General features: G+C 63.8%; 104 protein-coding genes (1 of these 104 only partly in view). 46 read left to right on the top strand and 58 right to left on the bottom strand.

The window, feature by feature from the left end:
• On the bottom strand, positions 1–177 hold the 5' portion of the coding sequence (locus BG83_RS28825) for a CHAD domain-containing protein (RefSeq protein ID WP_235193214.1). The gene continues 141 nt to the left of window position 1, outside the view; 177 of the gene's 318 nt are visible here — the first part of the coding sequence; it begins with the start codon at positions 175–177; the stop codon falls past the left edge of the window.
• Positions 178–546: 369 nt separating this feature from the next.
• Between BG83_RS28825 and BG83_RS0116175 the strand changes: the two genes are divergently transcribed.
• Positions 547–1,611, top strand: a complete 1,065-nt coding sequence (locus BG83_RS0116175) for a porin (RefSeq protein WP_024977730.1) — start codon at positions 547–549, stop codon at positions 1,609–1,611.
• 513 nt (positions 1,612–2,124) lie between these two features.
• Positions 2,125–3,378, top strand: a complete 1,254-nt coding sequence (locus BG83_RS0116170; protein WP_024977729.1) for an Hsp70 family protein — start codon at positions 2,125–2,127, stop codon at positions 3,376–3,378.
• Between the two features lie 230 nt (positions 3,379–3,608).
• On the opposite strand, the gene BG83_RS0116165 is transcribed toward BG83_RS0116170, so the two are convergent.
• Positions 3,609–4,241: a DsbA family protein gene (locus BG83_RS0116165; RefSeq protein WP_024977728.1), complete on the bottom strand. Its 633-nt coding sequence runs from the start codon at positions 4,239–4,241 to the stop codon at positions 3,609–3,611.
• Positions 4,242–4,407: 166 nt separating this feature from the next.
• Positions 4,408–5,028 carry an FMN-dependent NADH-azoreductase gene (locus tag BG83_RS0116160; RefSeq protein ID WP_024977727.1) on the bottom strand — a complete coding sequence of 207 codons (621 nt, stop codon included), beginning with the start codon at positions 5,026–5,028 and terminating at the stop codon, positions 4,408–4,410.
• A 110-nt stretch (positions 5,029–5,138) separates the two neighbouring features.
• Here BG83_RS0116160 and BG83_RS0116155 point away from each other — a divergent pair, with 110 nt between their 5' ends.
• Positions 5,139–5,570: a winged helix-turn-helix transcriptional regulator gene (locus BG83_RS0116155; RefSeq protein WP_024977726.1), complete on the top strand. Its 432-nt coding sequence runs from the start codon at positions 5,139–5,141 to the stop codon at positions 5,568–5,570.
• A gap of 57 nt (positions 5,571–5,627) precedes the next feature.
• Here the strand turns inward: BG83_RS0116155 and BG83_RS0116150 are convergent, their stop codons facing one another.
• The 5 genes from BG83_RS0116150 to BG83_RS0116130 form a co-directional block, all read right to left on the bottom strand.
• Positions 5,628–5,993 (bottom strand): hypothetical protein, encoded by a 366-nt coding sequence (locus tag BG83_RS0116150; protein ID WP_024977725.1) that lies wholly within the window; start codon positions 5,991–5,993, stop codon positions 5,628–5,630.
• Between the two features lie 170 nt (positions 5,994–6,163).
• The gene (locus tag BG83_RS27865) at positions 6,164–9,301 is read right to left on the bottom strand and encodes an efflux RND transporter permease subunit (RefSeq protein ID WP_037032001.1); all 3,138 of its coding nucleotides are present in this window, start codon (positions 9,299–9,301) and stop codon (positions 6,164–6,166) included.
• On the bottom strand, positions 9,298–10,830 hold the full coding sequence (locus tag BG83_RS0116140) for an efflux RND transporter periplasmic adaptor subunit (RefSeq protein WP_024977724.1): 1,533 nt from the start codon (positions 10,828–10,830) through the stop codon (positions 9,298–9,300). Before BG83_RS0116140 ends, BG83_RS27865 begins: the two co-directional genes overlap by 4 nt.
• On the bottom strand, positions 10,827–12,128 hold the full coding sequence (locus BG83_RS0116135; protein WP_024977723.1) for a TolC family protein: 1,302 nt from the start codon (positions 12,126–12,128) through the stop codon (positions 10,827–10,829). The genes BG83_RS0116140 and BG83_RS0116135 overlap by 4 nt, the downstream gene beginning before the upstream one ends.
• Before the next feature lie 69 nt (positions 12,129–12,197).
• Positions 12,198–12,572, bottom strand: coding sequence for a copper resistance protein (locus BG83_RS0116130; RefSeq protein ID WP_235193209.1), 375 nt, complete (start codon positions 12,570–12,572; stop codon positions 12,198–12,200).
• A gap of 84 nt (positions 12,573–12,656) precedes the next feature.
• On the opposite strand from BG83_RS0116130, the gene BG83_RS27860 reads away from it, so the two are divergent.
• Complete coding sequence (locus BG83_RS27860) at positions 12,657–13,367, top strand: hypothetical protein (protein ID WP_235193208.1); 711 nt, start codon at positions 12,657–12,659, stop codon at positions 13,365–13,367.
• Positions 13,368–13,494: 127 nt separating this feature from the next.
• Here BG83_RS27860 and BG83_RS0116115 read toward each other — a convergent pair whose 3' ends face one another.
• On the bottom strand, positions 13,495–13,749 hold the full coding sequence (locus BG83_RS0116115; protein ID WP_152543714.1) for a hypothetical protein: 255 nt from the start codon (positions 13,747–13,749) through the stop codon (positions 13,495–13,497).
• Positions 13,750–14,214: 465 nt separating this feature from the next.
• On the opposite strand from BG83_RS0116115, the gene BG83_RS0116110 reads away from it, so the two are divergent.
• From BG83_RS0116110 to BG83_RS0116095, 4 genes are all read left to right on the top strand, one after another.
• On the top strand, positions 14,215–14,547 hold the full coding sequence (locus tag BG83_RS0116110; protein ID WP_080693689.1) for a copper-binding protein: 333 nt from the start codon (positions 14,215–14,217) through the stop codon (positions 14,545–14,547).
• Positions 14,548–14,614: 67 nt separating this feature from the next.
• Positions 14,615–14,983 carry a copper homeostasis periplasmic binding protein CopC gene (copC, locus tag BG83_RS0116105; protein ID WP_024977717.1) on the top strand — a complete coding sequence of 123 codons (369 nt, stop codon included), beginning with the start codon at positions 14,615–14,617 and terminating at the stop codon, positions 14,981–14,983.
• Positions 14,983–15,927: a copper resistance D family protein gene (locus BG83_RS0116100; RefSeq protein WP_024977716.1), complete on the top strand. Its 945-nt coding sequence runs from the start codon at positions 14,983–14,985 to the stop codon at positions 15,925–15,927. Before copC ends, BG83_RS0116100 begins: the two co-directional genes overlap by 1 nt.
• Before the next feature lie 219 nt (positions 15,928–16,146).
• Positions 16,147–18,552 carry a heavy metal translocating P-type ATPase gene (locus BG83_RS0116095; RefSeq protein WP_024977715.1) on the top strand — a complete coding sequence of 802 codons (2,406 nt, stop codon included), beginning with the start codon at positions 16,147–16,149 and terminating at the stop codon, positions 18,550–18,552.
• A gap of 6 nt (positions 18,553–18,558) precedes the next feature.
• Here BG83_RS0116095 and ppk2 read toward each other — a convergent pair whose 3' ends face one another.
• From ppk2 to BG83_RS0116075, 4 genes are read right to left on the bottom strand one after another with little or no spacing between them, the layout of a single operon-like run.
• Positions 18,559–19,362: a polyphosphate kinase 2 gene (ppk2, locus tag BG83_RS0116090; RefSeq protein ID WP_024977714.1), complete on the bottom strand. Its 804-nt coding sequence runs from the start codon at positions 19,360–19,362 to the stop codon at positions 18,559–18,561.
• Positions 19,363–19,399: 37 nt separating this feature from the next.
• Positions 19,400–19,669, bottom strand: coding sequence for a DUF5676 family membrane protein (locus BG83_RS0116085; RefSeq protein ID WP_024977713.1), 270 nt, complete (start codon positions 19,667–19,669; stop codon positions 19,400–19,402).
• A 30-nt stretch (positions 19,670–19,699) separates the two neighbouring features.
• A complete protein-coding gene (locus tag BG83_RS0116080; RefSeq protein WP_024977712.1) occupies positions 19,700–20,359 on the bottom strand; it encodes a methyltransferase family protein in 660 nt (219 codons plus the stop codon).
• Entirely contained in the window at positions 20,359–20,619 is a 261-nt protein-coding gene (locus BG83_RS0116075) for a DUF2933 domain-containing protein (protein WP_024977711.1), read from the bottom strand. The genes BG83_RS0116080 and BG83_RS0116075 overlap by 1 nt, the downstream gene beginning before the upstream one ends.
• A 504-nt stretch (positions 20,620–21,123) precedes the next feature.
• On the opposite strand from BG83_RS0116075, the gene BG83_RS0116070 reads away from it, so the two are divergent.
• Complete coding sequence (locus BG83_RS0116070; RefSeq protein WP_024977710.1) at positions 21,124–21,855, top strand: helix-turn-helix domain-containing protein; 732 nt, start codon at positions 21,124–21,126, stop codon at positions 21,853–21,855.
• 355 nt (positions 21,856–22,210) lie between these two features.
• Here the strand turns inward: BG83_RS0116070 and BG83_RS0116065 are convergent, their stop codons facing one another.
• Positions 22,211–22,597 (bottom strand): hypothetical protein, encoded by a 387-nt coding sequence (locus BG83_RS0116065; protein ID WP_024977709.1) that lies wholly within the window; start codon positions 22,595–22,597, stop codon positions 22,211–22,213.
• A gap of 157 nt (positions 22,598–22,754) precedes the next feature.
• Positions 22,755–23,207 (bottom strand): hypothetical protein, encoded by a 453-nt coding sequence (locus tag BG83_RS0116060; protein WP_024977708.1) that lies wholly within the window; start codon positions 23,205–23,207, stop codon positions 22,755–22,757.
• Positions 23,208–23,901: 694 nt separating this feature from the next.
• Between BG83_RS0116060 and BG83_RS0116050 the strand changes: the two genes are divergently transcribed.
• From BG83_RS0116050 to pdeM, 4 genes are read left to right on the top strand one after another with little or no spacing between them, the layout of a single operon-like run.
• Positions 23,902–24,948, top strand: coding sequence for a ligase-associated DNA damage response exonuclease (locus BG83_RS0116050; RefSeq protein WP_024977706.1), 1,047 nt, complete (start codon positions 23,902–23,904; stop codon positions 24,946–24,948).
• Positions 24,945–26,591, top strand: coding sequence for an ATP-dependent DNA ligase (locus tag BG83_RS0116045; protein ID WP_024977705.1), 1,647 nt, complete (start codon positions 24,945–24,947; stop codon positions 26,589–26,591). Before BG83_RS0116050 ends, BG83_RS0116045 begins: the two co-directional genes overlap by 4 nt.
• The gene (locus BG83_RS0116040; protein ID WP_024977704.1) at positions 26,588–29,203 is read left to right on the top strand and encodes a ligase-associated DNA damage response DEXH box helicase; all 2,616 of its coding nucleotides are present in this window, start codon (positions 26,588–26,590) and stop codon (positions 29,201–29,203) included. The genes BG83_RS0116045 and BG83_RS0116040 overlap by 4 nt, the downstream gene beginning before the upstream one ends.
• A complete protein-coding gene (gene pdeM / locus BG83_RS0116035) occupies positions 29,200–29,859 on the top strand; it encodes a ligase-associated DNA damage response endonuclease PdeM (RefSeq protein WP_024977703.1) in 660 nt (219 codons plus the stop codon). Before BG83_RS0116040 ends, pdeM begins: the two co-directional genes overlap by 4 nt.
• A gap of 188 nt (positions 29,860–30,047) precedes the next feature.
• Here pdeM and BG83_RS0116030 read toward each other — a convergent pair whose 3' ends face one another.
• Complete coding sequence (locus tag BG83_RS0116030; RefSeq protein ID WP_024977702.1) at positions 30,048–31,250, bottom strand: DUF2252 family protein; 1,203 nt, start codon at positions 31,248–31,250, stop codon at positions 30,048–30,050.
• A 192-nt stretch (positions 31,251–31,442) separates the two neighbouring features.
• Between BG83_RS0116030 and BG83_RS0116025 the strand changes: the two genes are divergently transcribed.
• Complete coding sequence (locus BG83_RS0116025) at positions 31,443–31,868, top strand: HU family DNA-binding protein (RefSeq protein ID WP_004631552.1); 426 nt, start codon at positions 31,443–31,445, stop codon at positions 31,866–31,868.
• 126 nt (positions 31,869–31,994) lie between these two features.
• Here BG83_RS0116025 and BG83_RS0116020 read toward each other — a convergent pair whose 3' ends face one another.
• Genes BG83_RS0116020 through BG83_RS0116005 form a run of 4 tightly spaced genes read right to left on the bottom strand, consistent with a single transcriptional unit; the run spans position 31,995 to position 36,341 of the window.
• A complete protein-coding gene (locus tag BG83_RS0116020; RefSeq protein ID WP_235193207.1) occupies positions 31,995–32,612 on the bottom strand; it encodes a DUF2894 domain-containing protein in 618 nt (205 codons plus the stop codon).
• 1 nt (position 32,613) lies between these two features.
• On the bottom strand, positions 32,614–33,285 hold the full coding sequence (locus BG83_RS0116015; protein WP_024977700.1) for an OmpA family protein: 672 nt from the start codon (positions 33,283–33,285) through the stop codon (positions 32,614–32,616).
• Positions 33,282–35,588, bottom strand: a complete 2,307-nt coding sequence (locus BG83_RS0116010; protein ID WP_024977699.1) for a DUF802 domain-containing protein — start codon at positions 35,586–35,588, stop codon at positions 33,282–33,284. Before BG83_RS0116010 ends, BG83_RS0116015 begins: the two co-directional genes overlap by 4 nt.
• 18 nt (positions 35,589–35,606) lie before the next feature.
• On the bottom strand, positions 35,607–36,341 hold the full coding sequence (locus BG83_RS0116005; RefSeq protein WP_024977698.1) for a DUF3348 domain-containing protein: 735 nt from the start codon (positions 36,339–36,341) through the stop codon (positions 35,607–35,609).
• A 312-nt stretch (positions 36,342–36,653) separates the two neighbouring features.
• On the opposite strand from BG83_RS0116005, the gene BG83_RS0116000 reads away from it, so the two are divergent.
• The gene (locus tag BG83_RS0116000) at positions 36,654–37,808 is read left to right on the top strand and encodes a methyltransferase (protein WP_024977697.1); all 1,155 of its coding nucleotides are present in this window, start codon (positions 36,654–36,656) and stop codon (positions 37,806–37,808) included.
• Between the two features lie 9 nt (positions 37,809–37,817).
• On the opposite strand, the gene BG83_RS0115995 is transcribed toward BG83_RS0116000, so the two are convergent.
• Positions 37,818–39,080: a TIGR03862 family flavoprotein gene (locus tag BG83_RS0115995; RefSeq protein WP_024977696.1), complete on the bottom strand. Its 1,263-nt coding sequence runs from the start codon at positions 39,078–39,080 to the stop codon at positions 37,818–37,820.
• Positions 39,081–39,296: 216 nt separating this feature from the next.
• Between BG83_RS0115995 and BG83_RS0115990 the strand changes: the two genes are divergently transcribed.
• Complete coding sequence (locus tag BG83_RS0115990; protein WP_024977695.1) at positions 39,297–40,139, top strand: class I SAM-dependent methyltransferase; 843 nt, start codon at positions 39,297–39,299, stop codon at positions 40,137–40,139.
• Between the two features lie 97 nt (positions 40,140–40,236).
• Here the strand turns inward: BG83_RS0115990 and BG83_RS0115985 are convergent, their stop codons facing one another.
• Together BG83_RS0115985 and BG83_RS29355 are read right to left on the bottom strand one after the other, a co-directional pair.
• Positions 40,237–41,709, bottom strand: coding sequence for a sensor domain-containing diguanylate cyclase (locus BG83_RS0115985; protein ID WP_024977694.1), 1,473 nt, complete (start codon positions 41,707–41,709; stop codon positions 40,237–40,239).
• A gap of 83 nt (positions 41,710–41,792) precedes the next feature.
• Positions 41,793–41,981, bottom strand: a complete 189-nt coding sequence (locus BG83_RS29355) for a hypothetical protein (protein ID WP_152543713.1) — start codon at positions 41,979–41,981, stop codon at positions 41,793–41,795.
• 294 nt (positions 41,982–42,275) lie between these two features.
• Here BG83_RS29355 and BG83_RS0115980 point away from each other — a divergent pair, with 294 nt between their 5' ends.
• On the top strand, positions 42,276–44,516 hold the full coding sequence (locus BG83_RS0115980) for a M1 family metallopeptidase (RefSeq protein ID WP_024977693.1): 2,241 nt from the start codon (positions 42,276–42,278) through the stop codon (positions 44,514–44,516).
• A 116-nt stretch (positions 44,517–44,632) separates the two neighbouring features.
• Here BG83_RS0115980 and BG83_RS0115975 read toward each other — a convergent pair whose 3' ends face one another.
• From BG83_RS0115975 to BG83_RS0115950, 6 genes are all read right to left on the bottom strand, one after another.
• A complete protein-coding gene (locus BG83_RS0115975; protein ID WP_024977692.1) occupies positions 44,633–44,956 on the bottom strand; it encodes a P-II family nitrogen regulator in 324 nt (107 codons plus the stop codon).
• Complete coding sequence (locus BG83_RS0115970) at positions 44,953–48,102, bottom strand: efflux RND transporter permease subunit (protein ID WP_024977691.1); 3,150 nt, start codon at positions 48,100–48,102, stop codon at positions 44,953–44,955. The genes BG83_RS0115975 and BG83_RS0115970 overlap by 4 nt, the downstream gene beginning before the upstream one ends.
• Positions 48,099–49,319, bottom strand: coding sequence for an efflux RND transporter periplasmic adaptor subunit (locus BG83_RS0115965; RefSeq protein ID WP_024977690.1), 1,221 nt, complete (start codon positions 49,317–49,319; stop codon positions 48,099–48,101). The genes BG83_RS0115970 and BG83_RS0115965 overlap by 4 nt, the downstream gene beginning before the upstream one ends.
• Positions 49,316–50,662 carry a TolC family protein gene (locus BG83_RS0115960; protein WP_024977689.1) on the bottom strand — a complete coding sequence of 449 codons (1,347 nt, stop codon included), beginning with the start codon at positions 50,660–50,662 and terminating at the stop codon, positions 49,316–49,318. The genes BG83_RS0115965 and BG83_RS0115960 overlap by 4 nt, the downstream gene beginning before the upstream one ends.
• Before the next feature lie 113 nt (positions 50,663–50,775).
• Positions 50,776–51,303 carry a hypothetical protein gene (locus tag BG83_RS0115955; RefSeq protein WP_024977688.1) on the bottom strand — a complete coding sequence of 176 codons (528 nt, stop codon included), beginning with the start codon at positions 51,301–51,303 and terminating at the stop codon, positions 50,776–50,778.
• A 64-nt stretch (positions 51,304–51,367) separates the two neighbouring features.
• Positions 51,368–51,769, bottom strand: a complete 402-nt coding sequence (locus BG83_RS0115950; RefSeq protein WP_024977687.1) for a winged helix-turn-helix transcriptional regulator — start codon at positions 51,767–51,769, stop codon at positions 51,368–51,370.
• A gap of 240 nt (positions 51,770–52,009) precedes the next feature.
• On the opposite strand from BG83_RS0115950, the gene BG83_RS0115945 reads away from it, so the two are divergent.
• The 4 genes from BG83_RS0115945 (at position 52,010) to BG83_RS0115930 (ending at position 54,226) form a co-directional block, all read left to right on the top strand.
• Positions 52,010–52,339 carry a DMT family transporter gene (locus BG83_RS0115945; RefSeq protein WP_024977686.1) on the top strand — a complete coding sequence of 110 codons (330 nt, stop codon included), beginning with the start codon at positions 52,010–52,012 and terminating at the stop codon, positions 52,337–52,339.
• Between the two features lie 20 nt (positions 52,340–52,359).
• A complete protein-coding gene (locus BG83_RS0115940) occupies positions 52,360–53,004 on the top strand; it encodes an FMN-dependent NADH-azoreductase (RefSeq protein ID WP_024977685.1) in 645 nt (214 codons plus the stop codon).
• A 73-nt stretch (positions 53,005–53,077) separates the two neighbouring features.
• A complete protein-coding gene (locus tag BG83_RS0115935) occupies positions 53,078–53,515 on the top strand; it encodes an Rrf2 family transcriptional regulator (protein ID WP_024977684.1) in 438 nt (145 codons plus the stop codon).
• Between the two features lie 99 nt (positions 53,516–53,614).
• Positions 53,615–54,226: an NAD(P)-dependent oxidoreductase gene (locus BG83_RS0115930; protein ID WP_024977683.1), complete on the top strand. Its 612-nt coding sequence runs from the start codon at positions 53,615–53,617 to the stop codon at positions 54,224–54,226.
• Positions 54,227–54,263: 37 nt separating this feature from the next.
• Here the strand turns inward: BG83_RS0115930 and BG83_RS0115925 are convergent, their stop codons facing one another.
• Both BG83_RS0115925 and BG83_RS0115920 read right to left on the bottom strand, forming a co-directional pair.
• Positions 54,264–55,751, bottom strand: a complete 1,488-nt coding sequence (locus BG83_RS0115925) for an ATP-binding protein (RefSeq protein WP_024977682.1) — start codon at positions 55,749–55,751, stop codon at positions 54,264–54,266.
• Positions 55,748–56,425 (bottom strand): response regulator, encoded by a 678-nt coding sequence (locus BG83_RS0115920; RefSeq protein WP_004631528.1) that lies wholly within the window; start codon positions 56,423–56,425, stop codon positions 55,748–55,750. The genes BG83_RS0115925 and BG83_RS0115920 overlap by 4 nt, the downstream gene beginning before the upstream one ends.
• A gap of 232 nt (positions 56,426–56,657) precedes the next feature.
• Here BG83_RS0115920 and BG83_RS0115915 point away from each other — a divergent pair, with 232 nt between their 5' ends.
• The 3 genes from BG83_RS0115915 (at position 56,658) to BG83_RS0115905 (ending at position 60,408) form a co-directional block, all read left to right on the top strand.
• Positions 56,658–57,977, top strand: coding sequence for an Nramp family divalent metal transporter (locus BG83_RS0115915; protein WP_024977681.1), 1,320 nt, complete (start codon positions 56,658–56,660; stop codon positions 57,975–57,977).
• 142 nt (positions 57,978–58,119) lie between these two features.
• The gene (locus tag BG83_RS0115910; protein ID WP_024977680.1) at positions 58,120–59,220 is read left to right on the top strand and encodes a GGDEF domain-containing protein; all 1,101 of its coding nucleotides are present in this window, start codon (positions 58,120–58,122) and stop codon (positions 59,218–59,220) included.
• Between the two features lie 54 nt (positions 59,221–59,274).
• Positions 59,275–60,408, top strand: a complete 1,134-nt coding sequence (locus BG83_RS0115905; RefSeq protein WP_024977679.1) for a mechanosensitive ion channel family protein — start codon at positions 59,275–59,277, stop codon at positions 60,406–60,408.
• On the opposite strand, the gene BG83_RS0115900 is transcribed toward BG83_RS0115905, so the two are convergent.
• From BG83_RS0115900 to BG83_RS0115865, 8 genes are all read right to left on the bottom strand, one after another.
• Positions 60,398–61,285 carry a hypothetical protein gene (locus BG83_RS0115900; RefSeq protein WP_024977678.1) on the bottom strand — a complete coding sequence of 296 codons (888 nt, stop codon included), beginning with the start codon at positions 61,283–61,285 and terminating at the stop codon, positions 60,398–60,400. The two genes, BG83_RS0115905 and BG83_RS0115900, sit on opposite strands and share 11 nt — an antisense overlap.
• 2 nt (positions 61,286–61,287) lie before the next feature.
• Positions 61,288–63,000 carry a DUF2334 domain-containing protein gene (locus tag BG83_RS0115895; RefSeq protein ID WP_024977677.1) on the bottom strand — a complete coding sequence of 571 codons (1,713 nt, stop codon included), beginning with the start codon at positions 62,998–63,000 and terminating at the stop codon, positions 61,288–61,290.
• A 23-nt stretch (positions 63,001–63,023) separates the two neighbouring features.
• Complete coding sequence (locus BG83_RS0115890; protein ID WP_024977676.1) at positions 63,024–63,476, bottom strand: hypothetical protein; 453 nt, start codon at positions 63,474–63,476, stop codon at positions 63,024–63,026.
• Positions 63,477–63,485: 9 nt separating this feature from the next.
• Complete coding sequence (gene wecB / locus BG83_RS0115885; protein ID WP_024977675.1) at positions 63,486–64,745, bottom strand: non-hydrolyzing UDP-N-acetylglucosamine 2-epimerase; 1,260 nt, start codon at positions 64,743–64,745, stop codon at positions 63,486–63,488.
• A 248-nt stretch (positions 64,746–64,993) separates the two neighbouring features.
• Entirely contained in the window at positions 64,994–66,727 is a 1,734-nt protein-coding gene (locus tag BG83_RS0115880; RefSeq protein WP_024977674.1) for an NfrA family protein, read from the bottom strand.
• A complete protein-coding gene (locus tag BG83_RS0115875; protein WP_024977673.1) occupies positions 66,724–68,835 on the bottom strand; it encodes a glycosyl transferase family protein in 2,112 nt (703 codons plus the stop codon). Before BG83_RS0115875 ends, BG83_RS0115880 begins: the two co-directional genes overlap by 4 nt.
• Before the next feature lie 742 nt (positions 68,836–69,577).
• Positions 69,578–71,416, bottom strand: coding sequence for a methyl-accepting chemotaxis protein (locus tag BG83_RS0115870; RefSeq protein WP_024977672.1), 1,839 nt, complete (start codon positions 71,414–71,416; stop codon positions 69,578–69,580).
• Positions 71,417–71,504: 88 nt separating this feature from the next.
• Positions 71,505–72,218: a glycine zipper 2TM domain-containing protein gene (locus tag BG83_RS0115865; protein WP_024977671.1), complete on the bottom strand. Its 714-nt coding sequence runs from the start codon at positions 72,216–72,218 to the stop codon at positions 71,505–71,507.
• A 272-nt stretch (positions 72,219–72,490) separates the two neighbouring features.
• Between BG83_RS0115865 and BG83_RS0115860 the strand changes: the two genes are divergently transcribed.
• Positions 72,491–73,423 (top strand): 2-hydroxyacid dehydrogenase, encoded by a 933-nt coding sequence (locus BG83_RS0115860; RefSeq protein WP_024977670.1) that lies wholly within the window; start codon positions 72,491–72,493, stop codon positions 73,421–73,423.
• Between the two features lie 24 nt (positions 73,424–73,447).
• On the opposite strand, the gene BG83_RS0115855 is transcribed toward BG83_RS0115860, so the two are convergent.
• Positions 73,448–74,704 carry a branched-chain amino acid ABC transporter substrate-binding protein gene (locus tag BG83_RS0115855; protein ID WP_024977669.1) on the bottom strand — a complete coding sequence of 419 codons (1,257 nt, stop codon included), beginning with the start codon at positions 74,702–74,704 and terminating at the stop codon, positions 73,448–73,450.
• A gap of 229 nt (positions 74,705–74,933) precedes the next feature.
• Here BG83_RS0115855 and BG83_RS0115850 point away from each other — a divergent pair, with 229 nt between their 5' ends.
• The 3 genes from BG83_RS0115850 to BG83_RS0115840 all read left to right on the top strand — a co-directional run bounded on the left by BG83_RS0115850 (position 74,934) and on the right by BG83_RS0115840 (position 77,616).
• Positions 74,934–75,599, top strand: a complete 666-nt coding sequence (locus BG83_RS0115850) for a TetR/AcrR family transcriptional regulator (protein WP_024977668.1) — start codon at positions 74,934–74,936, stop codon at positions 75,597–75,599.
• A gap of 41 nt (positions 75,600–75,640) precedes the next feature.
• Positions 75,641–77,086 (top strand): MFS transporter, encoded by a 1,446-nt coding sequence (locus tag BG83_RS0115845; RefSeq protein WP_024977667.1) that lies wholly within the window; start codon positions 75,641–75,643, stop codon positions 77,084–77,086.
• Positions 77,087–77,181: 95 nt separating this feature from the next.
• Positions 77,182–77,616, top strand: coding sequence for an HIT family protein (locus BG83_RS0115840; RefSeq protein ID WP_024977666.1), 435 nt, complete (start codon positions 77,182–77,184; stop codon positions 77,614–77,616).
• Positions 77,617–77,625: 9 nt separating this feature from the next.
• Here BG83_RS0115840 and BG83_RS0115835 read toward each other — a convergent pair whose 3' ends face one another.
• The 4 genes from BG83_RS0115835 to BG83_RS0115820 are packed head-to-tail and all read right to left on the bottom strand — an operon-like array spanning position 77,626 to position 83,656.
• Positions 77,626–80,805, bottom strand: a complete 3,180-nt coding sequence (locus tag BG83_RS0115835; protein ID WP_024977665.1) for an efflux RND transporter permease subunit — start codon at positions 80,803–80,805, stop codon at positions 77,626–77,628.
• Between the two features lie 11 nt (positions 80,806–80,816).
• Positions 80,817–82,007, bottom strand: coding sequence for an efflux RND transporter periplasmic adaptor subunit (locus tag BG83_RS0115830; RefSeq protein WP_024977664.1), 1,191 nt, complete (start codon positions 82,005–82,007; stop codon positions 80,817–80,819).
• Positions 82,008–82,031: 24 nt separating this feature from the next.
• A complete protein-coding gene (locus BG83_RS0115825; protein ID WP_024977663.1) occupies positions 82,032–83,303 on the bottom strand; it encodes a TolC family protein in 1,272 nt (423 codons plus the stop codon).
• Entirely contained in the window at positions 83,303–83,656 is a 354-nt protein-coding gene (locus tag BG83_RS0115820; RefSeq protein WP_024977662.1) for a hypothetical protein, read from the bottom strand. The genes BG83_RS0115825 and BG83_RS0115820 overlap by 1 nt, the downstream gene beginning before the upstream one ends.
• Before the next feature lie 193 nt (positions 83,657–83,849).
• On the opposite strand from BG83_RS0115820, the gene BG83_RS0115815 reads away from it, so the two are divergent.
• Complete coding sequence (locus BG83_RS0115815) at positions 83,850–84,524, top strand: heavy metal response regulator transcription factor (protein WP_024977661.1); 675 nt, start codon at positions 83,850–83,852, stop codon at positions 84,522–84,524.
• Between the two features lie 8 nt (positions 84,525–84,532).
• Positions 84,533–85,954: a heavy metal sensor histidine kinase gene (locus tag BG83_RS0115810; RefSeq protein WP_024977660.1), complete on the top strand. Its 1,422-nt coding sequence runs from the start codon at positions 84,533–84,535 to the stop codon at positions 85,952–85,954.
• A gap of 8 nt (positions 85,955–85,962) precedes the next feature.
• Here BG83_RS0115810 and BG83_RS0115805 read toward each other — a convergent pair whose 3' ends face one another.
• On the bottom strand, positions 85,963–86,325 hold the full coding sequence (locus tag BG83_RS0115805; RefSeq protein ID WP_024977659.1) for a DUF2917 domain-containing protein: 363 nt from the start codon (positions 86,323–86,325) through the stop codon (positions 85,963–85,965).
• A 252-nt stretch (positions 86,326–86,577) separates the two neighbouring features.
• On the opposite strand from BG83_RS0115805, the gene BG83_RS0115800 reads away from it, so the two are divergent.
• Positions 86,578–87,534, top strand: a complete 957-nt coding sequence (locus BG83_RS0115800; RefSeq protein ID WP_024977658.1) for a TauD/TfdA dioxygenase family protein — start codon at positions 86,578–86,580, stop codon at positions 87,532–87,534.
• A gap of 2 nt (positions 87,535–87,536) precedes the next feature.
• On the opposite strand, the gene BG83_RS0115795 is transcribed toward BG83_RS0115800, so the two are convergent.
• A complete protein-coding gene (locus BG83_RS0115795; protein WP_024977657.1) occupies positions 87,537–89,051 on the bottom strand; it encodes a M20 family peptidase in 1,515 nt (504 codons plus the stop codon).
• Between the two features lie 302 nt (positions 89,052–89,353).
• Here BG83_RS0115795 and BG83_RS0115790 point away from each other — a divergent pair, with 302 nt between their 5' ends.
• Both BG83_RS0115790 and BG83_RS0115785 read left to right on the top strand, forming a co-directional pair.
• On the top strand, positions 89,354–90,772 hold the full coding sequence (locus BG83_RS0115790; RefSeq protein ID WP_024977656.1) for a PLP-dependent aminotransferase family protein: 1,419 nt from the start codon (positions 89,354–89,356) through the stop codon (positions 90,770–90,772).
• Between the two features lie 74 nt (positions 90,773–90,846).
• Positions 90,847–91,284, top strand: coding sequence for a DUF3005 domain-containing protein (locus tag BG83_RS0115785; protein ID WP_024977655.1), 438 nt, complete (start codon positions 90,847–90,849; stop codon positions 91,282–91,284).
• 44 nt (positions 91,285–91,328) lie between these two features.
• Here BG83_RS0115785 and BG83_RS0115780 read toward each other — a convergent pair whose 3' ends face one another.
• Complete coding sequence (locus tag BG83_RS0115780) at positions 91,329–92,063, bottom strand: NUDIX hydrolase (protein ID WP_024977654.1); 735 nt, start codon at positions 92,061–92,063, stop codon at positions 91,329–91,331.
• A 96-nt stretch (positions 92,064–92,159) separates the two neighbouring features.
• Here BG83_RS0115780 and BG83_RS0115775 point away from each other — a divergent pair, with 96 nt between their 5' ends.
• Complete coding sequence (locus tag BG83_RS0115775; RefSeq protein ID WP_024977653.1) at positions 92,160–93,209, top strand: SPFH domain-containing protein; 1,050 nt, start codon at positions 92,160–92,162, stop codon at positions 93,207–93,209.
• Positions 93,206–94,138, top strand: coding sequence for a sugar kinase (locus BG83_RS0115770; RefSeq protein ID WP_024977652.1), 933 nt, complete (start codon positions 93,206–93,208; stop codon positions 94,136–94,138). The genes BG83_RS0115775 and BG83_RS0115770 overlap by 4 nt, the downstream gene beginning before the upstream one ends.
• Positions 94,139–94,187: 49 nt before the next feature.
• Here the strand turns inward: BG83_RS0115770 and BG83_RS0115765 are convergent, their stop codons facing one another.
• From BG83_RS0115765 to BG83_RS0115755, 3 genes are read right to left on the bottom strand one after another with little or no spacing between them, the layout of a single operon-like run.
• A complete protein-coding gene (locus tag BG83_RS0115765) occupies positions 94,188–94,967 on the bottom strand; it encodes an enoyl-CoA hydratase (RefSeq protein WP_024977651.1) in 780 nt (259 codons plus the stop codon).
• The gene (locus BG83_RS0115760; protein WP_024977650.1) at positions 94,964–95,398 is read right to left on the bottom strand and encodes a MarR family winged helix-turn-helix transcriptional regulator; all 435 of its coding nucleotides are present in this window, start codon (positions 95,396–95,398) and stop codon (positions 94,964–94,966) included. The genes BG83_RS0115765 and BG83_RS0115760 overlap by 4 nt, the downstream gene beginning before the upstream one ends.
• On the bottom strand, positions 95,395–96,282 hold the full coding sequence (locus tag BG83_RS0115755; RefSeq protein ID WP_024977649.1) for a serine aminopeptidase domain-containing protein: 888 nt from the start codon (positions 96,280–96,282) through the stop codon (positions 95,395–95,397). Before BG83_RS0115755 ends, BG83_RS0115760 begins: the two co-directional genes overlap by 4 nt.
• 128 nt (positions 96,283–96,410) lie before the next feature.
• Here BG83_RS0115755 and BG83_RS0115750 point away from each other — a divergent pair, with 128 nt between their 5' ends.
• The gene (locus tag BG83_RS0115750; protein ID WP_024977648.1) at positions 96,411–96,767 is read left to right on the top strand and encodes an ArsR/SmtB family transcription factor; all 357 of its coding nucleotides are present in this window, start codon (positions 96,411–96,413) and stop codon (positions 96,765–96,767) included.
• Positions 96,751–97,710, top strand: coding sequence for an SRPBCC family protein (locus BG83_RS0115745; RefSeq protein WP_024977647.1), 960 nt, complete (start codon positions 96,751–96,753; stop codon positions 97,708–97,710). Before BG83_RS0115750 ends, BG83_RS0115745 begins: the two co-directional genes overlap by 17 nt.
• Before the next feature lie 111 nt (positions 97,711–97,821).
• On the opposite strand, the gene BG83_RS0115735 is transcribed toward BG83_RS0115745, so the two are convergent.
• Complete coding sequence (locus BG83_RS0115735; protein WP_024977646.1) at positions 97,822–98,205, bottom strand: tautomerase family protein; 384 nt, start codon at positions 98,203–98,205, stop codon at positions 97,822–97,824.
• A 103-nt stretch (positions 98,206–98,308) separates the two neighbouring features.
• Here BG83_RS0115735 and BG83_RS0115730 point away from each other — a divergent pair, with 103 nt between their 5' ends.
• The 3 genes from BG83_RS0115730 to BG83_RS0115720 all read left to right on the top strand — a co-directional run bounded on the left by BG83_RS0115730 (position 98,309) and on the right by BG83_RS0115720 (position 101,184).
• Complete coding sequence (locus tag BG83_RS0115730; protein WP_024977645.1) at positions 98,309–99,163, top strand: LysR family transcriptional regulator; 855 nt, start codon at positions 98,309–98,311, stop codon at positions 99,161–99,163.
• Positions 99,164–99,229: 66 nt separating this feature from the next.
• Positions 99,230–100,069, top strand: a complete 840-nt coding sequence (locus BG83_RS0115725) for an AraC family transcriptional regulator (protein ID WP_024977644.1) — start codon at positions 99,230–99,232, stop codon at positions 100,067–100,069.
• Positions 100,070–100,071: 2 nt separating this feature from the next.
• On the top strand, positions 100,072–101,184 hold the full coding sequence (locus BG83_RS0115720) for an alpha/beta hydrolase family protein (protein WP_024977643.1): 1,113 nt from the start codon (positions 100,072–100,074) through the stop codon (positions 101,182–101,184).
• 34 nt (positions 101,185–101,218) lie between these two features.
• On the opposite strand, the gene BG83_RS0115715 is transcribed toward BG83_RS0115720, so the two are convergent.
• Both BG83_RS0115715 and BG83_RS0115710 read right to left on the bottom strand, forming a co-directional pair.
• Positions 101,219–102,340 (bottom strand): beta-ketoacyl-ACP synthase III, encoded by a 1,122-nt coding sequence (locus tag BG83_RS0115715; protein ID WP_024977642.1) that lies wholly within the window; start codon positions 102,338–102,340, stop codon positions 101,219–101,221.
• A gap of 225 nt (positions 102,341–102,565) precedes the next feature.
• On the bottom strand, positions 102,566–103,789 hold the full coding sequence (locus BG83_RS0115710) for a M20/M25/M40 family metallo-hydrolase (protein WP_024977641.1): 1,224 nt from the start codon (positions 103,787–103,789) through the stop codon (positions 102,566–102,568).
• 257 nt (positions 103,790–104,046) lie between these two features.
• Here BG83_RS0115710 and BG83_RS0115705 point away from each other — a divergent pair, with 257 nt between their 5' ends.
• The 4 genes from BG83_RS0115705 to BG83_RS0115690 all read left to right on the top strand — a co-directional run bounded on the left by BG83_RS0115705 (position 104,047) and on the right by BG83_RS0115690 (position 106,851).
• The gene (locus BG83_RS0115705) at positions 104,047–104,721 is read left to right on the top strand and encodes a histidine phosphatase family protein (protein ID WP_024977640.1); all 675 of its coding nucleotides are present in this window, start codon (positions 104,047–104,049) and stop codon (positions 104,719–104,721) included.
• A gap of 47 nt (positions 104,722–104,768) precedes the next feature.
• Positions 104,769–105,533, top strand: a complete 765-nt coding sequence (locus BG83_RS0115700) for an SDR family oxidoreductase (RefSeq protein ID WP_024977639.1) — start codon at positions 104,769–104,771, stop codon at positions 105,531–105,533.
• A 29-nt stretch (positions 105,534–105,562) separates the two neighbouring features.
• Positions 105,563–106,477, top strand: coding sequence for an MBL fold metallo-hydrolase (locus BG83_RS0115695; protein ID WP_024977638.1), 915 nt, complete (start codon positions 105,563–105,565; stop codon positions 106,475–106,477).
• A gap of 101 nt (positions 106,478–106,578) precedes the next feature.
• Complete coding sequence (locus BG83_RS0115690; protein WP_024977637.1) at positions 106,579–106,851, top strand: hypothetical protein; 273 nt, start codon at positions 106,579–106,581, stop codon at positions 106,849–106,851.
• A gap of 11 nt (positions 106,852–106,862) precedes the next feature.
• On the opposite strand, the gene BG83_RS0115685 is transcribed toward BG83_RS0115690, so the two are convergent.
• The gene (locus BG83_RS0115685) at positions 106,863–107,729 is read right to left on the bottom strand and encodes a LysR family transcriptional regulator (RefSeq protein WP_024977636.1); all 867 of its coding nucleotides are present in this window, start codon (positions 107,727–107,729) and stop codon (positions 106,863–106,865) included.
• A gap of 103 nt (positions 107,730–107,832) precedes the next feature.
• On the opposite strand from BG83_RS0115685, the gene BG83_RS0115675 reads away from it, so the two are divergent.
• Complete coding sequence (locus BG83_RS0115675) at positions 107,833–108,459, top strand: LysE family translocator (RefSeq protein WP_024977635.1); 627 nt, start codon at positions 107,833–107,835, stop codon at positions 108,457–108,459.
• 183 nt (positions 108,460–108,642) lie between these two features.
• Complete coding sequence (locus BG83_RS0115670) at positions 108,643–109,698, top strand: hypothetical protein (RefSeq protein WP_024977634.1); 1,056 nt, start codon at positions 108,643–108,645, stop codon at positions 109,696–109,698.
• 74 nt (positions 109,699–109,772) lie between these two features.
• On the opposite strand, the gene BG83_RS0115665 is transcribed toward BG83_RS0115670, so the two are convergent.
• From BG83_RS0115665 to BG83_RS0115645, 4 genes are all read right to left on the bottom strand, one after another.
• Entirely contained in the window at positions 109,773–111,014 is a 1,242-nt protein-coding gene (locus tag BG83_RS0115665; RefSeq protein WP_024977633.1) for an MFS transporter, read from the bottom strand.
• A 742-nt stretch (positions 111,015–111,756) separates the two neighbouring features.
• Complete coding sequence (locus BG83_RS0115655; RefSeq protein WP_024977632.1) at positions 111,757–112,794, bottom strand: AI-2E family transporter; 1,038 nt, start codon at positions 112,792–112,794, stop codon at positions 111,757–111,759.
• Complete coding sequence (locus BG83_RS0115650; RefSeq protein WP_024977631.1) at positions 112,791–113,462, bottom strand: DUF1345 domain-containing protein; 672 nt, start codon at positions 113,460–113,462, stop codon at positions 112,791–112,793. The genes BG83_RS0115655 and BG83_RS0115650 overlap by 4 nt, the downstream gene beginning before the upstream one ends.
• An 88-nt stretch (positions 113,463–113,550) precedes the next feature.
• On the bottom strand, positions 113,551–113,853 hold the full coding sequence (locus BG83_RS0115645) for a hypothetical protein (protein WP_024977630.1): 303 nt from the start codon (positions 113,851–113,853) through the stop codon (positions 113,551–113,553).
• Positions 113,854–114,117 lie beyond the last annotated feature (264 nt).

Genomic DNA, 114,117 nt, shown 5'->3' with positions numbered 1-114,117 from the left:
TTGAAGCTGTTCAAGCCGTCGAATGCGCTTGCGGTCCTCCTTGCTTAGCACTTCCCCGAAGAACTCAAGGAGGTAACGCAAGCGTTTCATCTGGATGAGAGTCTGATGCGATTCCTGCAAGCCACCATTCGACGCGCGGCGAAGGGCCTTGGCAACCTGTCTCGATGCGCCAGCAATGCTGCGTGGGCGAGTTCTCCTAGGGGCTCACCGCTCTCTGTCTCCGCCTGAATAGCCTGCCCGATGGCCTCGTTGAAAGAAGCTATCAGCCCGTGGGGCTCAAGGCTGCCGAGAGCTATGCGGCTTGCCGTGTGCCGCGCTTGATGCTGTAGGTAGGGCCCGTCGTAGTTTGCTTTTCGAGTAGCGCAATACCGGAGCCAATTGTTTCATTACTAGAAACATTAAATCCACATCCTCGTTGATTGTTTACTTATTGCTGTCACATCACTGACGCATTCTCTCGTCTCAGCGTTAGGGGGCACGTTCAATAGCAGGTCACGACAGGCTCCAACGCAGATTCGTTTGTTCAAACAGCAACTGAGGCTAACAGTGAAAAAAACTCTCCTCGCCGTGACGATGGCAGCCAGCACCTTGCCTGCCGCCGCATTCGCGCAGTCTTCGAATGTCACGCTCTATGGCATTGTTGACGCCGGCATCAGCTATCAAAGCCACGTGAACGGCGGCGCCAACGGGAATGGCTCCGTCACGGGGCTCACCTCCGGGGGGCTGTCCGGATCGCGCTGGGGAATCCGTGGCGTTGAAGATCTGGGGAATAACCTGAAGGGTATCTTCGTATTGGAAAGCGGCTTCGACATCGACACCGGCAAATCTGCGCAGGGTGGTCGGTTGTTTGGTCGCCAGGCCTACGTCGGCTTGCAGGGCGATTTCGGTGCCGTCACGATGGGGCGTCAACAAAACGCACTTTACGACCTGTTCGCGGCTTACGACCCGATGGCCGTTGGGCCAAACTACTCGCTGAATTCGGTGGACAACCAATTCAACGGCCGAGCCGACAACGCAGTCAAATACACAGGCAAGTTCGGCGGGCTGACTGCAACGGGCTTCTATAGCTTCGGGCGTGACAGCAATTCCGGACTTGGCGGTGAAGTCCCTGGCAGGTTCAAGGTGGGCAAGAACTATGGTGCGGGCGTCGCTTACGCAAATGGGCCGCTTTCGGTGGGGGTCGCCTATGACCAGTACCAGGGCAGCACCATCGCCGCATCGGGACTCGATGCCAAACGCGCTGCCATTGGCGCTTCTTACGCGGTGGGCGATGCCAAGGTATTTGCCGGCTACCGCTGGCTGCGCGATGAAGTCACGACCGGCACGGCACGCCACGACAATCTTTACTGGCTCGGCGCGCTCTACAAATTTACCCCTGCCTTCACTCTGACGGGCGCTGCCTACTACACGAACGCACGTACCGACAGCAACAGCTCCTGGATGTTCGTGCTGAACGCGGACTACGCGCTGTCCAAGCGCACCGATGCCTACGCGCTGATTGGTTATGTGAACAACAAGGGAAATGCAACCTATGGCGTGACCGGTACGGCTAACACTATGCCGGGCCAGAACCAGACTGGCGCGATGGTCGGCGTGCGCCACCGCTTCTAGTACATCCCAATAAGGCAGGGCGACGCGTCTAGGGCGCGTCGCCGATAGATCATATCGACCTTGACTTGTCACTGGGTTCAAGGACGTTTGGCCGGCGCTTTCGCCGGCCATTTTTTTGGAACGCGGTGAGTGCCCCGCTCTTAACTAGATGAGCTGCAAGACTGCTGCTACGCACCCATCCAGGCAGGACTGCCATCGTTTCGAGCGGTTAAGAGTTGACAACAGATGTCTCGTGAATTTGCTTTCAGGCTGGGAAGAAACCTCTACCCCCAGGTAACTTTGCTTCCCGAGAGCTGCTTCTCGTGAATGTCGGTAATTGGCTGCGGATTCAACCGGCCGATGCAACGTATTGATGGAATCGTTCCGCTGACGCATGACGGCGCGTAACAGCGGGCGCTGTGAGGGGATCCGTCGCACAAAGCCATTACAATAGCGCCCCTTCGCCGGTGGCGCCCGCTCCTGATATCCCGTGCAGGCGCATGCCTCCCGCTGTACTCGAGAAGCCACAATCCTATGATGTCAAACGCTTGCGGCGTCGATTTCGGCACGTCCAACTCCACCGTCGGCTGGCTGAGATCGGACGCACCCACCCTGCTGCCGCTCGAAGACGGCAAGGTTACGCTGCCTTCCGTCATCTTCTTTCACGCCGAAGACCCGCTGGTCAGCTACGGCCGTGCCGCGCTGACCGACTATCTTGCCGGCCACGAGGGGCGCCTGATGCGCTCGCTCAAGAGCCTGCTCGGCACGTCGATGATGGACGAAAGCACCGAGGTCATGGGCCAGGCCATGCCCTTCCGCAAGCTGCTGGCGCATTTCATCGGCGAACTCAAGAGGCGCGCCGAGCGCGCCGCCGGCCATGAATTCCGCCGCGCCGTGCTGGGCCGCCCGGTGTTCTTCATCGACGAAGATCCCAAGGCCGACCAGCTCGCCGAAGACACGCTGTCGGAAATCGCGCGCGACGCCGGCTTCGACGAGATCGCCTTCCAGTACGAGCCCATCGCCGCCGCGTTCGACTACGAGGCCGGCATCAGCGGTGAAGAACTTGTGCTGGTGGCGGACATTGGCGGCGGTACGTCGGACTTCTCGCTGGTGCGCCTGTCGCCCGACCGCGCGAAACGCCCTGACCGCCGCGAGGACATCCTCGCCAACGGCGGCGTTCACATTGGTGGCACCGACTTCGACCGCGCCTTGAGCCTAGCCAACGTGATGCCGCTACTTGGCCTGAACAGCACGCTGCGCAACGGCAAGGCGATGCCGTCAGGCCAGTATTTCGACCTGGCGAGCTGGCACACCATCAACCACGTGTACACGCGCAAGGCGTGGGCGGTGGTGATGGACAATTACCGAGATGTCGCCGACACCGAAAAACTCGACCGCCTAATCCGCCTGATCCGCGAGCGCGCCGGCCACTGGCTGGCCATTCAGGTGGAAGACGCGAAGATCGCGTTGTCGGACGTCCCGGTGGCGGAGATCGACCTGCACCGCATCGCGCCCGAGTTGAAGCAGCCCGTCACGCGCGAGGACTTCGACCAGTCGATTGGGAAGCTGGTCGGCAAGACGGTCTCGACGGTGCAGGCGATGCTGAAGACGGCGGGCGTCGCAGCGGAAACGGTCGATACCATTCTCTTCGCCGGCGGCTCCAGCGGAGTGCCGTTGCTGCGAGAGCAACTGGCGCAAGTGCTGCCGTCGGCGCGGCGCGTCGAAGGCGACCTGTTCGGCGGGATCGGTTCTGGCCTGGCGCGCGATGCGGCGCGCAAGTTTAGCTGACGGGCTGAAAGGCTGAGGGGCAGCGGGACCTTTCGAGCGTATCGAACCATCCGGGCGGGGATATTGCTGTAGACGAGGACCACGCCATGCGCGGCACGGTTTCGCAAAGCTGCAATGGCAGAATTAACCGACACGGAACTCAGAGCAGCACTGTGGGTGACCGTGGCCGATTGGCGATCCTACTGGGAGCAGAAGTAGCGTCGCAAAGTCCGCATCAAGGGGAATGGGCTCTAGCCGGCGCGTAGTGCCGCTTTGATGGACGAAGCAATCTCGTCTTCGGTGCGGCCGCCATTGATTTCGGGTCCATTACCAAAAACGAAGTGAGGAACCGACCGAACGCCCGCAGCGGCGGACCTGGCTGCTTCCATCTCGACCCGCTTGTGTTGCGTCATGTCCAAGGCGATGGCGCGAGCCTCTGCGTGATCGAACCCATGGCCGATAGCGATGTCTGCAAGCACATCGACATCGGCAATGTTCTTTGCGTTGAGGAAGTAGGCCTCAGTGATCGCTACCGCGAGACGATGCTGCGTGCCGCGTTCTGCTGCGGCTTGAATGAGTGCATGAGCAGCCTGGGTCGGATAGGCGTAAAGCTGATATCTGAGGTCCAGATTCAGCCCGGAGGCCCGAGCGGCGGCTTCGGGTCTGGCGAAGGCGGCACTGGTGTCGGTGACGCCGTAGCGCGAGCGAAGCAGATCGGGAATAAACAGTCCAGAGGACGGCGCGTCCGGCAAAAGCAGCACCGGATGATGATGAATGTCCGCATTCAGCTCTGGGAAGCGTTCTGCAAGAACCTTGTCGAGCCGATGCTGGCCGACAAGGCACCAGGGGCACGTGATCTCGGTATAGAGGTCGATTTTCAGCATGGTGCCTCCGTCGTTCGTCTGCTGTTTGCGATGCCGGGAGCGGCCCGAAGGAATGTCGTGTCCGCCGCTTGGTTCGCGTTCCAATCTACGTCCACGTCGCTATCCGCTGGCCCATCCGTAAGGGTCGGAATCCTCACCAGCGCCCAATCCAGATCGGTGCGGACGATCAAGCAGGCTGGGCCAGCAAGGATTGCAGCGCTTTGCCCGCCGTAGCGATTGCCGCCTCAGCCGCTTCGGGGCCATAAGCTGTCCCTTCGATACGCAGTTGCTCGATGTCGGTCATGCCGAGGAAGCCGAGCAAGTGCTTCAGATAGCCGCTCTGGAAATCCATGGGTGCGAAGGGACCCTGGGAGAAGACGCCGCCGCTGGCCGTAACCAGATAAACCTTCTTGCCCCTCACGAGACCCTCGATGCCATCGCCGCCGTACTTGAAGGTCACGCCCGGCCAGGTCACGTAGTCGAACCATGCCTTCAACTGCGTGGGCGGGCCGAAGTTGATCATGGCCGAACCAATGACAAGGATGTCTGCGGCTGCCAGCTCCGCGATCAGTGCCTCGGCCAGCTTCACGGCTTCGATTTGCGCGGGGGTGCGCGATTCAGGCGGCGTCACGCGACCATCGACGTAGCCGTCATCAATGTGCGGAAGCGGATCGACCGACAAGTCGCGAACCGTCAGGGTGCTGTCCGGGCGCTGGTCGGCAAGTTGCCGGGCCAGGTCGGCGGCGAAGCGCGTGGACAGGCCGTCGGCACCGCGCGGGCTGGACGTGATCAACAGGATGTGACTCATACAAGCTCCTATGGGCTAAAATCAGAACTAGGTAATCCTTATGAACCTAATTACCTTTGCATAGTTAGGATCGTATGGTTCCTAACTGATCCCCACAAGAAGGCACATGTATGTCACTGAGTCACACCGATCTACCTGGCTCTCCTAAGCCGAACGAACGCGACTGCCAGGCGACGCGGAAGATCCTTGATCGCGTTGCCGATAAGTGGAGCCTGTACGTCATCACCACGCTGCAGGGGGGATCTCGGCGCTTCAATGAGCTCAAGCGAGAGATCGACGGGATCTCGCAGCGCATGCTGACGCTGACTCTACGTGGGCTGGAGCGCGACGGCTTGGTCACGCGGACGGTGTTTCCGACCATCCCCCCGCGCGTCGACTACGAACTTACGGAACTGGGTCGGACGCTCTTGGAGCCAGTGATGGCGCTGGTCGCCTGGGCGGACAAGAACACGCAAGCGATTGCAGAAGCGCAGAGGCGCTTTGACGAAGAACCCAAGCCAGAGCAGGCCACGATTCAAGGTGTCGTGTATCAGCGGCTGTGAACGGCTGCACGCAATGGCCTAACGCCATTGAAGGCGCCGCCCTGGGAGAGATTCGGATCAAAGAAAGAAAAGCGCCACACCGAACGCCACAAGCACGCACCCGCAAACAAGTTGCGCCTGGAGAATGGGCCGCCACCCGGGGTAGCCATATGGAACGGGCGCCGAAAAGCGATGCGGGACAGGCAAGCGCAGCAGCCAGATTCGCCATGCGTCGGATATCGCCATTACGCCGAAACCCTGTGCGAAAAACTGCGGCAACCGAATCGGTTGCCGCTCAATAGGCAGGCGGAAAAGTTGCATCGCAACGAAGGCAATTCCAGCCAGTATCAATAGCCCGCACAAGACCCGGTAGACCAGGGTGACGACCATCTTGAGCCACTGAGGTGCACTGCTATCGCCTTGCGGTACGGCGGTGTGATTCATGGTTAATGGCCGGCTTTATCTGGAGCGCTTGCTCCTCGGCGACCTTCAGCCCGCCTCTATACGTTCTCGGGCTTCCTGATGCAAGGTGATCACGCCTCTAACGCTGCCAAGCACCTCTCTCGGGACACGCTTTCTTATTTCCCGAAGATTGGTTGTCACGAAGGCGACGGCTATGAAGAACCACTCTTGAGTTGGCGCCTACGTAGCAACAAGTAGCCCGCCGGCACGACAAATAGCGACAGCAAGGGGGCGGTCACCATGCCACCGAGCATGGGTGCAGCAATGCGCTGCATCACCTCTGAACCCGTGCCGTGAGACCACATGATTGGAATCAGCCCGGCCAGGATGACCGCGACAGTCATCGCCTTGGGCCGCACCCGCAACGCTGCCCCCTCCTCAATCGCTTCGACAAGGGATTGCACATCCGCAGCACCATTCGCCTCACGCGCTGCCCATGCCTGTTTCAGGTAAAGAAGCATGATGACGCCAAACTCCGCCGCCACACCTGCGAGCGCAAGGAAGCCGACGATGCCGGCAACTGATAGGTTGAATCTAAGCAGGTATAGCAGCCAGAAGCCGCCAATCAGGGCCAGTGGAAGCGTGCCCATGATGAGCAGCGCCTCTTCGAAACGCTGGAAGACCAGGTAGAGCAAAACGAAGATGATGAGCAGCGTGAATGGAACCACGACGCTCAGCTTTGCGGTGGCACGCTCCAGGTATTCGAACTGTCCAGACCAGCTCACGGAGTAGCCGGGAGGCATCGGGACAGCCTTGGCCACAATGCCTTGCATCTCCTTCACGGCCGAGCGCAAGTCGCGCCCCCGGATATCGACATAGACCCAACCGGACAAGCGAGCGTTCTCGCTGCGCAGCATCGGCGGCCCCTGGACGACTCGGATATCTGCAACATCGGACAGTCGAATCTGTTGCCCGCGCTCGGTCACGATGGGTAGCGCTCGCAACTGCTCAATCGAGTCACGGTAATCACGGGGATAGCGCACGTTGATGGGGAAACGTGCCAGTCCGTCGACCACCTCACCGACGTTGTCGCCGCCGATGGCCGAAGACACGATGCTCTGCACATCCTCAATGTTCAGTCCATAGCGACCGGCCGCTGCACGATTGATATCGACGTCGATGTATCGACCACCAGACAGCCGCTCAGCAAGCGCCGAGGTAACGCCGGGAACCTGCTTCACCGCCTCTTCGATTCGGGTCGTGAGCTGGTCAATCTCCTTGAGGTCAGCGCCCGATACCTTGATGCCAACTGGGCTCTTGATGCCGGTGGCCAGCATGTCGATACGGTTGCGGATGGGCGGCACCCAGATGTTCGACAGGCCTGGAACCTTGACCGTGCGATCAAGCTCCTCCACCAACTTGTCCGGGGTCATGCCAGGCCGCCATTGGTCTCGCGGCTTGAACTGAATCGTAGTTTCGAACATCTCCATCGGTGCAGGGTCCGTCGCGGTGTCGGCGCGCCCAGCCTTGCCGAATACCGAAGCGACCTCCGGTACGGTCTTGATAAGCCGGTCGGTCTGCTGGAGCAATTGAGCGGCCTTACCGGCAGACAGACCCGGTAGTGCTGACGGCATGTACAACAAATCGCCCTCGTCCATGGGAGGCATGAACTCCGCACCAATTTTCAGTGCCGGCCACGCTGTCAGCGCCAGCAAGACACCGGCAATCACCAGCGTTGTCTTCGGAAAGGCAAGAACGCGCGCAAGGACCGGCTGATACGCGCGAATCAGCCAACGGCTGAGCGGGTTGGACTGTTCGTGCGGAATCTTTCCTCGAATAAGGTAGCCCATGAGCACCGGGACCAACGTCACTGACAGCCCTGCCGCCGCCGCCATCGAATAGGTCTTGGTAAACGCCAGCGGCGAGAACAGCCGCCCTTCCTGCGCTTCCAGGGTGAAGACCGGGACGAAGGAAAGCGTGATGATCAGCAGTGAGAAGAACAAGGCGGGCCCCACCTCGGAGGCCGATTCTCCAATCACTCTCCAGCGCTCCGCCCCGTCGAGGCCTTGATCCGGATGCTCTTCATGCCAGCGCTCCAGATGCTTGTGCGCGTTCTCAATCATGACGACGGCAGCATCCACCATGGCGCCAATCGCAATGGCAATCCCACCAAGCGACATGATGTTGGCATTGACCCCTTGGTATCGCATCACCAGGAAGGCGGACAGCACGCCAAGCGGCAACGAAACGATGGCGACGAGTGCCGAGCGCAGATGAAACAGGAATGCAAGGCAGACGACGGCAACAACGATGAATTCCTCGATGAGCTTGTGCGTCAGGTTGTCGACTGCTCGATTGATGAGCGACGACCTGTCGTAAGTCGGCACAATCTCCACGCCGGCAGGCAAGCTCTTTTGCAGGGTCGCCAACTTGGCCTTGACCGCCTCAATGGTCTCCAACGCGTTCTTGCCGGACCGCAGGACGATGACGCCACCGGCTACTTCGCCTTGTCCGTTGAGTTCGGCGATGCCCCGACGCATTTCCGGCCCCAGCTGCACCGTAGCGACGTCCCCGAGCCGCACGGGTATGCCGGCATCACTTGTCACTACGGGTATCTGGCGGAAGTCATCGAGGGTCTTCAGGTAGCCACTGGCCCGCACCATGTACTCGGCCTCACCCAGCTCCAGTACCGAACCGCCTGTTTCCTGGTTGGCACCTTTGAGAGCAGCGAGAACCTTGGCCTGCGAGAGGTTGTAGGCTCGCATCCGGTCGGGTTGCAGCACGACCTGGAACTGCTTGACCATCCCGCCAATGGAGGCGACCTCGGCCACGTTGGGCAGTGATTTCAGCTCGAAGCGCAGGAACCAATCCTGCAGCGCACGCAGCTGACTCAGGTCATGGCTGCCGGTCTTGTCGACCAACGCGTACTCGTAGACCCAGCCCACACCGGTGGCGTCCGGGCCCAATGCGGGCTTGGCCCCGGCAGGCAGGCGTGACTGCACCTGGTTGAGATACTCCAGCACGCGCGAGCGCGCCCAGTAGAGGTCGGTGCCGTCCTCGAACAAGACATAAACGAACGAATCGCCGAAGAATGAGTAGCCGCGAACGGTCTTGGCCCCCGGTACCGACAGCATCGTGGTGGTCAGGGGATACGTCACCTGATTCTCCACAATCTGCGGGGCTTGGCCAGGGAACGGCGTCCGGATGATGACCTGCACGTCCGACAAGTCTGGCAGTGCGTCAAGCGGCGTGCTACGGACCGCCCACAAGCCCCACCCAGTGAGCATCACTGTCGCCAGCAACACCAGGAATCGATTGCGAATGGACGCAAGAATGAGTCGGGCAATCACGGTTTGGACCCTCCCGGTGCGGAGGCAGGCTGAACAGAAGACAGAACTGCCATGCCGTCCTCATCCAAATGGAAGCGGAACCGGATTTGCTGCCCGGCCCTCAGGTCCTTAGGCAACCCGGTTGGCGGCGCCATGAATTCCATCGTCATCGCGCGCCAGTTCAGCGTCGGAATCGGCCCATGGGAAATCGTGATGCCGTCCGAAGACACGGCTTCAATGCGGCCAACGCCCTCGTGCTCTTGCGCGGCCACTGCAGCAGCCGGGGCGGATGCGCTTTCCATGCGCGTTGCGGTGCCTCGCAGACTTGCCTCGGAATCAAGCAGGAACTGACCCGATGCGACGACCTTTTGGCCCGCCTTCAAGCCATCGGTGACCTCTGTCTGCCCGTTTGCCTCGGCACCCGTTTTGACCTCGGCGGGACTGAAACCACCATTGCCTGAGTCGACCATGACAATCGTGCGGCTACCCGTGCGAATGAGGGACTCGGTTGGAACCAGCAGCTTGTCAGCACTGCCCTGTGAGCCAAAGCGGACATTGACGAACATCCCGGGCACCAATTTCCGGTTCTTGTTTTGCAGTTCGATTCGCACTTTTAGGGTGCGCGTGGCGGGGTTGACGTCCGGCAGGATGGCGTCGACTTTGCCTGCCAAGGCCTGACCGGGAAACGCCGAAGCCGTGGCCGTAATTGGCTGGCCTGGTTTGGCGACAGAAGCCTGACTCTCCGGGACTTCGGCCACGACCCATACCGTTGAAAGGTCCGCCACGCGGAAGAGCGTCATGCCAGGTGTGACTGTCATGCCGTCCCGGACACCGACCTCGGTAATGACACCGTCGACTGAGCTTGCGATGCTCAGCCGAGGCTGAAGCTTGCCCGTGGTTTCAGCGAGCCGAATTTGCCCTTCAGTCATGCCGACTTGCCGCATGCGGGCAAGCGCAGCGTCACGCAGGTTGCCGTGCAGCTCTGAACCCGCTCTGGCGACAGCCAAATACTCCTCCTGAGCCGCGACCCACTCTGGAGCGTAGAGGGTCACCAGGGGCTGGCCTCGCTTGACAGGGTCCAGCGTAGTCTTGGCATAAGCGTGTTCGACAAAGCCCGTCGTACGCGCTTGAATGACCTCGATTCCGCGTTCGTTGATGGCAACGTTACCGGGCGCTTCCAGCACCGAATCCAATTTACCCAACTTCACTTCGACGGTCCGGATACCCAGGTTCTGCGTGATGCGGCTGTCGACGTTGACTGCGGCCGAGCCTGCACCAGCATCCTCATAGACCGGAACCAAGGGCATATCCATGAAGGGCGACTTTCCTGGCTTGTCGAAGCGCTGTGCGGGCACCATAGGGTCGTGCCAGTACAGAATCTTCTTACCTGTCTTAGGGTCAACATCGCCAGCCTTGAGGCTCACGCTTGCACTTGCTGCGGAGGTCTGCGCGGAGTTTGTGCCGTGCTTCAGACCCACTTGGTATGCCCCGTACAGTGCGCCCCCTGCGAGCAGCACGGCTACCGCAGCGCCGATAACATGCTTTTTCATTTGAATTCCTTCGCGTCGATGCCGGACTGCGCGGTGGGTAGCGGAATGAGGTAGGCCAGTTCGGACCAGAGCTTCGCGGTCCGGGCTTCAAGCGTGAGTCGTTCCACCGACGTATCAATCACGCGGTGGTTTGCTTGAGCGACGGCAAGCAACGGCCCGCTGTTCGTTCGATAGGCCGTCAGCGCAGCGTCAACCTGGGCTTTAGCCAACGGAAGCATCTTTTCGTCGTAACGTTGCAGCCTCACGAGATTGCGCTGCAATTCAGCCAGCTTGGCCGCAATCTCGGCCCGCGTCGTGCGCGCCATCACCTCGGACTTGGCTCGCGCTTCCTCCGCGCTAGCCAGCTTTGCAGCAACTTCCCGGTCTTGGCGGTTCGCGCGGTCCCATGGCAAGGGGAAGCTGACGTTAATGGAGGCCATGTTTGCGTAAGCCGGACCGCGCTGGCTGTACATCAACTCAACGGAGACGTCCGGCTTGCGGGCTTCGGTTGCAACGCGCACATCAGCCTCAGCGAGAGCCACATCGCGTTGAGCCGCCTGCAACTCCGGCACCGCGTCCATGTCGGCCTGGCCTAGCTGTTGAATGCGAGGCGGAACAACGATGGGCGGGCGCTCTGAAAGAGGCCGATTGCCGGCTGGTCCAATCCACCGCTCGAGGTTCGCTTTGGCAGCATCAATGGCGGCCTGGTTCTCATCCCGGCGGTCTTGCAACTTTTGAATCTCCATCTCCGCCGCAAGCACATCGGCGCGTGAGCCACGCCCACTCCTGTAGGCCGCAGTCGCCGCCTGTAATTCGAGTTCAAAAGGACTGCCGTGGTGACTGAGCAGCGCGTCGGTCTGCTCGGCATACCAACGGTCAAGCCACGCAGAAGCGACGCCCCGCTGAACGCTGGCAAGACCCACAGTCCGCTGCGCCTCAGCAGAAGCCGCTTCCGCTTCAAAACGTTCGGAGCGTCTGCGGCGTTTGTCCGCCCGCGTGAACTCTTGCATCACGCTGATGGACCGCATGGTCATGAAGTCCCGACTGACGGAGTACTGGTCTGGACCGCTCAGCGGAACATTGTTGACGCCGTACTTGAGGACGGGATCTGGCAGTTGACCGGCAGCAACCGCCATTTGCGAGGCGGCTTCCACTGAGCCGCGCGAAGTTTCCGCGTTAGCGGACCGAGCGGTGGCAAGCGCAACGGCTTCTTCCAGGGAGAGTGGGAAGTTTGGCTCCGCCTGCGCGACAGCAGGCACAGCCAAACCAATGACGGGCGCAATGATTAGCACCCGCAATAGACGACGGGAAAAACACATAGGACCTCCGCGAGCAACGACGACTGTCTCGATATAAAGAGACAGACCTAAACAGCGTCGCTCAGGAGGCTACGTTCGATAACAACAGTGAAAGATGGCGTGCGGCGGTGGGGGCGCCCTCGCGACGGACCCTTCGCGTAAGGATGCTGCGAAGGCAGACGTGGAAACGGGGGTGGGTTCAATCACACCCAGCAGGACCGGCAGAAACGCTGGGCTTTGGGGGGAGAAATGGTCAGCAGACTTATCGTTGAGCTTGCAATGTTCAAGGCACAGGCCGTCGTGCTCCCCGATGTTCTTGTGCGCCTGCGCCACCATCTCCGGACAGGATTCCATCATGCCAGCCATCTCGTCCATGGCGCTGAACGAATACAGATTTCCCGCGCAGGCGTAGGCTGCCGCTGCCAGTTGGACTGTCAGGAAAGCAACTACGAGAAAGCCGGTCATCCACAGCCGGCGAAGGGGCATGCGCACGCTATCTCTGTCGATTTGGCGGGAACGTTAGCAGCGGTCGTTTTAAGTTGATACGCGATGGCTGACGTCACCGTGTCATGCGATCGCGTCGAGCAGCGACATTCTCATGATGTACTTTTCCCCAACGGGAAGGTGAAGGTCAAGGGTTCACTCTCCACGTTCGCACGGCAGTTGACGAGCATCAATTTGAAATCGGTGCGCTGGCCTACATTCGCTACAGGGCACTCGGCCTCATCCAAATTACGAAGGAGCTCGGTCATCATGAAGAAATGCAGCGTATCTCTTTTTATTGCGGCGACCGCTTTGGCTTGGGCACCGCTAGCTTTTTCCGCCACACCGGCTAAAGACCCTGCTCACAACGTCCATCACGCTCCCGAGGTTCCCGAAACACCGGCAGCAGCGCCTCAAGGCAACCCTGAGGCAGACGCCCAGATTGCCCACTTGCGCGCAATCCGCGAACGGATGTCCCGGGCAAATACCCCAGAGGAGCGCCAGGCACTTCAGGCCGAGCGCGCTCAGGTCATGCAGCAAGCCATGGCCGGGATGCAGAAGTCCATGGGAATGGCCGGAAGGATGCAACCATCAAACGGCAAAGGCAGAGGCAAAGCCGCGACTACACGGATGCAAGGGTGTCAGGGCATGATGGGCCAAAACATGGCTCTGATGCAGGAGATGATGCAGTCGATGATGGACGGCCAAGGCATGATGGGTGGCCAGGGAATGATGGGGAACGGTATGGGTATGGGCGGCGGCATGATGACGAAGTAGTCCGCTCGGGACCGGGGCGTCGCCGTCCTCCAGATGGAGGAGGCACGGGCAGCGCTTTCGGTTCTCTTGGAAGCGCGCACCGCATTCGCTAAACTGGCGTCTCCAGCTGTCCAGCTGCGGCCGCCGCTCAATGCTTCGTTTCCTTACGCGCTTCCTTCTCCTGCTCTTGATTGTGGCCGTGCCGCTGCAAGGGGCTAGTGCGGCCGCGATGATGGCAAAAGAAGTCCTTGGCGGCCATGGCCCCACTCAAGTGACGACTCAGAGTCACAATGCGAATGACGCCGTTGTAATGGCAGCTGCCGACGACGACGACCATTGCTTGGTACATTCGCATGCCGCGCCAACGGAATCCTCCGGGAAATCTGCCAAGCACGCTGGCCATGCTTGCTCTGGGTGTGCCGCGTGCGCCCTGTGCTCTGTTGTTCCTTTCTCCTTCCCTCTGTCCATTCACCTTGACGACTCGGTGGTTCGGGCCTCCTTTAGCCTGAACGTCGGCTTCTCCAGCCACGTCCCCGACGGGCTTCAGCGTCCGCCAGCCCTTCGCGTTTGACGCCCAACGTGTGCCCATTTTCTGGGCGGGTAAGTCGCTTAGCCAGAAGAATGTAGCTGGCGCCTCACTTTCACGGGCATCCACCGACGGTTTCACATGTTTCCGATGCGCTTGCTGGCCCTTGCCAGTTTGGCGGTCCTTGCCATATCGCCCCCCCAACCGATGAAAGAACAGGGCGACATGCAAGCCTCCCAAACGCACAGCGGCACGCGCGTGCGCCAGCGCCCTGCTCGGCGATTGAACTAGGCGGTGTGCAGCCCGTTCACCTCACGATCTTTAATCCGGAGTTATCTCATCATGAAAAAAGCCACCCCGATTCTTGTTGCTGCCACGCTCTTGGCCTCGACACCCGTGTTCGCCGCTGAAGCTGGCGCCACAGCCGCCACAGCGACTGCGCCAGCCAGTGAAAAGATGTCACACGGCGAAATCAAAAAGGTCGACTCCTCGGCGGGTAAGCTGACCATCAAGCACGGTCCTCTGGAGAACCTCGGTATGGATGCCATGACGATGGTTTTCCGCGTCAAGAACCCTGCCATGCTTCAGCAGGTATCCGTCGGCGATAAGATTGATTTCGTTGCCGAACAGGTCAATGGCGCGCTGACCGTCGTCAAGATGCAGAAGAGCCAGTAAGCATGACCTGTCGGCGCGGCTTGTGGCGTCGGCCCATTTCCCTTAGGCCCTCCATTACATAATCAACATGAACGCACGACTCAAACAATCGCTGTTGAGCCTGACCGCAGCCATCGCTATCGCCCCCACTATCGCCTTTGCCCATGGGAAACTCGAAAGTACGGAACCTGCTGCAGGCAGCACCGTGGCAACGCTCACCAGCCCGCTGCGCATGTCCTTTAACGAAGAACTGGAGCCGGCTTTTAGTACGGCGCACGTGACCGACGCGAAAGGAAAAACCGTCACCACCGAGAAGGCCAAGGTCGACAGCACCAATCCCCGGGTGCTGACCGTGGCCGTACCGAGGCTCGCCGCTGGAACGTATTCGGTCAATTGGGCCGTCATGACGCACGACGGGCACAAAACAAAGGGCCAATACAGCTTCACGGTGAAGTAATGAATGAAGGCGCCCTGAACATAGCGCGCTTTGGACTGACGGCACTGCAAAACCTCGGTTTTGCGGTGCTGGTTGGTACGTTGCTCAGCGATAGCTGGCTCAAGCGCAAGCCGTCAGCGTGGCAGGCCGGTGTCACAGAGATTCTGGGGAGAACATTCCGGATTGCCGCCATTGTTGTCGTGGCGGCCAGCGCTCTGTATTTCTGGATTCACTGCGCTCTGATGGCCGAAACCTCCCTGCTTGAGGCGTGGCCAGCCGTACTGTCCATGCTGCGCTCAACGGAGTTCGGGTACGCGTGGGCAGTCGCAACAGTCCTGATGCTTGTTGTGGCGGCGCTGTCGTTCGTTTCATGGGAGACGCAATCGCCCGGGCTTCGTGCTGCGTTATGGGTTGGGGTTGCTGGAACCGCGCTGGCACGCAGCCACGGCGGACACCCTGTGGATGCTGGGGCGTTCAGCTTGCCGGTTTGGGTAGATTGGATGCACCTGCTGGCAATCAGTACCTGGGTGGGCCTCGTCTATGTCGCCGCATGCGTCGCGGGGCCACAGATACTTGAGGTGCCGCCAGCAGAGCGCCCCAACGGCGCTGACTATGTTCAAACACTGTCGAACGCAGCCACCTATGCGCTTGTCGTGTTGGTGTTCACCGGTGCTTATAGCGGTTGGCGAAGCGTCGGCATGCCTGCGAATCTACTGGGCGCAATCTACGGAAAGCTGCTGCTCCTGAAGCTTGCATTCGTTCTCGTCGCAGCGGCGCTCGGTGGCCACAATCGCTTTTTCGAGATGCCGGTGCTCTTGGCATCGCTCAAACAGCCAGGCGAATTTGACGGGTTGCGGGTTGGCCGGCGATTCGTATCCGTGCTGCGCATTGAAGCCGTTGTCTTGGCGGCTGTGCTCCTTGTGGCAGCCGTTCTTGTTGCAAGTGCCTTACCTGGAACCGAGTGAGTTCTTTCGCGGGAACGAAACCCAGCGGTTTCGGCCCGCGCCCGGCGCCACAGGTTATTGACCTTCCCGCCATGGGAAGGCTCATCATGTGTTTTGGGTCAAGGAAAGAGACTGTTTGGCTGGGAGCGGCAAAGTACCACCGATACCATGCGTAAAAGGCCACATCGCGTGCGCTGAATCCACTCAGATAGGCGGCCCGAACCGAAAGGAGTACGCGCAATGGAAGAGCAGCGTCATCTTCATGGTGAAGAGCAAGGGCATGACCACATGCATCCTGATCGTCGCTTGCATGTCGTTCATGGTTCATCTGAGCACCACCACCACAATCCCCAAGCGTCCACTGCCGGACTGACCGAGAAAGACCCGGTGTGCGGGATGACTGTCAGCGCCGACTCGCGCTTTCATGCTGCGCATCAAGGCAAGACGTATCGGTTCTGCAGCGAAAAGTGCGAAAGCAAGTTCGTTGCAGACCCTCCGCGGTATGTGGCCGCGTCTGCCGACGTTGCACCTGCTCCCGCAGAGGACGGGACCATCTACACATGCCCGATGCACCCGCAAATCCGGCAGGACCGACCAGGGAACTGCCCCATCTGCGGGATGACGCTAGAGCCGGTCATCCCGGAATTGAGCGAGGAAGAGAATCCCGAACTCGTCGATTTTCAAAGACGTTTTTGGTGGACCCTGCCACTTACGGCAGTCGTTTTCATCCTGGCCATGTTCGGGCATCGGTACAGATGGATGGAGCCTTCTGTTCAAAGCTGGGTGGAACTCGCTCTGGCGACCCCGGTTGTGCTGTGGGCTGGGTATCCGTTCTTCGAGCGCTGCGCTCAGTCCTTCATCCATCGCAGCCCGAATATGTGGACGCTCATCGGTCTCGGTACTGGTGCAGCGTATGTCTATAGTGTCGTTGCCACCATTGCCCCCGGCGTATTCCCAGAAACGTTCGCCGTCCACGGCCGCGTCGGCGTGTATTTCGAAGCAGCCGCAGTCATCATTTCGCTGACTCTCGTCGGGCAGGTACTTGAATTGAGGGCACGGTCTCAAACGTCGGCGGCCATCAAATCCCTTCTCGGCTTGGCTCCGAAAACAGCACGCCGAATCAACCCGGATGGCAGCGAGGAAGACGTTCCGCTGAGCCACGTGCACGTTGGGGACCGCCTACGCGTGCGACCTGGCGAAAAGGTACCCGTCGATGGTGTCATCATTGAAGGCACCAGCTCGCTTGACGAGTCCATGATTACAGGCGAGCCCATCCCCATCACCAAACGGGTAGGCGACCGCGTCATTGGTGCGACGATGAATGCCTCTGGCAGCTTGGTCATCGAATCCGAGAAGGTTGGCTCCCAAACCGTCCTGTCCCAGATTGTCCAGATGGTCGCTCAGGCGCAGCGGTCCAAAGCGCCGATGCAGCGGATGGCCGACAAGGTAGCTGGCGTTTTCGTGGTTGCCGTGGTCGCCGTTGCTGTGCTGACGTTTTTCGCCTGGGGCCTCTTCGGGCCGCAGCCAAGCTGGGGATACGGACTCATCAACGCCGTCGCCGTGCTCATCATTGCCTGCCCTTGCGCCCTTGGTCTTGCGACACCTATGTCCATCATGGTGGCCAGCGGCAAAGGGGCGACGACCGGCGTGCTGTTCCGCGATGCGGCAGCTATCGAGAACTTGCGCAAGGTCGATACGCTCATTGTCGACAAGACCGGAACGCTTACCGAAGGCAAACCTGCTTTCGAACGAAGTGTCGGTATCAGCGGCTTTTCTGACCTGGAGGTGCTGCGGCTCGCTGCCAGCCTTGACCAAGGCAGCGAGCATCCATTGGCCGCCACGATTGTAGAAGCGGCGCGTCAGCAGAATCTGACGCTCGACAAGGCAGAGGACTTCGAGTCGAGCACAGGCATCGGAGTACGCGGCACGGTGGCCGGGAAGAAGCTTGCGCTAGGCAACACCGTGCTGATGGAAACCGAAGGCGTATCAACAACTGCCATGAGCCAAGCTGGCGATGAACTGCGCGCCCATGGCGCGAGCGTCATGTACCTGGCGGTTGACGGGGCGCTGGCGGGCCTCTTGGCGGTATCCGACCCTATCAAGGCGACCACTGCGGAGGCGCTTGAGCGCCTCAAAGAAAAAGGCATCCGTGTCGTGATGGCAACCGGGGACGGCGTGGTAACTGCCAAGGCTGTCGCGGCAAAACTCGGCATTGACGAGTTCCATGGTGAGGTCAAGCCCGCCGACAAACTCGCTCTGGTCAGCAAATTCCAAAGTGAAGGCCGTGTCGTGGCCATGGCCGGTGACGGCATCAATGACGCCCCTGCGCTAGCCAAAGCCGATGTTGGCATCGCCATGGGAACCGGAACTGACGTTGCAATGAACAGTGCTCAGGTCACGTTGGTGAAGGGCGACTTGCGGGGCATTTCCAGAGCGCGTCAGCTGTCGGAAGCGACCATCGCAAACATGAAGCAGAACCTCGGTTTTGCCTTCATCTACAACGCGTTGGGCGTGCCCCTGGCAGCAGGCGTGCTCTACAGTGCGACCGGTCTGCTTCTGTCGCCGATGATTGCCGCCCTTGCCATGAGCCTGAGTTCAGTATCCGTCGTCTCCAACGCCCTGCGCTTAAGACGCACGGAAGTCTGACCCGTGCTATTTGGCGATGGAGCCGCTCTGCAGGTGCTTCCATTCATAGGGGAAGACGATATCGGCCTGGGGCTGGACCAGGCTGTCGTCCTTGCCAGCATAGTGGAGGCGGTGCAGCATATCCTTGATAACGTTCAGGCGAGCAACGCGCTTGTCGTCAGCCCGAACGACACTCCACGGAACCACCTCGCCAGTTCGTTCGAGCATCTCGTTTCGTGCCTTGCTGTAGTCAGCCCAAAGCGAGACGGCTTGGTCATCGATTGGGCTGACCTTCCACTGCTTCAAAGGGTCCTTACGGCGAGACGCTAGTCGCCGCTTTTGTTCCGCCTTGCTGATGTCGAGGTAATACTTGATGAGCCGGATTCCCGAGCGGACTAGCATCTTCTCGAAGTCGAAGACGCACTCCATGAACTCCTCGTATTCCGCTTCCGTACAGAATCCCATCACACGCTCAACGCCCGCCCGGTTGTACCAACTGCGGTTGAACAGCGTGAACTCGCCGGCGGTTGGCAGTTGCTCCACATAACGCTGGAAGTACCAGGAACCCCGGTCGCGGTCGGACGGCTTACCCAAGGCGACAACGCGCGTTTCGCGAGGGCTCAGATGCTCGACGATACGTTTGATGGTGCCGTCTTTCCCTGCAGCATCTCTACCTTCAAAAACCACCAGTATCTTGTCGTTGCAGCAGAGGAAGTGCTTCTGAAGTTTGACCAACTCTATTTGCAGGACATGGAGCTCCCGTTCGTACTGGTCGTGGGTCAGTTCGCTGGTATCGGCGTCGTTGCCTGTCGAACGTTCTTTGGCTCGCATGATGGAGGTTCCGTGTCGCACACCGTAACCGAAGGTGTCAGGCTTCCTTTTTGGAGCCGAACGCATCGGATAGCCACGAAAAGAACATGGCTGCCAGGAACGCCCAGATACCGAGGATGACGTCGGCATAGATGGTGCCACCCAGTGTCGCTGGCTCGGCTTGGAGGCGATGGAAATCAAGGCCGTGAAACAACTGGCTCATGAATCGCATAAACGGCTCGGGGAGTACGAACCAAACGAGCGCGCACAGGGCATAGAACAGCATGACCGTCACGGCAAAGGTCACGCCTGTTTTGACTGGTTTCATCACAACCTCCCGCAGTTGATGCAGTAGCGGTTAGTGAACCTTGGCGCCCGGTGGGCTGCCAAGATGAGGAAAGAAGGCAGGTGTTCTGCTTCGGTATTCCTCGTATTCACGCCCGAACTCAGCGAGGGCTTCCTTCTCTTCTTCCTTGGCCAATCGAACGTACATCCACACCAGGATGGGGAACATCAGCACGGTAAGTATCGTCGGCCACTGGAGCAGGAAGCCAAACATAATCAACATAAACGCAACGTACTGAGGGTGTCGCATACGGGCATAGAGGCCGGACATCGCCAGACGATGGGCGCACTGCGCGGTGTAGAGAACGCGCCACGCCGACGCGAGCATGATGAAGCCGCCAAAAATCAGGACGTTGCTGACGATATGGAACACCCCGAAATGCGGGTTGGCTCGCCAGCCAAACATCATCTCAAGCAAGTGTCCCGAGTCATGCGCGAGGAAATCGACACCGGGGAACTTGGCAGTGAGCCACGGCAAGAGCAGGTAGATGGTCAACGGTACGCCGTACATCTCGGTGAACAGCGCCACGATGAACGCCGAGAAAGCACCAAACGACCGCCAGTCGCGGCTGGTCTGGGGCTTCGTAAAGCTGAAGGCAAAGATGATAAAGACCGCCGAGTTGATGAACACCAGCGACCACAGACCGTAACCGAAAGAGGCATCGTGTTGCATCACCGCTCTCCTTTGGTGTCGACTTCTTCCGGCTCTTGCTGCCTACCGTGGTGATGACCGTGTCCATGGCCACCATGCATGAACAAGTGCATGAGGGGACACGAGGCGAGCAGAAGGAACGGCAAGAACTGGATGACATGAGCCCGGTGTTCGGTCCACAGAAAGTACGCAATCACCAAGAGAAAACCAATCAACACCAGCTTGGACCGGGAAATGGTTCCATACGGCTCGCCTTGCTGCTCGTGCTCACGGTGGTCCATTTCACGCTCCAACGTTAGGAAGGCAGATTGGCTGGCATTCCGCCAGCCCATTGCAACAACCTCGCATTTTCAGTATTGGCGTTGTGAAATTCCGGAGGTTGACCCTCGTCAACCCCCCCACGGCAAATGCTTCTTAGGCCTGGATGAGTGTCAGGCTGGGGGTAGCCATGCACGTCGGTTGCCGTCGGACAGCATGCGCCTTGGCATGATTTCCTCGATCGCAGGCTTGGCTGGTATCGAGATGAGGAGCCGGTGCCGGGCGAGGGATGGCGGACAGAAAGTCGCCCGAGTACCTGCCGCATCTGCTTAAACACTAACGCGGATCAACCCTCCCCCGATATCTCGGCACACCTGTGCAACGAATTTCGGTGCTACGAATGATCGGCCACACCGAAACAGCAAATGACCATACGCGTGAGGGCATTTATCCGATATTTGACCTGGCAACATGAAGTTCTGTGAGCGACGGCCGATAACACTATTTTGTCTTCCCCCCAATGTCCCATGTCCGATAGCGCCCCCACTCAAGGCTGTACCACGTGTCGAAACGGTCACCTTTGCCTTTCCCGCGGTTTGAACGCCCGTGAGGCGGCGCTGGTAGAAGACATCGCACAGCGAAAAATCCGGGTAAAGAGAGGCGAGTCAATCTTCCGCTGTGGCGATCCCTTGGATGAAATCTACGCGGTGAAATACGGCACGTTCAAGCTAACGCTTGGTACAGCCGAAGGCCGCGAGATGATTGCCGCCTTCTACCTGAGCGGCGACATATTCGGCACGGACGGATTCGAATCGGATACCCGAACCTCAACCGCAATCGCATTGGAAGACTCGGAGGTGTGCGCCGTATCGTGGAAGCGCCTTGCCGAGCTAGCACAGCAAGAAAGTGCCATTCAAAAACTGGTTACGCAGATCTTCAGCACGCGCATCGGCCGCAAACAACGCCTGATGCTCTGCCTCGGTTCCATGCGCTCGGAGGAGCGCGTCGCCGTGTTCTTGCTCGATCTTTCGGAGCGGCTGAAAGAGCGGGGCTTTTCAGATCGGCACATTGTTCTGCGCATGAGTCGGGAAGAGATTGCCGAGCACCTAGCCATGCAGCTCGAGACCGTGAGCCGAATTTTCAGTTCGCTCGCGCGCGAGGGCATTTTGCGAGTCAATCATCGCGAAATTCAGATATTGGACGTACAGGGCTTGGCGACGGTTGCACAGGCGCGTGTTCAGAAAAATCGTGCTTTCTAAGATCGTTTGCTGGCGAGTTACGCCTACGGCGTAATACGGGTCGACGCTTTCCACGAAAAGCTTTCCACGAAAAGGGAGCGCGACGACAAATGCGCCATGCGTCGATTCCGCGCCCCCTTTTGCAAACGATGCTCCCGTTAGTGGGACCACACTTGCAAGCGACAAACCACACCACGGCACCTGCCCCCGACGCTAGCTGTTCTCAACGTCGCGAATTGCGCCGACTATGCTGCGGGTCGTGTCCGTTGAAGTGGGGCTTGTCTTGAAGCATGCAAAGTGCGCTGTGTAACGTAGTCATAAAACGCGTAGACCCTGAACACCGACGCAAAGCCGGTCTTGACTTGCGATCGAGCCGTCATGGCCGTTGTGCATCGACGGCTGGACGGAAAATGCCTCCCGGTACAAGCGCGCAGATATCGAAGCCCATCTCGTTGTCGCCAGTCTCTTCTGCGCCCTCGAGCGCCCAGTTCGCCCAATCCTTCAATCGTCGGCACGTACTTGCACGAGCGTCAACGGACTGGTGAAAGTAGACCTGCAGCATCAACTCCGTCAGGTGGAATGAAAATGAATTGACCTGCTTGTCGCCTCGCGGGCCTTCCACTATCCACCACGCGTGTGCATCTATTCCGCCTAATTCATCGCCTTCAAGCCGCAAGACGGCCCGACGAGGCAGCGTCTCTGTCAGCGCATCTTGGAGTTCCCGTAGACAAGTCCTTTCGGCTTCGTTGATCCGCTCGCGCATAAGACCTCCCGCATTTCCCCGCGCCCACATTGATGGGCCGCCATTCGAAGGTAGCTTCTGCGTAACCCCATGCATTGACGGCGCACAACGAACCGGTGTTTAGAAAGCCAGCCGGAGGAAAGGGCACAACCCAACAGCCGTTGGACAGAGCTTCCACTCACGTCAATGGCGGCACTGATGCGCCCCGATAGAGCGAAAAATCGTGTTCCCGGTCTTCCCGCCCCACGCGAATGGCGTCTCTCTCATCGAGAAAGAAGGCGTTTGGCGCGGTGAGTACCAAGTCGTAGCCCGTGTCTGCGCACTGTTCTCCACCCTGGAATTCCAACTGGACGCTCAACCATTCGCTCACCCGCCGACAAATCTCTTCCCGTCTTGGGTGATTCAATCGGCAGTACGCCTTAGCCTCGTCCAAGCTGAAATGCACCGCTACCGTGCATTCCTGCCGATTGCCACGGACTGTCGACATCGCCCACTTCGCTGCCACGTCATAGCCACCGCAAGGGGCACGAGCCGAATTGACGAGCGCTCCTCTAGGCAATGCGCGGGACACTGAGGACTCCAGTTCCCAAAGCGCGGCGGCAACCACCTCGTCTGGTTGTTGTTCATGCATGACGTTTCCCCGTTTTCAGCCTATTGAATGGCTCTTTCTGATAGCACTCCACGGTAAGCCGATGCGGGCCTTCACTGGCTGATACAGATCAACCTCTAAATCTGCCGCGCAGCATTTAGAAATGACGCTCGCGGGTTTTCCTGTGGTCCAAGCCCCTCCCCCGATCGTGCTTTTTTCCCACCATTGAAGAAATGGCCAACCGCCTCCGCTGCCTGGAAGCCAACTGCTCCGCCCCCCCCCCGGCGAGGAACCCTGGCATGCCGGCTGCTTCCGCCCACGGGAGCGCAACGGAGGCCACGCATGCATCACGCATTACGAGTGACAAAGCGAACTGCAGCAGGTTGGCTGTTCTTCCTGGCATCGACGGGCGGCAACGGACTTTCGCTTGCGCAGCCTACTGAGCCCCGCCCGGCGTCGCCAGACGTCGCTCCAGCGGCCCTACCGAAGACCGTAAAACATTCCTTGTCGCGATATCCGGACACCGTGCGGGCCTCCGCGCCTGATCCCTCCACGCCGCAGGCCGCGTCTCCTTCCCCAGGATCGGGCGGGGCTGGGGCATCACTGGGCCTTCGGGCACCAGTGCCGGCGCAGGCCCCGGCGGCCCGGCCGACATGCGTGGCGCGCCTGCGCATAAGCAGCCATTGCGTTAATGTTGTCGCCAAAACCTGATAAGGGTCTCGAATGAGAGCGAGTGATGACCAGCGCAGCGGAACTGATCGTGACAACGCCCAAAGGCCTGTACTGCCCAGTAGGCGACTTCTACATTGACCCTTGGCGGCCGGTTGACCGTGCCGTCATCACCCACGCCCACAGTGACCACGCCCGCATCGGGCACCGGCATTACCTTGCTGCCGCCCCTGGTGCGGGTGTGCTGCGTACGCGCCTGGGTGAGGACATCCCCCTCCAGACGCTGCTGTACGGCGAATCCATCGTCCATCACGGCGTCCGGTTGAGCTTTCATCCGGCGGGGCATGTACTCGGGTCCGCGCAGGTGCGGCTGGAATACGACGGCGACGTATGGGTGGTGTCTGGCGACTACAAGGTCGAGGCGGATCGCACCTGCACGCCGTTCGAGCCGGTGCGCTGCAACACATTCATCACCGAATCCACATTCGGACTGCCGATCTACCACTGGCGGCCGCAGACCGAGATTTTTGCGCAGCTCAACGCATGGTGGCGCGGCAATGCCGAAGCGGGTCGCACGAGCGTCGTGTTCTGCTATGCGTTCGGCAAGGCCCAGCGCATTCTGTCGGGGCTCGATACCGGCATCGGGCCGATTGTTTCGCACGGCGCCATGCTGCAGTTGGACGCCGCCTATCGGCACGCGGGCGTGGCGCTACCACCCACGCAACTGGCGGCAGACGTGCCTCGCGCTGAATTGCGACGCGCTCTGGTGCTGGCGCCGCCCTCCGCCCAACGCACGCCGTGGATGCGCCGTTTTGGCGACTATGCCGATGCCTTTGCCAGCGGTTGGATGCAGCTTCGCGGGGCGCGTCGGCGGCGCGGCGTCGATCGCGGCATCGTGCTGTCAGATCATGCCGACTGGCCCGGCTTGCTGCAGGCCATTGATGCCACGGGTGCCACGCGTGTCTATGTCACGCACGGGCAAGTGGCCCCGATGGTGCGCTGGCTGTGCGAGCGCGGCCTCGATGCACGCGCCTTCGCCACCGAGTACGGCGACGAGGGTGAAGAAGGCGATACGGCCAAGGCAGGCGAACCAGCAGACACGCCCGCGCCATGAAAGCCTTTGCCGATCTGTACGCGCAGCTCGACGCCACCACATCGAGCAACGGCAAGTTGGCCGCACTGGTGGCCTACCTTCGCACCGCGCCCGATGCCGACGCCGCCTGGGCGGTCTACTTCCTGGCCGGCGGCAAGCCCCGCCAGTTGGTGCCCGTGCGCGTGCTCGCCAGCTTTGCGCAGACCACGTCCGGCTTGCCGGATTGGCTGTTTGACGAGTGCTACCAAGCCGTAGGCGACTTGGCCGAGACCATCGCGCTCGTCCTGCCCGATGCCGATCATGCAGACGACGCCAGCCTGGCCGAGTGGATGGAAACGCGTTTGCTGCCATTGCGTGGTCAGCCCCCCGAGCTGGTACTGCCTCGCCTTGCGGAACTGTGCCGGGGCCTCCCGCTGCATGCGCGACTGGCGTTGATGAAGCTGATCACGGGAGCGTTTCGCGTGGGGGTGTCAAAACTGCTGGTCACGCGCGCGCTGGCCGAAGTGGGCGGCACCGACCCCAAGCACGTCGCGCAACGGCTGATGGGCTATACCGACATAGGCCAGGCGCCCACCGCCGAGCGCTATCGCGCGCTGCTGGCCGATGCCAGTGTCGATGGCCACGCACTCGATACCGGGCACCCGTATCCGTTCTTCCTCGCGCATCCGCTGCAGGCCGACGCGCAAGCCTTCGACACACTGCTGGGCCCACCCACTGAATGGCAAATCGAATGGAAATGGGATGGCATCCGCGCGCAGCTCGTACGCCGCGCCGACAGCGCATGGCTGTGGTCGCGCGGCGAGGAACTCATCACCGATCGCTTCCCTGAACTATCCGCCATGGCGGAGGTATTGCCTTCCGGCACCGTGCTTGATGGCGAGATCGTGGTGTGGCAAGACGGCCGCGTGCAGCCGTTTGCGCTGCTTCAGCAACGCATCGGCCGCAAGACGCTGAACGCGCGAGTGCTGCGGGAAGCGCCGGCCGTGCTGCTGGCGTATGACCTGCTCGAATGGCGGGGGCAGGACCTGCGCGAGCGCACGCAAAGCGAGCGGCGCGTGCAACTCGAACGTGTGATTGCCACATGCATCCATCCGGCGCTGGAGCTGTCTCCGTTGCTTCAAGGCGACGACTGGCAGCATCTTGCGCACCAGCGCGAAGCCTCGCGCGCGCTGGGCGTCGAAGGGCTGATGCTCAAGCGGCGCGATGCGCGCTACGGCGTGGGCCGCACCAAAGACGTGGGCGTGTGGTGGAAGTGGAAGATCGATCCGTTCTCGGTGGATGCCGTCCTCATCTATGCGCAGCGTGGCCACGGCCGGCGCGCGAGCCTGTATACCGACTACACCTTCGCCGTATGGGATGCACCGCCCGACGTGCCGGAGCGCAAGCTGGTGCCCTTTGCAAAGGCGTACTCCGGCCTGAGCGACGCAGAGATCCGCCAAGTCGACGCGCTCATCCGCAAGACCACGGTGGAGAGCTTCGGCCCCGTGCGCAGCGTAGCGCCCACCCTGGTGTTCGAACTCGGCTTTGAAGGCATTGCACGCAGCGCGCGCCACAAGAGCGGCATCGCGGTACGGTTTCCGCGCATGCTGCGCTGGCGCCACGACAAACCCATTGCCGAAGCCGATACGCTGCAGACGCTGGAAAGCCTGCTGCCGCCGTCATGACCGAGCCTGCCCTGCCCGATCTTGATGCCTGGTTTGCCGCGCGCGACTGGACGCCGATGCCGTTCCAGCGGGCCGTGTGGTCGGCCATGGCGCGCGGCGAATCGGGCCTGCTGCACGCCACCACGGGTGCGGGGAAAACCTATGCCGTCTGGCTCGGTGCGTTGCAACGGTTGGCGCAAGTGCGCGGGCGCGGCGGCGCGCCGCCGTTGTCGGTACTGTGGCTCACGCCCATGCGCGCGCTGGCGGCCGACACCACGCGCGCATTGACCGACGCCGCACAGGCATTGGCGCCACATTGGACGCTCGGGCTGCGCACCGGCGACACCGGCAGCGCCGAGCGTGCCGCGCAATCGCGCCGTTTGCCTACCGCCCTGGTGACAACGCCCGAGAGCCTGTCGTTGCTGCTCGCGCGCGCCGATGCGCGTGAAGCCCTCGGCTCTGTACGCGTGGTCGTCGTCGATGAATGGCACGAACTGGTGGGCAACAAACGCGGCGTGCAGGTGCAGTTGGCGCTGGCGCGGCTGCGCACGTGGTCACCGGGGCTGGTCGTGTGGGGACTTTCCGCCACGCTGGGCAACCTGGCTGAAGCGATGGATGCACTGGGCGATGCGGCGGCGCCCACCGCCGGCACGCTGGTGCAAGGCCACCTGCCCAAGCGCATGGAGATCGATACGCTGCTGCCCGATGGTGTGGGCCGATTTCCTTGGGCCGGGCACCTGGGTATGGCGATGCTGCCCCACGTGCTGGAAGAGCTGGAAAGTGCCCGCACCGCGCTGGTGTTTCTCAACACGCGCTCGCAAGCGGAGCTGTGGTACCAGGCCGTCATCACTGCGCGACCGGAATGGGCGGGGTTGATCGCGTTGCATCATGGCTCACTGGACCGCACAACGCGTGACTGGGTGGAGACCGGGCTCAAGCAAGGCATGCTCAAGGCGGTGTTCTGCACGTCAAGCCTGGATTTGGGCGTCGACTTTCTGCCAGTGGAACGCGTACTGCAGATTGGCTCGCCCAAGGGCGTGGCGCGGCTCTTGCAGCGTGCCGGGCGATCGGGCCACGCGCCGGGCCGGCCCTCTCGCGTGACGGTGGTGCCCACGCATAGCCTTGAACTCGTGGAAGGCGCAGCCGCACGCGCAGCCGCCATGTCGGGCCAGGTGGAAGCCCGCACCTCACCGCACAAGCCGCTCGATGTGCTGGTCCAGCATCTGGTGACGGTGGCGCTGGGCGGCGGCTTCGTGCCCGACGCGCTGTTGGAGGAAGTGCGCCGCGCATGGGCTTACCGAGATTTGCGCGACGACGAGTGGCAATGGGCGCTCGACTTCGTGCGGCAGGGCGGCCACTCGCTCACCGCATATCCCGACTACCACCGCGTCATGCCGGATGAACATGGCATCTGGCGCGTGCCCGATGCACGGCTCGCACGGCGGCACCGCATGAGCATCGGCACCATCGTCAGCGATGCAACGATGACGGTGCGCTGGTGGCGTGCTTCCGGCGGCGGTGCGTTGGGGTCGATCGAGGAGGGTTTCATTGCGCGGCTGCGCCCCGGCGACAACTTTCTGTTTGCGGGCCGCCTGCTGGAACTGGTGCGCGTGCAGGACATGACGGCCTATGTGCGGCGTGCCACCGGCAAACGCGCTGCCGTGCCGCGCTGGAACGGTGGTCGCATGCCGCTTTCCACCGAGCTGGCGCACGCGGTGGTCGCGCAGCTCGATGCGGCGGCACATGCGCGTTTCGACAGCCCCGAAATGGAAGCCGCACGCCCGCTGCTGGAACTGCAGGCGCGCTGGTCTGCGCTGCCCACCACGGCAACGCTGGTGGCCGAGACTCTGCACTCCCGCGAGGGCTGGCATCTCTTTCTCTACCCGTTTGCCGGGCGGCATGCGCACCTGGGGCTGGCAAGCTTGCTGGGCTGGCGCGCCGCCAATCGCACGCCAGCCACTTTCTCCCTGGCGTTCAACGACTACGGCCTCGAACTCCTGTCGGCCACGCCCATCGACTGGCCCGCGTTGCTGGCCACCGGCGAACTCTTTTCCACCCACACGCTCATGCAGGATGTGCTGGCCAGCCTCAACGCCGGAGAACTGGCGCAACGCCGTTTTCGTGAGATCGCACGCGTATCGGGGCTGGTGTTCCAGGGCTACCCTGGCGCGCACAAGAGCACGCGCCAGTTGCAGGCATCGTCCGGCCTGTTCTATGAAGTCTTCCGGCGCCACGACCCGGGCAACCTGCTGCTCTCGCAGGCGGAAACCGAAGTGCTGCGCCAGGAGCTGGACCTCGACCGCATTGAATCTGCCCTCATCCGCATGCGCGGTTTGCGGCTTGAACTGTGCGCACTGACCCGGCCTTCGCCGTTCGGCTTTCCGTTGATGGTGGAGCGTTTTCGCGAGCAGCTCTCGACCGAGAAACTGGCGGATCGGATCGCGCGCATGCTGGCCGAAGCCGAGCGTGCCGCAGGCCCCGAGCCGTCCGACCCGGATGCCGCAACACGGCCGGCGATTGACGCAGACGTACAGGCCGCGTTGCGCTTGACTGAATCGCCCGACACAGCGGGCAAATCCGGCCGCCGCACCCGCAGGCCACGCAAGACATCGAAGCCGCTCCCACTGCTATGACCGCTCCCCAAGACCTCGTCATCCAGTGCGCGGGCGAGACCGTATGGCTCCTGCCCGAGCGCGCGCTGTGGTGGCCCGCGCAACGCATGCTGATGGTGGCCGATGCGCACTTCGGCAAGGCGGCAACCTTCCGTGCGCGCGGCGTGCCCGTGCCCACCGGAGGCACCGTCCAGGCGATCGCTCGGCTGGATGCCATGCTGGCGCGATTGCCAGTCTCACATATCGCGTGGCTGGGCGATCTGCTCCACGCCCGCGAGGCGCACGCAGCAATCGACGCGCTCGTCGCCTGGCGCACACGACACGCCGACGTAGCCTGCACGCTGGTCCGCGGCAACCACGACCGCCATGCGGGCGACCCGCCTGCGGACCTGCGCTTCAACGTGGTGGAAGAACCGTGGGCAATCGGCCCCTTCGCCCTATGCCATGAGCCGCAAGTGGTGGCCAATCGCTACGTCATCGCCGGCCACGTGCACCCGGGCATTGTCATCAGCGGGCGCGGAAAGGATCGGCTCCGGCTGCCGTGCTTCCGCTTTGGGTCAACCGGCGCACTGCTACCCGCCTTCGGCGAGTTCACGGGCTTGTGGACCGCACCCGTTGCGCCGGGCGAAGCGCTCTATGGGGTGGCTGACAACCGAGTCTGGCCGCTGCCCAGCTAGACGACGCAATTTGGCTGTAGGCCCAGCGCCCAGGCTCAAAACTCAAGGCCGCTCATGCGTGAGCAGCAAGCGGGCCTGTTCCATGCCGTCGCGAATGGCCTCGCCTTCGGTATGCCAGCCGCGCCAGGTCTGGGAAGCGCCGATAGCAGCGTTTGTGCCCGCAGATGGGTGCGGCGCAGCAGATCAGATCAATTGGCCCAGGCGCGACAGTGCTCAAGATACTGGCGCTCGTGCAGCCCGAGCAAGTCGACAATCGAAGACCACAGCCAGAACGGCGCATTGATGGACCGTCCGTGACGCGCCTTCAGCTCACGGTGCCAGGCCATGGCGACATCTCGCGGCATCTGGCTGCCGTGTGCGAGGCCCACGATATTGCCCAGATAAGCAGCCAATACCGTGGCGTCCTTGTGCTCCAGCTTGTCGACAGACAGCTTCAGATCTTGCGGTTGAAGTTCGCGCATGAAAAAGCTGCTACCCAGCATGCGCCCCCATGCCATGCGATCGCCCAGGTCGGGAGAGAGACGGCGCGCACCTGTGACCACGCGCTCGCCGTTGATCCGGGGCATCTCGCCTGCTGAGGCACTGGGCGCTGCAGCCTTCCCCGCCTCCTTGATGTCGATCAGCCGATACCGCGGCCCGCGATCCTGGTCGACCGCGAGCAAGGCGGCATAACGCCGCTGCCCGAGCGAGCTGCACCCTTTGACCCAGTACGCCGCATCCACGATGCTGACCGAGGCTTCCCCGGGCATCTCGTAAAGGCGCGCCACCAAGGCAAGCACCTCGTGCTGGCTCACGAGTTGTTTCAATTCGCGCCGTTCTTCGCGAGAGAGCGGCCAAAAATGGCGCCCCAGAGGAATGGACGGAGACGTGCCATCGAGCCGCTCCTGGGCCAACTGTTTCCACGTACGCGCAGTCGCCGCCTTCATGGCGGTACGCACGGAGGCGGGGCGCGGCGGCAGGTGCAGCGCCGCATCCGGATCGATGCCGTGCAGATAGCCCGCCATCAGCGCTTCCACCATTCGTGCGGTCACGATGCCCGGGAGGTCTGACCCGCGAGCGGCCGTCGCCAGCGACACGCCAAGCCGAATCAGGTCGTGCGCGGGATTACCAAGCACCGTCTGGTCCAGATCCCGGATTTGTATGCGCGTGGCGCCGGAGGCATCGCCAATGGGGCCGAGGTTACCGACATGGCAATCGCCGCAAATCCAGATGACGGGCCCCTCCGGGAAGGTGTGCGGCTGCACCTCGCTCAGCCACTCGTAAAACTTCACGGTGCTGCCGCGAACGTACGCATGAGTCGAACGCGTCATCTTGGATTGACGCAGCCGGGCGAGTACGGGCGCGCGGTTTTTGGGGCTCACCACGCTGCGCGACGATTTTCGTTGGGGCATGTCTGTGCTGAACCTGGGACGCTTCAGTTGGTTGATGAACGACCAAACCGTATGCAATAAGCGTTCCCTGGCCCCCGAACAGCGTAGATAACGCCTCCACGGTGCCGAACCTTTGCTATGCTTGCTCGAAGCGCGCTGCACAGGCGTCGCTTCCATTGAATGGTCAACTTTACCCAACCATCTATTCTCACTATGGCCACCAAAACCAAGACCGCTGCCAAGACCGCTGCAAAGAAGGCCTCGCCGGCTAAAAAGGCCGCGCCGGCAAAGAAGCCTGCTGCAACGACGCCGACCCTCAAGCCTTTGAAGGACACGTTCACCAAGGCGAGCCTGGTGAGCCATCTGGCTGAACAAGCTGCCGTCGACGCCAAGGCGGTGAAGGCCGTGCTGCTCCATCTGGAGAACACCATCGTGGCTTCGCTGCACAAGAAGGGCGCCGGCGAATTCACGCTGCCGGGCCTGTTCAAGGTGACGTCGGTCAAGGTGCCGGCAACCAAGCGCCGCTTCGGCAAGAACCCCTTTACCGGCGTCGACCAGTGGTTCGAAGCCAAACCGGCAACCGTGCGCGTCAAGGTCCGCGCGCTGAAAAAGGTCAAGGACGCAGCGGTCAACAGCTGATAATCGCAGCAAGAAACCGCCGCAAAGAAAAAGGGAGCCTTGGCTCCCTTTTTTGCGTGCCTGCTGGTCAAAAGAACCAGCAGTGATACCTATGTCACATATACGACTGATGGACTACTGGAATTCCTAGCGCGCCTTACCCCGCGCCTTTCCGCCGCTGCGGGCACCCTCGTGGCCACCGGCGGCCCCGTCCCCGCTCATGCGTTCCAGCCAGGAAAGCGCATCGACATACGACAAAAACTGCCGCAGATAATCGGGTGCTACCTCGCGCATCAATAGCAGTGACCGATGCACAAGACTGCTCGAATTCAGCGGACCCGCATTCACCGGCACCTTCTCCAAGGCGTCGCGCAACTGTTTTTCGGCGCTGACGCGGGACCAGGTGTCCCGCACGTCTTCGAGAATCTTCAGGTCCGGCAATGTGTGCAGATGCCGCGCTGAACCGCCATTCGCAGCGTCGCCGACATCCATGCGTTCACGGCTGGCAATGTCACGCAGCAGTTCGGCCAACGCGCTGCCGGCAGGCGCATCTGAGTCGGACGAAACGGACGCCGCCTTCGCGCGATCGACATCGCCCGCATAGGCCGCGACGAGTTCGCCCAACCGCGCTTCGAGCATGCGCCGCGCCTCGCCGGTTTGACCGGACGTGCGCCGATGAAGCGCCTCGATGAAGCAAAAGCGCACGCGGTTCAGCCGGTCCGCGCCGCTTGCGCGCCAACTGTCGAGCATGGCTTGCGTGGACAAATCAGTGCGGCTCACGGCGTCCACCGTTGGAAGCGGCCTGCCTTGGAACCGGCGCGATCTCCACACGCCGGTTCTTCGCACGGCCAACGTCGTCCGCATTGGAACTCACGGGCTGCTGCGAACCAAACGCTGCCGCAAACACGCTGGAGGCGGGAATGCCTTCGTCAATCAGGGCGCGCGTCACGGTCAAGGCGCGCTTGGCGGACAGCTCCCAGTTATCTGCGAACAAGCGGTTGCCGGCACGTACCTGCTGATCGTCGGAGAACCCGCTCACCATCAGGATCTCTTCACGCGACGTGAGATACGCCGCCAACGGCCCCGCGAGGCTCTTCATCAGCGTGCGGCCCTCGGGCTGCAGCTGATCGGAGTTGATCGCGAACAGCACATTGCCATTGATGCCGATACGCCCGTTGACGAGCGTCACGCGCCCGGCCGCCAGCGGGCCAGCAAGCGCCTGCTCCAGCGTCTTGCGGCGCTGCGCCTCGGCCTCGCGCTGCTTGACCTCGCTCTCCAGCTTGGACGACAGCTCCAGCTGCACGCCGATCACGCCCACCAGAATCAGCACAAACGCGCCCAGCAACACCGACATCAGGTCACCAAACGCGGCCCAAACCGGTGCGGTGGCCTCAATGCCACCTGCGCCATCTACGCTGCCGTCAATCTCGTCACTCATGCCGCTTCGGTCCCGGCCAGCGCGCGCTGGTCACCCAGCCGTTGCAGGTCTTCCAGAATCTGCTTTTGGGACAGCATGCTCAGGTCGATCACCTCACGCGCCTGCGCCACGTAGTAGGCAAGCTGTTCGTCGCTGCGCGTGAGCGACTTGTCGAGCGCCGCTTCAATGCGCTGCAGTTGCGCCGCAAGCTTGTCGTTCGACTCACCAAACAGCTGCACGGCCACACCAAACGCCTCGCCCAGGCTGGCCACCTCGACGGCGCTGCCGGTCACCTGCGCGGCCACCGCGCCGAGCTTGCCGGTCTCGGCTTCCACCCGATCGGTGAATCGCACGCCCACGCGCTCCAGCAGATCTGCGGACGTTGCCACCAGCGCATCCACCGCTGTGCGCTGCTCGGTCGATGCATGGTTGACAGCGTCGAGCAATGTTTCCAGCGTGCCAAGCAGGCGCGCACGCTCGTCCAGCATCGCGGTATCGCGCACCATGCTGTCGGACAGCTTCTGGCGCAGCTCGGCCACCACTTCGGCCGCAGCCTTGGGCGCTTCCGATGCAGCCTGTACCAGGCGAGAAATCTCGCTGATCGTGTTGTTGGCGTGCGCCTGCGTTTGCGCAGAGATGTCGCGCGCGGTTTGCGCCAGTGCATCGCAAATCTGTTGCTGACGGCTTGCCGTATCGGCGCCTGTTTTTTCCCACACCTCGCTCAGCTTGGCGCCCATCGCGCCGAGTGCATCGGTCCAGGCCGCCAAACGTTGCGCGTCGCGCGCTTCCAGGGCGGCTTGCAGCGTGGCATGCGACTGGCGCGACGCCTCTTGCTGCAAAGCGATATCGCGCGCGGTCTGCGCCAGCGCATTGCAGATGTCCTGTTGACGATTGGCCGTATCGGCGCCCGCTTTCTCCCACGCCTGGCTCAGCTTCTCGCCCGTTGCGCTGAGCGCCTCGGTCCAGACAGCCAGACGTTGCGCGTCTCGTGCTTCCAGCGCGGCTTGCAGCGCGGCATGCGACTGGCGCGACGCATCCTGCAACGACACGGCGTGTTGCTCGAACGTGGCGGCAGCGGCCTCCAGCGCGCGCTGGTTCTGGACGGCCAGTTCGGTGTGGGCGTGTTCTTGCCGGGCAAGCGCATCACGCCAGGCAGCGGCCAAGCCGCCTGCCGTGGCGTCCAGTCGGTCGGTAACGCCATCGAGCAACCGCGCAGAGCGCTGCTCGAATGTTTCAGCAAACCGGTCGAGCGAGGTGCCGACCTGGCCAACCAGCGCTTCGCTGGAGCGTTGATGCGCCGACAAGGCGTTGTTCCAGATGCCGGAAACCGTCTCGGCCGTGGCTTCAAAGCGGGTCGACAGGCCGTCGAGCTGACGCTGCACCGCGTGCGTGACCGTCTCCTGCAGCGCGGCCGATTCACGCGCGAGGCCAGCCATCGTCGTTTCCACCACAGGCTGCAGCGCGGCGCTGGCAACGCGTGCGCTTTCGGCGGCACTGTCCTTCAGGGACTCGCCAACCGAGGAAGCAAGCTGGCTGTAGGCGGCTTCCGTCTTATCGAGAAATGCCTGCTGGGCAGCGATCTGCCGCTCGCTGCTGGCCGCGCCCTGCTGTTCCAGCGACAGCATCATCGCCTGCAGCCGGTCAACCAGCGCGGGCATCACATCGGATTGTCGCTGCAGAAGCTTGAACATCTCTTCACGCTGATGCGCGTGCGAATAGATGCGCAACGTGGTCGCGATCTTTGCGTCGAGCGCCTGGACTGCCTGCAGCCGCTCGCGCCGGCACAGCGCCGAGAGCAACCCCAGCATGGCGGACGTCGCCACACCGGCAATCGAGGTACCGAACGAGAATCCCAACCCCTTGATCGGGGCAGCAAGCGATGCGCGGATCGCCTGCAAATCCGTCGCGCTCTCCAGCGCCGCGCCCGTGCCCTTGAGCGTCACCACCATGCCAAGCAGCGTGCCCAGCATGCCGAGCAGCACCAGCAGGCCCACCAGATACGGCGTCAACGCGGGCGCAGGCAGTGCAACGCGTTCGCCTTCCACGCGCAGGCGCACGGCATTGCGCAGGCTCGGGTGCAGCTGTTCCAGCCAGGCAGACAGCTTGGGCGGTGGCTCGGACAGCCCCGCCACGGCCTGCGTGACCGTGCCCGTGGCGTGTCGATAGCGGCGCAGTTCCAGGGCGCCAGCCACGTAGGCGGCACCAATCACAAGCGTGACAGCCAGCGCCAGCAGATTTCCGCCAACGAGGTAACCGCCGGCAATCCACCCCAAGGCCGCCAGCCCGACAAAGAAAACGATGAGATTCAGGTGAAGTCTGGACATGAATGGTGTCTGTCCCGCTTAGCGGGGGCGAAGGGCTGCAAGCAACCCGTCGACCGGTTGAAAACGAACATCAAGCTCGGCCAGGAGCACGCTCTGCATATCCTTGCGGAACGCATCCAGCCAGGCGCGGGATGTGGATTGGGTGGCTTGGCCCTCTGCAGGCAACTCGGCCTGCCGCTGCTGCTCGGCCGTGCGCAAGCGCTCGAAGTACGGCCCCAGCATCGACGGAATGGTCCCCAGCAACGAACGTTCGCGGCCCGCGAGCGCCTGCTCCATGCTGGCGTCCAATACCGCGAGGCGCGCGAGGTCGGGCGTCCTGGCTGCCAGCAAGCGCCGCAGGCGGCCACGCAGGTCACTGATCTCCAGCTCCATCGTCTGCTGCATCAGCACGTAGCGCTGCCGAAAATCGGCATAGTCGACCACCAGCGGCGCCGAGGGGCTCTGGATCGGCGCGCGTGGGCCCGTCCTGGCATCGGGCGCGCAACTGGACGCGATGGACTTCGTCAGCGCTGCGCGGACACGGCTACCGATGGTCTCGGCGTCCGGGCCGACGGGCCGCGTGCTGGACGCAATGGCGGGCGGTGCCGCGCTCAGTGCCGACGAAAGCGTGATGGCATCCGTCCAACTGAGCCATTGGCTCAACCGGTCTGAGAGGGGCTGCGCGGATGCGGAAACGTCGACGTCCGTCAGGCGAGCAAGAATGCGGATCAGCGCAGGGCCGCTGAGCGCCCTGCGTTGCTGGGCGTGCGCCATGCTACGAGTGCCGAAAAAAGGCTGGAGTTTACACTGCCTGCCCCGTCGGACAGTCGTCTTTGGGTGGCAAAAGCGTCACTTCCGAAGAAGAATGAGGGCGATCAATCGGCTCGCCGGCGATATAGCGCCGCATCCTCCAGCGCAGAGCGGGGCATTGGGCCTTTAATGACATGGGGGCTTCGCCGAAACCGAGTCACTCCAGCGCTGCCGCGGAGGGCGTCCGGGTCGCCCCTCCGCATTTGTGCGATCAGGCCGACAGCGGTATTGTGTCGCCCACTACCGCACCCTCCTGGCTTTCCTGCCATTTCCCCCGTGACCGATCACCCCACCCTCACCTGGACCGACGACCGCCCTGAAGCCAGCAGCGACGCCGTCCATACTGTCCTCTGGCGCTCCGAAGCCGGCAATCCGCCGCCCAAGCGCGTGGTCGTTGCGGACGATCGCACCACCGCCGATGCGGCTTACCGCCTCGCCTGCGAAGGCACCGCACTGCTCTGGCAGGGCGATTTCCAGAACGCGCGCCAACTGCTGCAGGCCATGTCCCGCCGCACTGATCGCAAACCCGGCAAGGCGCGCAAGGAAGCCACCTCTGCCATCGATGCGTTCAACCTGCACCGGCAGGCGCAATCGCAGCGCGCACGCACGCTCGGCATGCTGCTGATCCCTCTGGATGCGGACTACGGCATCCCGCTGCGCCGCGCGCCTGACATGCGCGAAGCCTGCACGGAGGCCTACGGCACGAGCAGCGCCGCCTCCGTCGTCTCGCTGCGTGAGCTGCTGGGCCTGATCGGCGCGCATGAGTGGCGCAAGAAAGGTGTCGAGATTCCCGCGCTCGGAGGTGAGCGCATTCACCCGCACTACGGCGTGTTCTCGCCGGTGCGTGGCGAATACATCGATCTGGTGGCGAAGGCGCCGTTGCCTTCAAAAGCGCTGGCGTTCGACATTGGCACGGGCACGGGCGTGCTCGCGGCGGTGCTGGCCAAACGCGGCGTGAAGCGCGTCATCGGCACGGATCAGGACCCACGTGCCCTGGCCTGCGCCCGTGAGAACGTGGCGCGCCTCGGGCTGCAAACCCACGTCGACATTGTTGAAGCCGATCTGTTTCCCGAAGGGCGTGCGCCACTGATCGTGTGCAACCCACCGTGGCTGCCGGCACGGCCCAGCTCGCCCATCGAGCGCGCCGTTTACGACCCTGACAGCCGCATGCTGCGCAGCTTCCTGAATGGGCTGGCCGCACACCTGGAGCCCAACGGCGAAGGTTGGTTGATCCTGTCGGACTTTGCCGAGCACCTGGGCCTGCGCACGCGCGATGCGCTACTGGCGATGATCGACGCAGCCGGCCTTCAGGTCGTGGGCCGTGAAGACATCAAGCCGAAGCACCCGAAGGCGACCGATGAAAACGACCCACTCTATCGCGCCCGCGTTGCCGAGGTGACGTCGTTGTGGCGCCTGAAGGCACGCCAATAGGCCAGTCATTCAGCGCGCCATCGTCGCCAGATAGTCGAGCGCGCCCTGCCCCGCGGCAGCGCCGCTCGCAAAACACGCCGTCAGCAGATAGCCGCCCGTCGGCGCTTCCCAATCGAGCATCTCGCCGGCGCAGAACACGCCCGGCAGACGCTCGATCATCAGCTTCGCATCCAACGCTTCAAACGCGACACCGCCTGCAGTGCTGATCGCCTCGTCAATGGGCCGGGTGCGTGTGAGCCGCAACGGCAGCGCCTTGATGGCTTTGGCCAACTGGGCAAGATCGGCAAATGCTTCCTTGCTCAGGCACTCACGCAGCAACCCGAGCTTCACGCCCGTGATGTTCAGCTTGCTTTGCAGATGGCTCGACATCGAACGCGCGCCGCGCGGGCGCATCAGTTCATCGCTCACACGTTGCGCGCTCCAGCCTGGCGCAAGGTCAAGCCAGATCGTCGCGCCGCCCTCTGCGGACAGCACATCGCGGATGGGTGCTGACAGCGCATAGACGAGGCTGCCTTCAATGCCCGTCTGCGTGACGACGAACTCGCCCTGGCGGAATTGCAGCGCGCCGCCATCGCCCGACGGCAAGCCGATGGCGACCGACTTGACCGGCTGCCCCGCAAAGCGCTCCTGGAAATACGCGCTCCAATCGGCATCGAACCCGCAGTTGGCTGGCCGCAATGGCTGCACCTGCACGCTGCGCGCCTGCAACAAAGGCACCCAGGCGCCGTCAGAGCCCAGGCGCGGCCAACTGCTGCCGCCCATGGCAAGCACCACGGCATCGGCTTGCACAAGGCGTTCAACATCGGTGGTTTCAAAGCGCAGCACCTGCGCGTGGTCCGATGGCTCTGCCCACCCCACCCAGCGATGCCGCATATGCAACTGAACGCCGGCCTCGCGCAGCCGGTGCAGCCATGCGCGCAGCAAGGGCGCAGCCTTCATCTCGGTCGGAAACACACGGCCCGAACTGCCGACGAACGTGTCGATGCCCAACCCGTGAATCCAGGCGCGCAGGGCATCCGGGCTGAAGCGGTCAATAAGCGGCGCCAGCGCATCGCGCCGCGTGCGATAGCGGCCGAGAAACGCGTCGATCGGCTCGGAATGCGTGATGTTCATCCCGCCAATGCCCGCCAGCAGGAATTTGCGTCCGGCCGAAGGCATGGCATCGAACACCTCCACGCGCACACCGTTGCGCGACAGGACTTCAGCGGCCATCAGCCCGGCGGGGCCGGCGCCGATGACGGCAACGAGGGGGGCGTTGGGTGTTTCAGACATGCGGGGGTGGATGGCTTATGCGGGGCAGACAAGCGGGGCGCTATTGTCACATCCTGTCTGAGCGTGGGCAAACGAGGTCGCGCATGGCGCCCATTTAGGGTGCGCTTGCCGTCGCCCACCCCGCTTTTCGGTAAACTGACGTCCTCTTTCCGCTTTTTCTCCGCGCCGCCGCACCGATCCCATTCCGTGCGGCATGTCGCCCAGGCTGTCCTGACGATGTCCAACAAGACCCACGAAATCCGCCCCAACCAGTCGATCGAGCTGCTCAAGGAACTGCACATCCTGACGCGCGACGGCAAGATGAACCAGGACAGCCGCCGCAAGCTCAAGCAGGTCTATCACCTGTTCCAGTTCATCGAGCCGCTGATGGCCGACGTGCAGCAAGCCAAGGGGCACGTCACGCTGGTCGACCACGGCGCGGGCAAGTCTTACCTCGGCTTCATCCTGTACGACCTGTTCTGCAAAGAGCAGCCGGGCGATGGCACCTCGCACATTTACGGCATTGAAACGCGCGAAGAGCTGGTCGCCAAGTCGACCGAGCTTGCCGCGCGGCTGGGCTTCAAGGGGATGTCGTTCCTGAACCTGTCGGTGGCGGAATCGATCACGTCTGACAGGCTGCCGCCCACCATCGACATCGTGACCGCACTGCATGCGTGCAATACCGCCACGGACGATGCAATCCGCTTTGCGCTTGAAAAGCACGCGCAATACATCGTGCTCGTGCCGTGTTGCCAGGCGGAGGTGGCCGGCGTGCTGCGCAAGAACAAGGGCAAGTCGCTCGGCAACGCGCTCACGGAAATCTGGCGCCACCCGCTGCACACGCGCGAATTCGGCAGCCAGGTCACCAACGTGCTGCGCTGTCTGCAGCTTGAAGCGCACGGCTATCAGGTCAGCGTGACGGAACTCGTCGGGTGGGAACACTCGATGAAGAACGAGTTGATCATCGCGCAGTACAAAGACCTGCCGCGCCGCCGCCCGACCGAGCGGCTGAACGAGGTGATCAGCACGCTGGGGCTGGGAGAACTGCACGAACGGTTTTTTGCACCGACTGACTTCTGAAGAAAGGCAGTGTGAGCGCAGTCTGTCAGTGCATCAGCACCGGGGCCAGCTCGTTCGGGCCCCAGGATCGGTGCACAGCGCGCGCAGAGCGCCGCGGTTATGCCGGGCGTCCGCCTTCGTGCTGGATCCGCTTGTCTTCGTACATGGCGACATCGGCTTCGCGCAGCGTTTCTTCCAGACGCCCGCCTTCGTGGCAGGTGGCGCAGCCCATGGAAAAGCCGAGCACCGCGCCCGGATAGAACTGGTTGTTGAGTTCGACCAGCTTGCGCAGGCTCTCCACGAGCGCAGCACCGGCCTGGGCGTCGGCGCCGGGCAGTAGCACGGCAAACTCATCGCCGCCAATGCGCGCGGCGTGTGCGGGCTTGTCGATGGCCTTGCTGAGCACCTCGCCGGCGCGGCGCAGCAGCGCGTCGCCTGCGGCGTGGCCGAGCTGGTCGTTCACGCGCTTCAAGTCGTTCAGGTCGATCATGATGACCGTGACCGGAAACGGGCCCTTGCGCTCCAGCCGGTTGATCTCGTCTACGTAGAACGAGCGGTTCTTCAGCTTGGTCAGCACGTCGTGCTTGCCGAGATATTCGAGGTACGACTCAGCCTTCTTGCGCGCGGTGATGTCGGTCAGCGCCAGCAGCACCATGTCCCAATCCTTCTCGCGCCCGGGGAAGACAGAGAACTGCAGGTGGATGTTCAGCGTGTTGCCATCGAGCCCATAGTTGACCACCTCGCGCTGCTGGAAGAGCCTGCCTTCCCACAGGTCGATCAACTGCTCGCGAAAGTGCGAGCGCATGTCGTCGCGAAAGATTTCCGGCAAACGGGCAAGCAGGTCGTTGCGGTTGCGTGCCTTGAACATCTCCAGCGTGAAGCCGTTGACGTCGAGCACCTGGATCTCCTGCATGCAGCGCTCGACAAACTCGGGATGCACGTCGGTAAAGGTGCGGAAATCGGTGATGCCCTGCATGCGCACTTCGTCCAGCAGCATCTTGATGGTGCTGAAGTTCTCCACCCACAGCGACACCGGCGCGTGCTCGAACACGCCGCGCGCATAGAGCTGGCTGGCCGCGGCACGGCGGCGGGCGTCTTCGAGTTCGGTGATGTCGTCCACGGCCACCAGCACGCGGTCCCACGGCTGGTCGTGATCGGGCAGGACAACGCCCTTGAGCAGGATATCGAGGCGGCGGCCATCGAGCGTGTAGTTGACGCTGCGGCTCTCGAACGACGGCTCGCCAGACCAGAGCTGAACGAGTTCGCCCACGTGGGCTTCGAGCATGTCGTCGCGCAGTACGTCGGCCAGGCGCGCGGTGAGGGTTTCGGCATCCGGCGCGGCGTACATGGACAACGTGCGCCGGTTCACGCGCAGCACCTTGATGCAGGCGGAACACGCCGCCACGCGTGATGCGTCCTCTTCCAGAAAGCGCTGCAGATCGGTCACGCCGGCGGCACGCCATTGGGCAAAGAGGCGGTGCAGGTCGCTGTAATCCTCCAGCCACAATGACGTGGGGGTGACATCGAAGAAATCGATCAGGTTGACACCCACAGCCGCCGGGCTGCTGACGCTATCGGACGCGGATTGCATGAATTGCTCTACGGAAAACAGAAAACACTTCGCAAACCTTGCAAGCGTAACGGCTTTGTGTAACACCGCGCACAGCACCAGCCTCATCCGGAAGGATTACCCCCAGGCAGGCGATCGTCACTCAGCTGCTGCAGCGCAATACCTTGCCGAATACCGAGAAAGTTCCCCGACGGGATTTTCCAATCCCGCCCCGCATTTAGTTTTGCTTTATCTGGCGTTGTAAAAATAGCCGCTTCAATTTTTAAGATATTTTCACGAAGCGAGAAACGCATTTCATTTTTTCAACGCGCTTTGCAGATGTCACCAAGCACCCCGGAAAGTGGCCGCAGCTTTGCGTATGCGCATGCCAAAAATTGCAAATTCTCCGGCGTCTTCCCTTGCTCGTGATTTAAAAAACTTCGTCTCGATTCGCAGGCCGTTTCCTCCAGAATCCGTGCATCCCGTGCGCGGGCTGTGATTTGCACCGCGCAAGAAGCGGGTAATTCCTTGTCCCGATTCTGCGGCCTGCCCCCCATTTTCTTTTGAGCCCTGGGCCGCCGATTCGTTTCCACCTCAGGAGAAATGCAATGCGGGATTCGACAACCCACCGTCGTACGGCCACGACACGCACCGGACGCGCCTACAGCGCCCGGACACGTCGTTCGTTCAAGCTGGCACTTGTGGCTCAGGCTGCGGCCGCGCTGATTCTGGCCGCGTGCGGCGGCGGCGGAGATGACGGGCTTACCCCGGCCGGCGGCAAGCTGGACGCAAACGGCTCGCAGCAGCAGGGCAATACCAATACCGGCAACACCAATGCGCAGGCGCCGGCAGTCGATGCGTCGGTGCCCCCGGTGGAACTGCCGGACTACATCAAGCCCGTCAACTACAAGCTGTGGTTCCGCCCCAGCGCAGACCTGAACAGCTTCTCGGGCCGCGCCGACGTAGAGATCAAGGTCACCAAGCAGACCGGCGCCGTCACGCTGGCCGTGCGCGACCTGAAGCTCGACGCCTCGCGCCTGACGCTCACGCCCACCTCGGGCAACGGCGCATCGCGCGTGCTGGTGCCGATTCCGCAATCGCAAGGGGCCTTCTACGATCTGCGCGACCCGACCGGAGACATCAAGCCCGGCAACTACGTGCTCCATATGGAATGGACGGGCACGATCAACTTCACCAAGGCTGAAGGCATCTTCAAGCTGGGCCTGCAGGCCGCAACGGGCGAGAGCTCTGACGCCATCGTCACGCAAGGCGAATCGAACTTCGCGCGCGAGTGGTTCCCGAGCTGGGATGAGCCGGCCTTCCGCAACACCTTCGAGGTGACGGCCGAAATTCCGGGCGACTGGAAGGCCGTGGCCAACGGCAGGCAGACCGGCGCGACCAAACTACCGGATGGCTATCAGCAGGTGTCGTTTGCCAAGACGCCGTCGATGCCTGCTTACCTCCTGTTCTTCGGCGGCGGCAAGTTCGACATTCTGGAAGACCAGTTCACCAACCCGCTCGATGGCAGCAGCATGCGCCTGCGCTGGTGGGTGCCGCCTGGCGAGGCACACTCGGCGGTGGCCGGCATGCAGTTCACGAAGGAAGCGCTGAACCACTATTACAACTACTTCCAGATCCCACTGCCGTTCGACAAGATGGACACCATCGTCGCCAACGACAGCTACGACAACAAGAATGCCGGCTTTGGCGGCATGGAGAACTGGGGCGCCATCTTCGAGTTTGCCGACCAGGTGCTGGTGCCGCCCGATGGCGCACCGACAACCGTCCACTCGATGGGCAAGGCGCGCTCGTTCGTTGTGGTGTCGCATGAACTGGCGCACCAATGGTTTGGCGACCTCGTCACGCTGGACTGGTGGGACGACATCTGGTTGAACGAATCTTTCGCCAACTGGTTCGAGAACGTCACCAAGATCGCGCTGCATCCCGAGTTCCAGGGCAACACCTGGGCCGACTATGCAGCCGTCAAGCAGCGCGTCTACACCTTGGACCTGCAGCCGACCGCCGTACCGGTACAGCACAACCTGAGCGACGCCGGCTCGATGGACTTCCTCGACCGCTTTGCCTACAACAAGGGCGGCCATGTCTTGCAGATGATCGAGAATTACGTCGGCAAGGATGCCATGCGCAAGGGGCTGCAGAGCTACCTGAACAAGTACAAGTTCGGCAATGGCACGCCGCCGCGCCTGTGGGCGGAGCTGGAAGCCGCCAGCGGCAAGCCCGTCGGCAAGGTGGGCGACAGCTTTGTGCGCCAGACCGGCGTGCCGCTGGTCAGCATCGACGCGCAGTGCAACCCGGCCACCAACCAGAACGTGCTGACGATCACGCAGAAGGCGTTCCCGAACAAGAACGTCTATTCCGGCTATCAATGGAACATCCCGCTCACGATCGCCTACGGCGATGGGCTGGCGCAGACGCAAACGGTGGTGCTGGACCAGCAGACCGCACAGGTCACCCTGCCGACGTGCTCGGCCGTGCTGGCGAACCCGACGGGCCTGGACTACTACGTGACCAACTACAGCCCGACGCTGTGGAGCGCGCTGCTGGCGCAGGCCGGCACCATCACCAACAAGGCGACAACGACCAACATCGCCGGCGATGCGACGCAGCTGTACAACGCGCAGATCATCGACAAGGCGCTGTATGACCAGATCGTCGGCATCCAGAACATGCAGCCGGCTGTTGCAACGCTGCGTGCCCAGGCTGTGACGCCGACCGGATCGCTGCGTCCGCAAGCGGTGCAGTTGCAGGAAATGCAGTCGATGGACCGTCCGATCCACAAGTTCCGCTACGAAGGTCTCATGAAGCATCTGACCGACATCAAGCGGTAAGCGCCAAAGCAAACGGGCCGCTTCCCGTGTGTGTTGGGAAGCAGCCCGTTGCAACGTTGGCTCCTGATTTACGGCGGACAGGGTCCGCCGTTTTTCATGCGCGCGTTACACGATTCTCAACCAGTGCGATGCAGGAAAGTGGCCTGCATCACGTCGGTCATCCAGATGGCGCTGTCGCCGGTCTGGCCGTGCTCCAGCACCTTGACGGCACTCTCGAACAGCACGCTGGCCAGCGCATCCGACGCAACGATCTCGATGCGCACGCGCGGCACGAACTCCGTCAGGTCCTCCTTGATGGAATGCGCGCCGGCCTGGGAAGCCGCTGGTGGATAGGCGTTCACCTCACCCACCGTCATGCCCGGAAAACCCGGGCAACTGCGCAGCGCTTCATGCATGCGTTCCAGTAGTTGCGGGCGCACTACGATGCGGATTTCCTTCATGCCTTCGACTCCTCATCAAACCCTTTGTACAGCGTGGGCAGCATCACCAGCGTGAGCAGCGTGCAGGTCAGCAGACCGCCGATCACGACGATGGCCAGCGGCCGTTGCACTTCCGAGCCCGGCCCCGTGGCAAACAGGAACGGGATCAAACCCAGCATGGCCACCGTGGCCGTCATCATCACGGGGCGGAAGCGCATGCGCGAGCCCAGCCGCACGGATTCCTCCACCGACATGCCCTGCTCGCGCAAGCTGCGGATCGTGCTGACCAGCACCACGCCGTTGAGCACCGCGATGCCCCATAGCGCCACGAAGCCGACCGATGCCGGCACGGACAGGTATTCACCCGTGACGAACAGCCCGATGATCCCGCCCACCGAAGCGAACGGCAGCACCAGGATGATCAGCGTGGCGTAACGCACGGAGTTGAACAGCAGGAAGAGCAGGAAGAAGATGGCGGCCACCGTAATCGGCACGATCACCTTCAAGTGGCCCATGGCGCGTTCCATGTTCTGGAACTGGCCGCCCCACTCCAGGTAGTAACCCTCGGGCAGCTTGACCTTCTGCGCCACGGCTGACTGCAGCTCGGCCACGAAGCCGCCCAGATCGCGGTCACGTACGTTCACGCCCACCACCACGCGGCGCTTGCCCAGTTCGCGGCTGATCTGCGCGGGGCCGTCGGTCACATCAATGCGGGCGATGCTTTCCAACGGCACTTGTGCCCCGTTGGGTGCGGCCACGATCAGGTTGCGGATGGCCTCCACGCTGCCGCGATACGCTTCCGGCAGGCGCACCACCGCGCTGAAGCGGCGCTCGCCTTCGAAGACCTCCGTCGCTTCCTTGCCGCCGATGGCGGTTTCGATCACGTTGTGCACGTCGGCCGCGTTCAGGCCGTGACGCGCGATGGCCTGGCGGTCGATTGCGATCTGCAGGTACTGCTGGCCGGTAATGCGCTCGACACGCATGTCCTGCGCGCCCTGGATGCCCTGCGCCACCTTGGCAATCGCCTCGGCCTTTTCGCGCAGCGTGTTCAGGTCGTCGCCAAACACCTTGATGGCCACATCCGAACGCACACCGGTCACCATCTCATCCACGCGGTCGGAGATCGGCTGCGCCATGACGATCTGCACGCCGGGCAGCACCTGCAGCGCCTTGCGCATCGCCTCGGCAATGTCGTCCTGATTCCAGCCCTTGGGCCATTCGTCGCGAGGTTTCAATGACACGATCGGCGTCGATTCATTCTGGCCCTGCGGATCTGCCGGCGATTCACCACGGCCCACACCCGAGACCGCCGACTTCACGCCCGGCACCTGCATCACCAGGCGCATGGCTTCCATCTCCATGCGGATCGACTCTTCCAGCGAGATGTTCGGCGCACGGTTGATGCCAGGCACCACCGAGCCTTCCCTCATCTCGGGAATGAACGCCGTGCCCAGGAACGGCATCAGTGCGCCGGTGGCGAGAAATACCGCCACCGCCACGATGACGGTCTTACGTCCGTTGTTCAGGCTCAGCTCCAGCAACCGCAGATACGGCTTCTTCATCTTGCGAATCAGCCACGTGTCATGCGCGTCGTGTTCGGCGTGTGGGTCGTCACTGTGTTCGCCTTCCACATGCTTGTGCGCTTTGGGCTTGAGCAGATACGACGACAGCACCGGCGTCAGCGTCAGCGACAGCACCAGCGAGAAGAACAGCGCAATGGCAATCGTGAAGGCCAGCGGCGCAAACATCTTGCCTTCCATGCCCTCCAGCGTCATCAGCGGCAGGAACACCAGGATGATGATGCCCACGCCAAAGATCACGGGCGTCGCCACTTCCGTCACGGCATGCAGGATGACGCGCGCGCGGCTCTCGTTCGGGTCGCGCGGCTTGGCCAGGTGCGCAAAGGCGTTCTCGACGACCACCACGGAGCCATCGACCATCAAGCCGATGGCGATGGCCAACCCGCCTAGTGACATCAAATTGGCCGAGATGCCGAGCTTGTTCATCGCCATGAACGTCAGCAACGGTGTGAGGATCAGCGTGCCCACCACGATAAGCGACGAACGGATGTCACCCAGAAACAGCAGCAGCACGATCACCACCAGCACCACGCCCTCGGCCAGCACCTTGATGACGGTCTGCAATGCCGAATCCACCAAGTCCGAGCGCTCGTAGTACGGCACGATCTTCAGGCCGTCTGGCAGCATGCCGTCGTTGTTGATCGCCTTGACGCGATCCTGGATGCGGGCGACGACTTCCTTGGCGTTGCCGCCGCGCATCATCATCACGACGCCGCCAACAGATTCCGTCACGCCGTTCTTGACTACCGCCCCCGCGCGCACCGCCGTGCCAATCTTCACCTCAGCCACATCGCGAATCGTCAGCGGCGTGCCGTTGACCTCCTTGAGCACGATGGCGCCGATGTCGTTGGTGTCACGCACCAGGCCCACGCCGCGGATCAGGTACTGCTCGGCAAAGTGCGGCAACACGCCACCGCCGGAGTTGGCGTTGTTGGCGGCCAGCGCCTCGAACACCTGCTTGACCGTCACGTTGTGGTGGCGCAGGCGTTCCGGGTTGACGAGCACCTGATACTGCTTCTCATAGCCGCCCTGCGAGTTGATCTCGGCCACGCCCGGAATCGAACGCAGCAGCGGACGCACCACCCAGTCCTGCGCGATACGGCGCTGGGTGAGTTCCTCGACCGAGAGCTCCTTGTCGCCGTCATCCGGTTTGTCGAGCGTGTATTGATACACCTCGCCCAGGCCCGTAGACACGGGGCCGAGCACCGGCGTCACGTCTGCGGGCATGCGGGACTGCACCTCGATCAATCGCTCCATCACAAGCTGGCGTGCGAAGTACACGTCGGTCTCATCGGTGAAGACGAGCGTGATGAGCGACAGGCCCGGCTTGTTGAGCGAGCGCATCTCCGTGAGCGCCGGCAGGCCGGTCATGGCCATCTCCACCGGCACGGTCACAAAGCGCTCGACTTCTTCCGGCGAGCGCCCCGGCGCTTCCGTGGCGATCTGCACCTGCACGTTGGTCACGTCCGGAAACGCGTCAAGCGAGAGCTTGCGTGCGGCGTCAAACCCGAAGAACAGCAGCACGGCAGCGATCACCGCCACCACGAGCCGCTGCTTGAGCGCGCCGCGAATCAATGCGTCGATCATGCGCCCTCCATCTCGGCGCGCTTGCGCTCGTTGTTCAGATGGAAGCCCCCTTCAACGACGATGGGCTGGCCGGCTTGCACGCCGGAGACGACCGGGCGCACGCCGTTCGATTCATCGCCCAGCTTGACCAGCGTGAGCTGGTAGTTCGTATCGCTGGTGCGCACGAACACGTAGTCGCGGTTGTCTTCACGCACCACGGCGGAGGTCGGCACCACCACACGTTCTTCCGGGCGCGACTGAATGATCAGCGTGGCCAACATCGACGGCTTGAGCGCACGCTCCGCGTTGTCGACTTCAGTGCGCACCGTGACGGTACGCGTTTGCGGGTCAACAATGTCCGACACCCAGATCAGCTTGCCGACAATGCGCTCGCCCGCACCGGTGTCGATCTCCACGGCCTGGCCCGCGCGCACGCCAGCGGCAGCGTTCTCAGGCACTTCGCCCACCACCCACACGCGCGACAGATCGGCCACGGTGAACAGCTCATCGGCCGGCTGCACCACCTGGCCGCGCGTCACCTTGCGCTCCACCACCGTGCCGCTGATGCTGGCCACCACGGGCGAGATGGACGACATGCCGCCCGTTCGCATTTTCGCCAGCGTCCCAGGCGACACACCCATCACGCGCAATTGGTCGACGGCTGCGCGCACTTCGGCATCGGCCATCGCCAGTTCGCTCTGGCGCTTCTGCAGCTCAGCCGAGCCGATCACGTCGGCGGCCAGCAGCAGCTTGGCGCGTTCCAACGCACGCGCCTGCAAGTCGCGCTGCGCAGCGGCCTTCTGATAGGCGAGCTGCGCGGCACCGAGCTCCGTGCTGTGCAATTGCGCCAGGATGTCGCCCGCCTTGACGCTTTGGCCCGGCGTGGCAACCAGCTCCGTCACGCGGCCCGTGACGGTGGCACCGATGCGGGCAACGCGTTGTTCGTCAAATGCGATCTGCCCCGGCACCCGCAGGCGTTCCGCAATCGGCTGCTTGCCGACCGGCACCACCTTCAGGCGCTGCACCAGCGTGGGTTGCGCAACCACGAGATTCGGGTCGGTGGCCTGTTGCGCGGCCTTGGGATCGTTGCCGGCGTCTTTGCCGCAGGCGCCCAGCAACAGCATCGCCGCCAGGGCAACGCCGGCCAGCCGGATCGAAGAAGAGAAGGAAGAAGGTGCGTTCATGGTGAGGCTGGATTCGTAAGTTCGAGAGGCAACGCGGCAGATCGGGCGTGTCATTGGGCCTCCGGGCGCAGGCGGTCGAGTTCGACGGCGGCGGTGCGCAGGTCGGCGCGTGCGGCAATCAGGTCGTTACGCGCCTGGCGGAAAACGCGCTGGGCGTCGAGGTAGTCGAGAATCCCGCGCTCGCCGTGGCGGTATGCGGCTTCGGCCACGCGCAGCGCCGATTCAGCCTGCTTGATGACGCCGGATTCGAGCGCGCTGACTTGCGACTCCGCAATCTCGTATTGGCGATAGGCGGATTCCACCGCCTGGCGCACACGCAACTCGCGGTCGCGCAACATGGCGCGAGCACGTTCACGGGCGGCCACGGCTTCGCCCACCGGGCCTTCACGTCGGTCGAAGAGCGGAATCGACATCACCAGGCCCACGCGGCTGTCCTGCAGGTCGGGCTGACGATCGACCGACCCGCGCAGCGCAAGCGACGGCCAACGCTGGCTGCGCTCGTGCGCCAGGCGGGCCTCGGCCTCGCGCACGGCGGCGCGGTCGGCTTCCAACTCCGGATGCGTGGCGAGAACCGTACTGACCAGATCGGCCAGCGGCGGCAGATGCGCCACAGAGGGCGTCTCCGCTCCGGCATCGACATCGAACGTCAACGGCAGATCGGCACCCACGGCGCGGCGCAGTTCTGCAAGCGCCTGTTGCACACGCAGTGCGGCGGCCTGTTCGTTGCGCTGCGCGTTGAGCAGCTCTGCGTCGCCACGGATGAGTTCATAGCGCGGGGCTTCGCCGGTTTCCACTCGCACAGCCACGCCACGGCGAATCTGCTCGACCAGCGTCACGTCTTCGCGCGCATTGCGTTGTTCGGCCTCGCGGCGCACCACGTCGTAGAAACGCAGCTTGAGATCGGCTTCCACATCGCGCGCCTGGGATCGGGCGGTCGCCTGCGACGCTTCGTACGCAGCATCGGCGGCTTGCTTGCGAGCGGCGCGCTGCCACGGCAAATCGAGCTTTTGCGTGATCGACACGCTATTCGTGCGGCCTTCCGCCGCACCCGGCACGCGGGCACGCTGGCGGCCGGCCATGGCTTCCACCTCGGGGTTGGGCCAAGCGCGCGCAGTGGCGATGCCCGCCTGCGCAGCCTGCACCTGGGCCTGCGAAGCGGCGAGCGCCGGGTGGTTGGCGCGGGCCAGCTCCAGCAACTGCGGCAAGGTGTAGCGCGGCTGCGGGAGCGCCTCGTCAGCCCGTGCGGTGCCGGTCTGGGCACCACGTGGCGAAGGTGCCGGGGGCGCGGCGTTGGCGTGGACGGCAATTGCAGCCAGCACAGCGGAAAGAACAGCACGTCGCGACGCGCGCGCACCCGCTGCGGGGCGCGGGGTGGCCGCATCCTGATTGGACAACATCCGAAATCATCCTGAAAAAGAAGAACAGGCAAGCGCGAACGTCCAGCCGGTCAACAGACCAGTTGGCGCAGCACTAGCAACTCAAAGGGATGGTTTCCGGCGAATGCCGGAGATCAGGCGCGTGCGGGCGGACGCAGCATGGGGGCCGGCGTGGGGCCAGCCTGGAACGGGGGAAGAGAGACGCGGACGCGCGCGACACGCAAGCCGGGCATCAACGCCATGGGCGGCGGCGGCAGCCAGAGTTCCGGCGCATCGCTGGGGTGATCAGGGGCGGCGGCGCTGCTCGTGGGCATGTCCGGCGCATCGGATGCATGCGCAACCCAATGTTCAACGCTGAAGCACTGGCCAGGCTGCTTGACCGCCTTGCCGAGTGCGACCTTGATGGCGCGCTCGAAACCCTTGTTGGATTTGGCTGCCGGCAGTGCATCGCCCGGGATATCGTCGACCACGGCTTCGATGGCTTCCAGCGCGTCGTCCGCAGCCTGGCCATCAGGGAAATGCGTGGCCGAGAACACCGAGACCGTAAACAACAGGCACCAGATCGTGACGATCCAACGTACGCCGCGCACGCGCGACAGCACGCCCCGCGCAGTGGCGCGAGACAACGTCGGCAAGGCAGAGAAGAGAGTCGTCACAAACATGGGCCCCGAATACTATCGGAAAAATGCTGCATCTGCACACAACGTCCGGCAGATCGCGCAGATGTCAATCGGAATCGACCTGGCTTTTTCGAATCCGTTCCATTTCGGGCCAATGCGCGCGCACCCAGTCGTCCAAGCCGACGAGCGTGCGGTTGAGGGATTCGCCCAGCGGGCTGAGCCGGTATTCGACGTGCGGCGGAACGCTGTCGTAGATGGTGCGCAGGATGAGGCCGTTGGCTTCCAGCTCGCGCAGTGTTTGCGTGAGCATTTTCTGCGAGATGCCGTCGCCCACGCGGCGCAGGACTTCGTTGTTGCGCACGGGGCCGTTTTCCAGTGCCGGGAAGATGCGCAGCGCCCATTTGCCGGCCACCAGTTCCAGCGCGCGCGTGGAAGGGCAAGCGCCAGTGGTGCCTTCAGGGCGGCCTTCCGGCGATGGAGATGAGGACGGGGCCATGTTGTCCGCCATGGGGCCTCCGGAACACGATTGGGATACGCGTGACCGTACCGCCAATCGTGCCGCCCCGCAACGCGGCCGGGGTGAAGCACATGCGCAACGAGGAACGATGGCCCACGCGCCATACCCGCACCGTTCCTAGTGGTTACCTCGAGGTGCGTACTTGTTGCCGCGTCGCCCCATCCTTACTCTGGGTGCATCGCAACGCATCCGCTTGCCGCCCGGGCAGCGGACATTCCCCTGGGAGGCTCCATGCTTCAAACCGCTTGGCTTTGGCTGCTGGCAGCCGGCGCAGTGGAGATCGCCATGGCGATCTCGCTCAAGTTCGCGCAGGGGTGGACGCGCCCCATCCCCAGCGTGCTCGGCATCGTGACGGCGCTTGCCAGCGTCTTCCTGCTTACGCATGCCATGCGCGGCCTGCCCGCCGGCACCGCCTATGCGGTCTGGACGGGCATCGGCTCGGTGGGGGTGACCGTGCTCGGCATCGTGCTGTTTGGCGAGAGCATGCAGCCCGCGCGCCTGGCCTGCATCGGGCTGGTGATTGCAGGCACCGTCGGCCTCAATTTCTTCAACGCGGCGTAAGACCGCACCTGGAGCCCATCATGACCCGCCTGCTCTATATCGAAGCCTCGCCCATGAAAGCGCTGTCCCATTCCATCGACGTGGCAAAGCAGTTTCTCGACGCCTACCGCACCGCGCACCCAGGCCACGAGATCGACACGATCGACTTGTGGAGCAAGGGCATCGACCTGCCCGAATTCGACGCCGACATGATCGGCGCCAAGTTTGCAGTCCTGCGCACCCAGAACGCCACGGCGGAACAGCAGGCGCAATGGCAGCGCGCGGTGGCGCTGTCGCAGCGTTTCAACGCGGCAGACCACTATCTATTCTCTGTACCGATGTGGAATTTTGGAGTGCCCTATCGGCTCAAGCACTTCATTGATGTGGTGACGCTGCCGGGGCAGAACTGGAGTTGGTCGCCGGCCACGGGCTATCAGGCGCTGCTCTCGGGCAAGAAGGCGGCCCTCATCTACGCCAGCGCCGGTGCTTACGCCGCGCACACCGAAGGCGCGAGCGAATCGCCGGACGATTTCCAGAAACCTTATCTGCGCCGCTGGCTGCGCTTCCTGGGCATTGAAGACGTGGCCGAGATCAGTGCAGCGCCCACGCTCACCACGCCCGATGTGCTGGCGGCCGCCAAAGCAGATGCCAAAGCACGGGCCACCGCACTGGCCTCCGCCTTCTGAAGCGCACGCGTGCCACGGGGTTGACCGCGCGTCAAAGTGTATCTACCATGGTTACACTTTTGCATTCACCACCATGTCCACCAGCAGCCGCTTCGCCGTCGCCGTGCATATCCTCACCCTGCTTGCCAGCGCGGAGGGGCCGGTGCCGTCGTCGCTGATCGCGGGCAGCGTGGGAACCAACCCCGCGCTCATCCGGCGTCTGGTGGCGCAGCTGGCTGAAGCCGGTTTCGTGACCTCGCAGATGGGCGCGACGGGCGGCGCCACGCTGGCACGACCGGCAGACCGCATCACGCTGCTGGACGTCTTTCGTGTGGTGGAATCTCCGGTGCTGATTGCGCTGCCGCCCAATGCACCCAACCCGGCGTGCGAGGTCGGCCGCGAGATCACCGGCGTACTGGAGCGCGTGACGGAGCGCGCGCAAGCCGCGTTGGAAGCCGAGCTTGCCGCGCAAACCATCGCCAGCATCCTCAACGAGGTGGGACACGCACAACGCCGCCGCCGTCGAGCCTAGCCAGGCCACTACGTCGGCCTATTTTTTTACCCCTATATGTAACTGCATTAATTACATATAACGTTTTAACCGCTCAAACCATTCCATAAGGAGTTGACTATGAAGATCGCAATCATCGGCGCCACGGGGCGCGTGGGCACCCGCCTGATCGACGAAGCACTGCGCCGCGGCCACCAGGTGACAGCCATTGCGCGCACGGCGTCCAAGCTGCCTGCACGTGCGGGGTTGACCGCCAAAGATGTGGATGTGGCCGACCAGGCTGGCCTCGTGGCCGCACTCGCTGGCAACGATGTGGCCTACAGCACGGTGCGCTTTCTGCAGGCTAGCGCCGACCAGATCGTCGGTGCGGTGAAGAAGGCGGCCGTGCCTCGCCTGCTGGTGGTGGGTGGCGCCGGCAGCCTGGAAGTGGCCCCGGGCGTGGCACTGATCGACACGCCGCAGTTCCCCAAGGAGTACTTTGACGAGGCGTCGGCCGGGCGTGATTTCCTAAACGCGCTGCGCAAAGAAACCGAGCTGAACTGGACGTTCGTGTCGCCGTCGGCCATCTTCGAGCCGGGCGAGCGCACGGGCCACTTCCGCGTCGGCAAGGATTCGCTGCTGGTGGATGCCAATGGCAAGCCGTGGATTTCGATGGAGGATTACGCCATCGCCTTCCTCGACGAAACCGAAAAGCCGGCGCACCCGCGCCAGCGCTTCACGGTCGGTTACTGATCAGCGGCCGGTGGACGGCACGGCCAGCGCGCGCCAATCAGTGGCTGGGCGTGTCGGCCATGCCGGGAGGCGCATCGTCGGGCTCGATCGGCTCGGGCGCGGAATCCAGCGCCGGCAGGCGGATCACGATCGCGCAGCCTCTGCCGTCCGCATGGGCGAGGCCGTCTTCGATGGCCACCGAGCCATTCCCCAATTCCACGATACGGCGCACGATCGCCAAGCCCAGGCCGCTGCCCTGCGACTGGCTGGTGCGCGGACGGTAGAAGCGCTCGAATACGCGATCGCGCTCGTCGGGCGGGATACCGGGGCCGGAGTCTTCAATGCGCAGCTCGACCATCGGCACGCCCGCCTGCTCGATGCGCTTGACGGCCAAGCGCACCTCGCCGCCGTTGGGCGTTTCGCGCACGGCGTTGTCGAGTACGTTTTCCACCAGCGTCGCAGCGTCTTCATGCGAAACCGACACCCACGCCTGGTTGGCGCCGTCGTACGACAGCGTGATGTTGCGACGCTCTGCGCGCGAGGCCTGCTGGATCACGCCGCTGCGTGCACAGCCCGCCAGGTCCGACAACGCGCCCTGGGCAAGCTGCGCCTCCACGCGGCGCGCATCCAGCCGCGCAATGGCAAGCAGCTTGGCGAGTGACTGCGTTGCGCGTGAAATGCCGCGGTCGAACTCACGCAGCGCGGTAGAACGATCGTCTTCGCTATCGGAATGCGACACGACATACGCCTGCGCCTGAATGGCGGCTAGCGGCGTGCGCAGTTCGTGCGCGGCATCGGCAAAGAAACGGCGGTCCGCCTCGATGCCGCGACGCACACGCGCGAACAGCCCGTTCAAGGCATCGACCAGCGGTTTCAGCTCGGCGTGCTCGACGCTCTGCACGGGGTCGAGGTCGGCAGAGTCACGCGCCTCAACCTGGCGCGTGAGCGTGCGCAGCGGCTTGAGACCCTGGTGCGCTGCCCAACCAACCATCACCATCAACGCGCTCGCCAGAATGGCCAGCGCCACCGCCACCTCCTCGAACAGGTCGCGAATGGCGCGCTCGTACGCGGTCAGGGGCTGCGCCACGGTGGCCGAGATCTTGCCGTCGACGCTGTCGACCGTATAGCTGCGCCACGGCTTGCCCTCCAGCATGATCTCGACGACGGTGTCGTGCGCCTTGCCGCACGGCATGGTGGGGGCACCGGGGAAGGCGGTGATGACGTGGCCGGCACGATCGCACAGCACGTAGCGGAATTCGCCCGGCAGGATGTTGGGCAGCGACAGGCCCAGCTTGATGTCGGTGAGCCGGCGCAGGAATTCTTCGCGGCGCGGCACGTCGTCCATGTTGAGCGTGGTGAGGTCCGCATAGGCCTGCGCCGACATGCGCAGGTCGCTCACCACCTGGCGGCTGTTGGTGCGCGAGATTTCCAGATGCGCGATGACGAGCTGCACCAGCAGCATCAACACCAGCGCGAGCAGGATCAGCACATACAGGCGGAACGACAGTGAGCGAACCCGCAGGATGGCTGGAACCGCCAGCTTCATTGGGCGGCCCCGCGGTTGCCGCCGATCATGTAGCCGACACCGCGAATGGTCTGGATGGTTTCGTTGCCGAGCTTGCGGCGCAGGTGGTGGATGACGACTTCCAGCGCGTTGGCGCTCACGCTGTCGCCCTCACGGTAGAGCGCGTCCATGAGCGTTTCGCGCGGCACCCAGCGGTGCGCGCGGCGCACAAGTTCAAGCAGCAGTTGGTATTCGCGCGGCGTGAGTTCGATGACCTGGCCCTCTTGCGTCACGCGCTTCTGCGAGGGCTCCACCACCAGGTTGCCGACGTTCCACTGGTTGGTGCTCTGCCCCGCATGCCGACGCAGCACGGCGCGCAGGCGGGCGATGAGCTCATCCACGGGGAACGGCTTGACGAGAAAGTCATCCGCGCCGGAATCCAGCCCCTTGAGACGTTCCGACAGCGCATCGCGCGCGCTGGCAATGATGACAGGCACGTCGCTGTGCGCGGCCCGCAGTTCTTCCAGGAAGGTATGGCCCTCACCATCGGGCAACCCGAGATCGAGCACGATGGCTTCGAAGGTGTTGGTGGTGATCCATTTCTGCGCGTCGACCAGGCGGCGCACCCAGGTCGCGTTGTAGCCGGCCTGACGCAGCGCGCGGGCCAGCGCCGTGCCCAACGGCAAATCGTCTTCGATAAGGAGGATGGCGTTCATGCGCGGGAGTCTCGGCGGCGGTAATGACGGTAAACGGACAACCGGCGCGTGGAAACAGGCGCCGGCGAAGCTCGAAATCTACCGCAACGGACTGAGCTTTGCCTTAAATGTGTGGAGACACGTGACGAGAAAGTCGCCCCACCAACACATATCGGGCGCGGTTCCAGGCGTGCAGCGTGGCGTTTAGCTATCATTCCGGAATTCCGATTGCGTTTTCCTTAGTCACACGCGCATGTTCCGCCTGCCCACGACCGCCACCGCGCCGTTCTGTCCATCCGAGGTGCGCGGCACCGTCGCCGTGCCGCCCGGCCTGCCGCTGTGGAAGAAGCTGCTGCGCTTTGCGGGGCCGGGGCTGCTGGTGTCGGTCGGCTATATGGACCCGGGCAACTGGGCGACCGACATTGAAGCCGGTTCACGTTACGGCTATGCGTTGCTGTTCGTGGTCGTGCTCTCCAGCCTGGCGGCCATGGTGCTGCAGTGCCTGTCGGCACGACTGGGCATCGTCACCGGCATGGACCTGGCGCGCGCCTCTCGCAACCGCTATCAGCCTGGCGCATTGCGCGTGCAATGGCTGCTGGCAGAGCTGTCCATCATTGCGTGCGACCTGGCTGAGGTACTGGGCTGCGCGCTGGCCTTCCACCTGCTGCTGGGCGTGCCGATCCTTTGGGGCGTGGCGCTCACCGCGCTGGACACGCTGATCGTGCTGGGCCTGAAGGGCAAAAACTTCCGCCAACTGGAAGCCATCGTGCTGGGGCTCATTCTCACGATTGGGCTGTGCTACTTCGTTGAACTCGTGCTCATCAAGCCGCACTGGCCTTCGGTAGCGGCCGGGTTGATGCCCTCGTGGCAGGCCGTGAGCCAGCGCGAGCCGCTGTATCTGGCCATCGGCATCCTCGGCGCCACGGTGATGCCGCACAACCTGTACCTGCACTCGTCCATCGTGCAGACGCGCATGACGGCGAACACCGAGGATGCCAAGCGCGAGGCAATCGGCCTGTCGCGGCTGGACACCATCGCGTCGCTGAGCCTCGCGCTGCTCGTGAACGGCGCGATCCTGATCCTGGCGGCAGCGGCATTCAACGCGCACGGCCATCAGAACGTGGCCGACATCGAAGACGCCTACCACCTGCTGGAGCCCATCGTCGGAACGGCGCTGGCCGGGCTGCTGTTTGGCATCGCGTTGCTGGCGGCGGGGCAAAGCTCGACCTTTACCGGCACCATCGCGGGGCAGGTCCTGATGGAGGGGTTCCTCGACTTGCGCATCCCCTGCTGGCAGCGGCGGTTGATCACGCGGGCACTGGCGCTGATCCCCGCGTTCATCGGCGTGGCGATGCTGGGCGACCACGCCATCGGCAAACTGCTTGTCATCAGCCAGGTGGTGCTCGGCCTGCAACTGCCGTTTGCGATGCTTCCGCTGATCCGCATGACGGGCGATCGCACGCTGATGGGGGTATTTGTTAACAGTCGGTTAACGTCTTGGCTGGCGTGGGGGCTATTCATCGTCATCAGCGTCGCCAATGTGTGGCTGGTGTGGCAAGTGCTGGCAGGCTGAGACACACATTGCGGGATTCCCCCCACTAAAAATCCGCGCACGGGGTTGCCTGCCGCCATTAGAATGCGCGCTTTGTTGCGCAATTCGGCCCCGCCCGCGCCCGCATCATCCCGTCGCGCCAGAGGGTCTCTCTTGCCCTGCCTTGAGCGCGAACCTGCCTACCGCCTCCGACCTGCCCGACGCACGCACACCCTCGCGTGACTATCAGGCGCGCCATTTTGTGCCGATGATCATCGCGCTGAGCAAATGCGGCGTGCTCGGTTACGCCTTCGCAATCGTGCTGGGCTGGTCAGTCGGGCTGCTGCATCGGCCGGGGCCGCTGCTCGCGCTGCTCCTGCTGCTGATGGCGATCGTGGTGGTCGCACAGCGGTATCGGCACACCGGCATGTGGGGGCTGCTGGCGCTCACGCACCTGCTGGCAGAGGAAGTGGCCATCATCGCGTTCGGCCATCAGGCAGGGCTCCAATGGGTCCTGCCGGCGTTCTATCTGATGCCGCTTGCCACCAGCCCCGCGTGGCTCAACCGGCGCGATTTCTGCATCGCCATGGCGCTGTGCACGGCCGGGCCTATCGTTGCCCTGCTGATCGCGCCAGAACCCGCCACAGCAATCCACCACGGCTGGCTGGGGCTGGTGCTCTATCTGCCAATCTGCATTGCTGCGGCCGCCGTCATTCACCACTACCTGCTGCGCGCCATGGCGCGGCACTTTGCGGCCGAACGCAGCCTGGCCGATCGCGCCAACACCGACCACCTGACCGGTATGCTCGCGCGGCAACGCTTCTTCGAACTGGGCACCTTTGCGGTCGAACGTGCGCAGCATCATGCCGAGCCGCTGTGCGCGCTCTACCTCGACGTCGATCACTTCAAATCCATCAACGATACGTGGGGACATGCCGCCGGCGACGAGGCACTCGTCGCGCTGTCCGATGCGCTGGCCGGCGTGCTGCGCCCGGCTGACCTGTTCGGCCGTCTGGGCGGTGACGAGTTTGCTGTGCTGCTGCCGGGCTGCGGCCTGACCGGCGCGCTTGCCGTGGTGGACAGGCTCAAGACGGCGGTGGCCGGCACGCAAACGCCCGTGGGGCCGCTGACAGTGAGCGTGGGCGCCGCACCGCTGCGCCCCGGGCAAGACCTGGCACGCCTTTTGGCCGATGCCGATCTCGGCCTGATGGAAGCCAAGCGACAGGGCCGCAACCGCGTGTGCGTGCCGACCGACGCCGAGCCGAAGGCAACGCTGCGGCAGTAAGGGCAGGCACGCTATGTGCGGCGCAGCATCCGTGTTATCTGCACGGAGATGTCCATGGAGTGGCTCAACGCCCACACCTTCCTGCGCGTGCCGGCCCGCGATTGGGCCGCCGCCGCATTGACAGTAATCGCTGCATATGTGTTGCTGTCCAGCGTCTTGCACCTGATCTGCAACCGGTTTGACGCGCGTGCCCGCCGGACGGGCTACCGCTTCGACATTCTCGTCACGGCGGTGCTACGCGATACGCATCCGGTGTTCATTGCGCTGGCCGCATTGCTCGCTGGTTCGTACTTCATCGATCTGCCAACGCGCATTGCCAACAAGCTCGACCACATCTGGTTCGTCATCATCGGTTTCCAGATTGCCCTGTGGCTCAATCGCGGCGTGAAGCTATGGGCGCGTGACCGGCTGTCGACGCAGACCCACGCCACGCGCAACCCCGTGATCACATCAATGACCGCGTGGGTGCTGCGGTTTGCGCTGTGGTCAATGCTGCTGCTGGCCATTCTGGCCAACGTGGGCGTCAACATCACGGCCTTCGTTGCCAGCCTGGGTGTGGGCGGCGTGGCGGTGGCGCTGGCAGTGCAAAGCATCCTGAGTGACCTGTTTGCCTCGCTCGCCATCGGGCTGGATAAGCCGTTCGAGATCGGAGACTTCATCGTCTTCGAATCGATTGCCGGCACGGTGCAGCACGTGGGCCTCAAGACCACACGCATCCGCAGCCTGTCGGGCGAAGAGATCATCGCTTCCAACACGGCGCTGCTCAAGAGCACGATTCACAATTACAAACGGATGTCGGAACGACGCATCGTCTTCACCTTCGGGGTGACCTACGATGCGCGCGCCGCGCAGCTGCAGAAAATTCCGGACATCGTGCGCCGTGCGGTGGAAGCCGCCGGCAACACGCGGTTTGATCGCGCGCACTTCAAGGAGTTTGGCGAGAACGCTCTGAACTTCGAGGTCGTGTATTTCGTGACCGATCCGGACTTCAACCTGTACATGGACATCCAGCAGCGCATCAACCTGACGATCCTGGAAGGGCTGGAGAATCTCGGTACCTCGTTCGCGCTGCCCACGCGCACGATCCAGCTGGTGCGTCGTGACGGCGAGCCGGTTGAACCCGAAGACCTGGCAGACCGCAAATCAACGGCTAACACCCAACGCGTCAGCGCGCGAGCTAGCGGCTGACCGCCACGGGCATGCTCAGGAACGCCGCATCGAGGCTGCGCCATAGCGGCCTTGAGCGCGGCACCATGTCTTGCCGGAAGTACCACCAGAAGTAGCCGCCGACAAAGCGAGGATGCGTGACCGCGAGCCCGTAGTAGTGCGCGACGAGCGCCGGCTTGCGTACGGCATGCCGCGTCCCGACTTCTCCAAACCCCAAAGCGGCGTGCGGAAACAGTCCGCCTAGCCTGGTGAACACTGCGTTCCAATCGGGCGGTGCGATCTTGCAATCGTCTTCATAGAAGCTGATGAAGACGTAGTCGAGCCCATCGCGCAAGCGCAGCGGCACATTACGTTGCACCCACTCGAACATCGCGCGTGACGGCTGCTCGGCGCAGCCCTCGTTGTAGTACAGCGTGAGCGCCGTGCGGCCGCCGCCGGCTCTGATGACTTCATAGGCCGCCATGGTCTTGTCGATCACGTCGCGTGTGGGGCCGGTCCACTCGCCGTTGATCTCGTTGCCGATTTCCCAGACGTCGACATTGCTGCCGAGCGTGTGCAGGTAAGCGGCGGCACGCTCGCGCAGTTGCGGTGTGGTGTATTGCTTGAGTGTGGAGGAATCCACCAGTTCGCCCATCACATACGCGACGTCCCGGATGGCCGCCACCGCCCCAACGTAATGCGGCGCGTCCATGCCTTCATCAAAGACGACGCGCACCGTGGGCGTGCGCGAGAGGTGCGACAGCGCGTCCACCACGGCAGGCACGTTGTCCACAGCGTCAACCGTCACGCCATACAACGGCACAGGGCCGGCGGGCATGGCGCCCACCGACCCTGCGGCCTCAGAGGATGCGCTCAATGCCAGCATGACAGTCGCCAGTAACAAGCGCATCCGGCACATCGTCACTTCACCGTGCTAGCGTCAACCCAGGTGTACCCCATGCTGGTGATACCTGTGATGATGGTCTGGAAGTCGGTATAGCCCGGCGTGCCAAGATCGGGCTCCAGCCAGAACGGATGGAAGAAGAACGAGGCAAAGCCGTCGCGTACCACCTGTGCATACGTCGCGTTGGTCAGGATGTCCTGTGCGGTGTACGTCAGGCATGACGACGGATCGATATTGCAGATGTTGTATTCCACGTTGCCCAGGTTTTCCGGAATGATGCGCTGGTTGTAGTAGTCCTTCTGAATGATGTAGGGGAAGAACTGGCCAACCGAAAAATCATGTCCTGCGGTGGTCGAGTTCAAGGTCTGCGGGTTATCCGATGTGTAATACACCACGCGCTGGTAGGTGTTCTTGAAGTACTGCGGCACGGCCTTGATCGACAGCGGAGACGATTGATAGTGCGGCGCCTCCCAGGCGAACGGCGCGTAGCCATTGAGCTGGAACTCCAGCAGCCCGGAAGACAATCGCCCTGCTGCCCATTGCGTTGAATCTTCGTTCACAGGCCGGTTCTGCGTAGCGAGCCAGAACTCGAAGTCGTTCGCGCTGACCGCGTTGATAAGGTTCGGGATGTTGCTGTACTGGTGCGTGTAGCCGTGCATCAGGATCTTCCCCCCACGTGGCAACGCATGGTTGAGCGCTGATTTGAGCCCCGTCGCGTTGACCAGGTGGATCGTCTGCGACACGCCGCCGTTGTAGACGCCGTTCGGGTCCGTGTACAGCGGGATGGTGGCGATCGAGAACGGAATCTTCAAGCTGTACAGATAGTCCGTCAGCGTGTTGATGGACTTCACGGTGTTGGTGGCGTTGACATCTTCCAGGCGCACCAGCGCGCGGTGCAGGGTGGGCGCATTGGTACCCAGGATGTCATGCAGCATGTCGCACATCGCCAGGTAGCGGTCGCGTGGGCCGATATACGAGAACGGCATGTCGGCCACGTACCAGAAGTTGCCCGAGTGCATGATGTACGGGGCGGTCTCCTGCGTAACGGAATTGGTGATCGTCACCACACTGCTCGCCTTGGTGGGATCAGCCACCGAGGTCACGCCAATGTCCGGATCAGCGCTGATGGCGCCGGTCGTGGCATTGAAGGCGTAGTACTTGGTCATGGTCTGGCTCTTGTACGACACCGTATCGAAGAACCCCGGATTTGGTGTAGTGGCCGACGGTGCCGAGTTCATGCCGCGCAGACCGACAAAATTGATGCCGTAACGCGAGGTGAACGGATACGCCGCGTTCCAGGCAAGTTCCCACAGGTTGTACTTGAACCAGACCACGGTCTTCTGCGTGGTGGTCACATCCGACAGGAACGCCGCCGGTATGGGGTTGTTGTAGTAACTCCCCATGTAGAAGATGGCGGTGTACTGCTCGGTCATGCCAGCCGTGTAGTTCTGCACGGGCAGCATCGTGATGGTGGTGTTGAAGTGCGCGAGCAGGTTGTACAGCATGATCGCGTACGCCTTGCCCAGGTTGGTGTACTGGTCGTTTGGCGGGGCGTCGTACAGCACCAGCATCGGGGCTGGCGTACTGGTTGTCGTTCCCGCCACCGTCACGCAGATGGACCCGAGCCCGATCGTGCAGGTGGCAGCCTGCGCTGGCGCTGTCAGCGAGATGCCGAGCAGGCCGCCCGCAAAGACGAGCGCGCACAGGAACTTACGTAGCAATGTCTTCATGATGACTCTCCGACTCATGACAATCATGGGCGATAGAACGAGCCGTCCGCTTGGCGGTAGAGCCCGAGGTTGAAGTTGGGGCCACGATCGTGGCCACGGTCTGTACCTGCCGTCTCGTTTTCCGGCGTGCCGGGGCGGACTTCGGTCATCACTGCCGTGCGTGGCGGTGGAATGACCTGTCCGTTCTCATCCATGACGCCGTAGCCGTAGGCGCGCGCGCCTCCAGTCACGGGCCTGGGTGTGACTGCTGCCACAACGGTGGGCTGCATGGGTGGCGCAGCCGTGGCGGTCGCCCTGGACGACGCGGGCGCTGGGGCTTTCTTGTCTGTGTCGATACTGGGGCTGCCCTGGCCCGTCGCGCCGGTCACGATGGCGGGTACGCCGCCATCACCAGCCCACGGCGGCGTCACGATCAGCCACCCGGCAACAAGTGCGGAGGCAACCAACACGCCGCCCCCGATTTGCTTCGCTTTCATCAAAGCCTCCTAACCGTTCAGGCGGTGCTGCGTTGACGACCCTTGCGCGGTGGCACGCGCCGCTTCCAGATCGATGATTTCGGCCTCGGTGGCCGGTTTGCGAATGAGTTGCGGACCGCGCGCCACCTTCTGCGGCTGCGTGGCAAAGGCCTTCTTCAGCGCATCGACAATGCGCCGGCAGGCCTGGCCGTCGCCATAAGGGTTGTGGGCTTGCGCCATGCGCTCGTATTCGGCGGCGTTGTTGAGCAGCGTTTCTGCTTCATCGACGATGCGTTGCGTATCGGTGCCGACCAGCCGCGCGGTGCCCGATGCCACGGCCTCCGGCCGCTCGGTGGTGTCGCGCGTCACCAGCACCGGTTTGCCCAGCGCGGGCGCCTCTTCCTGAATGCCGCCTGAATCGGTAACGATCAGGTACGCCCGATCCATCAGGTAGACGAACGGCAGGTAGTCCTGCGGCGCAATCAGGTGAACGTTGTCGTGGCCGGAAAGGATGGCGTTGACCGGCTGCTGCACGTTCGGGTTCAGGTGCACCGGATACACAACCTGCACATCCGGATGACGCGCCGCCAGCAGGCGCAGCGCAACGCAGAAGTTCTCGAACGGCTCGCCGAAGTTCTCGCGGCGATGGCCCGTCACCAGGATCATCCGACGCCCGGCCTCCAGGAACGGATAGCGCGCCGCCATCTGGGCTGACAGCGTGGCGTCGTCGTCCAGCCGCTGCTTCACGGCCAGCAGCGCATCGATGACGGTGTTGCCGGTCAGCGTGACCTGCTCCGGGTCGATGCCCTCGTCCAGCAGGTTCTGGCGCGATTCGGCCGTGGGCGCGAAGTGCCAGGTCGTCACGGAATCGGTGACGCGCCGGTTCAGCTCTTCCGGCCATGGCGACCAGATGTTGCCGGTACGCAAGCCTGCTTCCACATGCCCGACCGGAATGCGTCGGTAGAACGCCGCGAGGCTTGCCGCCAGCGTGGTCGTCGTGTCGCCGTGGACGAGCACGGCATCGGGCTTGTAGGCATCGAGCACGCCGTCGATGCCGCCCAACACGTTGGACGTGATGTCGGATAACGTCTGCCCAGGCCGCATCAGGTTGAGGTCAAACTCCGGCACGATGCCGAAGAGTTCCAGCACTTGATCCAGCATCTGCCGGTGCTGCGCGCTCACGCACACCGCCGAGGTAAAGCCTGCCTCGGCCTGCAATGCCTGCACCAGCGGCGCCATCTTGATGGCCTCCGGGCGCGTGCCGAACACGGTCAAAATTTTCCCTGTCATGATTCCCCCCAGTCGTCTGCATCGGCGCATGCAAAAGCGCGACGACGAACGTGTCGCTTCTGACGTCGGCGCAGACTTCGCCATTGAGCGAAGGCCGTGCCAACTGTCCCGCTTTGACTCGCCATGGCGCTGCGACGCCATCCTTCGGATGCCGCTGCAACTCCTCTTTGTTACCCGTTTCCCTCGGCGGTCAAAAACGTTTCATCTGCGACACCTCTGACTGGGGTCTGCTTGAATCCAGGACTGACTTAGAACCAAAGAATGGCTCGCGCGACCACCCCCTTTGCTCGATCCGCGTGCGTCAATGGCAAGCGGTATTGCACGGTCAAATCCAGCCAACTGGCCGGCGCTGCGTAGTGCGACTCGCGAAACCAGTAGCGGAAGTTGATGCCTGGGCCGACACCCAGTGCGAGCCGCTGATCGATCGCCTTGTTGTCGTGATCGCCCGCCAGCACGATATGCGGATAGACCGTCAGGCGATCGCTGATCGAGTTAAGTAACCACGTGTGTCCGTAGCGCATTTCCGTGCTGACGATCATGCGGCCCTGGTTGAGGAAGTACGCGCCCTCGCCAAACACCTGCCACGTCTGCCAGCGCGGCTTGGTGACCTGCAGGTCGAGCCCCTGGTCGGTCGAGAAGCCGATGCGCAGCAAAGTATCGTTGGTGGTCAGTTGCCCGATGCGGAAGAGACGCTCGGCGGTGAACACCAGGTTGATGTCCTTGATCGGCTTGTAGCGTGCGCCCACCGAGCCCTGCGCGGTCGGCAGACCCGTGTTGCCGTTGCGGTCGTACACGCTGTCGTAGCCGCGTACGAAGAGCTGGAAGATGCTGCCGTCGCGGTAGCCGATACCGGGCGGTTGCCAGTACACCTCTGCGCCAGCCTGCCCCGCGCTCACCGTGTTGGGCAAACCGAATGCAGACGTTTGATACGCGCCAGAGAGAACCATGCCGAACGTGCGCTGCATCTGCTCGACTTCACGCCGGTAGCCGAAGCGGCGATCCGGTGGAAGGCGGTCGTCTCCATTGCCACCGCGGTCGCTGTTGGCATCGGCGTCGGCATGGTCGAGGCTCTCTCGGAAGAGCTTGATGGCAGTCGGGTTGTCGCCCAGCCGCTTTGCTGCGTAGGCGGCATCGGCGTAGTGGGTCCAGTTACCCTCGCCCGTGGCGAAGCCGCGCTGGAACGCTGCCAATGCAGCGCGGTCGTCACGCGCACGCAGATGGCTGTAAGCCTCGTTCAACTCACGCTGGCCGATCACGCGCGGATCATTGGCGGACGTGGGCGCAGCCTGCGCTTCGGGCGCCATCGCCTGGGCGAGCAGCGCCTTGGCGTAGCGCTGGCGCGCCGGGTCCGTAGCGTGTTCGGCGGCCAGCGTGGCAGCCTGCATTGCGCCATCCCGGTCGCCCAATTGCAGGCGTGACTGCGCGAGACGCACTTGCACGTCGGCATCGGGGTTGTCCTTCATGCCGCTGAGCGCATCGAGGGCAGCCTGCGGATGCTTGGCGGAATACGCGCTGTCCGACCAGGCCAGATGCAGGTTGCGCTGCTCCTGCGCGGTCCAGTCGGTGCCTTGCACGGCGCGCGCAAAGTCTCGTTCAGCGACGGCGGGGTCGTTGGCCTTCTGCGCCAGGAACCCGTGCTGGGCGTACACGCGTGGCTCGTCGGGATACTTCTGCAGCAACGCATCGGCCTGCGCGCGTGCCGCATCCAACTGGCCCTTGCGGGTGAGCACATCCAGCAGCAGCAGGTTCAGTTGCAGGCTGTCAGGCTGCACGGCCAATGCCGCACGCGTGGCGGCTTCGGCATCGTCGAGCTTGTTGCCATCGATGGCGTGATAAGCGCGATCGGCGCGAAAGTAGGCATCGGGCTGCAACGGCGCAGGCTGCTCTGCCAGTGATACGCCATGACACAACGCCCACACTGCCGCAGCAATCGGCCAGCGCAGATGGCGCACGGTTAAACGGTTGACTCTCTCGTGTGTCATGCCACACCTCCCGCAACAGATGGGTTCGGCCGCGGGTCTGGCCCAGGGGGCAGGTCCGGCGGCACAGGAATCGGGGGGATGGTGGAAGCCTCGGGTGCGGGTGCCGTGCCGGCTGCAACACCTGGGCCGGCGCCCGTCATGGATTCGACGGCCAGCATGGCCGAATGCGCCGCCGGGCCAAACACGACCGTGGTACGGCGGTTGGGGTCGGCCATCTGCGCCAGCTCGGCCGACATTTCGTGATCGCACGCCATGAAGCACGCGACCTTGCGGCCGGCCGCATGGGCCAGCTCTTCCAGCACTGCGCCGTCGGGCAACTCCGACACGGCGATGTTGAGCGAGCCGTCTTCGCCAATCGAGAACGGCACCACGTGATGCCGTACTGCCAAGTCACGCGGCAGGCAATCGGCAAGCGCACCGAGCACGACGTTGGTCAGGCTCACGCGCGGCAGGTCGACCTGCTCGGCCAATGCATCGGCCAGCGTATCGGGCGTCACCAGGCCCTGCTCGATCAGCACTTGCCCAAGCCGGCGTCCGGTTTGGCGCTGGATGGCGAGTGCGGCATCCAACTGCTCCTGCGTGAGCACTTCCCACTTGATGAGCGTCTCGCCCAGCTTGCAGCGCGTACGGCCCAGTGCGTCGTTCGACAGATAGGTGTGCTGCGTCTTGTCCCAGGCGATAGGCTTGCCGGTCAGGCAGTAGATCAGGAAGATCTTCCACGCGCGGCATACCGAGAAAAAGTTGATGAAGTTGTTCACCACCAGCCTGGGCAAACACAGCACGCCTTGCAGCGGGCCGTTGAGCCGCCCGACAAAGTACACGCGCTGCGCCAGCCGATTGACGAGCAGCGCCGCATTCACAGCCAACAGATCCTGCATCCAGATGCTGCCGACCACGAACGTGCCGTCCGGAATGGTGACCAAGCCTTTTGACATCAACGCGGCTAGCGCCAGATAGTTCAGCGACAGCACGTAGGCCAGGATCGAGAACAGGGCCGTCAGCACGCCCTTGCGGTCCCGGAAGAACATGTAGCGGGTGATGAGGTTGCCGTTCCAGCCCATCTGCAACCAACCCTGAAACGCAATGCCGAGCACCCAGCGCGCGCGCTGGCGGTACGCCGTGCGGAACGTGCTCGGAAAGTACTCGCGCGTGGCCAGCAGTTGCGGGCGTGCGCCCTTGCGCCGCCCAAAGCGCCAGCGTGTGCGTGTCTTGCCCTGGGCGTCTTCAACCGGTTCTGCGTTCTCGCAGATCGGGAAATGCACGAATGCTTCACGCATGCCGAGTTCCCGCAGTCGGAAACTGAAGTCGTAGTCTTCGGTGAGCGTGCTGGTGTTGAACGGAGAATCGCCGCGCACCTTCATCACCGCTTCGATCGCGCGGCGGCTGTAGCACAGCGCAACACCGGCCCCAGGCACCGTGCCGGTTAGTGCCTGGCGCGCCACCAGGTCTTTCTGGTGCGTCTCGGAAAAGTCATCCATGTACGTACCGGCCACCCACTCGTACCACTTGCGCTCAAGCGATAGCACCGGCAACTGCACCAGATCCTGATCGCGGATGAAGTAGTTGAAGTACTTCAGCTCCAGCGGGTGGATCACGTCTTCACAGTCATGCATGATCACGCCGGCAAAGCGGATGCCGTGGCCTGCCTCGTGCCGGATGATGGTCTGGATGATGGTGTTCAGGCAGTCGGCCTTGCACGTCGGGCCATCGTGCGTGACGGCTGCGCGCACCACGCGGCCGGGATAGCGGCGCACCATGCGCTCGACTTCGGTGGTGGTCTCCGCATCGTTGCGGTACGCGCCGGCAAAGATGATGAAGCGCGTGTACTCCATCGTCGCCAGGGTGTTCTCGACCATCTTGGCGATGACGTCGTACTCCTTCCACGCCGGCACCATGATGGCGAGCCATTGCTCTTCGCGCTCGCGCAGCGATTGCGCCGAGATCGTGACCGGCGTGCGCCCACGCTGCGGCCAGAGCCACAGCTCCCGCACCCAGTAGAAGGCATCCAGGAAGAAATCGTCGGCGGTGCTGATGAAGATGACGAGCGTGGTCGCCACCGTCAAGGTATTGAGCAATGCCAGGTAAAGCTCCCATGGCAGATCGCTCATGGCTGCTCCCCTGCTCCCACCCTACGGGCGCGTCGCCAGTGTCCGGCGTACCCCCCGCCTTGCGCTGTGGCACTCATGCTTCCCCCAAAGGTCTTCTTCGACGTCCGGCGCAACCGCTTTGCGCCGTGGCATCCGTCCCGCTTACCTGCTGTCGATCGGGTGGATGCGTCGCCCTCTAGCCTGCTTCCCGCGAGGAGGAACGCGAGGACCATACCAACGCCCGCCGAGGCGCGCGGTTATGCGGTGCAACGCACCACATACGCCTTCAGACACGTGCCGGGTGCGCCGGGTTGTTGCATGGGTGAACGCAAGACGCGGGCGGTGGGGGGAGCAATATCAACGCCACGGCATGCAACGCCATCCGATGGGGTGGGACAGTCGTCCGGGCAGCGTACAAGGCCTCCCTACGAATGACGGAGGCGTTGAACGATCAAGTGCAGGGTGTTTGGGTTAGGCGAGCAGGCAGCCCGTCTGACAGGCACGGTGGGATGTTGCCCCATGCGCGGCGGTGCGCAACATGGGGCGGGTTGCGAAGCCTTATGCGCAAAGGATCGGCATGACGAACGGCAGGCCGCAGGCGTACCGGCCGGGTTGTCTTGCCACGCGCGCACGACGTTGCTGCGCGAATCGCAGCCCGGGCTGACAACATCGGCCCAAGCAATCCAGCAAATCGGTTACAGCGCTGAAACACAAAGCCGCGCTCAGGGCGCGGCTTGTTGGGAGGAGTGTGTCGGCTTGTGCGTCAGAACTGTTCCCAGTCGTCGGCATCGCTGGAGGCCGCAGCCAAGGCAAGCTTGCCAGGTTTGGGCTCGGCTGCCACGGCAGGCGCTACCTTCGCGCTTTGAACTGGCACAGCGGCCGACTTGACCTGCGCAGCGGGGCGCTTGCCGGCCGCACGCGCCGTCGCCACGGCAGGTCTGCGTGCAACCGGTTTAGCGACCGGGCTGGAAACGGTCAATGCGGCCGATGTAGCCGACGCAGCGGGCGCCGCCTTTGCGGCCACGGGCGCCATCACGGGCTCAGCGTGAGCACCGGCCGCCGGCAAGCGGAACGACGCCACCGCTTCACGCAGCACGCCGGCCTGCTCTTCCAGCGATTGCGCAGCAGCCGCTGCCTCTTCCACCAGCGCGGCGTTCTGCTGGGTCACTTCGTCCATCTGCGTGACGGCCTGGTTGACTTGCTCGATACCGGCGCTTTGTTCGTCCGATGCGGAACTGATTTCGCCCATGATGTCGGTCACGCGCTTGACTGCCACAACCACTTCGTCAATCACCGCGCCAGCCTCGGTCACCAGCGTCGAGCCGTTCTCAACACGGCCAACCGAATCGCTGATCAACTCCTTGATCTCCTTGGCCGCCGTGGCCGAGCGCTGCGCCAGGCTGCGCACCTCACCCGCCACCACCGCAAAACCGCGCCCCTGTTCGCCTGCGCGAGCGGCTTCCACCGCCGCATTCAACGCGAGGATGTTGGTCTGAAACGCAATGCCTTCAATCACGCCGATGATGTCGGCGATCTTCTTGCTGCTGTCGTTGATGCCCGACATCGTCTCGATCACGCGGCCCACCACCTCACCGCCCTTGACGGCGATGTCCGACGCGTTGCCCGCAAGCTGGCTGGCCTGTCGTGCGTTATCGGCGTTCTGGCGCACGATGCTGGTCAGCTCTTCCATGCTCGACGCGGTTTCTTCCAGCGACGAGGCCTGTTCTTCCGTGCGTTGCGACAGATCCATGTTGCCGGCCGCAATCTGCTTGGTGGCGCTGGCGATGGATTCGCTGCCGCCGCGCATCGTCACGATGGTACGGATCAGCCCGTGCTGCATGTCGATGAGACCTTGCGTGAGCGCGCCCATTTCGTCCTTACTGCTGACGGTAATGCGCTCGGTCAGGTTGCCGTTCGAGATCGCGCTGAAGTGGCCCAGCATCTTCGACAGCGGCACCGAAATCGCGCGGTGCAGACCGAATGCGCAGCCCAGTGCCGCAGCAATGCCCACCACGATGGCGCCAACGATCAGCATCAGAAACGCGTGCGAGCGGGCGACCGCGCCTTCGTAGGCGGTCTTGGCCTGCTCGGCCTGGCTGCGATCCAGTGCGTCCACAGCAGCAGACAGTGCCACGAACTGCGGCGGGATGATGGTCATGACCACTTTATCTGCGGCGGCGGTATCGTGCGCGCGCAGGGCGCTCATCAGCGGTTCGACGCCATCGCGGAACAACGCTGTGCGCTTGGCTTCAACGTCGGCGGCCAGGCGTGCTTCCTCCGCGTTCATGGGCAGCGCCTTGTATTGCTTCCACGCCCCCTCAGACTTGGCGCGGTAAGCGTTGGCCTTTTCGATGATGGCCGGCACGTCGGCCGCATCCGGATGGAAGACCGCCCGATCAAGCGTCGTACGCACGATCGCTGCATTCAGCTGCGCCTTGCCCATCAGCGACGCCGAAGCGAGCTGATTGGTGTAGACCTCATTGATATTCGCGTCGGAGGCGCGCATCCCGATCACGCCAATGGTGCCGGTAATCGCCAGCAGCAAAGCGAGCAGCGCCAGCGCTGCGTTGAGTCGGAAACGGATGGAAAGTCGATTGAGCATGGCAGTCACGGCGGGTTATTGCCTCCGCTATATCGGCCGACCCGCTCCGTTTCTGAAGCCCACGCGGGCGGCCCCATGCAGGATGTGGCTAGTAAGGCACTGCCATGTTGTTTTCGATGCGGGCGCGATCACCCACGCGCAATCCGTTCGGGTTGTTTTGCGTGAGCGTCACGCGCGAGTTGTCGTTCAGCCGCATGGTCACGCGATAAGTCTGGCCGACCACCGTATTGCCTTCCACGGCGTTGCCCGCCATGGCGCCCGCCACCGCGCCGCCGATGGTGGCCACGGTGTTGCCGCGGCCGCCACCAACCTGGTGACCAAGCAAGCCGCCCACCACACCGCCGAGTACCGCACCTACGCCGCTCGACTGGCCGCGCACGGGCACCGCTTCGACGTATTCAACAACGCCGTACCGGTTATCCGCGGGCGCTTGATAAGACTGATCGCCGTTGTTCGGATACGGCGAATAGTTCGGTTGCGAGTAAGTCGGCTGTGGCTGCGAATAGGTCGGCGCCGGCTGCTGCGGATAGGGCTGCGGCGCGTTCGGATCATAGCTGCCGTAGCCGTTGTTATACGTGTTGTCGTACCCGCTGGCATAGCCGCTGCTGTAGGTGGTCGGGCCGGTGCTGTTGCCGTAAGCATTGCTGCCCGCGGCATAACCCGCGCCATAGCCCGCGCCATAACCGGGGTACGCCGGCGCCGTCACGCAGCCTGTCAGCCCCGCTGCCACGGCAGCCAATGTGGCCACTGTCACCCAACGCGCTACGCGCCCTGCACGGTCCGACTTGTTCGTTGCTTGCATGATCAATCCCGTCTTGTGAACAAGGCGTCTGGGCCGGACCAGCAGTCTGCTCTGCGGCCTGCGGCCATGCGCCTCTTGCCGCAAAGTCTATGCCGCAGCCCTACAAACCCGTGCAACCAAACCCGCTCATCGGTAACGGGGTGTAACCGCATGACGGCCGTGGCTTTCAGCAAGGCGGCGGGGCGCACGTTATCATCGCCAAGCGCCGTGCGACGCACCTCCTTGCCGACGGGGCCTTGCCCCATTCATGCGGCCCGCCTCCTCTCCTGACCATGCAACCGACCCTGCTGCTCCTCATTGCGATGACGCCCGATAACGTGGCGCAGATCGCTGAACATTTTCACGTCATCCATGCACCGACCCGCGCCGAACGCGATGCCGCCATCGCGCGCGACGGGCAAGCAGTTCGCATCGTGCTGACCAATGGCTCGACGGGCCTGACCGGAGCGGAAATTGCCGCGATGCCCAAGCTGGAACTGGCCTGCGCGCTGGGCGCTGGCTACGAGAACATCGATGTGGAGGCCGCCCGCGCCCGTGGCGTAGCGGTTGCCAACGGCGCCGGCACCAACGACGCCTGCGTGGCCGACCACGCCTTTGGCTTGCTGCTGGCCACCGTGCGAGGGATTCCCAAGCTGGATCGATCCACACGCAACGGCGTCTGGCGCGACGACATTCCGCTGCAACCGGGTGTTTGCGGCAAGCGCCTGGGCATCGTTGGTCTGGGCACCATCGGGCTGCAGATCGCACGCCGTGCTGCGGGCTTCGACATGCAGATCGGTTATCACAACCGCAAGCCACGCGACGGGGTGTCGTACCGCTACTTCGACGCGCTCAAGGACATGGCCGAGTGGGCCGACTTTCTGATCGTTGCCACGCCGGGCGGCGCGCAGACCAAGCACCTCGTCAACCAGACGATCCTGGAAGCGCTGGGCCCGAACGGCTACGTGGTCAACATCGCGCGCGGCAGCGTGGTGGATACGGCGGCGCTGGAAGCGGCCATCCGCTCAGGCAAGCTGGGGGGCGCGGGGCTGGATGTGTATGAGAGCGAGCCCAAGCCGCCGGCCGGGCTGCTGGATCTGGAGCAGGTCGTGCTGACGCCGCACATTGCCGGCTGGTCGCCGGAATCGGTGCAGGCCACGGTGGATCGCTTTCTAGAGAACGCCCGTGGGCACCTGGCGGGCACGGGGGTGGTGTCCCCGGTCTAGGCCGGGAACACCACCATCACGCGGTTACGACGCCGGACGCTTCATCTGGCACGACGTCGGCTGGGCCGCAAGGTGCGGCTCCAGCGTGACGTCGGTACGCCAGCCATAGCCGGTGTTTTCCTGGTCGTACTTGATCTTTTTGCCGTCGGCCTTCACCCAGGTGGTCACGTACAGCGTCTGCTGCGCCTGGTGGTCGGTCTTGCGCATTTCGATCGGGCCATTGAGGCCATCGACCGTCATGCCTTCCATCACCTTGGCCACCTTGGCAGGCTCGGCAGAACCGCTGGTCTTGATGGCCTTGGCCAGGAAGGCGATGCCGGTGTAGACATCAGCGTTGAAGAAGTCGTCGTTGTACTTCTTCTTGAAGCCGTCGAGCACGGCGCTCGTCTTCGGGTTGCCGTCGTTCGGCGCGAAGTAGCTGATGACCTTCACGCGGTCTGCGCCGGAGGCCCCCATCGCCGTGGGCACACCGGTGGTGCCTGCATAGTACGTATAGAAATTGGTGGTCAGCCCCGCATCCTTCGATGCGCGGATCAGCAGTGCCAGATCGCTCCCCCAGTTGCCGGTGATGACCGTATCGGCGCCGGAAGCACGAATCTTCGCGACATACGGCGAGAAGTCCTTCACCTGCGCGAGCGGGTGCAGATCTTCCCCCACCACCTGGATGTCCGGACGCTTGCGCTTGAGGTATTCCTTGGCCGCGCGCGCCACCTGGTGGCCGAACGAGTAGTTCTGGTTCAGCAGGTAGACCTTCTTGATGTTCTGGTCCTTGGCGAGATAGCTCGTCAGGGCCTCCATCTTCATGTCGGAGTTGGCGTCCAGACGGAAGTGCCAGTAGTTGCACTTGTTGTTCGTCATGTCCGGATCGACCGCGGCGTAGTTGAGATAGATGATCTCCTTGCCCGGATTGCGGTCGTTGTACTTGGCGATGGCGTCCTGCAGCGCCATGCCCACGCTGGAGCCGTCGCCCTGCGCGACGTAGCGGATGCCCTGGTCGGTGATCTGCTTGAGGATCGTCAGGCTCTCTTGCGGCGAAACCTTGTTGTCAAAGCCAACCACTTCAAACTTGGTGCCGTTGCCGCTCCAGTTCTGCTGGTTGGCCAGATCGGCCGCGTATTGCCAGCTGCGCAGCTGGTTCTGGCCAAGCGCCCCCATCAGCCCGGATAGCGGATCGATCCACGCGATCTTGACGGTCTCGGCGTGGACGGTGCTCGGGCAAAATGCGCCCGCGAATGTGCCAACTGCTGCCGCCGCGCACAGCGCGAGTCGGAATGCCTTCATGCAAATGTCTCCTGATGTCTTATCGTTTGACGCCGTGCAGAAGGCATCGTCGAGCATGGTTCTTGCACTAAACCGCAAACCAAGGCTTACGGTAGCTCGATCCTTCCATACACAAACGTATGTGCATGGTAGGAGTGCGTTTGTTGCCGTGTCAACCCGCGCAAACCTGGGGGCCTCAGCACGATTTAAGCGCTGGACAGCCTCGTCAGCGGGGCTAGAATCCGCCTTCATGCCAAAGTCATCCCCGCAGATCGACGAACACGACGAAGCCGTCGCAGTCGATGCCGATTCCGCCTCCCCCGCCGCGCCGCGTGCACAGCTCACGCCTGACGACTGGGTGCGCGCCGCCACCGATCTGCTCGTGACAAAGAGCATTGATGCCGTGCGCGTGGACGTGCTCGCCAAGCAGTTGGACGTTACGCGCGGCAGCTTCTACTGGCACTTCAAGAACCGCGACGACCTGCTGCACCAGGTATTGCAGGACTGGAGCGAGCGCACGCGCGTGGGTCCCAAGCTGGAGCGGCAAAATCCGTCGGTGCAGGGGCTCGTGCGCGATCTGCTCGCGCTGCCGTTTCGCGGACGCAGCGCCCGCCGCACGGCCATGATCGAATTTGCTATCCGTGCCTGGGCGCGGCGCGACCCGATGGCGCAAGAAGCCGTCGAAGCCGTCGACGAGCATCGTATGGACTATTACGTCCAGCATTTCCAGGCGATCGGCTTTGCGCGCAAGGACGCCAAGGCGCGCGCCTTCATGCTGTACGCCTACCAGCTATCGGAGGCCACGCTCTGGCACCAGGGCAGCAAACCCGACAAGGACGCGCGCCGCCGCTTCTTTGAAGACACACTGCTCGCGGGCGCACCGTCTGAAGGTTCGGCGGCGCCGTCGCGGGAATAATTCGTGCTGCATCGAGCGCATTCGACTTTGAGTGCGCCGCGATGCCCGAATCGCCAGCCTTTCATACATCCGACCTGCCCGGCCGGCTCGATCGCCTGCCGTGGAGCCGCTTTCACACGCGCGTGGTCATTGCGCTGGGCATTACATGGTTGCTCGACGGCCTGGAGGTGACGCTGGCCGGCGCCGTGGCCGGCGCGCTCAAGCAAAGCCCCACGCTGCATCTCACCAACGCGCAGGTAGGCATTGCCAGCAGCGCCTACCTGGTCGGTGCGGTGTTCGGCGCACTGCTGTTCGGCTGGATGACGGATCGACTGGGCCGCCGCAAGCTGTTCTTCATCACGTTGGGCGTCTACATCCTGGCCACGCTGGCCACGGCATTTTCGTGGAGCTTCGCCAGCCTCGTCGTGTTTCGCGTGCTCACAGGCGCAGGCATCGGCGGCGAATACGCGGCCATCAACTCGACCATTCAAGAACTGACGCCGGCACGCGTGCGCGGCTGGACCGACCTCGCCATCAACGGCACGTTCTGGATCGGTGCCGCGTTGGGCGCAGGTGCATCGTTGTGGCTGCTGGACCCAGCGCACATGAGCATCGATACCGGCTGGCGGCTGTGCTTCTTCATCGGCGCCCTGCTGGGGCTCATCATTCTGGTGATGCGTTTCTGGATTCCGGAAAGCCCACGCTGGCTCATCACGCGCGGCCGGCACGAAGAAGCGCAGACCATCGTGCAGAACATCGAAAGCGAAATCGCCACACGCGGCCATCGCTTCGATACCGCTCCGCTGCCCGCATTGCGCATGCGCCGCCGCGGCCATCCACGCTTGATGGAAGTCGCACGCGTGCTGTTCGTGCAGCACCGGCAACGCGCGCTGGTGGGCCTCGCGCTGATGGCGGCGCAGGCGTTTTTCTACAACGCGATTTTCTTCACCTACGCGCTGGTGCTGACGGATTTCTATGACGTGCCCGCAACGAAGGTCGGCACATACCTGCTGCCGTTCGCGCTGGGCAATTTTCTTGGGCCGCTGCTGCTTGGGCGGCTGTTTGACGTGGTCGGCCGGCGCACGATGATTGCCGCGACCTACGCCATCAGCGGGGTGCTCTTGCTAGTCAGTGGCGCGCTGTTCAAGGCGGGTGTGCTGGATGGCACTACACAAACCATCGCGTGGACCGTGGTGTTCTTCTTTGCGTCGGCCGCCGCCAGCTCGGCGTACCTGACGGTGAGCGAAACCTTTCCGCTGGAGGTGCGCGCGCTGGCTATCGCGCTGTTCTATGCCGTGGGCACGGGGCTTGGCGGCGTGGCCGGGCCTGCGCTGTTCGGCTGGCTGATCGATACGCACTCGCGCGGTGCCGTGTTCGGTGGCTACGCATTCGGCGCGGTGCTGATGCTGCTTGCTGCCGCTGTGCAGGCTTGCTGGGGGACGGCTGCCGAACGCAAGCCGCTAGAACACGTGGCTGCGCCGCTGTCGGTTGACGACAGGCCGGCTTGATCTGTGCCAAACCTGCGCCACGCGCGTCGCCGCCGGTCGCCTATATACTTTCGCGCAGCGCTTTCCCGTGCATTTCCCGCTTACTGGAGACACCCATGCCTGACGCGACTTACGACAACCAGAACATCTTCGCCAAGATCCTGCGCGGCGAACTGCCTTGCATCAAGGTGTACGAAGACGACCACACCATCGCTTTCATGGACATCATGCCGCAGGCCGACGGTCACGTGCTCGTGCTGCCCAAGGAAGGCGCGGCCGAGCTGTTCGACCTGTCGGACGATGCCGCGTCGGCCGCCATCCGCACCACGCGCAAGCTGGCGCGCGCCGTGCGTACTGCGTTTACGCCGCCGGGTATCGCGGTCTTCCAACTCAACGGCAGCGCTGCCGGGCAGACGGTGCCGCACGTGCACTTTCACGTGCTGCCGCGCTACAGCGATACCCCGCTGCAACCGCACGCCCGCGTGCAGGCCGACAGCGACAAGCTCAAGGCCCACGCCGAAAAGATCATCGCCGCACTGCAAGCGGAATAAGCACCGCCGTCACGGCGCAGCGGACGGCACTGCCGAATCTGCCTGCGCCGTGGCGCCTTCTCGCCCATCCTCCCGTCGATAGGCCAGCCGGTACAGCACCGGCAGCACCAGCAGCGTCAGCGCCGTCGACGACAGAATCCCCCCGATCACCACCGTCGCCAGCGGACGCTGCACCTCCGCGCCCGTGCCGGTTGCCAGCGCCATCGGCACGAAACCGAGCGACGCCACTAGCGCCGTCATCAGCACGGGGCGCAAGCGTGTGAGCGCACCCTCACGCACCGCCTCGTCGACCGACTGGCCACTCTCGCGCAGGCTGCGGATAAAGCTCAGCATCACCAGCCCGTTGAGCACCGCCACGCCCGACAGCGCGATGAAACCCACCGCCGCTGAAATCGACAGCGGAATGCCGCGCAGCGCCAGCGCCAGAATCCCGCCCGACAGTGCGAACGGAATGCCCGAGAACACGAGCAAACCATCCTTCAGGTTGCCGAACATCATGAACAGCAGCGTGAGCACCATGGCCAGCGCCAGCGGCACCACGATCTGCAGGCGCTCGGTAGCCGACTGCAACTGCTCGAACTGCCCGCCCCACGCCATCCAGTAACCGGCCGGCAGACGCACCTGCGCATCGAGCACTGCCTGCGCTTCTTCAACAAAGGAGGCAATGTCGCGCCCGCGCACATTGGCACTGACGACGATGCGGCGCTTGCCATCTTCGCGGCTGACCTGGTTGGGGCCCGTGACTTCATTGAGCGTAGCGACATCCGACAGCGGCACGTAGCCCTGACCGTTTGGCAACGCCAACGGCAAGCGGCCCAGCGCAGCGGGGTCGCTGCGTGAGGTTTCCGGCAGGCGCACGACAATGCCGAAACGACGGTCGCCCTGGAATACCGTGCCCGCATCCTTGCCGCCGATGGCCGCGGACACCGTGTCCTGAATCGCCCCGATGGAGAGGCCGTAGCGTGCAGCCTTGTCACGATCGATGTCGACGTTCAGGAAAGGCAGTCCGCCGGTCTGTTCGATCTTCACCTCCGTTGCGCCTGTCAGCTTGCCGAGCTGCGCTGCAATCATCCTGGCCTGCGCTTCCAGCACGCCCATGTCGTCGCCGAAGAGCTTGACCGCCACATCGCTGCGAACGCCGGAGATCAGTTCGTTGAAGCGCAACTGAATCGGCTGCGAGAACTCGTATGCATTGCCGGGCAGTGCTTCCACCGTGGCACGAATGTCGGCGAGCAACTGGTCACGGTTGCGGCGTTTGCCATCGGGGCCGGCGGGCCAGTCACGCTCGGGCTTGAGCATGATGTAGCCGTCGGAGATGCTGGGCGGCATCACGTCGGTCGCGACTTCCGCCGTGCCGGTGCGCGCGAAGACACGCTCGATCTCGGGAAACTTCGCCTTGAGCGCGCGCTCGATCTGCATCTGCATGTCCAGCGATTGCGCGAGGCCCGTGCCCGGCACGCGCATCGCCTGAATGGAAAGATCGCCCTCGTTCAGGTTGGGGACGAACTCCGCGCCCAGGCGGGTGGCCGCCACCAGCGAGACCGATACGGCCACCGCTGCAAACGTCAAAACCACGGCCGGCGCGGCCAAGACGCGTTCGAGCAACGGCGCGTACATGCGGCGCGCCCAACCCATCAGGCGGTTCTCTTTCTCGGCCACGCGCTCGCCAATGAACAAGGCCACGGCCGCCGGCACAAACGTGATGGAGAGGATCATGGCCGCCGCCAAGGCCAGCACCACCGTGATCGCCATCGGGTGGAACATCTTGCCCTCTACACCCGAGAGCGCAAAGATCGGCAGGTACACCACCATGATGATGAGCTGGCCATACAGCAGTGGGCGGCGTGCCTCGCGGGCCGCTTCAAACACCTCATCGAAACGCTCGGCGCGCGTGAGCGGCCGACCGCGCGATTCCTGCGCATGCGCAAGGCGCCGCACGCAGTTCTCGACGATCACCACGGCGCCGTCAACGATGATGCCGAAGTCCAGCGCGCCAAGACTCATCAGGTTGGCGCTCACCTTGGCCGACACCATGCCGCTGAACGTCATCAGCATCGACAGCGGAATCACCAACGCCGTCAACACGGCTGCACGCAGGTTGCCCAGGAAGAGGAACAGCACCGCCATCACCAAAATGGCGCCTTCCAGCAGGTTTTTCTTGACCGTGGCGATGGCCTTGTCGACAAGCACCGTACGGTCGTACACAGACTCCACGCGAACGCCCGCCGGCAGCGTCTTGCGAATTTCCAGCATGCGCTTGTCCACGGCCTGCGAAACGGTGCGGCTGTTCTCACCCACCAACAGAAACGCCGTGCCAAGCACAACCTCGCGCCCGTTGCTGGTGGCGGCGCCCGTGCGCAGCTCACTGCCGCTTTCGATGGTGGCGACGTCACGCAAGCGCACCGGCGTGCCGTTGGGGCTGGCGAGCACCACGTTGCCGATGTCGGCCGCATCGCGCAACTGCCCGGGCGCGCGCACAAGGTATTGCTCACCCTTGCGTTCGATATAACCGGCGCCGATGTTTGCATTGTTGCGCTCAAGCGCTGCCACCACATCGGCCAAGGTGAGCTTGTACGAAGCCAGGCGTTCCGGGCTTGTTGCCACCAGGAATTCCTTTGCGAAGCCGCCGATGGTGTTCACTTCCGTCACGCCCGGCACGTTGCGGATCTGCGGACGGATCACCCAGTCCTGCAACTCGCGCAAATCTGCGGGGGTGTAGACAGTGCCGTCGGGCTTGCGTGCGTTGGCATCGGCCTCCACCGTCCACAGGTAGATTTCGCCCAGGCCAGTGGAAACGGGCCCCATGCTTGGCGAAATGCCATCGGGCAATTGCTCCTTCGCAGCCTGCAGGCGCTCGCTCACCAGTTGGCGCGCGAAGTAGATGTCGGTGCCTTCCTTGAAGATCACCGTCACCTGCGACAGGCCGTAGCGCGAGAGCGAGCGCGTCTGCTCCAGCTTCGGCAAGCCAGCCATGGCGGTTTCCAGCGCATAGGTGATGCGCTGCTCGGTCTCCAACGGCGAGTAACCCGGCGCCGGGGTGTTGATCTGCACCTGCACGTTGGTGATGTCAGGCACCGCATCGATGGACAGGCGCGTGTAGCTGTACACGCCAAACGCGGCGGCCGCCAGCACGGCCAGCTGCACCAGCCAGCGCTGAGCGATGACGGTGCGCAAGAGGCGTTCAAACATGACGCCTCCTTTTAGTGACCGTGGTCGGCGGACTTGCCGGCTTCGGCCTTCAGCACGTAGCTGTTGGCTGCGGCGTAGTGCGTGCCGGCGGGCAGGCCCTCCAGGATTTCCGTCCAGGTACCGTCAGTGCGGCCTGTCTTGACGGGACGCACTTCAAAGCCGGTCGGCACGGGCACGAATACCGATGGCTTGTCATCCACGGTCTGCACGGCATCGGCGCGCACCGCCACGGGCACCTGCACACGTCCCGATTCAACCGACACGTTGACGAACATGCCCGGGCGCCATGCCAGCTTGGGGTTGTCGAGCGTCACGCGGGCGGGCGCGGTGCGGGTCTGCTCGCCCAGCAAGGCGCCAACGTACGAGACCTTGCCTTGCACAGCGGTGCCGGTGGCCGTGCCGCGCACGGTGGCCAAGGCGTTGGCGGTGACCGCCTCCAGATCCTTGGCAGTAACGGAGAAATCCGCCCACACGGTGCGCAGATCAGCCACGGTAAAGACGGCCGTTTCTGCCTGCACCGCTTCGCCCTGCGACAAATGCTTGGCGACCACCACGCCATCAAACGGCGCACGCAGCTCGAAGCGATTCAACGCTGAACCCGCCGGTGCGGCACCAATGGCCGTCAGCTTCTGGCGGGCGTTGTCCGCCGCAATGCGGGCTTCCTGTAGCGATGTACGCGCCTGCTGGTAATCCTGTTCGGCGGCAATGCCTTGCTCCCACAAGCGCTTTTCGCGCGCGTGCGTTTCCTGCGCGAGTGCAAGGCGTTGCTGGGCCGCCTGTAGTTCGCTGCGTTGATCCGACAGCGCGGGGCTGGACAGCACGGCCAGCAGTTGGCCGCGTGCCACCGGTTGGCCCAGCTCCACCGCTACCTTCTCGGCGACGCCCGCCACGCGCGGCACCACGTGCGCGGTGCGATCTTCGTTCAGGCGAATTTCGCCGGGCAGGACAACCTCTGTTCGCAGCTCGGCGGCACCTACGGTTTCCACGCCGATCTTTGCATTGGCGATGGCGTCGGCCGTCATGGCAAGCGTTTCGGCGTGGGACGCCTCGGCCTGCTCGGTGGCGGCCGGTGCAGGTGCCGCCTCGGCCTCGGACGTCGCAGCCTGGCGCGCACCCATGCCGAACCACAGCCCGGCAGCGGCCAGCGCCCCAAGCACGACGATGAGCGCGATGGCGCGCCGTTGTTGCGGTGGAAGTGTCATGTCAGCAGAAAGAAAGAGGCCGCACTACCGGCCGAGGATGCGATCGATACCGGCGGCCGCCTGATGCGCGCGGGACAGCGCAGCCAGGTATTGCGCGCGCGCCTGGAACAGGGTGCGCTGGGCGTCCAGCACATCGAGGAAATTGAATTTGCCGGCATCAAAGCCAATGCGTGCGGCGTGATACGCGCGCTGCGCACCGGGCAACACGTCTTGCCGCAGCGACTGCACGGCGGCGCGGGCCGCGTCGAGCCGCGCCACGTCCTGCGCAAGCGTGGCGTTCTGCTCAAGCTGCAGGGCGCGATAGTCTTCAAACGCCTTGTCGGCCAAACGCTGTGCTTCGAGCTGGCTGCCCTGGTTGCGGTCGAACAGCGGCAAAGGCACGGCAATGCCGAGCACCGCCATGTTGTTGTTCGCGGCGCTGTCGCGCTTGGCGCCCACCGTGAGCGTCACATCGGGCACGCGCTTGCTGCGTTCCACGTTGGCGAGCGCTTGGCGCCGGTCGATCTCCAGACGGGCGCGGATGGCGCGGGGCGTGTTTTCCAGGGTGCCAGTGGCTTGCCGCGCTTCGGGCGGCACGACGGGCAACGTCTCCGCACTACCGTCGGCTTCGGGCGCGATGGAAGCGATGCCCCAGAAGGCCGCCAATGCGCGCTGGGCGACCAGCAACTCAGCTTTCGCGTCACGCAGTTCGATGGCAGCACTGGCACGTGCCACGCCAGCCTTGGTCTGCTCCACCGGTGACACCTTGCCCGCCTGCACGCGACGCGCGGCTGCGGATTCAGCCTGGGCGGCCAATGCATCCGACGCCTGCGCGAGCCCCAGGCGCTCCTGCGCAATCACCAAATCGAAAAAGGCTCGTGTGACATCCGCACGCAGCTCGGCCTGCAGCACGGCGGCATCTTGCGCCGTGGCGTCTCGGGCGATTTCTGCGGCGCGCGTGCGTGCACCGCGCTTGCCGCCCAGTTCCAATGGGATATTCAGTTGCGCCGTCATCGTGGCTCGGTCGCGGCGAACGTCTTCTGTCGTGAAGGCGGCTTCGGGATTGCGCAGCCGGCGGGCCTGATCGAGCGCCCCTTCACTGGCGGCCACTTCATAGCCCGCTGCGGCCAGCGCCGGATGCGACTGCACCGCGCGTTCAACGGCTTGCTGCAGCGTCACGCGTTCGGACGACGCAGCCGCAGGCCCGCCGGGCATAGAAAGCGCCACCGGAGCGACGGGGTCAGTCACCGCTGCGGTGGCCAACGGGGCAGCCAAAAGGCAGATGAGAGCCGCCCCGGCACGCTGGAAGCGAGGCATTACGCAATCGCGCCGTCGGTGTACGGATCCGGGCTGCGCGGGCTGCTCAGGCTCCCATCGGTGTAAGGGTCGCGAGCGCCGACGCGGGCATCGAGCACCGTTTGCGCTGCACCGTCCGTGTAAGGATCGCGGGCGCCGGTTTTGCCGCCATCGGTGTAGGGGTCACGCGTACCGGACTTGGCGCCATCGGTGTACGGGTCACGCGCGCCGGCCTTGGCCAGCGGTGCGGACATCGATTTGATCTGCGGAGCGCAGCAGGCATCGTGATTGTCTTGCGCGGCCACGGCCGTGCCGGTTGCCAGCATTGCGGCCAGTGCAGCCAGGGGAAGCACACGTTGGAATCGAATCGCCATGAGAATCTCCTTCAAAAGGCCTGACATCAGCAAACAGGAAAGGGGGCGATGTCAGTGGGGCCAGTCTAGGGAGCGGTGCACCACGCGGGCATGACTCGAAGATGACAAACTTGTCATCTTTGTGCCGCCATCTGGGGTTTTGGCATATCGTGGCGGCACTGGCGGATGCATCAAGCGCACGCCACTTTTCATCATGCGACTGCTGATTGTTGAAGACGAGCCCAAAGCGGGCGACTACCTGCTCAAGGGCCTGACGGAATCCGGCTTTGTGGCTGACCTTGCCCGCACGGGCCCCGATGGTCTGTTCCAGGCCATGGAGCATGACTACGACCTGATCGTGCTGGACGTCATGCTGCCGGGCATGGACGGCTGGCAGGTGCTGCAGGAACTGCGCCGCCGCAAGAGCACGCCGGTGCTGTGCCTGACCGCACGCGACGAACTGGCCGACCGCCTGAAAGGCCTCGAACTGGGCGCAGACGATTACCTCGTCAAACCCTTCGCCTTTGCCGAGCTGGTGGCGCGCGTGCGCACCATTCTGCGGCGCGGCCCGCTGCGCGAAAGCGAGATCCTCGAAATTGCCGACCTGACGATCGACACGATCAAGCGCCGCGTCACGCGTGCAGGACAACGCATCGACCTGACCGCCAAGGAATACGCGCTGCTGCATCTGCTGGCGCGCCGCACGGGGGAGGTGCTATCGCGATCGCTGATCGCCTCTCAGGTGTGGGATGTGAATTTCGACAGCAACACCAACGTGGTGGATGTGTCGATCCGGCGGCTGCGCGCCAAGGTGGACGACCCGTTCGAGCACAAGCTGATCCACACGTTGCGCGGCATGGGCTACGTGCTGGACGCGGTGGATCGCTGATGAGGCCGCTGATGCGCTGGCCCGCGTCGCTTGCCGGCAGGCTCGTGCTGGCGTTTGTGGTGGTGGCATCGGTCACGCTCACGGCAGCCGGCACGTATCTGTACTTCGCGCTCAACGCGCAACTGCGCGTGGCTGACGATGCGATGCTGCTCGGCAAGATCACGCAACTGCGCCACCTGGCCAGCGAGGCGCTCAACGCCGACGATCTGGCGCGCACCGCGCACCGCTACACCGATGTGGTGTCGGGCCACGATGGGTTGATCCTGCGCATTGCCACGCCCGAAGGCCGCACGCTGGTTGAGGTGAACCCCGAGGGCGAACAGGTGACGATGCCGCCCGTGGTTGAGGCTGCGGTATCGCCATCGGAGTCTGCCGTACACACATGGACGTCGATGACGGGCATGGCATCGCGCGCCGTAGCCGCGGAGGCATGGCTGGGGCAGAACACCGCAAAAGTCATCGTGCTGGTGGCGCAGGATGGCGACAGCCGCGCGGCACTGCTCACCAAGTACCAGCGCCACATCGTGTTTGCAGTGCTTGGCGGTGTGGCTGCGGTGGCGCTGCTGAGCCTGCTGCTCGTGCGCGGCACGCTGCGCGGGTTGGCACGCATCGGCAATCAGGCAGCGGCCGTGGTGCCGAGCCAGCTCGATACGCGTCTCACGCTGCAGGGGGCGCCGCGTGAGTTGGCCGACTTGCTGGCTTCACTCAACGCCATGCTCACGCGCCTGCAGGATGGCTTTGCGCGGCTCTCGCAGTTCTCGGCAGACCTGGCGCATGATTTCCGCACGCCGCTGGCCAACCTGGTAGGCCAGACAGAAGTCACGCTCGCCCACCCGCGCACGGTCGAGGAATACCGCAGCGTGCTCGAATCCAACCTGGAGGAATACGCGCGCCTGTCGCACATGATCGAAGACATGCTGTTCCTGGCACGCGCCGACCATGCCCGTGTGGCGCTGTCCATCGCGCCGCTGGATGCGCGCCACGAGGTGCAAGTGCTGGTCGACTACTTCGAGGCGGTGGCGGCTGATCGTGACATCACCATCGACGTGCGCGGCGATGCGCAACTGCGCGCGGACGCCACGTTGCTGCGCCGGGCGATCAACAACCTGCTCGACAACGCGCTACGTCACACGCCCGCCGGAGCGCGCATCGACGTAGCGATCGAGTTGATGCCGCAGGGCATCGCAATTACCGTGGGCAACCCCGGGGCAGGCATTCCGGCCCCCGCCCTGCCGCTTCTGTTCGAGCGGTTCTACCGGGGCGACCCCTCGCGGGCGCAATCTGGTGCGCAATCCGGCGCGCAATCAAGCCAGTCCACTGGCCTGGGATTGGCTATCGTCAAAACCATCATGGACCTGCACGGCGGTAGCGTACAGGCCAGCAGCCCGCCGGGTGGGCGGACCGAGTTCCGGCTCGTGTTTCCGGCTTGACGCACGGCTTAGGTGCCAATCCGCTGTGCCGACGGCGTACGCGCAGCATCCTGCCCGTCGTCACGCAGAATCTGCCGATACGCAGCCACCACCAGCAGACCGATGAAGCGCAGCAGGCGGCGCGGGGCGTTGATGTCTTCGGTCACGGCAAAGCGCGCCGGCGTACCTTCGACCGGTTCACCGGAGAGCCAGAAGCGCACGCCCGCCGGTACATCGATCGACTGGCCTGGCTTGAGCCAGATGTCCTGCCGCTGATGCTCTTGCGTGACCCACAACAGCCCGGCTTGTGCGGCGATGGTTTGGGCCCGTGCCGACCGCCAGCTCACCGGCACGCCCGGCCGGTCCAGTTCGAAGATTCTGATTTCGCGCATGATTGAGACTCCTGTGCCGGGGTTCGTGGTGGATTTTTATGGGGACTGCGGATCGGCACGGTTCCATCTTGCGCGGCAGTTCAAGCCGTTGACATGAACAGTTGTGAACAGTTTGGCTGAACTGTTCAGCATCTTTCGCGAACAGTTCAGTGCAATGACGGACAGAACTGCATTTGGATATGTCAAACCGTTCGTTTTCCGTTGGGCGCCGGCTGGCTAGCATGGTCCATCGCCATTCCTGCCGGAGCCGCCATGCCACACGACCACAACGCCGCCATCGACCCCACGTTTGGCGCCCTGCGCGTACGCCGGGTGGCCGGCCACATCGGCGGGGAGGTTCTCGATCTCAAGCTTGGCGCGGAACTGACGGAAGACGCGTTCGCGAGCCTGTATGCCGCGCTGCTCAAATACAAGGTGTTGTTCTTTCGCGACCAGCAGCATCTGGACGACGACCGGCACCAGGCCTTCGGCAAGCGCTTCGGCCGCATCGTCGCCCACCCGACCGTGCCGGCGCCCACCGGCACGCAACTGTTTGAACTCGACGCGTCAAAGGGCGGCGGCCGCGCCGATTCCTGGCACACCGACGTGACGTTTCTGGATGCGTTTCCGAAGGTATCGATCCTGCGCGCGGTGACGATTCCCGCTTACGGCGGCGACACCGTCTGGGCCAACACCGCCCGCGCCTACGAGCTGTTGCCCGACCCGCTCAAGCAGCTTGCCGAGCAACTCTGGGCCGTGCACACCAACGATTACGACTACGGCGCCGAGCGCACGCAGATCGACGGTGCGCGCCTGCGGCATCACCACGAGGTATTTACCGCCTCGGTATATGAAGCCTCGCACCCGGTGGTGCACGTGCACCCCGAGACCAGCGAACGCGCCCTGCTGCTCGGCCACTTCGTCAAGCGCTTCACCGGCGTGGCGGGCAGCGAATCGACGCGGCTGTTCGAGTTACTGCAGAATCGCGTGACGCGGCTCGACAACACCGTGCGCTGGCAATGGCGCCAGCACGACGTCGCCATCTGGGACAACCGTGCCACGCAGCACTACGCCATCAACGATTACGGCAACCAGCCGCGCCTGGTACGCCGCGTGACCGTGCACGGCGACACAGCCATCTCAGTAGACGGCAGCCGCAGCACGCAACTGCGCCGCCCCGAAGCCACCAACGACGCGCACATCGACACGCTGCTGGCGGCCTCGCACTGACATCAAGCCCCGGCTGCCTGCTGCACCAACCGGTGGTAGAACCGGATCAGCTCCACCAGGTTGGCCTCGGTGATCCGCTCGTTGGTGCCGTGAAAGCGCGGCAAGTCTTCCGGCTTGGCGCGCACCGGCGAGAACCGATAGACATGGTCGGCAATCTCGATCATGTGGCGCGAATCGGTCGCCCCGATCATCAGCCCGGGCGCCACGACCGTGCCCGGAAACAGCTCGCGCACCGTCTTGTTGATCAACTGATACGACGCCGATTGCGTGGGCGACACCGGCGAGGCCTCGCTCGAACCGGGCAGCCGGCTCAGTTCGAACTTGCCGTTGGGCGCGGCCGCCTTGGCGGCATCTTCCACGTGCGCGGTAACGGAGGCGATGGTGTCGCCGGGTAGCAGACGGAAGTTGACCGTCGCCTCGGCGCGGCCGGGCAGCACGTTGTCCTTGTTGCCGGCCTGCACGATGGTCAGCGCAGTGGTGGTGCGCAGCATGGCGTTGGAACTGGCCGACGCTTCCAGCTGCTTCTGCACCAGCGGCCCGAACAGCCACAGGTTGGACAGCGCCACGCGGCTGAAACCCTGCATCTCTGGCGCTAGCGTTGCAAACATCTCCTGTGCAACACCGCGAATGCCGGCGGGCAATTGATCGTCATCCAGCCGCTTGAGCGTGGCGCTCATCATGGCGATGGCGCTCTGCCCGTGCGGCGGCGGCATCGACGAATGCCCCGGCGTGGCCCCGACCTTGAGTTGCACGGAGAGAAAGCCCTTCTCTGCCACGCCGATCAGCGCCGCTGGTTTGGTGAGCCCCGGCAGCACGCCTTCGGTAATCAACAGGCCTTCGTCGATCACGAAGTCGAGACGCTCACCGCGCGACTTGAGCAACGCGGCGATCTGCTTGGCACCGCGCTCGCCGCCCACTTCCTCGTCGGCGCCAAAGGCCAGGTGGATGGTGCGGCGCGGCTTGAAGCCGCTCGCGGCCAGCAACTCGATGGCCTCCATCTGCGAGATCAGGTTGCCCTTGTCGTCCCACGCGCCCCGGCCCCAGACCATGCCGTCTTTCACCACGCCGTCGAAGGGCGGCTGGGTCCAGTCGCCTTCGGTGCCGGGGGCGATGGGCACGACGTCCTGGTGCGCCATCAGCATGACGGGCTTTAGCGACGGGTCGGAGCCCTTCCAGGTGTAGAGCAACGCAAAGTCGCCCACTTGCTCACGCTGCAGCACGGCATGTGCCTTGGGATAGCGCGCCTCGAGCATGGCGTGCAACTGGCGGAACTGATCGGCGTTCAGTTGCGCATCGGTCGCGCTCGATACGGTGCGTGCGCGTACGGCTTCGGCCAGGTGCGCCGCAGCGGCCGGCCCGTCCACTGCGACCGGCGTGACAGCGGGCACATCGAGCTGGCGCGAGCTGTGCCGCCACGTGTTGAACGCCACGTAAGCGGCCACCAACACCACAACCGCAATGGCCAGGCGCAACAGCCGCCCGATGACGGCTCCACGACGCTTGAACGACGTACGCATTTGTCTCCTCTCCTTTGAAGGTGCATGGCCTTCGCCCGATTTGTATGCGCCGGGCGTAAGGCGCCAGTATCGCCGCAGTCGCTTGTATTCGGTGGGCTTCCGAATGCGGCCTCAAAACGCGCGAAAGAAAGGGCCGGCTCCCCTTTTTCACGGAGCCAGCCCGGCGCATCGTCCCGCGGAGAATGCGGCCCGCCGCGTGGCGATCCGCACCATCGCGTTCCGGCGCGTTTGGCTACAATGCCTGAACAGTACTGAACAGTTGCTCGCATCTGTTCAGAAGCTTCCAGATCAGCCTTCACGCCATGAAACTTCTCATCGATGCCACCACCCGCGTACCGATTGCCGACCAGATCGTGGCCGGCGTGCAGGCATGGATCCGAGACAACGACGTGCGCCCCGGCGCCAAGCTGCCGTCGATCCGGCAACTGGCGGCCGACTACGGCATCAGCCGCTTCCCCGTGATCGAAGCCTATGATCGATTGGTCTCCCTGGGCCTGCTGGACTCGCGCCACGGCTCGGGCTTCTACGTGGCCGAGAGCAACCTGACCGGGCGCGACGGGCGCGGCTGGTCAGACCCGCGCCGCGCAGAGGCTGAGTCCAAACACATCTTCGAGCAGTTCAGTTACCCCGACGGCATGCTCAAGCTCGGCGGCGGCTTTGTGCCGGCCGACTGGCGCGATGTCGACGGCCTGACGCAGGCCATCCGCCAGGTGTCTCGCACCGATACACACGCGGTGATCGACTACTCCTCGCCGCTTGGCAACATGGCGCTGCGCCATCAGGTCATGATGCGAGCACGCCAGCTTGGTATCCAGGCGGAACTGCCCAATGTGTTGATCACCGCCGGCACGAGCCAGGCGATCGACCTTGTGATGCGGCACCTGCTCAAACCCGGCGACACGGTGTTTGTGGAAGACCCGGGCTACTACACCGTGTTCGGCCTACTGCGTTTGCATGGTGTGAAGCTGGTCGGCATTCCGCGCAGAAGCGATGGGCCCGACGTGGAAGTCACAGAAGCGATGCTGCGCGAACACCGGCCCAAGCTGTTCTTCATCAACAGCGTGCTGCAGAACCCGACCGGCTCGGTCGTGTCGCCACCGGTCGCGTTTCGGCTGCTTGAGCTGGCGCGGCGCCACGGCTTCACGTTTCTGGAAGACGACATCTTTGCCGACCTGCAGGCCGACCCCACCGCGCGGCTTGCAACGCTGGACCAGCTCGACCAGGTGATCTACGTGGGCGGATTTTCGAAGACGGTGTCGGCATCGCTGCCGGTGGGCTACCTGATTGCCAAGCGCGAGCTGGTGCATGACCTGACCAACGTGAAGATGCTCACCAGCGTGGGCGGCTCGCGTTTTGCCGAGGCCGTGGTGAGCACGTTGCTGGAGCGCGGCGCCTATCGCAAATATGTGGAGCGGCTGCGCCAGCGCGCGGGTGACTCCGTCATCGCGTCGCTCGATGTGCTGGCCGATGCGGGCTGGGAAGTGTTTCACCATCCCTCTGGCGGCAACTTCCTGTGGGCACGTGTGCCGCATGTTGAGGACTCGCGCGATCTGGCGGCCACCGCCGAAAAGCACGGCGTGACGTTGGCGCCCGGGCATTACTTCCGCCCGAACCTGGAGGTATCGCCATGGGTGCGCATCAATAGCGCGTACGCAACGGAACCGCGTGCGGTGGCGTTCCTGCAGGAGGCAGGCAAACGGGCCACCCGCAAGCGCGCATAGACGCTGCGCTGGCATGACGGTTGCGGCAGGTTTGCCGTCTGCTCTCACTCAGGAGCCCCACTCAGGAGCACGTCATGCCCTACGACAAGTTCCGTTCTGCCCGCCCGCCGCTGCAAGAAGCCGGCAAGGCAGGCACCACCTATGTTCAAGGCCCCAGCCCGGCCGACCCCGTGCAGCAGGCATCACAGCGCATCCGCTCTGTAGACGCCGCCGGCACCGAAGCCTCCGGCAGCACGATCGACACGGACGGCAAAAGCCAGGCGGCGGTCAAAGACTCATCGCTGTGGCAAGACAACGTCATCTATTCCAACGCGTCGCTGGCCAACACCAGGCCCGAGCCTGATCCGGAAGCGCCGATTGCCGGCATCGACAGCCGCCGCAGCCACGGACAGCCAACGGTAGCGCCCGACCGCGGACACAAGCTCGTGCACCGCGGAGTGGTTGACGAGACCGTGCGCAACGGCACGCGCGCGGCGCAGCGATTTTCTTTGGAAGACGACGAACAACCTTAGCCTGGTGCGCTGCCCCCCCTGTGTCACGGCACCCGTTACCCCGCTCAGGTATTTGAATCCCCCGCGCGCGGGCTGAAGGTGCGCGGGAAGACGACCGGCGCGCTGCGGTCAATCAGGCGGTAGCCCTTGGCGGGGCGATACGAATCGCCTTCTGCCAAACCCGCCTCTTCCAGAAAATTGGCCGACAGCATTCGGGTGCGGAAGCCGCTTTTATCGACCGGGCGACCGAGCACGATCTCGTACATGCGCTGCAACTGCGGTAGCGAGAACGGCTCGGCCAGCAAAAACGCCGGCAACGATGTGTATTCGACCTTGCTGCGCAAACGCTCGACGGCAGTGCGCAGGATTGCCGCGTGGTCGAAGGCCAGTTCAGGTGCGCGCAGTACGTCGTCCACCGCATACCACGCCACGTCGGCCGCATTGGCGCCCTTGGCAAGCACGACGCCCTGCGCAGGTATCAACGCAAAGTAGACATGCGTGGCCGACCAGCCGCGCGGGTCGCGCGTGGCCCCGCCCCAACTGCCCAACTGCTCCAAATACGGGCTGCCCACGCCAGTCTTCTCCAGCAGCTTGCGGCGCGCGCAGTCTTCCAGCGTGGCATCGACGGCCGTATCGACATATCCGCCGGGCAGCGCCCATGCGCCGGGAAAGGGCTCCCCTTCGGCATTGGGCCGCTGAACGAGCAGCACGCGCAATACGTCATCCAGCACCGTGAAGATGACGACATCCACAGTGGTGAACGGTAGCGGAAAGGTCTTGACGGAAGATCGGGTGGCCATGGCGGGTCACAAATTTCTTGACGGCCTCAATAGTAAGTTGTATTGTCCAACCCATACAAGTTGTACTGTACAACTCACAACACAAAGGGGGTCATCATGTTTGGCATCCGTTTCATCAAGTCGCAGCCCACCGTTCACCTCATGCAGTTCCGTGCCGGCAAGGTTGTGCGCGAAGGCTCGGGCCTGTCGTTCTTCTATTACGGCCCGACGACCACGCTGGTGGCCGTGCCGGTGGCCAGCCAGGACCGCCCGTTCATCCTTGAGCTGGTGACGGCCGATTTCCAGAGCGTGACCGTGCAGGGCCAGGTGACGTACCGCATCAGCGACCCGCGCCGCACCGCCGCGATGATGGATTTCTCGCTCGCCAAGAATGGCCAGAGCTATGTATCGGAAGACCCGAAGCGTTTGGGCGACCGCGTGGCGCAGCAAGTGGAGGTGATCGTGCAGCAGGCCGTGCAGGCGATGGAACTGAAGGCGGCGCTGCGCGCATCGGCGGCCATCGCGCGCACCGCACAAGCTGAACTGGCTGCACAGCCTGAAATTGCAGCGTTGGGGCTGGAGATCCTGGGCGTGTCGGTCATGGCGGTCAAGCCGACGCCCGACATCGCCCGCGCGCTGGAAGCCGAGGCACGCGAGTCCAACCTCAAGGCCGCGGACGACGCCGTCTATTTGCGCCGCATGTCGGCCGTGGAAAACGAACGCGCCATCCGCCAGAACGAGCTGGACACCGACATCGCCGTCGAGCAGAAGAAGCGCCAGATTCGCGAGACGCAGATGGAAGCCAAGGCCACCTTGATGCGCAAGGAGAATGCCCTGCGCAACGAGCAGATGGCCGCCGATGTGGAACTCGAAGGTCAGCGCAAGGCCTTCGTGGCCGGCCAAGCCGAGAACAGCCGCACGCTGGCCGAAGCCGAGGCCTATCGCGTGGCCGCCGTCATGCAGGCGCTGGAAAAGGCCGACCCGCGCATCGTCAACGTGCTTGCTGCGGCCGGCATGCAGCCTGGTCAGCTCATCGCACAGGCCTTTGGCGGCATTGCCGAACGTGCCGAACGCATCGGCCAGCTCAACGTATCGCCAGAACTGCTGCAAGGGCTGATGAACGCCTCCACCGGCACAATCGGCACCACAGGCAGGGCTGCATCATGAGCACCGATGGCCGCAAGGTCGTGCTGGTGACGCGCCGCACCCGGCTTGAAGAGCTGGTGGCGCGCCACCACACGCTGGCGCAGGCGAAGTTCTATCTCGAACACCTGGGCGCCGATTTTTCCGACTACCTGGCCGAGAACGCCGCCTACGCGCGCAGCCTGGAGATCACGGTGCGCGCGCTGGAAACGTGGGGCCGCTACCAGGTGGTGGACCGCGGCTACCTGCCCAACTTCATCTTTGCGCCGGACGACATCGTGGTGGCACTCGGCCAAGACGGGCTGGTCGCCAACTCGATGAAGTATCTCGACGGCCAGCCGCTGATCGGCCTGAACCCCGAGCCCGGCCGCTGGGACGGCGTGCTACTGCCCTTTGAGCCGAAAGACCTCGGCACCGTGCTGACCGACGTGGCACGCGACAAGCGCCCCACCAAGGCCGTGACGATGGCCGAAGCACGTCTGTCCGACGGGCAGGTGCTGCGTGCCGTCAACGATCTCTTCATCGGGCCACGCACGCATGCGTCTGCGCTGTACGAAATCGAGGTAGGCGACCGGCGCGAAGCGCAATCGTCGTCGGGGATCATCGTCGCCACGGGGTTGGGTTCGACCGCGTGGCTGAAGAGCATCGTGACCGGCTCGATGGGTGTCGCGCGCGCCATGCATGCGGGCGGCGATGACTTCCACTACGCGCCCGAACCGTGGGACGCTCCGCAACTGACGTTCGCCGTGCGCGAGCCGTTTCCGAGCCGTGCATCGCAGGCCACGCTCGTGTTCGGGCATGTGGATGCGGATCAACCGCTCAAGCTGCGCTCGCGCATGCCTGAGAACGGCGTGATCTTTTCCGACGGCATGGAAGCCGATTACCTGCGCTTTACCGCCGGCATGGAAGCGACGATTTCCGTGGCGGCCACGCAGGGGCGATTGGCGGTTTGAATGAAAAAAGGCGGCCGGACCAGGGCCGCCGAAGGAGACACCGCCGCGCTCAGTGCGCCACGGCGTTGAAATTGGGCGGCCGTCGATCGACAAACGCCCGGAAGGCTTCATGCGCCTCCGGAGATTTCAAGCGCTGCGCAAAGCAGGCGCTCTCGACATCCATCCGCTGCTTGAGCAGTTCGGCATCGCGCATCAGGCGCTTGGTTTCGGTCAGGGCGCCCAGCGGCTGGCGCGCCAACCGCGCCGCAATGGCCTCCGCCTCCGTGCCGAGCTGATACAACGGCACCACCCGATTCGCCAAGCCCCATGCGAGTGCCGATTCCGCGCTCACCGCATCGCCCAGCGCGAACATCTCGAACGCGCGCACATGGCCCAGGCGCGCGGGCATCAGCAGGCTCGATGCCGCCTCAGGCACCAGCGCCAGATTGACGAACGGCGTGGAAAGCTGCGCGTTGTCCGCCAAGAGCACGAAGTCGCAATGGAGCAGCATGGTTGTGCCGATGCCGACCGCGCGGCCCTGCACTGCTGCCACCAGCGGGCGCGTGGCGCCCGCCAGTGCATGCAGGAAGCGGATGACGTTGCGCTCGCCATCGCCCTTGCCGCCCGACATGGCAATCGATGCGAATTCGCCGATGTCGTTGCCGGCGGAGAACATGTCGCCTTCAGCGCGCAGCAGCACCACGCGCACGGTCTTGTCACGCTCGGCGGCGTCCAGCGCATCGGCCAGCGCGCCATACATCGCATCGGTCATGGCGTTCTTCTTGTCAGCGCGTGCCAGGGTGAGCGTCAGCACGCCATCGGCGGTGCGGCTCTGGATGTGTTCAGTCATTGCTCGTCTCCGGTGGGGAATTTGCTTTGCAGGCTGGCGAGCCAGCGTGCGACAACATCGATCTCAGCGTCGGTAAAACCTTCGGTCAGCCGCGCGTTCAGTTCGGCCAGGCCGGTGCGTGTTTGTGCCAAGGCTTCACGGCCGGCGGGCGTAATCCTGAGCTGCCACGCGCGGCCATCCTTGGCATCGGCGCGGCGCTCGATCAGGCCGGCGTCGGCGGTGCGATCGACCAAGCCACTCATGGCGGAGGGGCCGAGATCCAACGCGGCGCCGGCTTCGCGCATCAACGCGCCGTCGTTCTTCTCCAGGAAGAACAGCAGGCCGGATTGCGCTGCGGTCACGCCCTCCGCGGTGCGCGTTTGAATCCAGCGCTGCAAGCGTCGTTGCCCTACGCTGATCAGATAGACAAGGCGACGGTCTGGTGCGGTCATGCAGCCACCGCTTCAGGGCGCGTGGTTGCAGCGCGCTCGCTCAGCCAATCCACCAGACCTGGCCACAGCGTGGCAGCAAACTGCGCGCGGAAGAAGCCCATGTGCCCCACCGCGCCGCCGGCCTGCGCGGGCGCAATCTGCCGGCGCTCGACCCACGTGTTCGTGAAGTGCATCGTCAACGCGTTGATGGCGGCGGGCGTGGCCCACGGGTCGTCGTCAAAACCGTAGACGAGCACGGGATGCGTCACGCGGTTGAAGCGCTCGATGGCGCCGAGCGTCGGGTCATCGAAAAAGTAGCGCTGCATGCCGGCCCATGCGCCCCATTCGATGGCGACGCCGCCGGGCAGGTCTTCGCCCAGACCCAGGCGCTTGCCGGGTACGTAGCCAATCAGCCGCGCCATCAGTGGCCCAACGCCGCGCAGGATCAGCTCCACGCGCCAGCGTTCGCCGCGTTGGCGGATGAAGCGCGAGTTGCCCGTGTGGCAGGCCACCTGAACAACGCCCGCGACATCCCAGTCTGCACAGCACAGGCCGATGGCGTGGCCGCCCACCGAATGCCCGACTGCCAGTTGCGACAGCGCCGGGTAACGTGCCCTTGCCCATCGCATCACGCCTTCGGCGTCGAGCAGCGCCCAATCGCGCATGCGGGCAGCAAAGCGGCGCAGGCTCTTCGGTCGGGATGCACCGATGCCGCGGTAGTCATACGTGATGGCATGAAACCCGCGTTCCGCCAGGAACTTGGCAAAGGCTTGATAGATGCGTTGCGGCACGCCCGTGGCCGGATGCATGACCACCACGCCCTGCGGCGTGCCAGCGGCCGTCCAGAGCATGGCGCCCAGCGGGTAGCCGTCGGTGGCGGGAATGGTTTGGGGTGTGCTGTTCATTGCGCCGATTTAGTTCGCATACGAATTTTTTACTTTGTATGCGAACTAAATCGGCTTGTCAACCGACGTGTCAACGACGCAAAGATAAAGTACTTGCTTAACTATTCAGGGTCGCTATAGTTAACCACATGCTTAACAATGACACCTCCCTCGATCTCGCCTTCCAGGCGCTGGCAGACGGCAACCGGCGCGCAATGCTGGTGCAGCTTGTGCGCGGGCCTGCGTCTGTGAGCGAACTCGCCCAACCCCTCGATATCTCGTTGCCTGCCGTGATGCAGCACCTCTCAGTGCTGGAGAACTCCGGTCTCGTGCGATCGGAAAAGGTGGGCCGCGTGCGTACTTGCCGTATCGAACCCGAGGCGCTGAGCCTCGCAGAGCAGTGGATCAACCAGCGGCGCCTGGAGTGGGAACAGCACTTCGACCGCCTCGGCGCCTATCTGGACACCCTCAAAACCCAAGGAGACGTACATGACGACGACCATTGACAGCCCCGCCGGCACGACCCTGCGCCCCCTCGTGATCTCGCGCACCTTCCCCGTATCCCGCGACTGGGTCTTCAAGGCCTGGAGCACCGCCGACCACATCAAGCGCTGGTTCTGCCCGACGCACTTCACGGTGCCCGACGCGACGGTGGAGTTTCGCGTGGGCGGCAAGTTCGACGTATGCATGCGCTCGCCCGAGGGGCAAGACCACTGGTCGCGCGGCCACTTTCTTGAGATCGTGCCCAACGCGCGCCTGGTGATCGACATGAACGTCGTGGACGGCGACAACCGCCCGCTGATGAACGCCCACACCGTCGTCACCTTTGCTGAGGAATGCGGTGGCACACGCATGGAAGTCACGCAAACCCACACGCCGCTCGCCCCGATTGCCGAAATGATGATCAAGGGCGCGCCCGAAGGCTGGAAGCAGACGCTCGACAAGCTCGAGCGCGAAGCCGCAAGCATCCCGCTGGCCGAGGGCATTCAGCGTTCGGTCGTGCATGCGACCTTTACGGTGGAGCGCACATACGACGCACCACGCTCACGCGTATTCAAGGCGCTGACCGACCCTGCCGCCAAGGCCAAGTGGTTTGCCGGCGGCAACGGCTACACGCTGCTCGTGCGTGAGATGGACGCCACGCCCGGCGGCCGCGAAGTCGTCAAGGGCCGGTGGGACAGCGGTGTCGTGTCCAGCTTTGAAGCGCTATATCACGACGTCATCCCCAACGAGCGCGTCGTCTATTCGTACGTGATGCACCTCGACGACCGCAAGATTTCCGCCTCGCTGGCCACGCTGGAATTGCGTGAGCCGAAGGACGGTTCGGGCGGCACGCACCTCGTGATGACCGAGCAGGGCGCCTTCCTGGATGGCTACGACGATTCCGGATCGCGTGAGCGCGGCACGCAGTTCCTGCTCGACATGCTCGGCAATTCGCTCAAGGACTGAGCCTCTGCAATACGTCGCGCGTGACGGCCGCCAACATGACCGCTGCGCCAACGATCAACACTGCCGCCCACAACACGCCGCCCAGGTGCGCCAGAAGCGCCTGGCGCGGCGTCATTGCGCGTACTGCGCGAGTCCGTTGCCGAACGACCAGTTCTCGGGCAGCACCTCCACCAGATTGATGAACACATCTTCGGGCCGTATGCCGGGCTTGTCGCCCAGCAGCTCGACGATGCGGCGATAGAGCGCCTGCTTCTGCTCCAGGTTGCGCGTGTTGTTGGCGGTGATCTGGATGATCACAACGTCGTCGCTGCGCGCGATGCCGAAGTAGGTCGGACTGACGCTGAAGGTGCTCGCGTCGTGCTCGGTGAGCATCATGAAGCGATCGTCTTCGGGCACGTTGAACGTCTCGCGCATCGCGCGATAGACGCCATCGAAAATGGCCTGGTGATAAGCGGCAGGCTTGCCGCGCCGCAGCGACACTTGAACGAGAGGCATGGTGGGCTCCGTGGTTTGCAGTGACCACAGAATGCCTCACATTGATCATTGAAAAAAGGCATCCTAAGATATTTCAATCATTCGATTTCAAAATGACTGAGCCATGAAGATGCTGGATCTGGAGGCCGTCCAGGCTTTCGTGCTGACCGCCGATCTAAAGAGCTTCACGCGCGCGGCGGAGGCCATGGACTCCACGCAATCCGCCGTGAGCCTGAAGATCAAACGGCTGGAAGATGCACTCGGCCGCCGGCTTCTGGAACGCACGCCGCGCCTCGTGCGGCTGTCGCAGGATGGCGCAGCCTTTCTGGCAGCGGCGCGCGAGCTGGTGGCCGCGCACGACGGCGCGATCGGCGCGTTTGGCCTGGAACGGCGACGGCTGTCGGTCGGGATCAGCCATCACATTGTTGGGGCCGAGCTGCCACGCCTGCTGCGCCAGATGGGCCTGGCCGAACCCGCGTTGACGCTGGAGATCCGTATCGCCAGTTCGTGGGAGATCCTCGAGATTTTCGAGAGCGGCGCGTTGGATGCGGCCATCGTGCTGCGCCACGACAACCGCCGCACCGACGGCGACGTCCTCATGGAAGAACCGTTCGGCTGGCTGGCCGCGCCCGACTTCGAGCACCGTGCCGGCGAGCCCATTCGCCTGGCGAATCAAGCTGACACGTGCCGCATACGGCAGATGGCAGTCGCCACGCTGGAAGCTGCGGGCATTGCCTGGCAGGAGGTGTTTGTGGGCGGCGGCGTGGCCACCATCGGGGCAGCCGTGGCAGCGGGGTTGGCCGTGGCGGCGCTCAGCCGCCGCGTTGCGCCACCGGGCACGGTGGACATGGGCGAAGCGCTCGGCCTGCCTCGGCTCCCATCGCGCAGCGTGGTGCTGCATTCCCGCTTGACCGATCCTGTGGCGAAGAAGGCGCTGCGCACGTTCGCATCCGCCCTGCGGGCCACGGCCGCGCGATAGCCATACGCGCACATTTGCGCAATCGCTGCACCGCGCGAAGCGTGCCGGGCGACTATGCTTTGCCGCATGAAGCCGCGCACTGAACACGACTACCACCGCCGCATCGCCCGCGTGATCGAAGCGATCCTGGCCGACCCAGCCGCCCCGCACACGGTGCAGAGCCTGGCGGCGGTGGCGCACCTGTCGCCGTTTCACTTTCATCGCATCTACCGGGCGCTCACTGGTGAAGGCGTGTTCGAAACCGTCCAGCGCATGCGGCTGGCGCAGGCCGCGCGGCGTTTGAGCGGCGCAGAAGATTCCGTCACCGATGTCGCCCTGAATGTCGGCTATGGCAGCCCGCAGGCATTCGCCCGTGCCTTTCGCGAATTCACCGGCGTAAGCCCGCGCGCGTTCCAGAGCCGGCAGCAGGCGTTGAATGTGCGCAGCGCAGATACCGCAGACCTGCCGCCCATCGAACTGATCGAGCAGCCGCCTCTGCACGCACTCTGCCTGCGCCACGACGGCCCCGTCGCAACCATCCGTCAGACGTTCGTCATGCTGCGGCAACTGCTCGGCATCGATATGGAATCGGCGGATGCGCCCGACCGCATTGGCGTCTGCTATGGCGATCCGGAAACGCCCGGCTCGTTCGAGTACTTCGCGGGCGTCATCCTCGATGCGCCGCGCGCCATGACCGGCCGCTTGCTGCCGATGCGCATCGAAGGCGGCCTCTACGCTTGCCACCGGCTGATCGGCCCTTACGCGCTGATCGCGCCCACCATGCAGGCGCTCTACGGCGGCTGCCTCCCAAGCTACGGCTTCGATCCGGACGACCGGCCGGCGCTTGAGTTGTATCGCAGCCCAGGGCGGCACCACCCGCCGCGCGCCTGCGTGACCGATCTGATGATCCCCATCCGCAAGGAGTAAAGATGCTGCATCGTTGCCTTGTCGCCGCGCTGGCGGCCTTCGTCATGGGCGCAGCTTATGCCGGTTCGGCAGACGCGTCCGCTACGCCTTATCACGTGGGCGAAACCACCCGCGCGTTCCACCCTCAGGCTGAACGCCACTGGCGCGGGGCGCTCACGCACGCGCTCATCACCAACGTCTGGTATCCGGCGGACGTTTCTGTGCCGGAGGTTTCGCACAACATCGATGCACTAGGCCGGTCGCCGTTCCGCATGCAACCCTCTGCGGGCGAAGCGCCGGTCGCGTCAACGCATGCGCAATATCCGCTGCTGGTGCTTTCACACGGCACTGGCGGCACGGCCGGAAGCCTCGATTGGATGGCCGCTGCGCTGGCAGCGAACGGCTACATCGTCGCGGGCGTGAACCACCCGGGCAACACGGCGCTGGAACCGCTCACGCACGACGGCTTCATGCTGTGGTGGGAGCGCGCCACCGATGTGAGTGAAGTACTGGATGGCGTTCTCGCCGATCCCGTATTGGGCGCGCATGTCGACCGCACGCGCATCGGCGCAGTGGGCTTTTCGTTGGGCGGGTATACGGTGCTGGAGCTGGCCGGCGCGCGCACGGATGTCCCGGCATTCATGGCGTTCTGCGGCTCGCCGCAGGCCGATGCGATTTGCCATCCGCCAGAGATGGCCCGTGCGCAGGTCAACCCCACAGCTGACACAACAAGGACACCGCAAACGGAAGCATCGCTCGCCCGCTCCGGTGCGTCCTATCGCGATGCACGCATCAAGGCCGTCTTTGCGATGGCGCCTGCAATCGGCATGGCGATGGATGCCACGTCGCTCGGCAACATCACCATCCCGGTCTCTCTGATGGCCGGAGATGCGGATACCACCGTGCCCATCGACACCAACGTGCGCCGTGTCGCCAAACTGCTGCCCAAGGCGGATCTGCTGCTGGTGCCAGGCGCGTCGCATTACACGTTCATGGATACCTGCCTGCCCGGCGGTGCCGCCCATGTGCCGCTGCTGTGCAACGACAACCCCGGCGTGGATCGTGATGCGGTGCATGCCCAAGCCGTGCACCGGGCGCTGGATTTTTTCGGGGCGACGCTACCCGGTCAAACCTGAGTGTCGCCCGCCGGTTGATGTCGACGCCAGTCGATTACTGCTTCTGTACCGCCACGCTGCCGATCGAATAGCCCGCACCAAACGAGCAGATCATGCCCAGGTCGCCGGACTTCAGGTCGGCACGATGACGGTGGAACGCGATGATGGAACCCGCTGATGCGGTGTTGGCAAACTCATCCAGGATGACCGGCGCCTCGTCCGCCGACGCATCGTGCCCAAGCAGGCGCTTGCCGATCAGCTGATTCATCGCCAGGTTGGCTTGATGCAGCCAGAAGCGGCGCACGTCGGCCGGGACATGGCCCAGTTGCTGCAGATGGCCAGCAATGTGTTCGGCGGCCATCGGGCAGACTTCCTTGAAGACCTTGCGGCCTTCCTGGCGGAAGAGCTGATCGCGGTCCTCCGGGTTGCGGTCTTCGCTGCGCGAGAGATAGCCGGCGTTGTTGCGGATGTTGTTGGAAAAGCTCGTCGCGCATTTGGTGCCGAGCACGCGCCAGGCATCGGCGGAGCGCGTGTCTTCTGCCCGTTCGACCAACACGGCGGTGCACACGTCACCGAAGATGAAGTGGCAGTCGCGGTCTTTCCAATCGAGGTGGCCGGAGGTGATTTCCGGGCTCACCACCAGCGCGGCGCGCGCCGTGCCGCTGCGCACGGCATTGATGGCCTGTTCCAGCCCGAATGTGGCTGACGAGCACGCGACGTTCATGTCGAACGCGTAGCCGCCCGCGCCAATGCCGTTCTGAATCTCTACGCCCAGTGCCGGATACGGACGCTGGAAGTTGGACGTCGCGCACAGCAGCATGTCGACGTCGGCGGCATCGCGGCCGGCAGCGGCCAATGCATCGCGCGCGGCCGCCACGCCAATCTCGGCTTGCAGCGACAGCGCATCATCGGGGCGCCGCGTCAGATGCGGGCGCATACGCGTCGGGTCCAGCACGCCGGCCTTGTCGATCACGTAGCGCTGGCGAATACCCGAAGCCTTCTCGATGAACTCCGCCGACGACTCCGCCAACGCCGTCAGCTCGCCTGCGGCAATCGCCGTGGCGTGCTGCGCGTTGTAGAGCTGCGCGTAAGCGTTGTAGGAGGCGACCAGCTCCTCGTTGGTGATGACCTCGGGCGCGACCCACAGGCCCGTGCCGCTGATGACGACGTCGTGCATACCCGGAATTTGTTAATTTTTCGTGGCGGCGACGATAGCACATCGGCCGGGCAAGGCGGGGCGCGGGATGTGGTCGTTTACATCTAGTGTGGCCTTGCGCTGCCGCGCGCACATGCGCAGACGCCGCCCCAACTCCGCGCCCAGCACTGGCACTGCCAGCAAAACAAAACGGGTGACAGCACCGCTCTGTCACCCACCCTTTGTTGCGTACCGCCGGCGTGGAGCTTACTTGCTCGCGGCAAGCTCCATGATCATGCGCGACAGCAGATAGAGGCGCGGCACGACGCTCTCTACTTCTGCGTATTCCTCCGGCGTGTGGATGCCGCCGCCAACGATGCCGAAGCCATCGAGCGTGGGCGTGCCGACACCGGCCGACAGGCTGGAATCGGCCGCGCCGCCGCTGCCTTCAAGCGTCAGCTTGCGCCCGATCTCACCGTAGATGGCTTGCGCCTTGGCGGCGAGCTGGTCCGACGCGGCATTGCGCGGCATCGGGGGGAAGCCGCGCACCAGCGAGGTCTTCACTTCCGTATCGGCGATCAGCTTGTTGGCCGACACGCGCGTCATGTCGCGTTCCACGCGGTCGAACTCCTCCGGCACGGCCACGCGCACGTCTGCATAGGCCGTTGCATGGTCGGGAATGACGTTGGTTGCGTCGCCCGCCTTGAGCACGGTCACGTTGAAGGTCGTCTGCTTGGCGCTGTCGCCCAGCTTGCCGAGCTGCAACACCTGGTGCGCCAATTCGTTGGCGGCGTTGCGACCCGACTCGGGTGCCACACCGGCGTGCGCGGCCTTGCCTTTGATGTCGATCTCCGCCGTGCCGCTGCCCTTGCGCCACACGACCAGCCCATCGGCGGGCCGGCCAGGCTCCAGGTTGAGCGTCACGTCATGCTGTTTGGCCTCGCGCTCGATCAACGCGCGCGTGCCCTTTGAGCCGGTTTCCTCGTTGGTGTTGAGCAGCAGCGTGACTTGCCCGTACTGCCTGAAGTCGAGCTGCTGCAGAATCTTCATCGCGTACAAACCCGCCACCACGCCGCCCTTGTCGTCCATCACGCCGGGGCCGTAGGCGCGCTTGTCCTTGATGGCGAACGGCTTGGCGCGAGCCGTGCCGTCTTTGAAGACGGTGTCCATGTGGGCCATCAGCAGAATGCGCGTCTTCCCAGTGCCCTTCCAGGTAGCGAGGATGTTGTTGCCCACTGCCGGCGCGGCGGGCACCGTTTCCACCTGGGCGCCGGCCTTGCGCAGTTCATCGGTGACGATGCTGCCCATCTGGCTGAGCCCCGCCTCGTTGCCCGTTCCCGAATCGATATTCACCAAGCGCTCAAGCAGGTGCAGTGCGTCGCCACGGTAACCCTCTGCGGCGGACAGCACCTTGGGATTGGCATCGGCAGCGGAGGACAAACCTGAGGCACACAGCAGCAGCGCAGCAACGGCAAGGCGGGATGGTTTCATACGGGACCTTTGTAGCGGAGTGGCAAAACGGCCATTACACACAAGATCGGTGCTTGCGGGGGCAGCGATGTTGCGCGAGGCGCACGGGTGTCACCCGCAGCTTGTCCTGGCAGACGAGTCATGCAGTGGCGCCGGGAGGCGCGATCAAGCACCGGCCCAACTATTCATTGCATGCATTACCGGTCATTCAAAGAATAAATTTCACAAATAATGCACGCCCCGCTAATCTGATCCCCCTTTGATTTGGCGAGCAGACGATGGCAGAGCTTTATCTCGTACGGCACGGACAAGCCTCGTTTGGCGCGGCAGATTACGATCGGCTCTCCGAACGCGGCGAGCAGCAGAGCGTCTGGCTCGGCGAATATTTCGCGCGGCAGGACATCGTTTTTGATCGCGTCATCTGCGGCACATTGCGCCGCCATGAGCAGACCGTCGGCGGCATCCTGCGGGGCATGGGCATGTCGGGCACAACGTATGAGCAGCACGCCGGGCTGAATGAATACGACTTCCAGGGGCTCTTTGCCGCGCTCGGCGAAGATTTTCCGGAGCTGACAGAGTTGGCGTCGGGCTCGATGCGCGATCACTACCGGGCGCTCAAGCAGGTGCTGCATCTGTGGTCGGACGACAAGATTCGCGGGCCGCTGCCAGAGACCTGGGCCGCCTTCCAGCAGCGCGTGGCCGATGCGCGCGCGGCCATCCAGGCCGGCGGCGGGCAGCGTGTGCTGGCGATCAGTTCCGGCGGCCCCATTGCGGTGACCGCGCAGCAGGTGCTGGCCGCACCGCCCACCAGCGCCATTGCGCTGAACCTGCAGATCCGCAACAGCAGCGTCTCGCAGTATTTCTTCAACGCCGAATCGTTCCAGTTGGCCACCCTCAACGGCGTACCGCATCTGGACGACCCGGCGCGACGCGCATTCCAGACATACGGCTGATCGCCCAGGCGAACGCCCACAACACACAACCATTGGAGGAGCACACCATGAGCACGAACCTGTTCGACCTGACCGGAAAGATCGCCCTGGTCACCGGCGCCAGCCGCGGCATTGGCGAAGAGATTGCCAAGCTGCTTGCAGAACAAGGCGCGCACGTGATCGTGTCGAGCCGCAAGCTGGCCGACTGCGAAGTCGTGGCAGAACGCATCCGCGAAGCCGGCGGCAAAGCAGAAGCCCTCGCCTGCCACGTCGGCCGCATGGAAGACATTGCGGCGGCGTTCGACACCATCCGCCGCAAGCACGGCCGGCTCGACATCCTCATCAACAACGCGGCGGCCAACCCGCACTTCGGCCACATCCTCGACACGGATCTGGCGGCCTATGAGAAGACCGTGGAGGTGAACATCCGCGGCTACTTCTTCATGTCGGTCGAAGCCGGCAAGATGATGAAGGCGCAGGGCGGCGGCGCGATCGTCAATACCGCGTCGGTCAATGCGCTGCACCCGGGCGACAAGCAGGGCATCTACTCCATCACCAAGGCCGCCGTGGCCCACATGACGCGCGCCTTCGCCAAGGAATGCGGGCCGTTCGGCATTCGCGTCAACGCGCTGCTGCCGGGCCTGACGAAGACCAAGTTCGCGGGTGCCCTGTTTGAAGACAAGGCCACGTATGACCGGTGGATCAGCGAGATTCCGATGCGCCGCCACGCTGAGCCGCGCGAGATGGCCGGCACGGTGCTTTACCTCGTGTCGGATGCAGCGAGCTACACCAACGGCGAGTGCATCGTCGTTGATGGCGGCATGACGGTCTGACACCGGCCGAGCCACACGGAGCAAGCGAGATGGCGACCCTGCCCCGCGCAACCACGGCGCGCGCCGACTTCGGCCGCGTGTCGGTGTTCTTTGGCGAGAAAAGCGGGAAATATCCCGACGGCAACCAGGTCGTCATCCGCGGCTCCGACACGCTGGCCGCGTTCGACACACCGCTCGTCTCCAACCACATCGGCCCCGAATTCGACGCGACCGAGCTGGTGGTGATGGGCCACGTGCATGAAGACCACATGGCGGGTCTGCACCGGCTGCCCCGCGCGACGGTGTACGTGCATGAAGCCGATCTGGCCGCCGCCCGCAGCTGGGACGGCATGGTCACCACGTACGGCCTGGACGAGGCAACCGCCCCGGCCATGCTGGAGAAACTGCAGCGCGAGTTCTTTTATGCCCCCCGCCCCGATGCGCTGGGCTATGAAGACGGCGCGCAGTGGGACCTGGGCGATACGCACGTCCGCGCGTTTCACATGCCGGGGCACACCGCCGGCCACACCGTTCTGCTGGTCGAGCCCGAAGGCGTGGCGTTCATCGGCGATATCGACCTGACCGGCTTCGGCCCCTACTACGGCGACGCCTGCTCAAGCCTGCGTGATTTCCGCCGCAGTTTGGCGCGCCTGCCAGACATTCCGGCCAAGGTGTGGGTCACGTCGCACCATCGCGGCGTCTACACCGACCGCGAGCACTTTCTGCGCGACCTGGCGGCGTATACGGCCAAGCTCGATGAACGCGAACAGCGCCTGCTGGCCATGCTGCGCGAATCCCCCAAGACACTCGCGCAATTGGTGGAGCAACGCCTGCTGTATCCCCCGGGCTACGAGACGTTGTGGGTCGTCAGCGCGGAAACCCACACGATTTCGCAGCACCTGGCCGAACTGCAGACTGATGGGCGGGTGCAGGTGGACGAATACGGCGTGTACCGGGTCGACTGAGGCGCCCGTCGCGGTGATGCAGCGCGCCCGCAACATCGTCCTTGAAATCTGTGGATACCTGTATATATTTACAGTAACTGTAAATTTATACAGCACTTGCCATGGACGACCTGATCCGCATCGAAAACGAGTACGACCGCCAGACGGTGCTCTGGCTGCGCGAGCGCCTGGGTGAACAGGCGCTGAACGAAGTCGTGTTGCGCATGGACGGCCGCGGGCAGCCATATGCGTCGGAAGTCTGCCGCACGCTGGGCCTGACGCCGCCGCCGCGCAAGCGGGCGACACCGCGCGCGCGACCGCTCAACCGGGCCGTTGGCGAGGCATATCTGGCCGCTATTCGCGGCATCCTGGGCGGCGGGCACGCAGCGGCGTAAGCCGCCGTGCGTTAATCCGCGAGCGTGGCGGCCGTCTCTTCACGCAACCAGGCGAGCCACGCGCCGGCCGCGCTGTCGTCAGCAATAGGCGCATCGGCCAGCAGGTAATAGCCCGAGCCGTCACGCCGGAACCCTTCGGGCGCGATCAGCCGCCCATCTTTCAGGTCATCACCGGCCATCAGCTTTGATGCGATGGCCGTGCCCTGCCCCGCCAGGGCTGCCTGCAAGCTCAGATAGAAATGTTCGTAGCGCGCCTCGGGCAACCGACCACGCGGCCGCACCATGCCGCTGGCCCGCCACCATGCCTGCCATGCATCGGGGCGCGTGGCCGTGTGCAGCAGCCGTCGGCGCACGGCGATATCCGCTTGCGGGGCGTGCACCGGGCCGATCCACTCATCGCAGATGGGCGCCGCATGCACGTGTGCGGGCCATGCAAAGTCATCGCGGCGTAGTGCGACGTCCACACCTGTGCGTGCGAAATCGATGGGGCCACCCGCCGCAAACAGATGCACCTGGATGGCCGGATGCCGCGCTTGAAAACGCGACAGCCGCGGGATCAGCCACCGCATCGCCAGCGTCGGCTCACACGACACCACCAGCGCTGAAGATGTGGCCCGACGGGCAATACGGTCGATGCTATCTGTGAGAATCGCGAACGCATCAGTGCTAGCCGCATGCAACTGCTCGCCCGCAGGCGTCAAGAAGACCGCGCGGTTGCGCCGCTCAAACAAAGCTACCCCTAACGACGCCTCCAGCTGCCGTATCTGTCGGCTCACAGCGCCATGCGTAACGTGCAACTCTTGCGCCGCGCGCACGAAGCTGCCATGCCGGGCGGCAGCTTCAAACACACGCAGGGTGTTCAGCGGAGGCAGGGTCATCTGTCAGATTTTCTCACCGAAAAACGGCATCATAAATCGATTTTCAGCGATGACGGACCCATCCAGAATCGGCGCTTCCTCACTTTGCGACTGCGCACCTGACATGACCGAACTCCTTGCTGTTGCCGTCATCACTATCCTGGCCGTCATCAGTCCAGGCGCGGACTTTGCCATGGTCACGCGCAACAGCCTGCTGCATGGGCGGCGCGCCGGCGTGCTCTGCGCGTTGGGCATTGCGCTGGGCGTACAGGTGCACGTGTTCTACACGATGTTTGGCGTGGGGCTGCTGATTGCGCATGCTCCGGCGCTTCTGCAGGGCATCAAGCTGGTGGGCGCGGCGTACCTGGTGTGGATTGGCTGGAAGACGCTGTCGGCCAAGGCATTGCCCAACGGTGAGGCAACCGCCCACGGCACCAGCACGCCGACGCTATCGACCCTCGCCGCGCTGCGCATGGGATTTCTCACCAATGCGCTCAATCCAAAAACGACGCTGTTCGTGGTCAGCACGTACACGCAGGTTGTTCACGCGGGCACACCGCTGGCCGCGCAGTTCGGCTATGGCGTGTTCATGTCGGCGGCGCACGCGGTGTGGTTTGCGTTGGTGGCGGCGGTGTTTGCGTCAGGTGCGTTGCGACGTTCGCTGCTGGCACGGCAACGCATCGTGGACCGCGTGATCGGCGTGATCCTGATCGGGTTGGGATTGGCGCTAGGGCTCGCGCGGCTTGCGTGATTTCAGACAGAGCGGCCTGCCCGTGCCTGCGCCCATGCCATCTGCCCCAGGTCTTCTGCTGCATTAACAGGCGCCAGCCTGTTTGAGACAGTGCCCTCGCGCCCTGCCCGTCGCCACGCGGCGATGGAGGCCATCGCGCAACCCCGCTGACTCGCAGCACAACCTCACACCTGGAGTGCAACCATGCAATGGAATCGCGCCTTCACTGACCTCATCCGCAATGGCCGCGCGGCTTACTGGGGCAACTGGACGCTCGCCCCCACCATCAGACCCGGCGCCGTCGGTTTTGTGTCGCCCGACACCGGCGACTTCACACCCGTCAAGCCGGAAACGCCGGGCGTGGCAGTCAACACGCGCACCGTCCCCAATCAATGGAAGCTGTCGACCAACAACGTCCACCGCACGGAGACCAACGTCAAGCTCGATGGCTCGGCCACCGATCCTGAAAGCGGCACCAAGATCAACGCGGGCGTGGAAGTGAAATGGGAGTTCTCGTCGGTCGGGTCGATCGCCTCGGAATTCGGCATTGCCTCGGAGTCGTACATCAACGACCTGACGCAGCTCACGCGACCCGAGACAATCAAGTGGCTGGCCGAGCAGGCGCAGTCGGTCAGCATGGGCTCGGGCGGCAACATCGCGCAGGGCTTCGGCGTGGTGACCAGCGTGATCCTGGCCAACAGCGGGCTGAACGTGGGTTCGCAAGACAACAACTCGTCGTTCTCGATCACGGGCTCGGCGGGTGCCGTGCATGACATGCTCGGCAGCGCGACGGGCAAGGGGTCGTTCGTGTCGGTCAACCAGACCAAGAGCGTCGATCAGCACCTGTGGCCGTTCGAGCCGGGCAAGCAGGCGCCGGCGCCCATTCCGGTGGCCTACACGTTTGCTTCGTTCGACGGCAACCTGCTGATCCCGAACTGGATCACGCGCCTGGGCGGCTTCGAGATCTACTTCAACAACAAGCCGGGCTGCACCTACGTCACGCACATCAAGCTGCGCTACAACACGCCGCAAGGCCCGCGCAGCGACGAGTTCTCGCTCAGCGGCGGCATCTCCAAGACGGTCGCGAACATCCCGCTCAACGCCACCAATATCCAGGTGGACGTGAAGTTCCAGGGCGTGGTGAACAGCGACAACTACTCGTTCAACTGGTCCAGCCCGCTAGGCCAATGGCTGACCGGCCGGCGCGAGATCGAGATGACCGGCGTGTGGCCTGGCCAGACCCACGCCATCGAGAAGTAACGCCCAAAGCAAAGCGGCGGAGCGTCCTGGAGGGGACGTCCGCCGCGCTGTGTCTGTATGCCGTATGCGGCGCGTTACGCCGCCTGCTGGCGCTTGCGCTCGATATCCGGCAGGAACACCGTCAGCAGGCCGATGAGCGGCAGGAACGAGCAGAGGTGATAGACGTTGTAGATGTCGGTTGCGTCAGCCAGCTTGCCGAGCACCGCGGCGCCAATGCCGCCCAGCCCGAACGCGAATCCGAAGAACAGGCCCGACACCATCCCGACCTTGCCGGGAATCAGCTCCTGCGCATACACGAGGATGGCCGAGAACGCCGAGGCCAGCACCAGCCCGATGATCACCGTCAGCACGGCGGTCCAGAACAGGTTGGCGTACGGCAGCAGCAGCGTGAACGGCGCCACGCCCAGGATCGACACCCAGATCACGACCTTGCGGCCCACCCGATCACCAATCGGCCCGCCCACGATCGTGCCGACCGCCACCGAGAACAGGAAGAGGAAGAGGAACAGCTGCGACGTCTGCGCCGACAGGTGGAACTTGGTGATCAGGAAAAACGTGTAATAGCTGTTCAGGCTCGCCAGATAGAAGTACTTGGAGAACAGCAGCACGACCAGCAGCGTCATCGCAAACGCCACCTGCTTGCCCGGCAGCCTGACCGCGGCATGCGCCCGGCCGCCCGCCTTGCGGCCATGGCCTGCGGCACGTTCACGCTTGTACCAGCCGCCTACGTGATAAAGCACGAAGATGGCGATCAGGGCCGCGATCGAGAACCACGCCAGGCTGTGCTGCCCATACGGCATGATGATGATTGCCGCGAGCAGCGGACCCATCGCGCTGCCCACATTGCCGCCCACCTGGAACAGCGACTGCGCCAGCCCATGCCGGCCGCCCGACGCCATACGCGCCACGCGCGACGATTCCGGATGGAAGATCGACGAGCCCGTGCCCACCAGCGCCGCCGCCAGCAGCACGGTGCCAAAGTTGGGCGCCACCGACAGCAGCACCAGCCCCACCAGCGTGAAGCCCATGCCCACCGACAGCGAATACGGCTTCGGATGCTTGTCGGTATACAGCCCGACCATCGGCTGCAGCAGCGACGCCGTGATCTGGTACGTGAGCGTGATCAGCCCGATCTGCGAGAAATCGAGGTGGAAGTTGCCCTTGAGCAGCGGATAGATCGCCAGGATCAACGACTGCATCATGTCGTTGAGGAAGTGCGCGAAGCTGATGGCGCCAATCACGCCAAAGCCGGTCTTGTCGGCCTGCGCGGCGGGGGCTGCCGATGCAGCGGCCGTGCCGTTTGCGGTGGTTTGCATGATGGTTTGAGGTAACGAGGATGAGGCGAGGAAGCGCTCAATCTTGCGCCTAAACGGTGCAGGCGTGTTACCGCAAATTCGACAACGATTAACGCAAACCAGACAATTTGCTGTCGGGGCAAAAGCGTCAGCCCGCGCGGCGCCATTTCCACCAAAACACCGGCCTTCTTCCCGCAAACCCTTGTCCAGCTTGCCCTGGCAGGCAGCTAACGTGTTAGCCATTTTCGCGCGCGGGGCTACTCCGTTCGGAGCATGGCCGCTCAGGAGACGCTTTCTATACTCGCCAGCATGGACTGCAACACGACGCCGGAAGCAAGCGCAAGGCGCCAGTGCCGACAGCCTGACGGAACCCGCTGCGTGAGCAACTTCACACGCACAACGATCCGCAAACTGAACCGATGACCAGCGTCCACGATGCTGCACACCGGCCAACACGGGAGGGGAGCCATGATGATCCTGCTAACGGGAACGCTATGCCGCGCGATGGGAGACCTTTTTTATCAGGCCTTGCTCGACGACCGGGTCGTCTGCTGCTTCGTCACGTCCGAAGCCGTGGATGTCACCGGCAACGCCACGCGCCCGCCGCCCGCTTCGTCCCCGTGTACCGACCCTCGGCTCGCTGACGTCTCTCGGTCAGCGAGTTATTGCGCGCCCCTCGTCCCGTAGGGCGCGCTCTTTTCTGCCGATGCCGTCAGCGCGGGGGCGCTGGCGGGTCACCCAGCACATCAATGCGAGAAACGTCTCAGCCGATCAGCCCGGCGTCCGTCAACTCACGCTTCATATAGGCGTAGACCACCGGCGCGGCAATCACGCCGCCCACGCCAAACAGCGCCTCCATCACGATCAGCGCGAGGATGAGTTCCCACGCGCGCGCATCGATGCGGCTGCCGATGATGCGCGCGTTCACGAAGTACTCCAGCTTGTGCACCACCACCAGAAAGATGAGCGACGCCACCGCCAGCTCCAATGAGGCGGTCACGCTCATCACCACGATGGCCGTGTTCGAGATGAGGTTGCCCGCCACCGGAATCAGCCCCGCCACGAAGGTCAGCAGGATCAGCGATTTGGAATACGGCACGTGCTGACCGAACAGCGGCAGCGCGCCCAACAGGTAGATGGCGGCGAGCGCCGTGTTGAGCGCGGAGATCTTCACCTGCGCAAAGACCACCGCCTCGAATGCGTCGGTCAGCCGGCTCAGCCGGTTCACCAGTGCTGCGGCCAGCGGCTTGTGGTGCTCGGGATCAAGCGTGTCCGACCACGCCACCATCGTCCCCAGGATCAGCCCGACCAGCATCAGTGCGCTGGCACGCAACCCGTCGATACCGAGGGTCGACACCTGATGGCCGTGCTCCTTGATCATCTGCACGAGCTGGACGCGCAGCTCAGTCACCGACTGCGGAACGTAAGCGACCACCGCCGCCGGCAACGATTCCCGCACGTTGTCGAGCACGTCGGCAATGCGCGTGAGCATGCCTTCGAGCCCATGCCCGTGCTCCACCAGGCGGCCGATCCCGATGCCAAGCCCTGCAAGAATGAGCGCGGCGATCACGGACACGCAGATCACCGCAGTCGCCTTCGCGCGCTGCGACAGCCTGCTGCGCTCGCGCAAGCGCGCCTCCAGCTTGCGCGCCAACGCATAGACGAGGAAGCCGGCAATCGCGGCCGGCAACAGATGCAGCCACAGCACTGCCGCAATCATGGCCGCCACCAGCACGTAGCTGATGGCGTTGATGGAGCGAGTGGGTGCGCTGGGAGAAAGCTCGGGAGGCAGCATCGTCATGAAAACAGGCCGGCAGCAATGTTGATGGAGAGCGCGAGGATGCTCGTATTGAAGAAGAACGACAGCAGCGATTGCCCCAGCACCGCTCGCCGCATTGCACGCGAGCGAATGCCGATATCGGCCGTCTGACTGGCGACCGCGATCGTAAAGGAGAAGTAGAGGAAATCCCAGTAATCGGGGTCAAGCTGCTCGTCGGGAAACTGCAGCGGCGGCTCGTGGGGCGCACGGTAATACAGATGCGCGTAGTGCACCGTGAACATCATCGGCACCATGAGCCACGCGCCCAGCACCGTGATACCGGTGAACACGTAGTGCGACGTCTGCGCATGCCCCGCCGACTTGGCTGTCGCGAGTTCAAACGCAATGGCCACCATGCTGGCCACCACACCGAGGCAGACCACCGCCAGCACGGCCGAGGTACGCTCGTCTTCACGGCGGGCGACGGCGCGGATGCGGTGTGGGTCTGCGCGCAGCATCATCACCGTGATCAGGAGGAGGTACGCCCACACGGCGATGTCCCAGCCGAGCAACAGGCGCGCAAGCCACCCGTGCGCTGGCACAACAGCGACCGCAACGGCGCCCAGCGCAAACGCAGACAGCAGGCGCGGCCGTGTCGCCGCAAAGCGGGAAACCTGGGAAATCTCGGAGGACTTGTCTTGCGGGTTCACATGCGCCTCAGGTGCGTGCTCGGGATTGTTCACACAAGGCCGGCAACGCCAGCCGATGAGGCGACATGGTAGCCGCTTCAGCGCAGCATCAGGACGGCGAGAGCATTGAAGCAAACGAACGCTTGCAGCGTTCCTGCAGGCGCTCGTGCGTTGAGAGCTGCTCTGCGATGACGGTGGCTTCCGGATACACGCGGCACATGCCGATCATGGCGGTCTCCAGCGACCCCTGCGAGCCGGCCTGGAACTGGAATTGCTCCAACACCGTGTCGTCGGCATCGCGCACAGTGATCTGGAATGGGCCCGGCGTTACGGTCGCACAGCCGGCCAGCATGGCGACCGCGGCCAGCGTAAAGCACAGAAGGGAGCGGGGCGGACGACGGAAACGAATCATCATGGCTTCCTGGTTGCGATGACAGTGAGACGCCGCAATGGCAACTCGGTTCGCAATCATCGCGCTTCCCGGTGACACAAACAAAAACGCCCGCAGTGTGCGGGCGTCTTTGCGGGAGGAACCAGGCTCAGGCCACGGCGCCTTCGGTGTACGGGTCGAACTTGCTGCCAGCCTTGGCGCCTTCGGTGTAGGTATCGAACTTGCCGGCACGGGCCAGCGCGCCTTCGGTGTACGGATCAAACTTGCTGCCGGCCTTGGCGCCTT

Source organism: Ralstonia pickettii (assembly GCF_000607165.1).
Classification (GTDB): domain Bacteria; phylum Pseudomonadota; class Gammaproteobacteria; order Burkholderiales; family Burkholderiaceae; genus Ralstonia; species Ralstonia holmesii.
The sequence above is the reverse complement of the archived record's forward strand: the minus strand, read 5'-3'. Positions and strand labels throughout refer to the sequence as shown.

Coding starts and splice junctions, on each gene's coding strand:
- BG83_RS0116170 (WP_024977729.1), top strand. CDS start 2,125: ATGATGTCAAACGCTTGCGGCGTCGATTTCGGCACGTCCAACTCCACC.
- BG83_RS0116165 (WP_024977728.1), bottom strand. CDS start 4,241: ATGCTGAAAATCGACCTCTATACCGAGATCACGTGCCCCTGGTGCCTT.
- BG83_RS0116160 (WP_024977727.1), bottom strand. CDS start 5,028: ATGAGTCACATCCTGTTGATCACGTCCAGCCCGCGCGGTGCCGACGGC.
- BG83_RS0116155 (WP_024977726.1), top strand. CDS start 5,139: ATGTCACTGAGTCACACCGATCTACCTGGCTCTCCTAAGCCGAACGAA.
- BG83_RS0116150 (WP_024977725.1), bottom strand. CDS start 5,993: ATGAATCACACCGCCGTACCGCAAGGCGATAGCAGTGCACCTCAGTGG.
- BG83_RS0116140 (WP_024977724.1), bottom strand. CDS start 10,830: ATGAAAAAGCATGTTATCGGCGCTGCGGTAGCCGTGCTGCTCGCAGGG.
- BG83_RS0116135 (WP_024977723.1), bottom strand. CDS start 12,128: ATGTGTTTTTCCCGTCGTCTATTGCGGGTGCTAATCATTGCGCCCGTC.
- BG83_RS0116130 (WP_235193209.1), bottom strand. CDS start 12,572: ATGACCGGCTTTCTCGTAGTTGCTTTCCTGACAGTCCAACTGGCAGCG.
- BG83_RS27860 (WP_235193208.1), top strand. CDS start 12,657: ATGGCTGACGTCACCGTGTCATGCGATCGCGTCGAGCAGCGACATTCT.
- BG83_RS0116115 (WP_152543714.1), bottom strand. CDS start 13,749: ATGGCCAGCGTGCTTGGCAGATTTCCCGGAGGATTCCGTTGGCGCGGC.
- BG83_RS0116110 (WP_080693689.1), top strand. CDS start 14,215: ATGAAAAAAGCCACCCCGATTCTTGTTGCTGCCACGCTCTTGGCCTCG.
- copC (WP_024977717.1), top strand. CDS start 14,615: ATGAACGCACGACTCAAACAATCGCTGTTGAGCCTGACCGCAGCCATC.
- BG83_RS0116100 (WP_024977716.1), top strand. CDS start 14,983: ATGAATGAAGGCGCCCTGAACATAGCGCGCTTTGGACTGACGGCACTG.
- BG83_RS0116095 (WP_024977715.1), top strand. CDS start 16,147: ATGGAAGAGCAGCGTCATCTTCATGGTGAAGAGCAAGGGCATGACCAC.
- ppk2 (WP_024977714.1), bottom strand. CDS start 19,362: ATGCGAGCCAAAGAACGTTCGACAGGCAACGACGCCGATACCAGCGAA.
- BG83_RS0116085 (WP_024977713.1), bottom strand. CDS start 19,669: ATGAAACCAGTCAAAACAGGCGTGACCTTTGCCGTGACGGTCATGCTG.
- BG83_RS0116080 (WP_024977712.1), bottom strand. CDS start 20,359: ATGCAACACGATGCCTCTTTCGGTTACGGTCTGTGGTCGCTGGTGTTC.
- BG83_RS0116075 (WP_024977711.1), bottom strand. CDS start 20,619: ATGGACCACCGTGAGCACGAGCAGCAAGGCGAGCCGTATGGAACCATT.
- BG83_RS0116070 (WP_024977710.1), top strand. CDS start 21,124: ATGTCCGATAGCGCCCCCACTCAAGGCTGTACCACGTGTCGAAACGGT.
- BG83_RS0116065 (WP_024977709.1), bottom strand. CDS start 22,597: ATGCGCGAGCGGATCAACGAAGCCGAAAGGACTTGTCTACGGGAACTC.
- BG83_RS0116060 (WP_024977708.1), bottom strand. CDS start 23,207: ATGCATGAACAACAACCAGACGAGGTGGTTGCCGCCGCGCTTTGGGAA.
- BG83_RS0116050 (WP_024977706.1), top strand. CDS start 23,902: ATGACCAGCGCAGCGGAACTGATCGTGACAACGCCCAAAGGCCTGTAC.
- BG83_RS0116045 (WP_024977705.1), top strand. CDS start 24,945: ATGAAAGCCTTTGCCGATCTGTACGCGCAGCTCGACGCCACCACATCG.
- BG83_RS0116040 (WP_024977704.1), top strand. CDS start 26,588: ATGACCGAGCCTGCCCTGCCCGATCTTGATGCCTGGTTTGCCGCGCGC.
- pdeM (WP_024977703.1), top strand. CDS start 29,200: ATGACCGCTCCCCAAGACCTCGTCATCCAGTGCGCGGGCGAGACCGTA.
- BG83_RS0116030 (WP_024977702.1), bottom strand. CDS start 31,250: ATGCCCCAACGAAAATCGTCGCGCAGCGTGGTGAGCCCCAAAAACCGC.
- BG83_RS0116025 (WP_004631552.1), top strand. CDS start 31,443: ATGGCCACCAAAACCAAGACCGCTGCCAAGACCGCTGCAAAGAAGGCC.
- BG83_RS0116015 (WP_024977700.1), bottom strand. CDS start 33,285: ATGAGTGACGAGATTGACGGCAGCGTAGATGGCGCAGGTGGCATTGAG.
- BG83_RS0116010 (WP_024977699.1), bottom strand. CDS start 35,588: ATGTCCAGACTTCACCTGAATCTCATCGTTTTCTTTGTCGGGCTGGCG.
- BG83_RS0116005 (WP_024977698.1), bottom strand. CDS start 36,341: ATGGCGCACGCCCAGCAACGCAGGGCGCTCAGCGGCCCTGCGCTGATC.
- BG83_RS0115995 (WP_024977696.1), bottom strand. CDS start 39,080: ATGTCTGAAACACCCAACGCCCCCCTCGTTGCCGTCATCGGCGCCGGC.
- BG83_RS0115990 (WP_024977695.1), top strand. CDS start 39,297: ATGTCCAACAAGACCCACGAAATCCGCCCCAACCAGTCGATCGAGCTG.
- BG83_RS0115985 (WP_024977694.1), bottom strand. CDS start 41,709: ATGCAATCCGCGTCCGATAGCGTCAGCAGCCCGGCGGCTGTGGGTGTC.
- BG83_RS29355 (WP_152543713.1), bottom strand. CDS start 41,981: ATGCGTTTCTCGCTTCGTGAAAATATCTTAAAAATTGAAGCGGCTATT.
- BG83_RS0115980 (WP_024977693.1), top strand. CDS start 42,276: ATGCGGGATTCGACAACCCACCGTCGTACGGCCACGACACGCACCGGA.
- BG83_RS0115975 (WP_024977692.1), bottom strand. CDS start 44,956: ATGAAGGAAATCCGCATCGTAGTGCGCCCGCAACTACTGGAACGCATG.
- BG83_RS0115970 (WP_024977691.1), bottom strand. CDS start 48,102: ATGATCGACGCATTGATTCGCGGCGCGCTCAAGCAGCGGCTCGTGGTG.
- BG83_RS0115965 (WP_024977690.1), bottom strand. CDS start 49,319: ATGACACGCCCGATCTGCCGCGTTGCCTCTCGAACTTACGAATCCAGC.
- BG83_RS0115960 (WP_024977689.1), bottom strand. CDS start 50,662: ATGTTGTCCAATCAGGATGCGGCCACCCCGCGCCCCGCAGCGGGTGCG.
- BG83_RS0115955 (WP_024977688.1), bottom strand. CDS start 51,303: ATGTTTGTGACGACTCTCTTCTCTGCCTTGCCGACGTTGTCTCGCGCC.
- BG83_RS0115950 (WP_024977687.1), bottom strand. CDS start 51,769: ATGGCGGACAACATGGCCCCGTCCTCATCTCCATCGCCGGAAGGCCGC.
- BG83_RS0115945 (WP_024977686.1), top strand. CDS start 52,010: ATGCTTCAAACCGCTTGGCTTTGGCTGCTGGCAGCCGGCGCAGTGGAG.
- BG83_RS0115940 (WP_024977685.1), top strand. CDS start 52,360: ATGACCCGCCTGCTCTATATCGAAGCCTCGCCCATGAAAGCGCTGTCC.
- BG83_RS0115935 (WP_024977684.1), top strand. CDS start 53,078: ATGTCCACCAGCAGCCGCTTCGCCGTCGCCGTGCATATCCTCACCCTG.
- BG83_RS0115930 (WP_024977683.1), top strand. CDS start 53,615: ATGAAGATCGCAATCATCGGCGCCACGGGGCGCGTGGGCACCCGCCTG.
- BG83_RS0115925 (WP_024977682.1), bottom strand. CDS start 55,751: ATGAAGCTGGCGGTTCCAGCCATCCTGCGGGTTCGCTCACTGTCGTTC.
- BG83_RS0115920 (WP_004631528.1), bottom strand. CDS start 56,425: ATGAACGCCATCCTCCTTATCGAAGACGATTTGCCGTTGGGCACGGCG.
- BG83_RS0115915 (WP_024977681.1), top strand. CDS start 56,658: ATGTTCCGCCTGCCCACGACCGCCACCGCGCCGTTCTGTCCATCCGAG.
- BG83_RS0115905 (WP_024977679.1), top strand. CDS start 59,275: ATGGAGTGGCTCAACGCCCACACCTTCCTGCGCGTGCCGGCCCGCGAT.
- BG83_RS0115900 (WP_024977678.1), bottom strand. CDS start 61,285: ATGTGCCGGATGCGCTTGTTACTGGCGACTGTCATGCTGGCATTGAGC.
- BG83_RS0115895 (WP_024977677.1), bottom strand. CDS start 63,000: ATGAAGACATTGCTACGTAAGTTCCTGTGCGCGCTCGTCTTTGCGGGC.
- BG83_RS0115890 (WP_024977676.1), bottom strand. CDS start 63,476: ATGAAAGCGAAGCAAATCGGGGGCGGCGTGTTGGTTGCCTCCGCACTT.
- wecB (WP_024977675.1), bottom strand. CDS start 64,745: ATGACAGGGAAAATTTTGACCGTGTTCGGCACGCGCCCGGAGGCCATC.
- BG83_RS0115880 (WP_024977674.1), bottom strand. CDS start 66,727: ATGACACACGAGAGAGTCAACCGTTTAACCGTGCGCCATCTGCGCTGG.
- BG83_RS0115875 (WP_024977673.1), bottom strand. CDS start 68,835: ATGAGCGATCTGCCATGGGAGCTTTACCTGGCATTGCTCAATACCTTG.
- BG83_RS0115870 (WP_024977672.1), bottom strand. CDS start 71,416: ATGCTCAATCGACTTTCCATCCGTTTCCGACTCAACGCAGCGCTGGCG.
- BG83_RS0115865 (WP_024977671.1), bottom strand. CDS start 72,218: ATGCAAGCAACGAACAAGTCGGACCGTGCAGGGCGCGTAGCGCGTTGG.
- BG83_RS0115860 (WP_024977670.1), top strand. CDS start 72,491: ATGCAACCGACCCTGCTGCTCCTCATTGCGATGACGCCCGATAACGTG.
- BG83_RS0115855 (WP_024977669.1), bottom strand. CDS start 74,704: ATGAAGGCATTCCGACTCGCGCTGTGCGCGGCGGCAGCAGTTGGCACA.
- BG83_RS0115850 (WP_024977668.1), top strand. CDS start 74,934: ATGCCAAAGTCATCCCCGCAGATCGACGAACACGACGAAGCCGTCGCA.
- BG83_RS0115845 (WP_024977667.1), top strand. CDS start 75,641: ATGCCCGAATCGCCAGCCTTTCATACATCCGACCTGCCCGGCCGGCTC.
- BG83_RS0115840 (WP_024977666.1), top strand. CDS start 77,182: ATGCCTGACGCGACTTACGACAACCAGAACATCTTCGCCAAGATCCTG.
- BG83_RS0115835 (WP_024977665.1), bottom strand. CDS start 80,805: ATGTTTGAACGCCTCTTGCGCACCGTCATCGCTCAGCGCTGGCTGGTG.
- BG83_RS0115830 (WP_024977664.1), bottom strand. CDS start 82,007: ATGACACTTCCACCGCAACAACGGCGCGCCATCGCGCTCATCGTCGTG.
- BG83_RS0115825 (WP_024977663.1), bottom strand. CDS start 83,303: ATGCCTCGCTTCCAGCGTGCCGGGGCGGCTCTCATCTGCCTTTTGGCT.
- BG83_RS0115820 (WP_024977662.1), bottom strand. CDS start 83,656: ATGGCGATTCGATTCCAACGTGTGCTTCCCCTGGCTGCACTGGCCGCA.
- BG83_RS0115815 (WP_024977661.1), top strand. CDS start 83,850: ATGCGACTGCTGATTGTTGAAGACGAGCCCAAAGCGGGCGACTACCTG.
- BG83_RS0115805 (WP_024977659.1), bottom strand. CDS start 86,325: ATGCGCGAAATCAGAATCTTCGAACTGGACCGGCCGGGCGTGCCGGTG.
- BG83_RS0115800 (WP_024977658.1), top strand. CDS start 86,578: ATGCCACACGACCACAACGCCGCCATCGACCCCACGTTTGGCGCCCTG.
- BG83_RS0115795 (WP_024977657.1), bottom strand. CDS start 89,051: ATGCGTACGTCGTTCAAGCGTCGTGGAGCCGTCATCGGGCGGCTGTTG.
- BG83_RS0115790 (WP_024977656.1), top strand. CDS start 89,354: ATGAAACTTCTCATCGATGCCACCACCCGCGTACCGATTGCCGACCAG.
- BG83_RS0115785 (WP_024977655.1), top strand. CDS start 90,847: ATGCCCTACGACAAGTTCCGTTCTGCCCGCCCGCCGCTGCAAGAAGCC.
- BG83_RS0115780 (WP_024977654.1), bottom strand. CDS start 92,063: ATGGCCACCCGATCTTCCGTCAAGACCTTTCCGCTACCGTTCACCACT.
- BG83_RS0115775 (WP_024977653.1), top strand. CDS start 92,160: ATGTTTGGCATCCGTTTCATCAAGTCGCAGCCCACCGTTCACCTCATG.
- BG83_RS0115770 (WP_024977652.1), top strand. CDS start 93,206: ATGAGCACCGATGGCCGCAAGGTCGTGCTGGTGACGCGCCGCACCCGG.
- BG83_RS0115765 (WP_024977651.1), bottom strand. CDS start 94,967: ATGACTGAACACATCCAGAGCCGCACCGCCGATGGCGTGCTGACGCTC.
- BG83_RS0115760 (WP_024977650.1), bottom strand. CDS start 95,398: ATGACCGCACCAGACCGTCGCCTTGTCTATCTGATCAGCGTAGGGCAA.
- BG83_RS0115755 (WP_024977649.1), bottom strand. CDS start 96,282: ATGAACAGCACACCCCAAACCATTCCCGCCACCGACGGCTACCCGCTG.
- BG83_RS0115750 (WP_024977648.1), top strand. CDS start 96,411: ATGCTTAACAATGACACCTCCCTCGATCTCGCCTTCCAGGCGCTGGCA.
- BG83_RS0115745 (WP_024977647.1), top strand. CDS start 96,751: ATGACGACGACCATTGACAGCCCCGCCGGCACGACCCTGCGCCCCCTC.
- BG83_RS0115735 (WP_024977646.1), bottom strand. CDS start 98,205: ATGCCTCTCGTTCAAGTGTCGCTGCGGCGCGGCAAGCCTGCCGCTTAT.
- BG83_RS0115730 (WP_024977645.1), top strand. CDS start 98,309: ATGAAGATGCTGGATCTGGAGGCCGTCCAGGCTTTCGTGCTGACCGCC.
- BG83_RS0115725 (WP_024977644.1), top strand. CDS start 99,230: ATGAAGCCGCGCACTGAACACGACTACCACCGCCGCATCGCCCGCGTG.
- BG83_RS0115720 (WP_024977643.1), top strand. CDS start 100,072: ATGCTGCATCGTTGCCTTGTCGCCGCGCTGGCGGCCTTCGTCATGGGC.
- BG83_RS0115715 (WP_024977642.1), bottom strand. CDS start 102,340: ATGCACGACGTCGTCATCAGCGGCACGGGCCTGTGGGTCGCGCCCGAG.
- BG83_RS0115710 (WP_024977641.1), bottom strand. CDS start 103,789: ATGAAACCATCCCGCCTTGCCGTTGCTGCGCTGCTGCTGTGTGCCTCA.
- BG83_RS0115705 (WP_024977640.1), top strand. CDS start 104,047: ATGGCAGAGCTTTATCTCGTACGGCACGGACAAGCCTCGTTTGGCGCG.
- BG83_RS0115700 (WP_024977639.1), top strand. CDS start 104,769: ATGAGCACGAACCTGTTCGACCTGACCGGAAAGATCGCCCTGGTCACC.
- BG83_RS0115695 (WP_024977638.1), top strand. CDS start 105,563: ATGGCGACCCTGCCCCGCGCAACCACGGCGCGCGCCGACTTCGGCCGC.
- BG83_RS0115690 (WP_024977637.1), top strand. CDS start 106,579: ATGGACGACCTGATCCGCATCGAAAACGAGTACGACCGCCAGACGGTG.
- BG83_RS0115685 (WP_024977636.1), bottom strand. CDS start 107,729: ATGACCCTGCCTCCGCTGAACACCCTGCGTGTGTTTGAAGCTGCCGCC.
- BG83_RS0115675 (WP_024977635.1), top strand. CDS start 107,833: ATGACCGAACTCCTTGCTGTTGCCGTCATCACTATCCTGGCCGTCATC.
- BG83_RS0115670 (WP_024977634.1), top strand. CDS start 108,643: ATGCAATGGAATCGCGCCTTCACTGACCTCATCCGCAATGGCCGCGCG.
- BG83_RS0115665 (WP_024977633.1), bottom strand. CDS start 111,014: ATGCAAACCACCGCAAACGGCACGGCCGCTGCATCGGCAGCCCCCGCC.
- BG83_RS0115655 (WP_024977632.1), bottom strand. CDS start 112,794: ATGACGATGCTGCCTCCCGAGCTTTCTCCCAGCGCACCCACTCGCTCC.
- BG83_RS0115645 (WP_024977630.1), bottom strand. CDS start 113,853: ATGATTCGTTTCCGTCGTCCGCCCCGCTCCCTTCTGTGCTTTACGCTG.